Raw genomic sequence first — 112,348 nt, 5'->3', positions numbered from 1 at the left:
GGACCCGATCATCCGCTGGGGCGACCCGGTGCTGCCCGGCGCTCCCGCCTTCGACCCGGCGGCGCAGGACCCCGAGGCGCAGGCCGGACAGTTCGGCTACAACAACGACTACCTCGACATCATCGAGACCAACCGCGCCGGCACCCGCGCGCTGCTCGTGTGCAACCACGAGTACACCAACGAGGCCATCATGTTCCCGCCCGGGACCGACCCCGAGACGGTCATCCGGACCGTGTGGGCCGCGCACGGCATGTCCGTCGTCGAGCTGCGCCGACGCCGTCGCGGCGACACCTGGCAGTACGTCCCCGGGGCCCGGCTCAACCGCCGGATCACCCTCGACACCGTCTTCTCCGTCGACGGCCCCGCCGCGGGGTCTGACCTGCTGAAGACCGCCGAGGACCCCACCGGCACGCGGGTGCGGGGCACGATGAACAACTGCTCGGGCGGCACCACCCCGTGGGGCACGGTGCTGTCCGGCGAGGAGAACTTCAACCAGTACTTCAAGGCCACCGGCACCGACCCGCGCGAGGCGCGCTACGGCCTGTCGTCGACCCAGGACGCCCGCAACTGGCGCTCGGTCGACCCGCGCTGGGACGCCACCGCCGAGGGCTACCGCAACGAGCCGAACCGCTTCGGGTGGATCGTCGAGATCGACCCGACCGACCCGCGCTCGACGCCGGTGAAGCACACCGCGATGGGCCGCTTCAAGCACGAGGGAGCGAACGTCGTCGTCAACCGCGACGGCCACGTCGTGGCCTACATGGGCGACGACGAGCGCTTCGACTACCTCTACCGCTTCGTCTCCCGCGACCGGCTGCGCGGGCGCGGCGGGAGCTGGAAGCGCCACGGCAGCCGCTCCCCGCTCGCCGACGGCGACCTCTCCGTCGCCCGGTTCACCGGCGACGGCCTCGAGGACGGCGTCAGCGACGGCACCGGCGAGTGGATCCCGCTGACCCGCGACGGCCAGTCGATGGTGCCCGGCTTCACGCTCGAGGAGGTGCTGGTCTACACCCGGCTCGCGGCCGACGCGGTCATGCCGACCAAGATGGACCGCCCCGAGGACGTCCAGCCGAGCCTGGTCAACGGGCGCATCTACGTCGCGTGCACCAACAACACCGACCGCGGCAAGGTCGGCAAGGAGGGCCCGACGGAGCCCAACCCGCGCGCGGCCAACAAGGACGGCCACGTCGTCGAGATCACTCCGACCTCCGGCGACCACACCAGCGACACCTTCGCCTGGAACCTGTTCCTGATCTGCGGCGACGCCGCCTCCGCCGGCACCTACTTCGGCGGCTGGACCGGCCCGGTCTCGCCGATCTCCTGCCCCGACAACGTCGCCTTCGACAGCGTCGGCAACCTGTGGATCTCCACCGACGGGCAGCCCAGCGCGATCAGGCTCAGCGACGGCCTGTTCAAGGTCCCGGTCGAGGGCCCCGAGCGCGGCCGCGTCCAGCAGTTCCTCGCGGTGCCGTCGGGAGCCGAGACCTGCGGGCCGGTCATCCACGACCGTGACGGCTCCGTCTTCGTCGCCGTCCAGCACCCGGGCGAGGACGGCACGTGGGACGCGCCCCAGTCCCGCTTCCCCGACTTCGTCCCCGCGGGCGGCACGGCACTTCCCGGCCAGTTCGCCGGTCCGCGGCCCACGGTGGTCCAGGTGACGCGCCGCTGAGGCGCCCGCTGACCCGCACCTGACCACCCCGTCGACCACGGGCCGGACCCCACCCCCGGCCCGTGGTCGGCCCCTGCCCCGATCCGTTCGCCACCTCGGCACCGCGAAGGACTCGTCATGCCCCTGCACCGCCCGGCGCTCTCCGCCCTCTCCGCCCTCACCGCGCTCGTCCTCACCACGCTCACCGTCACCCCCGCCCACGCCGACAGCGACCACGAACCTGACCGCGACCGCGGGCACCACGGGTCGCGCACCGTCGACGTCCCGACGCTGCTCGGCCGGGCCACCCTCGACGCCGACTTCCTCGCCCCCGGCCCGCCGTCCGGCGCGCAGGCCACGCCCGCCAACGGGCGTACCGGCCCCTTCGCCGGCCAGGTCGTGCCGGGCTTCTCCGCGATGCTCGACAACGGCGACGGCACGTTCTGGGCGATGCCCGACAACGGGTTCGGCGCGAAGACCAACTCCGCCGACTTCCTGCTGCGGATGTACCTCCTCGAGCCGAGCTTCGAGGGCGAGGGCGGCGACGGCACCGTCGACCTGCCCGAGTTCGTCTCCTTCCGCGACCCCGACGGCCTCGCCGGCTTCCCCATCGTCCACGAGACCACCGACGAGCGGCTGCTCACCGGCGCCGACCTCGACATCGAGTCGGTCGTCCGGCTGCGCGACGGCAGCCTCCTCGTCGGCGACGAGTTCGGCCCGTTCGTCCTGCACTTCGACGCCGACGGCGTGCTGCTCGACGCGCCGATCCCGCTCCCCGGCGTCCGCTCCCCGCAGGACCCGTTCCTCGGCGGCGCCCAACCGACGCTGCCGGCCAGCAAGGGCTTCGAGGCGATGGCCTACGACGGCTCGCGCTACGCCTACCCGGTCCTCGAGGGTGCCCTGACCGCCGAGACCGACCAGCGGGTGCGCCGCATCCACCAGCTCGACACCCGGACCCTGCGCTACACCGGCCGCACGTGGGTCTACCGCACGGTCGAGGCAGCCAACCTCGTCGGCGACGCGTTCATGACCGGCCGCGACCGGATGCTGGTCCTCGAGCGCGACAACTTCGGCGGCGCGCAGGCGGTGACCAAGCGGGTCGTCGAGGTCGACCTCGACCGCACCGAGCCCGGCGGGCACCTGGTCGCCGAGCCGGTCCTCGACCTGCTCGACCTCGCCAACCCCGACGGCATCGGCGCCGGCGACGGCTACGGCACGGGCGACCCCTTCGCGTTCCCGTTCGTCTCCGACGAGACCGTGGTGCAGCTGCGCGACGGCTCGTTCGTCCTCGCCAACGACAACAACTACCCCGGCGACGACGCGCGCGTCGACGGCGAGCCCGACGACATCGAGATCGTCCACGTGGGCCTGCGGCGCGAGCGGGTCCGCACCGGCGGCCCGACCGTGTTCGCGCACCGCGGCGCCTCCGGCTACCGCCCCGAGCACACCATCGCCGCCTACGAGCTCGCCGCCCGCCAGTGCGCCGACTACGTCGAGCCCGACCTGGTGATGACCCGCGACGGCGTGCTCGTCGACCGCCACGAGCCCGAGATCGGCGGCACCACCGACGTCGCGACCCGACCGGAGTTCGCCGCCCGCCGCACCACCAAGCAGGTCGACGGCCGGGCGGTGACCGGCTGGTTCGTGGAGGACTTCACGCTCGCCGAGCTCAAGACGCTGCGCGCCGTCGAGCGGCTCCCCCAGCTGCGCCCGGAGAGCCGCTCCTTCGACGGGCTCTACCAGGTCCCGACCCTCGACGAGGTGCTCGCGTTCGCCCGCCGCACCGAGACCTGCGACGGCGAGCCGATGGGCGTCATCCCCGAGATCAAGCACAGCACCTACCTCGCCGACGCCGGGCTGCCGGCCGAGCAGGCCCTGCTCGACACGTTCGCGCGCAACGGCGTACGCCCCGGGCGCACGCCCGTCGTGATCCAGAGCTTCGAGGTCTCCAACCTCCGCCGCCTCGACCGGATGACCCGGTTCGACCTGGTCCAGCTCGTCGACTGCACGGGAGCGCCCTACGACCAGGTGAAGGCCGGCACGGGCGTGACCTACGACGACCTGGTCACCCGCTCCGGCATGCGCCGCATCGCGCGCTACGCCGACAGCGTCGGGCTGTGCAAGGACCGGATGATCCCGCGCAACGCCGACGGCAGCCTCGCCGCCCCCACCGACGCGATCGCCCACGCCCACCGCGCCGGGCTCACCGTGACCGGCTGGACGTTCCGGCGGGAGAACTCCTTCCTCCCGCTGGAGTTCCGCTCCTCCGCCGACCCGGCCGCGGCCGGGGACCTGGCCGGCGAGATCCGCACGTTCCTCGCCGCCGGCATGGACGACTTCTTCACCGACAACCCCGACATCGGTGCCGCCGTGGCCGACTCCTGGTCGTCCTAGGCTGCGCGCACCCCCTCCGGAAGGCTCACCCGATGACATCCCGACGCACCCTGGCCGCCGTCGCGACGCTCGCGCTCGCCGGCCTGACCGCCCCCGTCCTCACCGCCCCGGCCGTCGCCGGCGACCGCGACGACGGACGCGGGCACCACCACGGCCACGGCCACGGCCACGGGAACGGGCACGGGCACGGCAGGCCCGCCGAGGTCCGGTTCGCGACCTTCAACGCCTCGCTCAACCGCGCGGCGGCCGGCGACCTGGTCCGCGACCTGTCCACCCCTGACGACGCGCAGGCCGCCGCGGTCGCGGAGACCATCCAGCGCACCGACCCCGACGTGCTGCTGGTCAACGAGTTCGACTACGTCGAGGGCGGGGCAGCGGCCGACCTGTTCCGCGAGAACTACCTCGAGGTGCCCCACAACGGCGCCCCCGCGGTCGACTACCCCTACTCCTACGTCGCCCCGGTCAACACCGGCGTGCCGAGCGGGCTCGACCTCGACAACGACGGCTCCGTCGGCGGCGGCAACGACGCCCTCGGCTTCGGCGCGTTCCCGGGGCAGTACGGCATGGTCGTCTACTCGAAGTTCCCGATCGACACCGACGCCGTGCGCACCTTCCAGGACTTCCTCTGGAAGGACATGCCGGGCGCGAAGCTGCCGGACGACCCGGCCACTCCCGCGCCGGCCGACTGGTACTCCCCCGACGAGCTCGACGCGGTCCGGCTGTCGTCGAAGTCGCACTGGGACGTGCCGATCCGCATCGGCCGCGAGACGGTCAACTTCCTGGTGTCGCACCCGACGCCGCCGGTCTTCGACGGACCGGAGGACCGCAACGGCCAGCGCAACCACGACGAGATCCGGCTGTGGGCCGACTACGTGCGCGACCGGGCCGACTACCTCTACGACGACGAGGGCGAGCGTGGCGGCCTGGATCGCGGCAGCCGGTTCGTGATCGCCGGCGACCAGAACTCCGACCCGCTCGACGGCGACTCGGTGGCCGGCTCGGCCCAGCAGCTGCTCGACAACCCGGCGGTCAACACCCGGGTGACGCCGACCAGCCGCGGCGCGGTGGAGGCGGCGCAGCGCGACGGCGGCGTCAACCTCACCCACCTCGGCGACCCGCGGTTCGACACGGCCGACTTCTCCGAGCCGCCGGGCAACATCCGCGCCGACTACGTGCTGCCCGACCGCACGACCAGGATCACCGGCGCCGGCGTGTTCTGGCCGGAGTCGACCGACCCGCTGTTCCGGCTCGTCGGCACCTTCCCGTTCCCGGCCAGCGACCACCGGCTGGTGTGGGTCGACGTGCGGGCGGGTCGCGCGCACCGGCGCTGATCCGGGGTCGTCCCTACGATCGGGGCATGCCCCGCCCGCTCGTCGTCACCGGCGCCGTCGCCGTCGCCTCGGTCGGGCTGCTGCTCGTGGCGGCGGCACAGGGCTGGCTCGGCCCCGACGTCGGGCGCGGCGCCGGCTTCTGCGAGGCGCCGCGCCCGGGCTGGGTCCGGCAGCCCGCCAACACCCTGTCCAACGCCGGCTTCGTGGTGGCGGGCCTGGCCGTCGCGCGGCGCGCCGTCGCCGGGCCCGACGCGGTGATGTCGACGACCGTCGCGACGGCGTACGCCTGCGTGGTGGTGCTGCTCGGTCCCGCCTCGGCGGCCATGCACGCCACCCAGAGCGCGTGGGGCGGCCACCTCGACATGCTCAGCATGTACCTCGTCGCGGGCTTCGCCGCGGCCTGGGCGTGGGTCCGCTGGACGGCGCGCGGCACGCGTGCGTTCCTCACCGCGTACGCCGCGTGCGTGCTCGCCTGCGAGGTCGTCGGGCTGTGGCCCGACCCGGTCCCGGTCGTCCACTACTCCGGCAACCTCGCCTTCGGCGTGCTGCTGCTCGCGGCGGTCGTCCTCGAGACGATGATCTGGCGGCGCGGCCGGACCAAGACGGTCTTCCGCCACGGCGTGGTCGCGCTGGCCGCGATGCTCGTCGCGTTCACCATCTGGCTGCTCAGCAACGCCGGCTGGTGCGACCCCCGCTCGCTGCTGCAGGGCCACGCCGCGTGGCACCTGCTGTGCGCCGTCGCGGCGTACTGGCTGTTCCGGCTCTACGAGTCCGAGGAGAGGTTGACCCCGACCCCCTCGGTGTAGGTAGATGGAGCGTCCCTCGCGGGCGATCTCGGACCTCTCGGAACACTCTCGGAAAGCGATCACGCATGCCCACCCCCACCCAGACCATCCCCGCCCGCCGCACCGTCGTCACCGGGGCCGCGGCCCTCGCCGCGGCCGGCTTCGTCGCCGCACCCGCGCCCGCCCAGGCGCACCGCGGCCGGCACGGCCACCACCGCCCGACGACCCGGCTCACGGTCCTCGGCACCACCGACCTGCACGGCAACGTCCTGAACTGGGACTACTTCAAGAACGCCGACTTCGACAACACCGCCCACGACGACATCGGGCTCGCCAAGGCCGCCACGCTGATCAAGGCCGCCCGCCAGGAGCTGCGCCACCAGCCGGTCCTGACCCTCGACGCCGGCGACACCCTCCAGGGCACCCCGCTGGCCTACTACTACGCCCGCATCGACCCGATCACCGGCGGTGCGAGGCACCCGATGGCGACCGCGATGAACCTCGTCGGCTACGACGCGGCGGCGCTGGGCAACCACGAGTTCAACTACGGCATCGACACCCTGCGCACCTTCGAGTCCCAGCTCGACTTCCCGCTGCTCGGCGCCAACGCGGTCGACCCGGCCACCCAGCGCCCGGTCTTCCCGCCCTACGTCATCAAGCGGTTCCGCGTGAAGAGCGGCCCGACCCTCACCGTCGGCGTGCTCGGCCTGACCAACCCCGGCATCGCGCTGTGGGACAAGGCCAACGTCGAGGGCCGCATGGAGTTCCCCGGCCTGGTCGAGCAGGCGAGGAAGTTCGTCCCCGAGCTCAAGCGCCGTGGCTGCGACGTCGTCGTGGTCAGCGCCCACAGCGGCGCCGACACCTCCTCGTCCTACGGCGACGCGCTGCCGTACCCCGAGAACGCCGCGTCGCTCGTCGCCGAGCAGGTCCCCGGGGTCGACGCCATCCTGGTCGGCCACGCCCACAAGGAGATCCCGGAGCGCTACGTCACCAACACCCGCACCGGCCAGCAGGTGCTGCTGTGCGAGCCGCTCTACTGGGGCATGCGCGTCGCGGTGATGGACCTCGACCTCGAGCTGCACCGCGGCCGGTGGAAGGTCGTCGCGACGCACGGGCAGACGCTCAACTCCAACACCGTCGACGGCGACCCGCGCGTGCTCGCCGCGGTCCGCGCGCAGCACGAGACGGTCGTCGACTACGTCAACTCCCCCATCGGCACCTCCACGACCGCGCTGTCCGCCGACCGCGCGGTGGTCGAGGACGTCCCGATCATCGACTTCGTGCAGTACGTCCAGGCCGACGCCGTGAAGGCCGGGCTGGGCGCCGCCGACGCCGCGCTGCCGGTGCTCTCCATCGCCGCGCCGTTCAACCGGGCCGCGTCGTTCCCGTCCGGGCAGGTCACCGTGCGCGACGTCGCCGGGCTGTACATCTACGACAACACGCTGCTCGGCGTGCGGATCACGGGCGCCCAGGTCAAGGACTACCTCGAGTTCTCCGCTCGCTACTTCCAGCAGGTCTCCGGCACAGGCCCGTTCACCGTCGAGCAGGTCACCCGTGCGGTCACGCCGACCGCGCCGAACGGCACGCCCGACTACAACTTCGACTCCGTCGCCGGCCTCGACGCGCCGCTGACCTACCAGATCGACATCGCCCAGCCGGTCGGGTCACGGATCGTCGGCCTCGCCTACGACGGCGTGCCGGTGGCGGCGGACCAGGAGTTCGCGATGGCGGTCAACAACTACCGCCAGTCCGGCGGTGGCGGGTTCCCGCACGTCAGCACGGCCCCGGTGGTCTACAACCAGCAGAACGAGATCCGCCAGCTCATCATCGACTGGGTCACCGAGCACGGCACCATCGACCCGGCGCAGTTCGCCTCGGCCGACTGGAGCCTGGTCTCGGGCGGCCAGCCGGTCACCATCTCCTGACCGGCGGCTCCAGCAGCCGTCCACGCCACGCACCCTGCCCGGTCCCCGGGCAGGGTGCGTGGCGTTCCGGGGTGCCCACGAGGCGCTTCCGAGCACCCCTCGCACGATCCGTCGCCGCCGTGACCAATCCGTGACCACGACCGCCCCGAATGACCCCTGTCACACATCAACCGGGCCTCAGTCCCGGTGGGCCGTCGGAGGCCTCGACGACCTTGAACGCACAGCGAGCACCCCTGAACGGAGTACGCATGTTCGGCAAGGCAGTAGTCACAGACATGATCAACCGGAGCGCGGAGAACGAGACCGACCGTCGTCTCTTCCTCAAGTCCGCGGGCGTCGCCGGCCTCGGCGTCGTCGGCGCCGGAGCGCTCGGCGCCACCGCCCCCGCGATGGCGGCGAGCGGCGTCAGCGACGGCGCGGTCCTCAACTTCGCCCTCAACCTCGAGTACCTGGAGGCGGAGTTCTACCAGTACGCCGCCTTCGGCAAGGGCCTCGACGACAAGCTCACCTCGGGCAAGGGCAAGAAGGGCGGTGTGAAGGGCGGCCGCCAGGTCTCCTTCGCCACCCCGGCGATCCGCAAGTACGCCGAGGAGATCGCCACGGACGAGCTCGACCACGTCGCGTTCCTGCGCAAGGCGCTCGGTGGCGCGAAGGTGGCCCGTCCGGCCATCAACATCCAGGAGAGCTTCACCGCCGCGGCCACCGCGGCCGGTCTGATCCAGCCGGGCCAGACCTTCGACCCCTACGCCAACGAGGACAACTTCCTCCTCGCGGCGTTCGTCTTCGAGGACGTGGGTGTCACGGCCTACAAGGGCGCGGCCCCGCTGATCACCAACAAGACCTACCTGGAGGCGGCCGCCGGCATCCTGGCCGTCGAGGCCTACCACGCCGGCATCGTGCGCAGCGCCCTGTACTCCAAGGGCCTGCAGGACGCCGCGAAGGCCATCTCGAAGGCCCGCGACAGCCTCGACGGCAAGGGCACCAAGGACCAGGGCATCGGCTCCGCCGCCGGCAAGGCCAACCTGGTCCCGACCGACAAGAACGGCATCGCCTACAGCCGTACGCCGGGCCAGGTGCTCAACGTGGTCTACCTGAACCCGAAGTCGGTCACCAAGGGCGGGTTCTTCCCCCGCGGCGTCAACGGCGCCGTGAACAAGAGCGCGTGATCCACGTGCCCGCCATCGAGATGGTCGGCTGGCTCGTGCTCGGGCTGATGGTGCTCCGCGCCGCCTGGCTCGCCGCACACCCGGCCCTCCACCACGCCGCACTGCGGCCCGCACGGTGGTCGGCCGAGGTCGACCGTCGCGTCCTGCGCAGCCACAGCCCGCAGCACCGGGCGTGACGCTCCTGGTGGTCCGGACGTCCCCGTGACGTCCGGGCCACCCCGGAGTGGCCGCCGCACGGCTCCTGAGAGGAGACCCCATGTTCGGCATCGGTCTGCCAGAGCTCGCCGTCATCGCCTTCTTCGGCGTGGTGCTGCTCGGCCCCGACAAGCTCCCCGGGCTGGCCAGGCAGCTGGCCCACGGCATCAAGGCCGCCAGGCGCATGGGTGACTCCGTGCGCGACGACCTCCGCTCCTCCCTCGGTGAGGAGTACTCCGACCTCGAGCTCCGCGACCTCGACCCGCGCCAGATGGTGCGGCGCCAGGTCGAGGAGATCCTCGCCGAGCGTGAGGACGACGACCGCGAGGACGACGACGAGGACGACGACGCCCTCGTGGACGCCCCCGGCGCGTCACACCCGGCACCACCCCACGCAGCACCCGTTGAAAGGAAGTCAGCATGACGTCCACCACTCTCGCTCCCCTGCTCGTCGGCGGGCTGGGCGGCATGGAGCTGCTCATCATCCTCGCCGTCCTGGTCCTGCTGTTCGGCGCCAGCAAGCTCCCCGAGCTCGCCCGCGGCTCCGGCCAGGCGCTGCGGATCTTCAAGTCCGAGACCAAGGGCCTGATGGACTCCGACTCCGACAAGGACAAGGACAAGGACAAGGACGCGCAGCCCGCGCCCACGGCGGTTGCCACGGCGCCGGTCGACGAGACCCCGGTCTCCGAGCCGGTCATCGTCCACACGCCCCGCGAGCACGACGCGCAGCGCGGCTGACGGGCGCGCGTGATGTCGATCGCCACCGTCGTGGACGTGCTCCGCGGACCCGCAGCCCGACCGGGCGCGGTCCCGGGGAGCATGTCCCTGGCCGACCACCTCCGCGAGGTGCGGGCCAGGCTGATCAGGTCCGCCCTCGTCCTCGTGGTGGCGTTCCTCGTCGCGCTGCCCTTCTACGACCAGCTCCTCTCGCTGGTCCTCGGGCCCTACAACCAGGCCCAGACCCTCATCGGTGAGGACACGGTCAGCACCGCGTACGTCGCGGGTGCGACGGGTCCCCTGATGCTCAACCTCAAGCTGTGCGGCACCGCCGCGCTCGTCGCGGCCAGCCCGTACTGGCTCTGGCAGGTCTGGGCGTTCGTCGTCCCCGGTCTGCTGCCGCGCGAGAAGCGCTGGTCGCGGGTCTTCGCCGCAATCGCCGGTCCGCTGTTCATCGCCGGCGTCGCGCTGGGCTACTACGTGCTGCCCAAGGGCCTCGGGGTCCTGATCGGCTTCACGCCCGCCGGCATGGAGAACCTCGTCGAGTTCGGCGACTACTTCTCCTTCTTCAGCCGGATGCTGCTCGTCTTCGGCCTCGCGGTCGAGATCCCGTTCTTCCTGGTGCTGCTCAACCTCGCCGGTGTCGTCACCGGCGCCCAGCTGGGCCGGCACCGCGCGATCATCCTGATGGCGGCCGTCGTGTTCGCCGCCGTCGCGACGCCGTCGACCGACCCGTTCTCGATGCTGATGCTGGCCATCCCGATGATGGTGCTCTTCGTCCTCGCCGAGGTCGTGTGCCGGGTCATCGACAGGCGTCGTGCCCACCGGTCGCCGGTCCCGGCGCTCCTCACGGACGAGGACTGAGATGTTCCAGACCCCGAAGTACGCCGCGCCGCCCCGGCGCCGGACCACGACCTCGACCGCAGCGGCGACGGGGACGCTCGAGCCGGCGGCTGCGCCGCGGTCGGTCGCCCGCAGCGGCCGCCTGTGGCCGCTGCTCGGCCCGGCGTTCGTCACCGCCGTGGCCTACGTCGACCCGGGCAACTTCGCCACCAACATCGCGGCCGGCTCGGCCTACGGCTACCTGCTCGTCTGGGTGGTCGTCGTCAGCAACGTGATGGCGATGCTCATCCAGTACCTCTCCGCCAAGGCGGGCGTGGCGACCGGGATGAGCCTGCCGGCGCTGTGCCGCGAGCACCTCCCGCGCCGGGTCGTCCGCGGGCTGTGGGGCCAGGCCGAGCTCGTCGCGATCGCGACCGACCTCGCCGAGGTCGTCGGCGGCGCGCTGGCGCTCAAGCTCCTCTTCGACCTGCCGCTGCTGGTCGGCGGCACCATCACCGCCGTCGTCGCCTTCGCCCTGCTGGGGCTGAAGGGCCACGGCCACCGCCACTTCGAGTCCGTCATCGTCGGCCTGCTCGCGGTGATCCTGGTGGGCTTCGTCTACGACGTGGCGATCAGCGGCGTCGACTCGATGGCCGTGCTCGACGGCACCCTCCCGCGCTTCGCCGGCGCCGAGAGCGTGATGCTCGCCGCCGGCATGCTCGGCGCCACCGTCATGCCCCACGCGATCTACCTGCACAGCGGCCTCACCAGCGAGCGCGGGCGCCCGGCGACCGAGGACGAGCGCCGCACGGTGATGCGGAGCCAGCGCGTCGACGTCGTCGTCGCGATGGGCATCGCCGGGCTGATGAACCTCTCGCTGCTCCTCGTCGCGGCCGCTGCGCTGTCGGGTCAGGGCATCGACACCATCGAGGGGGCGCACGCCGGCCTCGGCGACTCGCTGGGCCGGGGCGCCGCGCTCCTCTTCGCGCTCGGGCTGCTCGCCTCGGGCTTCGCGTCCAGCAGCGTCGGCACGCTCGCGGGCCAGGTCGTGATGGACGGCTTCATCCGCCGCCGGATCCCGGTCGTCCTGCGCCGCCTCGTCACGCTGGCGCCGGCGCTGGTGATCCTGGCCCTCGGGGTCGACCCGACCGCGGCCCTGGTCGGCTCGCAGGTCGTGCTGTCCTTCGGCATCCCGTTCGCGCTGGTGCCGCTGGTGTGGTTCACCGCGCGGCGCGACGTGATGGGGTCGCTGGTCAACCGGCGCGTGACCACCGCGGCCGGCATCGCGGTGGCCGCGGCGATCATCGCCCTCAACGCCGTGCTCCTCGTCCAGCTCGCGACCTGACGCGTCTGCACGCCCCGGACCCGCCGACCTGACGCATCTGCACGCCCCGCCGCGTGCGCAGACGCGTCAGCTCGACCCCCGCCGCGTGCGCAGACGCGTCAGCTCAGTCGTGGACGTTGCCGTCGACGTAGCGGCCGTCGGGGGTGGTCGGGTCGTCGACGTTGATCGCGACGACGTTCTCCCCCGGCTCCGGCAGCTGCTCGGGACGCTTGTCGAGGTGGACGCCCGCGATCATGCACCGCACGGACCCGCCGGCGAGCTCGATGGTCGGGATGTCGACGGCGACGATCTCGCACGACTCCTCGATCACCGCGACCTGCTCGGGACGCAGCGAGCGCTTGGCCCGGGCCGACATCGCCATCACGTAGCGCCGCTTGCCCTCGGGGGTGCGACCGCACAGCTCGACCGCGTTGCCGGCGAACTCGCGGATCTGCTCCTCGGTGAGCTCGACGATGGTGCGACCGGTGACGGCCAGGCGCTCGCGCACCTGCTCGCGACGCTGCACGTCGGGGATCATCTCCAGCGCGATCATCGCGACGTCGGTGCCGATGCAGGCGATCACGTTGGTGTGGTAGACCGGCACGCCCTCCGAGTCGACCGCGTCGAAGGCCATCGGCTCGTAGGTGAAGTCGGTGCAGAAGCGCTCCAGCACCGCGGTGTCGGCGCGGTGGCTGCGCGCGGTGTACGCCACCCGCGAGACGTGGTCGAGCACCATCGCGCCGGTGCCCTCGAGGAAGATGCCGTCCGGCTCCAGGCCGGAGTAGTCGACGATGGCCTGGACGCGGTACTGCGACTTGAGCATCTCCAGCACGTCGGCGCGGCGCTCGTGGCGCCGGTTGGAGGCGTACATCGGGTAGACCGCGACGGTGCCGCCGGCGTGCGTGGAGACCCAGTTGTTGGGGAACACGCTGTCGGGACGGGTGTGGTCGTCGTCCTCGAAGACGTGCACCCGCACGCCGACGGCGCGCAGCGCCTCGGCGAGGGCGTCCATCTCGGCGAGCGCCTTGGCCGAGGTGGCCTCGTCGGTCTGGCCGGCCGGCGCATCGGCCTGGAAGGCGTTGTCGGCAGCCGTCGCCGGGTTGGGGACGAACTTCGTCGCGCGGACGAGGATGACAGCAGAGGGGGCCTGGGCACTCACGGGAGGAATCTAGGGGACGGCGCTCCCGCACAGCGAGTCAGGCCACGACCGCCGCGACCTGCTCGGCGACGTCCGCGGGATCGCGGTCGACCGCGGCGTCGTAGCAGGTGAGCTCGGTGACGACCCAGCCCGGCACGTCCGCCGGCTGCCACATCCCCGACGGCACCACCCCGTGCGCCTCGACGTGGGCGACGAGCCGCTCGTTGACCTCGTCGGCCTCGCCCGGGGCGTAGGCCAGGAAGGTCGGGATGTGCGGCTGCTCGGGGAAGGTCCGGATGCCGCGCCCGTTGAGCTCGGCGGCGAGGGCGATCGCCCAGTCGCGGTAGCCGGCGAACCGGTCGAGGTGCTCGCGCAGCCCCTTGAGGCCGCCCACCGCGGCGGCGGTCATCGAGAAGATCGTCCCGCCCATCCGCTGCCGCCACGAGCGCAGCTCGCCGGCCAGGTCCTCCGGGCACACCACGAGGGCGCCGCTGGTGGCGCCGAGGCCCTTGTAGAGCGAGACGTACATCGAGTCGACGAGGTCGGCGGCCTCGGCGAGCGTCCGGCCCCAGTGCGGCACGGACTCCCAGATGCGGGCGCCGTCGGCGTGCAGCGCGACGCCGCGCTCGCGGGCCGCGGCGGACAGCTCGACCAGGTCCTCCCAGGGCGGCAGCAGGCAGCCCGCGTCCCGCAGCGGGAGCTCGACCATGGCCGCACCGAGGCGCCCCGGGACCCTCGCCAGCGCGGCGGCGGTCGGGGTCTCACGACCGGACGTCAGCGGCTCGAGCTCGAGCCCCATCACGCGGCGGGGGCCGTCCTGCTCGTGGTGGAGCAGGTGGGAGAGGTCGGGCAGCGCGACCCGGCGCGAGCCCGCGCGGTCGCACCAGGCGCGGAGCGTGGCCTGCTGGGCCATCACGCCGCTGGGGAACATCACCGCGGCGGGCTTGCCGAGCAGCTCGGCCACCTCGGCCTCGAGCTGGGCGACGGCGCCCCGCTCGCCGTAGCGGTCCCACGCGACGTCGTGCTCCTCGGCGAAGTCCGCGAGCTCGCGGAAGGTCGCCGCGGGCGTCAACGGCTCGCGCCAGAACACCGCCTCGGCGGTGGCCGAGGCGGCGCGGAACCGGTCCTGGAGCTCGCTCACCTGGTCGACCGGCGGCGGATCAGGCCTGCTTCTTGAACCAGTACGTCGTCTCGACGCCGGGGATCACCTGGACCAGCTCCCAGCCGCTGCTGCCGAGCGAGGACAGCAGGTCCTCCCACGACTCGGTGCCGGCCACGATCGACTCGGGGTCGGCGTTGTAGCCGCCGACCTCGACGTTGCCCTGGTCGTCGACGGTGATCTCGAGGTGTGCCCATGAAGCCATGCCGCGATCCTGCCACAGCGCACCCGACGCCCACCCCGGTGCATCTGAGGACGTGGTGCAACCGTTGGGGGCGCCCGGAGCTGCAGGACGTCCTCAGATGACCGGCGGGGTGGGCTCGCCCAGCCGCCACTCGTGGAGCACCCGGCAGCCGCCCGACTCCCACCACGCGAGCTGGAGCCAGTCGAGCACCACGTCGACCGGGACGGTCCCGGCGAGCAGCCGGGCGGTGGAGGCGAGGTCGACGTCCGCGGACGCGGCGTCGACGGTGAGGTGCGGGCGGACGTCCGCGGGGCCGCCGAACTCCCCGCCGTAGGGCGGCCACTGCGGGAACGCCGCGACCAGCCGGGCGGTGAGGTCGCGCAGCCGGTCGTCCGGCTGCGGCACGAGGTGGATGATCCCGTTCGGGAACTGGTCGAGCTCGGCGAGCCGGACCGCGACCGGCGCGGTCGTGGCGGCGATCTCCCCCACGGCGGCGATCACCTCCGCGGTCGGGGCCGGGTCGAAGGGGCCGAGGGCGGTGACGTGGGCGTGCCCGAACCGCGGGTCGGCGGAGACGAACCCCGTGTCGTAGTGGGCCGTCCGCGCCCGCACCCAGTCCTCGAGCGCCGGCACGGGGAGCTGCAGGACGGAGTGGCCGGTCACGGGCCAAGACTGGCAGCCGGGCTGCTCCCGGCCCTCACTAGGCTGGCGCGACCATGACCCGGACCTCGCCCGTCGCTCCCCCGTCCCCCGCCGTCGCCGCCCGTGCGCAGGAGCGGCTCGCCGGCCTCGCGACGCCGGCCGGCGCGCTCGGCCGCGTCGGCGAGCTCGGCGCCTGGCTGGCCGCGGTGCAGGGCGAGGTGCCGCCACGCCCGCTCGACGACGTACGCCTCGTCGTGCTGGCCGGCGACCACGGCGTCGCCGCGCACGGGGTCTCGGCCTACCCCGCCGCGGTCACCGAGGCGATGGTGCGCACGATCGTCGGCGGCCGGGCCGGTGTCTCGGCCCTGGCGGCGGCGCACGGGGTCGCGGTGAGCGTGCACGACGTCGCGGTCGACGCCGACCTGTCCGACCTGCCCGCCGAGGTCACTGCCCACAAGCTGCGCCGCGGCTCTGGCGCGATCCACGTCGAGGACGCCACCACGCGCGCCGAGGCCGAGGCCGCGCTCGCGCTCGGTGCCCGGCTGGCCCGCGAGCACGCCGCGGACGGCGCCCAGCTGCTGATGACCGGCGACCTCGGCATCGGCAACACCACCCCCGCCGCGGCCCTGGTCGCCGCGCAGCTCGGGCTCCCGGCCGACGAGGTCACCGGGCGCGGGACCGGGGTCGACGACGCCGGCTGGACCCGCAAGCGCGACGTGGTCGCGGCCGCGCTGGCCCGGGTGGGCGAGCGGGCGGACGACCCGGTCGAGGCGCTCGCCGCCCTCGGCAGCGCCGACCTCGCGGTCACCGTCGGCTTCCAGGCCGAGGCGTCGCGGCTCGGCGTGCCGGTGCTGCTCGACGGCCTGATGTCCGTCTCGTGCGCGCTCGTCGCCGAGGCGCTGGCCCCGGGCGCGAGTGCGTGGTGGGTGGCCGGTCACCGCTCCACCGAGCCCGCGCAGGCCCACGCGCTGAAGTCGCTCGGCCTGCACCCGCTGCTCGACCTGGGCATGCGACTCGGCGAGGGCTCGGGCGCGGTCGCGGCCCTCCCCGTCCTGCGCTCCGGCGTGGCGGTCCTGCGCGACGTCGCGCTGCTCTCCGAGGTCCTGCCTTCGTGACCTCGGGACCTGTCCCGCCCACCGGTCCGCCGACGGCCCGCGTGGCCACCGTCCGCGACGCGTTCCTGCTGGCCGCCGGGACGCTCACCGCCGTCCGGGTCCCGCCCCCGCGGCACGTCGACCGGCAGGTCGCCGGCCTCGCGATGCTGCTCGCCCCGCTGGCGGTCGTGCCGCTCGCGGTCGCCGCCGGCCTTGTCGTCGCGGTGGCCGACCTGGTCGACCTGCCGCCGCTCGCGACGGCGTACGTCGTGGTGCTGGTGCTCGCGCTCGGCACCCGCGCCTTCCACTGGGACGGGCTCGCCGACACCGCCGACGGGCTGACCGCCTCCTACTCGCGCGAGCGCTCGCTCGAGGTGATGCGCACCGGCCCGGTCGGCCCGGCGGGGGTCGTCGCCGTGGTGCTGGTCGCGGGGCTGCAGGCCGCCGGGCTCACCGCGGTCGTGCGCCACGACCACGGCTGGTGGGCCGTGGCGCTGCTGGTGTGCGCCTCGCGGGCGGTGCTTGCGGTGGCGTGCGTGCGCGGCGTGCCGGCCGCGCGTGCCGACGGCCTCGGCGCCACCCACATCGGCGCGGTGCCGGTCGTCGGCGCGGTCGCCGCGCTCGTCGTCGGCGCGGTCCTCGCGGCGCTCGCGGGCCACGCGGTTGGCTCGACGCCCGCCGGACTGGTCGGGTGCGTGCTCGCGGTCGCGGCGGTCGTGGCGCTGCTCGTGCGGTGCACGCGACGGCTCGGCGGGATCACCGGCGACGTGCTCGGCGCGAGCGTCGAGGTCGCCCTCGCGGTGCTGCTCCTCGCCGCCGCCACCGCCTGAGGTCCCGTCCGGGCTCTGCGAGGATCACGCCATGCGGATCCTGGTCACCGGCGGCGTGCGGTCCGGCAAGTCCACCCACGCCGAGGCGCTGGTCGGCACCGGCCCGGCGACGTACGTCGCCGCCGGCCCCTCCCCCGACGTCGAGGCAGACCCCGACTGGGCGGCCCGCATCGCCGCCCACCGGGCCCGTCGCCCCTCGACGTGGTCGACGGTCGAGACGCAGGACCTCCCGCCGGTGCTGCGGGAGGCCGAGCACCCGGTCCTCGTCGACTGCCTCGGCACCTGGCTCACCGCCGTCGTCGACGCCGCCGACGCGTGGGAGCAGGACTCCGACGCGGTGCACGCGCTCGTCCTCGACCGCGCCGACGCGCTCGTCTCCGCGCTGTCGTCCTGCGCCGTCGACGTCGTGCTGGTGACCAACGAGGTCGGCCTCGGGGTCGTCCCGGAGCACCGCTCGGGCCGCCTCTTCCGCGACCTGCTCGGCCTGCTCAACCAGCGCGTCGCCGCCGCCTGCGACGAGGTGCACCTCGTGGTCGCCGGCCGCGTGCTGCGGCTCTGACGAGCTTGCACCGACCATCAGCGATCCCCGGCTGACCGGGGATCGCTGAACTTGTCAGGCCGTGCACGGCCTGACAAGTTCAGCGAGAGGCCGACAACTCCGGGACGGCGGCTGCTGGATGGCCTCGCCGTGACCGGCTCACGAGCGCGGGTCGGGCAGGAGCGCGGCGCGGGCCACGACGTCGTCCCACGCCCGCGCGGCGCGCTCGATCTCCTCGGCGTGCTCGCGCGCGAACTCCTCGACGTCGCGGGCGACCTGGTCGAGGCGCGCCTCGTAGACGTCGGCGCGGCACAACCAGTCGGCCTCCTCCCACGACGCCTCGAGGGCGAGGAAGTCCCGCCACGCGGCTGAGTACATCTGCTCGTCGGCGCCCGGAGCCGGTACGTCGGCGGCTCGCGGTGCCCGGCGCGCCAGCTCCCCGCGCCAGGAGCCGACCTCGGCGTCGGGCGTCATCCCGCCCGACGCTTCGGTGAAGCAGGCGTCGTACGCCCGCTGGTCTCCGTAGGTCGTGTCCCAGCCGGCGAGCATCGACCACCACGCCTCGCGGAGCCGCTCCACGACGCGAGGAGTCGAGGCGGCCCGCACGGTGCCGTCCGACGCGCCGGGGGTGCTGGAGAGGCACCTCCCGATCGCCGCGTCCTGGTCGGGTGGCGGCTCCGATGACTCGAGTTCCTCCTGGTCGTGGAGGAAGCGCACGGAGGCGCGGGGCGAGTCGCTGTAGGTGTGGGCCAGCGGCGCGGCGAACCACGTGCTGGTGCCCAGGGCATCGGTCCGCGGCGCGGCATCGCGTCCGCGCGACCAGTCCCACTCGGGGAACCCCTCCGCAGCCAGGCACGTGCCCATCGCCCCGTTGATCGCCCACGCCCGCAGCAGGCCGCTCGCCTCGCGCTGCTCCGGCGTGCCGTCGAAGCGCTCGAAGACCGCGCCCGCCCGGTCCTGAAAGGCGAGCGACTCGGCCGACGGCGGAGGCGACGAGCCCTGCGGGTCCGCCCCGGCCGTCCCGCACGCGGTGGCGACAGCGGCGACCGAGCACGCGGCGACGATGGTGCGCCAGGGGGCGCTCGCGGCGCTCGGGATCGTCACGGTCACAGCATGTGGCACGTCGGCGCGAGGCGAAAGAAGCATCGTGTGGAGGTCCTGTGGAGCCTCGTCCCCCTGCACCATGAAGGCAGTTCGCCGGAGCTCACGCCGCGCTGAGCGTGGAGTCGGCTGCGTTCCCGGCGAACTGCCTGCATGGTGCGCCGCCGAGCCGCCGGCTGAGCGCGGCGTACGCCACCGGCCTGGCGAACTGCCTAGGTTGGTGTCCCGGAACCAGCGACCCGAGGAGACCACGTGACCGCGCCCCACGACTGGATCCCGCTCCTCCGCACCCACACCGCCCGCTTCGCCGACCTGCTCGGACGCGCGGACCTCGACGCCCCCGTCGAGCACTGCCCCGGGTGGACGGTGCGCGACGTCGCGGTCCACCTCGGCGGAGTCCACCAGTGGGTGGTGCACGCGGTCGTCGCCGGTGACCCGAGCCTGACCCCGGAGCCGCCGGCGCGCGGAGAGGACCTGGCGAGCTGGTATGCCCGGCAGGCGCGGGCGCTGGTCGGGCTGCTCGCCGCCACTCCCCCGGGAGCCCACGCGTGGACCCTCGACCGCGACGACCGGACGGCCGGGTTCTGGCGGCGTCGTCAGGTCCACGAGGTGGTGGTGCACGCCTGGGACGTCGAGCACGCCGTCGGCGACCCGAGCCCGATCGACCCCTCGCTCGCCTGGGACGGCGTGCGCGAGGTCGTCGACGTGCTGCACCCCCGCCAGGTCCGGCTCGGCCGCACCGCGGGGCCCGCGCACGCGCTGCGGCTGGTCGCGACCGACCTCGACGACGCCGTCGCGGTCCTCGGCGCCCCCGGGGTGAGGGAGGACGGCGTGGAGGTCCGGGCCACCGCCGAGCGGCTCCTGCTCCTGCTGTGGCACCGCGCGGACGCCACCGATCTCGACCCGCGCGCCGCGGCCGTCCTCGCCGAGCCGGTCGCCCCCTGACCTCCGACCAGGGGGCGGGACGCCCCTGCGCGAGGATGACGGCATGAGGATCGAGGACGCACTGCTGCGCGCGCAGCAGGCCGCCGCACCCGAGGTCGGCCGCGGCCACCTCGCCGACTACATCCCCGGGCTCGCCTCGGTCGACCCCCACCAGTTCGGGATGGCGATCGCGTCGTGCGACGGCACCGTCCACGTCATCGGCGACGCCGACGTGCCGTTCTCGGTGCAGAGCATCAGCAAGGTCTTCACCCTCGCCCTGGTCATCGCCACCGAGGGCGAGGACATCTGGCGCCGGGTGTCACGCGAGCCGTCGGGCAACCCGTTCAACTCCTTCCTCCAGCTCGACCAGGAGGCGGGGCGCCCGCGCAACCCGTTCATCAACGCCGGCGCCCTCGTCGTCACCGACCGCCTCCAGTCGCTCACCGGCGACGCCAGTGGCGCCCTGCGCGACCTCATGCGTCGCGAGAGCGGGCGCCCCGACGTCGACAGCGACCCGGCCGTGGCGCGTTCCGAGCTCGAGGCCGGGCACCGGACCTACGCGCTCGCCCACCTGCTGGCCAGCTACGGCAACCTCGAGCGCCCGGTCGACGAGGTCATCGACCAGTACGTCGCCCAGTGCGCGCTGTCGATGAGCTGCCGCGACCTCGCGCTCGCCGGGCTCTTCCTTGCCGGCGACGGAGTGGCCTCCGACGGCACGGCCCTGCTCAGCCCGCGGGAGACCAAGCGGATCAACGCGGTCATGCTCACCTGCGGCACCTACGACTCCGCCGGCGAGTTCGCCTACCGCGTGGGCCTGCCCGCCAAGAGCGGCGTCGGCGGCGGCATCCTGGCCGTCATCCCCGACCGCGGCGTCGCGTGCGTGTGGAGCCCGGCCCTCGGGCCGTCGGGCTCGTCGGCAGCCGGGCTCGCTGCCCTCGACGCGTTCACGACGTACTCCGACTGGACGGTCTTCTAGCCGCGGCGAGCCCTGGCCCGGGCCGTGGGCTCTGCGGTGCGGGGGTCCTCGGGCCAGGAGTGCCTGGGATAGCGCCCGCGCAGGTCGGCCCGCACGCCCGGGTAGCCGTTGTCCCAGAAGGACTCCAGGTCCGCGGTGACGGCGGCCGGGCGTCCCGCGGGCGAGAGCAGGTGCAGCAGGAGCGGGACCCTGCCGCCCGCGAGGGACGGTGCCGCGGTCCAGCCGAAGACCTCCTGGAGGCGTACGGCGAGCACCGGCTGGTCCTGCGAGTAGTCGATCCGCACGCTCGACCCGCTGGGCACCGTCACGCGCTCGGGGGCCAGCTCATCGAGCCGGCCCGCCTCGGGCCACGGCACCCTCGCCCGCAGCGCGGCCGCCACGTCGATGCGCCGGAGGTCCTCGGCCGAGCGGACCCGCGCCAGCTGCGGTCCGAGCCACCCGTCGAGGTCCTGCGCCAGGGCCGCGTCGCTCACGTCGGGCCACGGGTCACCGAGCGCGCGGTGCAGGAAGTCGAGCCGGGCGCGCAGCGCGGTGGGCGCCTCCGTCCAGCTGAGGAGGGCGATCTCCTCGCGCGCGACCGCCTCGGCGACCGCGTCGCTCACGGCCTGCGCGGGCGGGTCGGCGATCGGGGTCGAGCCGAGCTCGATCGCGCCCAGCAACGTACGCCGGCGCGCCACGACCCGCCCGCCAGCCCAGGTGACCTCGTCCACCTCGGTCCACGTCGATCCTGCCGCCTCGAGCGCGAGGTCCTCGGTGAGCGGGGCCGCCGCGCGGATCCGGGCCTCGCGCTGCCCCGGGCGTCGCTCCGCGTCACCGACCGCGAGCCACTCCAGGCCCGCGAGCGACCCGGGGTCGCGTGGGTCGAGCGCGGCGCCGGTCCCGGACGCCATCAGGTAGCTCGACGTGCCGGAGCGCTTGCGGGCGATCCGGTCCGGGTGCGCCAGCGCGACCACCAGTCCCACCGCGACGTCGTCGGTCAGCTCGCTGCGGCTCTGTGGTGGGTGGCCCACGCCGCCCTGCCTCGCGACGACCTCCTCGAGCCGGGTGACCTGGCGGCGCCACGCTGCGGCACGTCGGTCACCGCGCAGCGACCGGAGCGCGGCCACGAGGTCAGCGCCGGGAGCGCGTACGTCCTCGCTCAGCATCGCGACCACCTCGGCGGCGCGCGTGGCGCCGACGAGACCGGCCCCGTCGAGGAGGGCACGCGCCAGCCGGGGATCGACCGGCACGCCCGCGATCAGCCGGCCGCGCGCGGTGGCCGTCCCGTCCTCGGTCAGTGCCCCGAGCCCCACCAGCACCTCCGTGGCGGCCGACAGCGCGTGTGCCGGCGGCTGGTCGAGCAGCGCGAGGTCGCGGACGTCGCTCCCCCAGCAGGCCACCTCGAGGGCGAACGCCGTCAGGTCGGCGGTGGCGACCTCGGGCTCCGGGTGGGCGGCCAGGTGCGCGTGCTCCGCCTCGGACCAGCACCGCAGCACCGTCCCCGGGCCCAGCCGCCCGGCCCGTCCCGCTCGCTGCTCGGCGCCCGCGCGACTCACCGCGACGGTGACGAGAGAGGCCAGCCCGCGACGGTGGTCGGTGCGCGGCTCGCGGGAGAACCCGGCATCCACCACGATCCGCACCCCGGGCACCGTGAGCGACGACTCGGCGACCGCGGTCGAGACGACCACGCGTCGGTGCGGGCCCTCGGTGAGCGCGCAGTCCTGCTCGGCGGCGGACAGGCGCCCGTGCAGCGCGTGCACGGCCGCGTCGACCCCGGCGAGGCGGCGTACGGTCGCGTCGACCTCCGCGACGCCGGGCACGAAGACCAGGACGTCCCCCTCGCGCTCGGCCAGCGCGCGCCGCACCGTCGCCGCGACGTGGTCGTGGAACGCCGGGGTGATCCCGCGGTCGTCCGTACGCCGGGCCCCAGCCGGCAGCGGGCACCACACCGTCTCGACCGGGTGCAGCGCACCCGGCACGTCGATCACCGGGGCGCCGGCCGGGTCGAGCAGCGCGGCCGTCCGCTCGGCCTCGACGGTCGCCGACATCGCCACCAGGGCGAGGTCGTCGCGGAGGTTGGCGCGGATGTCGACGAGCAGCGCGAGGGTCAGGTCGGCGTCGAGGTGCCGCTCGTGCACCTCGTCGAGCACGACGGCCCCGACGCCGGCCAGCTCCGGGTCCTGCTGGATCCGCCGGAGCAGCAGCCCCGTCGTGACGACCTCGACGCGCGCACGCCGCCCGCTGCGGCGCTCGCCCCGCACCGAGTAGCCGACGGTCTCGCCGACCGGTTCGCCGATCAGGTGCGCGAGCCGCCGGGCGGCCGCGCGGGCGGCGATGCGGCTGGGCTGCGTGACGACGACCCGCCCCTCGACCACCCCGGCCACCGCCGGTGGCACCAGGGTCGTCTTGCCCGTGCCCGGCGGCGCCTGGACCACCGCGACCCCACGGCTGCCGAGCGCCTCGACCAGCGCGGGCAGGCCCGCCGTGACCGGGAGGTCCGGTGGCGCAGCGAGCAGGGTGCGCAGCGGGTCGGACACGGGTGCAGTGTGCCCGACGTGTCGCAGTCGGGCGGGTCAGGCGGCGGTGACGCCCACGCTCCACGTGACGCCGAACTTGTCGGTGAGCATGCCGAAGCCCGCACTCCACGCGGAGGCAGCGAGCGGCTCGACGACGTGGGCACCGGTTGCGAGCCTGTCCCAGTAGCCCTGCGCCTCGTCCAGGGTGTCGGCGTTGAGGGAGACGAACAACGCCTGGTCGGTGATCGTGGTGTTGTTCTCGCGGCGGGTGGTGGTGCCGCCGACGATGCTGCCGCCGGTCTCGCCCGGGATGTCGTAGCCCATCACGCGGAAGCCGTTGTCGGCGGCCACGACGCCGAACACGACCCGGTCGGCGCCGGGGACCTCGGCCGGCATGCCGAAGTCGGCGTAGGTGTTGATGACGGCGTGTCCGCCGAACACGGACTGGTAGTGCTCGAGCGCCGCGCGCGCGTCGCCGCGGAAGTTGAGGTGGGTGGTGGTCTGGACGGTCATCGCTTGCTCCTTGAGAGGTGGCCGTGGCCGGATCGGCCCCGCAGGAACTACTCTCGCGGGCATGTAGGACAGGTTCGGTCCTACACATCACGAGACTCGAGACATGACCACGACGACTGCGCGACTGCTGCGCCTGCTGTCCCTGTTGCCGACCCGACGCGACTGGCCGGGTGCGCTGCTGGCCGAGCGGCTGGAGGTCAGCCACCGCACGGTGCGACGCGACGTCGACCGGCTCCGCGAGATGGGCTACAGCATCCAGGCGACGATGGGACCCGATGGCGGCTACCGGCTGGGGGCCGGCAGCGAGCTGCCACCGCTGCTGTTCGACGACGACCAGACCGTCGCCGTGGCGGTCGCCCTGCAGACCGCACCCGCCGCCGGGGTCGGCATCGAGGAAGGCGCGATCCGCGCCCTCGCGACCATCCGCCAGGTCATGCCCTCGCGGCTGCGGCACCGGCTCGACGCGCTCGAGGTCACCGCCATCGCCGGCCGCGCCGGCAGCGGCAGCCCCACTCGGGTCTCCACCGAGGTGCTCGTCTCCCTCGCCCAGACGGTCCGCGCCAGGGAGGTGCTGCGCCTCGACTACGCCGCCCGCGACGCAGACCCGGACGCCGGCCCGACCACACCGCCGCGTCGCGTGGAGCCGCACCGCATCGTCACCTCCCACGGCCGCTGGTTCCTCCTGGCGTGGGACCTGGATCGTGAGGACTGGCGCCTGTTCAGCGTCGACCGGGTCGCGCCCCGCATCCCCACGGGGCCACGGTTCACACCACGACAGGTGCCCGGCGGCGACGTCGAGGAGTTCGTGTCCGCACGCTTCAAGGGGCGCGACGTCAACGAGTGGCCCTGTCGCGGCACCGTCATCCTCGACCTTCCCGCCCGCGACGTCCTCCCCTTCGCCGGAGACGGCACGGTCCGCGCCATCGACGACCACCGGTGCAGCCTCGAGATCGGCTCCTGGTCCTGGGGCTCGCTCGCTGCGTCCTTCGGCCGCTTCGAGGTCGGCATGGAGGTGGTCGGGCCCGCGGAGCTCGCGGACGCCTTCGCCGTCCTCGCCCAGCGGTACGCCGACACCGCCCGCACCGCACCTTCACGGGTGACCGTCGTCGACGCCCCAAACCGCAGCGACTAGCGTGACTTTCATGCAGCAGCTGCGGCGAGCAACCGCCCTCGTGGTCCTCGGCTGGCTCGTCGCCGCACTGGCCCTCACCGGGAGCGCGGCGTCGGCCGAGTCGGCGGCCGCAGCGGAGGCGCGCACGGTCCGCGTCGGCACGGAGGGGACGTACCCGCCGTTCACCTTCCACGACCCCGACACGGACCAGCTCACCGGCTTCGACATCGAGGTGATCCGCGCCGTGGCCGACGAGGCCGGGTGGGACCTCGAGTTCGTCGAGGCGCCCTTCGACTCGATCTTCCCGGCGCTCGACTCCGGACGCGTCGACGTCATCGCCAACCAGATCACGATCAATCCCGAGCGCGAGGCGCGCTACCTCTTCTCGACGCCCTACACCTACTCCCGCGGCGTGATCGTCACCGCCGCCGGCAACGAGGACGTGAAGACGCTCGACGACATCGACGGCCTGGTGGCCGCCGAGTCGGAGACGAGCAACTGGGCGCAGGTCGCCCGCGACGCCGGCGCCGAGATCCGCGTGGTCGACCAGTTCGCCCAAGCGGCCGAGCTGCTCGTGCAGGGGCGCGTCGACGTCGTCGTCAACGACAACATCGCGGTCCTCGACTACCTCGCCTCCACCGGGTCCGACGAGATCGAGATCGTCGGCGAGGCCGGCGACGAGGTCAGCAAGCAGGCGCTGACCTTCCGCCAGGACAGCCCGGAGCTGCAGCAGGAGGCCGACGACGCGCTCACCCAGCTCACCGACGACGGCACGCTCGCGAAGATCTCGGAGAAGTACTTCGGCGCGGACGTGACGGTCGAGGACGCCGCCAAGGTCACCGACGTGAAGGGCTCCGACACCCGCTCCACCACGGAGATCGTCCAGGACGCCGCGTGGCCGATGCTGAGGGCGCTGCTGATCTACACGATCCCGCTGACCGCCGCCAGCTTCGCGATCGGCCTCGTCCTCGCGCTGGTGACGGCACTCGCCCGGATGTCGTCGAACCGGCTGGTGCAGCTGCCGGCACGCATCTACATCTCCGCCATCCGCGGCACCCCGCTGCTGGTCCAGCTCTTCATCGCCTTCTACGGCCTCGGGCAGGTCGGGCTCAAGCTCTCGCCGGTGGGGGCGGCGATCCTCGCGCTCAGCCTCAACGTCGGCGGCTACGCCGCGGAGATCATCCGCGGCTCGATCCTGTCCGTCCCGCGCGGGCAGTACGAGGCAGCGACCACGATCGGCATGCGCTACCCGCAGCTGATGCGTCGCATCGTGCTGCCGCAGGCCGCGCGGATCGCCGTGCCACCCCTGTCCAACACGCTGCTGTCCCTCATCAAGGACACGGCGCTGACGTCGATCATCCTCGTGCCCGAGCTGCTCAGACAGGCGACGAACGCCGCCTCGTCGAGCGGGCAGTTCATGCCGCTCTACCTCTTCGCGGCGCTCTACTACTGGATCGTCTGCTTCCTCGTCTCGCAGGCACAAGGACCGCTGGAGAAGCGACTCGGGAGGTACGCCGCATGAGCACCACGCCACTGGTCGAGGCCCGCGGGCTGCGCAAGACCTTCGGTGACACCGAGGTGCTCCGGGGCGTCGACCTCCGCGCCGACGAGGGCACCGCCACCGCGATCATCGGCCCGTCGGGCTCGGGCAAGACGACCATCCTGCGCTCGCTCAACGTCCTCGAGGTGCCGGACAGCGGGACCGTACGCATCGCTGACGCCACCGTCGACTTCGGCGCGTCGGTCGACCGCTCCACCCGGCGCCGCGAGGTCGAGGCGCTGCGCTCGCACAGCGGCATGGTCTTCCAGTCGCACCACCTCTTCCCGCACAAGACCGTCCTGCAGAACCTCCTCGAGGGGCCGGTGCAGGTGCAGGGCCGCGACGTCAACGAGGCCACCGCCGACGCTCGCCGGCTGCTCGAGCAGGTCGGCCTCACCGGTCTTGAGGACCAGTACCCCTCGCAGCTCTCCGGCGGCCAGCAGCAGCGCGTCGGCATCGCCCGCGCGCTCGCCCTCAACCCCAAGGTGGTCCTGCTCGACGAGCCCACCTCCGCGCTCGACCCCGAGCTGGTCGGTGAGGTGCTGGCCGTCATCCGCGACCTCGCGACGTCGGGGTGGACCCTCATGATCGTCACCCACGAGATCCGCTTCGCCCGCGACGTCGCCGACCAGGTGCTCTTCCTCGACGGAGGCGTCATCGCCGAGCAGGGTGGCTCCGAGGTGCTCCACGACCCGCAGCACGAGCGTACGAAGCAGTTCCTGCGACGGGTGCTGGAGCCGGGGTGAACGACCCGTCGCGTGAGGCGAGACGCTGTTTACGTGCACATGCCGTTCGTACGGTGCCGGTGGAAGAGACCGTTGCTCAGTGCCTTCGGCCTAGCCCCTTAGCGGCGGATAGACGCGGCAGGAGCGCTGCTCATTGCGGAAAAATCCGGTCGGCGGCCGCTTGCGAGGCGAGCCAGCCACGCAGCCGTGGCCCAAGTCAGCCTCTGGCGGCGGCACTACGTCGACGCGCTCGCAGCGCCCGTGGCATTGCTACGGGACTGGCGGATGGCGAAGGCCGCCCCCGAGCCAGCCATGCCCAAACCGATCAAGACGATCGGGAGCACCCGAGCATCTGACAGCGGCGACTGGCACGACGGCCACGGACCGGCTGGACGATCGGCAAACTGGTACGCCGATGGCGGTTCCTTCAAGAAGGCCGTTCCGCACTTGACCCCTTGGATGTCGTAGACAACCCGGAAGAATCCGAGACCAATGCCAAGTGCCAGCAGGGCGCCGCTGACGATCACACAGACTTTCTGTAAGTCCCGCACCGGGTGAAGCTACACCAATGAATCACCCAATCCCGGTCGAACACCGACGTCTTTACGTGCGGTGGGCCTGAAGAGTTTCGGCTGAGAGCGGTCGGGTCGCAGATCAAGGTGGCGCCACCGATCGATGGTGATTGCATGGCGGCGCCCGATTGGCCTGTGGCCACCAACTCGCCCGCCGCGATCACCACAAACTTCATCAGACCCGTTCTGTAGGAGGCGCTGCCGACACCCCGGCTCGCGGCGGAATGACCCACCGATGGCGTACGCCTCTTGACCCGAAGGCAGATCCGGACGTTCGTTCCCCACCTCAGCTGTACTTGGTGTTGGTCATGCGATCTCACTTTTGGGTCGATCAGCTTTGAACCCACCCCGTTGAGATCGGGCGGGTGGGCTGAGCAGCGTAGTTCGCTGCCTCAGCGCTTGCGAACCCCTTCATGGCAGGCAGGGAAGAGCCTGCGGTGCGCCGAGGTGCCACCGGCAGATCGCCAGAAGACTTGGGTCTGACAGGACACTCCTTGCGGCGGACTGGAGTGTGGCGTCTGACCTCTCGCCGACGACTATCGCGGCCAGGCAGTCCGCAAGGGAAATGTAGGCCGGCCCGTCCAGACCGATGGCCAATGAACGAAACTCCTGCTCGGACATCCAATCCGTGTTCTTACGAAAGAATAATTGCTCCGCATTCTCGCGAATGCGCTGGCCCGCCACCGCGCGCCCGCCATCGCGCCTCAAGTCCGACACCAGATAGTTAAGGCCGTTTGGGTTCTCCCACCCCAGAGCACGGTCCTCATACTCGACGCGACCCTGCATCACTCGGACCCCGTCAACGGTTGGCTGATCGAGCCGGTCAACCGCACTTGTCCAGGCTGCTCGGTCGATGATCAGGCAGGCTCCCTCATGGTCGCCCGCATACTGCTGCCACATTCGCGCGCGTGCCCAACCGCGATGGAAGTTCCACACTCCGTTCCACTCTGCCTCTGCAGCGCGGTCTTGGGTGAAGCACGCAAGATACACGCTCCCTCGCATCGCCTGATCGACCTGACGAGTAAAACCGACGAACTCGCTTTCCTCCAGCGCCGGCTCACCGTGCTCGAGTGACATTGAGGGCCACCACTCTCGGTTCTCGCGCGGATCGTTCGTCGCCGTAAGCGGGCCAAGACGAATGGACATCGACTCAAGGATGAAGGCCGCCGTCGATGGGTTGGTGTAGTGGTACAGGTAGCGATCCAGGGTCGCCGGTCCGTCATGGCTGAAGACGTCGTTGTAACTCTCGGGGGGAGCGGTAGTCACGGGGTCAGCGTAAGCGCCCGAGGCTTAGGCGTGGGCGTGTGTAGTTCCGGTTCGGCTTAGAGCTCCACATGTCGGGCGGAAGAGCCAGCAGACCTGAGCCAGCATGTGCGGTGCGCGGGGAGGTGTCACCGCCTCACAGATGGCGGCAATCGCGTCCGGCGCACGCGGAGGTGCGTGATAGCGACGCGAAAGGCGGCGGAATGGGGCAGCCTCAGGAACGCAGCAATTTTACGTGAACCGGTTGACCGTGAAGGTCCGGCAAGGCTCGGCGCATTGCTGGCGCGCCGACGAGACGACCTGACGACAGCGGCTCCATTCGCGTCCTCTGACTTTCGCACCTGAGACGCCGCGATGCACGAGATGTCCCAACGCCTCGACGGCCGCGCGGACGAGCTCGTCGGCGCGCTCAGTCCATGGGTCGACGCCGGCGTCCGTCCGTGCGGTTGTACGTTTGCCACGAAATGGAGCGAGCCTCCTGGAACCGACCTGCACGGACCAAGTGATAGCTCAACGAGCCGACATACTGGTCCCAGCTGTCGAGTGCTTGCTCGCCGGTCGGAGGTTCGCCCTCGATGATCGCTTTGCGGAACGCCAGCAGCTCGTCCGCTACGGCAGCGTGCATCTCTTGTCCGACCGGGCTGCCCAGGGCGGTTCCGAGTAGGTCGGCCAAGGCTGGATGAACGAGGCCGACGGCTTCACCTCCACCCGCCGTGGGCAAACGAATGATGAGCTTCCGCAATTCGAAGAGCGCGTCGTGCAGCTCGCGACGGTTTACTAGGATGGACCGCCGGCGAAGGGCTCGCTGCCCGAGGGAGAGCGGCATGGGTCGAGCAGGATCGGCCGCGGTGGCGACCTGCGATGCCAGCCACTGAAGGTCCGACTTGCCAGGATCCAGAGTGAAGCTGCTTAACGAGCTGCGGAGAAGTTCGAACAGCTCCGCTCGAGTGTCGTCGGAGTCAGCGAATGCAAGAAGCGCGGTCTGTACCCCACGGCCTGCCTCGGTACGCCTAAATTCCATTACTGGGCTATCGGGGGTCGGGCCCAATGCCGTCAGCTCTAACTGCGTCGCCCCGTGTACGTCGCCTAGGGCGTCAGGAATGTCATCGCTGCTCGTGATCACGAACCGTACGGCCGTGCCGGCGTCGCTCGCGGCCGCGTCCGAGATGAGCCGCTCGAGTTCGACCCGGAACTCCGGGCTCATCGAATCCACTCCGTCGAGTCCCACCCGCCAGAACCCTGCTGCGGCCCCAGATTCGGCGGAACGCGGTCTGGGTGCGTGCGCGAGAAGCTGCTCGACGATGTCGTCCTGCAGCGAGTCGATGGACTCGTGGCCAGACAGGGCGACGAATGCATCGAGGAACGGCCGTTCAGACGGGACTTCCAAGGCGCTGTGCGGCCCGGAGACGGTCTCGCGGTACAAACTAGACAGCAGTGCCGACTTCCCGCTTCCGTATGAGCCTTTGATCCAGATGAGACCTGCATCAGCCTGTTCCTGAACGAACTGCCTGCCGTGGGCAACCGCGTCGGCAATCGGCGCAGACAGCGCTAGCAAGGCCTCACCCGAGGTCCCGCTGACGGAGTCGACGCGGTAGGCCACGTTCTTCTTTAGCCATAGGGACGGGTCCGGGTCGGCGACGGGACCTGTGCGCGCGTCGAAGCCCATCCAGCCCGGTGTCTGCTTGGTGCAGTTGTTGCGAGCGGCGAACACTAAGTCTTCGGGAGGGATGACCGGGTTCCACACCGTCCGCGCAGCCATCGTTGTGAACGTTCGACTCAGGCAGGCTCCGTATGCAGGGGAGTCACCCGATGCCGTGATGAACTGCAAGCGGCCTCCCGCAGACCACAGCTTGTCAACCAACCGCCTGGCAGAGCCGCGGGCAACCTCGCCACCGTCGCAGGTGTCCACGACCACGACCAGGCCGTCGATCCTTGGTGCCGCCTCGAGTTCTTCGCGTAACACCTGCACAAGGTGGACTGCGTTGTTGCTGCGCGGTGTTTCGTCGGGACTGTCCTTTGCCATGAAGTAGTAGTCATCTTCGCCAGTCGCCACACCGTGCCCGATGAACCAAAGGGCCAGCGCGGCCTCGTCGTCGTGGGCCCGTTGGAACGCGTCCGTGATGGCCTGGCGGGTCTCTGCGCTAGACGCGTCTAGGAGAGGCGCATCGATATCTCGTACGGATCGCCACCCCGCGGCCTGTCCCGCCGTCAATGTCTCGTGGACCGATTGAGCGACCTCAGGTACGAAAGGCAGCGGCGGAAGCGCCTCACATTGCGCTCCGATGACGAGGGCGAACCGGTTCAACATTGTCGACCTCCGTGTGAGAATGCGCCATGGCCACCGTAGTGATGGTTCACGGGATAGCGCAGCAGAAGCGCAGCGCGGAGGAGCTCCAAGCAGCATGGATTCCGGCACTCGCATGTGGCGTCCGCGAAGCCGGTCACGAAGACCTTGCCGACAAGATCACCGTGGATAACGACAGTGGCATCGAGGCGAGGATGGCGTTCTATGGGGATCTGTTCCTCGCCGCAGACGCGCAGGGAGACGGTTCTCGGCCCGAGGTTGACCCCGAGGTGCAGGCTGTCGAGCTCGACCTGGCCCGGGCCATGCTCGAGCGTGCGACCGAGGTCGGAGGTCCGCGCGATCAGGCGCGGGCATCCGTTGCTTTGGCTGCCACCGCTCCGGAGCAGGTGGACGCACAAGGCTTCCGGGCGACGATCCGTCCCGCTGTCGAGGCGCTCGCGCGTATCGGATGGCTAGCCGACCTCGGCCAGGCATTCGGTGAGCGCTATGTGTGGCAAGAGTTACGCCAAGCGTCGTTGTACCTGACCAAACCTGACATGCGCGAGGCAATCCAAGATCGTGTGAATCGCATTCTGACCGCCGACACCCGGCTAGTCATCGGACATTCCCTAGGTAGTGTCGTCTCTTATGAGGCTCTGCATCGCGCGTCGGTCGCAACACCGCACTTCGTGACGATGGGCTCGCCGCTCGGCCTCCGCGGACCAGTCACGCGTCGCCTTGAGCAGCAGCCTCCGGCGTTCCCTCTTTCAGCGTTGTCGTGGCTCAATTTGGCGGACCACGACGACCTCGTCGCCGGAGAACCAGACCTTGCAGGGATCTTCGGCGGGGCGTCCGGGGGTCGAGTTGTTCATGATTACGTTGTCGACAACGGAAAGAGGCCTCACGATGCCAAGGCCTACCTCGGTCAACGCGCTCTCGCGGCTGCCACAGCGGCAGCGCTCGCTCTGACGTAGCCACGCCGCCTGCGTTAGAACGCAGCCGCGACAGCACTTGGCCGTTCGATGATCCGCAGGCGGAACACTGACCGTCGCACCGGCCGTGTCTCAAATGACAGCAGTTCAGTCCCAGAATCGTCCGGATGGCGTGACCGGTACCGGCGAACGTGCTGCAACGCTTTGCTGAACGCGGCGCGGAGATCCTGAGCATGGCGGGGTTCGCGAGCGTCGCGCAGACGCTCCTTCTCAGCCGGCAATTCGAGGCACCAGCGCCATCAGAGGAACCTCGCACGAGCGACGCCACGGTTCGTCAATCTCGGGGTGCGTCGGGCGGCGGCGGACTGCCTGCTGACGCAACTCGACGCCGGTTAGCGAGGGCACCGACAGGCGGCGAGATGACGCAACTTCGACGGTCCCCGAATAGCGACGCTTGCCCGGTGAGCGTGACCGCGCGAAATCACTTACAAAGCCCGTCACGCTGTGACAGTCCCACCGGTCTGCGTGGCTAACCGGCACCGAGGTCGGATCCGTTTCGTGTTACCGAGAACTTGGTCCAGCCGTGCTGTCGAGGCCATACGTAGCCGGCGACCGAGCTGGCGGCGGGGTGCGACCGAGCCAGACGCCGTCGATGCCGTCGATATCTAGGCCGACCTCGGGCAGGCCCTCCGTCTCGAAGGAACGGAGCATGGCGAATCCCTCGGTGAGCTCGACCCACAGCCAAAGGTGTCGCGACGTCACGTTTTCGGCAGCCAGAAGCTTGTGCACGTCTGAGAGGTGGTCCTTATGTAGTTCCTCGGAGACGAAGGCGGCGGGCAGGTTTCGGTCGACCGGTCGGTTGAACGCAAACCCTCGGCCCACCCAAACCTGGCCACCGTGTTCCTCAAGCAAGGCGGCGCTCGCGTCGGTTACGCGACTGAGGGTCGAGAACCCGGCGCAGGCGAGCGCGCGTGCCGCCTCCCATTCGGGTGGCCGAACTGAGGCTGGCGCGAACGCATGCTCCTGCCAATGGGGCGTGTAGATCTGCTCGACTCCCAGATGCTCCATTGCGGGGAGGCGAGTCCGCAGCGCGGCGATCGCAACGTCGGCCTCGATGACGCCTGCGTGATGGGCAAGCCAGCAGCTTGATAGCTCCGGGATGTCGACCCAATCGTCGCCGGCCGCCCGGTTCCAGCGATGGTCTCGCCCGACACGCCCCGTCTGCGATGGTGGTGACTTCGAGCGCGATCGTGTCTGCCTCAGTCGTGATGGTGAAGTCGTGCATACGATCGCGGGAATTGTCGTCGTGCAGGCAGCCGCGCACGCCCGCGCCGGTGACAGCCGTCAGCTGCTGCACCACGGCGTTGGCCGCGGCGTTCTCTCGCTCTCGCTTACTTTCCACGTAGGCAATGCACCTGGCAGGGACCGCGTGGCAACTGAGAATCGCGGTGAAATGGTCGAGTAGATGAAGTGACGGCTGTGGACCGGGGACGCTCGCCTGAGCTGCGCGACCTTGGAACAACCGCAGCTGTGGCGGTCCCGTCTCCCCCTCCTGACGCATCCCCGGCGAGTGACACATCCGCACGCTGGCAGGTTTCAAGCTCTTGGAGCGCTCGGAGAGCGAACACCTCGCTGACCACGCCGGATTGCCCCCAGCTGTCGGACCCGCATGAGACCCTTCGAGCCATGGATGCCGAGCGGAACCCTGACTATCTGCGCCAGCTGGCGGACGCAGTTAGAGCGTTCAAGGTAGCCCTTGAAGAGTTCTTGGCTCTCCACGTCGAGAACACGGGGCCTATGGCGATGGCGGGCGGCCTCGCGCCCGCCATCATGCAGAAGGACGGCGTGGACGCCGGCGAACTCGAACGTCTCCGCTCCGAAGTGGCACTCGCTTCGGGGCGCATCGCCTCTGTCGCACCTCTCGTCGGCATGTACATCCAAGTGCAAGGCCTGGGACGCATCGACCCCTTCGCGGCATGGCTGAGCATCACGCAACCCAAGCCCCTCCTGGAACCCGCGAACATCCTCGACGCCTGCGATCAAGCCATCGGCCGTCTGGAAGGCATGGCGGAGAAGGCCCAGGCTGAGTTGCCACCCACGATCGGTGTCACGTCGATGCACCCCCTCATCTGGGGTGCTGCAGGCCCGCTGTGGCGAGACGGCCACTACCGGGAAGCAGTGGCCGCGGCAGCTGAAGCACTCGTCAGCCAGGTGAAGGTCCGCACCCGGCGCAACGATGTCGCCGAAACGGCGTTGTGGCAGGAGGTCTTCTCCAACAGAGAGCCATCACCAGGCAAGCCACGGCTACGATGGCCAGGCGTCCAGACCGACCGCACCGTGACGTCGATGAATGACGGACTTCGCCAGTTCGCCCCAGGCTCCCAACTGACGATCCGCAATACGGCGGCACACGGAACCGGGTCCATCTCGGAGCAGGACGGGTTGGAGCGTCTGGCTGTCTTGAGTCTGTTGGCGCGCTGGGTAGCCGAATGCGAACTGCACGAAGTCTGAGCGGCGCGGGCACGGAATGGTCCGCCTTGCCGCACGTTTCGGCACCGCTTTCACCATCGCCGCAGAACAGCGGGAAGCGTGACGGTCGATGAGTGATCAGATGGGCGAACTCGGTGTCGCGGAATTCACGCGCGCCGCGTTGAGACTCGGGTGGAAGGTTCGCCGCCAGCACGAAAGCGACCAAGGCATCGATGCCCAGATCGAAAAAGTCAATTGGGTTTCGCGAAATGGTCGCAATTCCCATGAGGAGACAACCGGTCGTCTAATCGCCGTTCAGATCAAGAGCGGGAAGTCGTGGTTCCGGTCCAAGACGCCCGCGGGTTGGTGGTTCTCGTTCAGCGAACGCGAACGGAACCTTTGGCTCAACCACGCGCTCCCTGTCATCGTCGCCATGTACCACCCCGAGTTGGACCGGGTGTACTGGCAGCGCATCAGTGCCTCGACGATCACTAAAGCGCGGACCAAGTACCGCGTGGAAGTACCGGCGAACCAGACAGTGGACATGGCCGGATCAGTCTGGGACGACCTAGCCGCTGGGCACGAACGCCGCGCTCTCGATGTGTTCGAACTTTCCCTGCAGGGAATCCCGCCAGGTGTCGCGGTGCGCCTCCGTGAGCGTCCGGCCAAGGAACGCCCGGACGCAGCTCTCCTGGCGATGCATCTGGCGGAGGGGCGCAAGAACGCCGCAGGGACGGCTACCTCCCTCCTAAGTGCCCAACCCCGGTGGATCACAGACAACGCAGGCTGGGCGTGGGGCATCGTCGGTCAGTACTGCAGCGAGCACGGTCTCACGTCGCTGGCGGCTGATGCTTTCGAGTTGTCAGCAGACGCCAACGGAGGAGACAGCAGAGTCCGTTCGCTTGTGGCTGCAGCGACACATCGCTACTTCGACGACGCTGCCGCTGCGAACGATCTCGTTCGCCGAGCTGAGGACATGCCTGGTGAGCAGGTACTCCGCGCTGTGGGTCGCACCGTTGTCGCCGGCACCAACGACCGAGGACATTGGACGGTCGACTCTCTTCTGCTCCAAGGCGGCCCTGAGGTCGAAGGCAGCGCGCCTGCGCAGCGGCTGTTGTGCGTACACGCGCGAATGGAAGAACGATTCGACGACGCGGTGCACCATGGCGAGGCCGCCTTGAGGTTGGATCCGCTGTCGAGCGAAACGATGGTGATGACAGCGGACAGTCTCCAAGGTCGCTGGGTCCTTGGCGGCGCCGCGTCGAAGGACCTGAGCCGCTGCGTCAACGTGCTTGAACAGGCCTTGGACCAACGAGTCCGATGGGCAGGGAAAGTCGACAGCATCCGCGCGGGGCTCGTCCGTGCGCTTGAAATGGCGGGAGACTACAAGGCGGCCATGCGCGTGGCGTTGCCACCACCGGCTGGCGACAGCGGCACAGCCGACATCGACGCCAAGTCCGTACGTCTGGCAGCCTACGCCGCCAACCGGCTCGGCGACTCCGACGCACTGCATCAAGCTCTCGAACTTCTCGGAGACGAACCGGACGACCAGTTGGCGAAGGTCAGGTGCGGCGCGTTGGCCCTGGAGCGCGACGAGGAAACCGCCCTTCGCATGGCGGCTCTCAGTACCGCCGAGACAGCGCGCGACTTCAGCGAGATCGGGCAACACTGTCTGGAACTGTGCGCCGACGGCGTCAACGTCATCGAACGGCTTCGCCCCCACGTCGAGTCAGGGGTCCTACCTGCATCGCTCCTCCGCCTGTGCGAAGCGATCGTCACCATCCCGAGTCACGGCATCGATGCGTCGCTCCCCGCGCTTCGAGAACTCGCGCTGTCCGACAGGATCGCGGCGGAGTACCTGCTCGGGAACCTGAGACTGGCAAAGCGCTACGGCGAAGCAGCCGAGCAAGCCAAGACGCTGTTCGAGCGGACCAAGGCCCCTGACTATCTGATGCACCAAGCCCGAGCCCTGATCGGGGCAGATGACTACTTAGCGGCTTCGGAAGTCGCCAAGGTGGCTGTCGCCGTCAACGACATCCGGGAGGTCGACAGGGCGGAGATGTTCGAGTTCCTCGGCCAGTGCGCCGGCCAGAGCGAGGACTGGGCGCTCGCAGAGTCCTACTTTGACCAGGCGATCGGTCTCCACGCCTACCCGAGTCCGACGCTCGTCTGGAACCTGGTCGCCTGTCAGGTGAATCAAGCGCGAATCGCTCGGGCCGCTGACAGCCTCAGGAAGCACAGCCCCCCTGTACGCAACCGCCAAGATGCCTACCTCTGGACGAACGCAAACAACGCAAGCGTCTGGGATGAGCGCACCGCGTTCGAGGCCTTCGCGCTAGCACAGCGATTCATCGACGATGCTCGTCTATCAACCGCCCTTGTGACCGCGATCGTGACTCGAACCCACGGCGTCGGTAACCCCGACGAAGACGATGACCTCAAGCAGAGACGGCTCGCCGCACAGGACGCCGTCCCCGGCGAGCTTCACAAGCAAGCGTTCGAACTAATCCAGGAACTGATAGCCCGTCATGGCGACGCAACGGGCCTTCGGATCCTTCAAGGTGAGGACGAGACCGATCTTCTCGACCGGATGATGGTGCAGCTGAAAGAGGCGGCCGAAGCCGACGAAGTGAAGAAGGAGGTCGCGGAGCTCGTACGTCAGGGTCGAGTCCCTGTGGGGCTCTTGGCACGAGTCGTCAATCGCAGCACAGCCACTCTCGAAGCCCAACGCGCCCTCGGAGCCAGATTGGCTGCCAGTCAGCACGACGACGAGCATCAACTTGAGGTCGACGCGGCCGCTAGCGCGCTGAACAAGTCCGTCATTGTTGACTCGGCAACTATCATCACGCTGGCAGCGCTGAGCAGGCCGGACACGATTACCGGTCGATTCCTCGCTATACGCTCAGCACCAGCAACCATGCTGGACCTTCACCGCTTTCGTGATGACGTCCGTGGGATGGCTGGCAGCCCAGGCAGCATGCACTGGGACGAGACGCGTGGCCGGGTCGTCATCACAGAACTGACCGACGACGAGTTCATGCGTCTCCTCCGGCGGTCGGAGGCCGTGAGCGAGTACATCGACCGCCTCAGTGTTCGCTCGCCGGGCAAGCCCACCGTCTACGCCGACCTCCATGACGACGACATGCACTCGGTGTGGATCGACCCCATTCAGCTGGCCGAGGACGAAGGCCTGACCCTGTGGAGTGACGACCTTGGACTCCGACGTGCCGCCCGAGCAGTAGGAGTGATTGCGTTCGGTACCCCGGCGCTCCTCGACGCCCTGCGAGACACTGCCCTTCGGGCAGCCGGTCACGACCACGACGCAATCGACCAAGCCGTCAAGACTGGTCTCGATTGGCTCAGGGAACTGGCCGCCGACCACATAGTCGATCTTCCGCTCCCCGCTGAAACGGTTTACACGCTCGCCGCCGACGAATCGTGGAACCCAATGTCCTCTGCCGCCGTTGCGCTGTCACGTGGGTCCTTCTGGATCTGGACCGACAATGCGCTCACTCTCCTCATGGCGATCTACGCGGGCGCGCGAGAACAGGCTGAAGAGACGCTCATGGGCTGGCAATCCGCAGCCATGTACGGTGCTGCGTCCAACCGCGAGCCCGAAGCCGCTGCATCACTACTGGCGATTCTGGCGCTCGTGGCCTTCGGTGGCGAGCCGACCGATGAGGAACGCGCCGACTCTCTCCGCCGTGCCCGGCAAGTCGCTACCGAGCTCGGTGTGCCTGATCCCGCGGGCGGCCTCCCCAGCGCTGCTGCTCTACTGGCCGAAGGCGGCGCCGTTGACGATGCGCCAGACCTAGTACGCCGGGTGCTGGCCATACTCGAGGAGGTTGATCTGTCGGCGGACGATCGGGACTCCGACAGTCGTCTCGCGTAAAGAAGAAGTTCGGATCTGCGGTGGGGCAGTCACGTACAGCCAAGATTCACGAAATCGATATGCCGCCTAGTGGCGAGCTCAGGACACGCCCGTTCTGGGCGTTTTGCATGCGCCTTCGCGGCACAGCTGCCGCTCCCTCTCGCCTAGACCCCAGCGAAGTAGGCGGTGAGAGAGTGGACGCCGTGGCGGTCGAGGTTTCCGCGGGAACGGTCGTAGTGCTCGGTGGTTCGTGGGGCGGAGTGTCTAGCGAGGAACTGAGCGTTCGTATCGGGACGCCGAGGCCGAGGGCGTCGGTGACGGCTCGTCAGCGTGCCGGCGCATGGGCGTTGAGTCGGAAAGCGCGCCGCTGTTCGTAGGCGATGGAGTCCGGGACGACGCCGGGGTGCTCGATGTTGACCGAGTGGCCCCACCAGTCGAGGTCGTTGACTGAGAGCCAGTCCTTGTCATACCGGGTCTGAGTCACTGGCGTAGCCCAGGTGGCTACGTCGTTGGCGCTGTGCAGGACCCCTTCTGCGCCGGGGAACTTGTCTTTGACCTGCGTGACATTGGCCGCGAGGTCACCCACCAGGTAGGGGAACCCTGCGGCGATGTCGCGCTCGACCTGGTCGGTCGTCTCGATGAACGGGGAGAACGCGAGCTGGTCGGCGAAAGTGAACCCGACGAGGTAGATGGCGCCATCCTTCGTGACCTGGCCGCAGACGACGCGTGCGTCGCCGTTCGGGAGGCGGTTGTTGAGCCACAGGTTTGCTGCCTCAACGTCGTCGACCGGCTCGTCAGGGTGGATGTTGGCAAGTACTGCGGGCTGGGGCTTCAACGGGAACCCGGTCCACTCTCCGCGCTGGTCACGGTGAACGATCTGGGGCGCGAGGTCAGCGAAAAACCGCAGGACCGCAAGCATGGTGCCGGTGACTTCTTGACCTTCGAGGTTCGCTACGTACGCGGGCTGGAGCTTCTGTGTCCGGCCGTGGAGCTTGTCGTGCACGGCCCGCGGGATAGGTTCCCAGAGCGCGTAGACCCGGAGGCCGTGGAGTCCGCCGACGAGGCTGTTTGCTTTGGGAGGCGCGACGATCTGCATGACGTGCTGGTCGGCGTTGCGGGCGTACTTGACGGCGTTGATGAGTGCCGCGCCAGGCGTCGGGCTGGTCCCGAAGAGCGACGTGTAGGTCGTCTTGTCACCGAGTTCGTTGGCGAGGAGGTCGTTAAGCGTTTGAACGCTACTGAGCCAGTTGCGGACGGGGCGTCCGAGGTCGCTACGTGAGGCGGTCTCGGCGTAGTAGGCGGCCGCGGCCTCTTGGATGTCGCCCATGACCTGGGTGAGCCGCAGCTCTTCGCCAGCGGTGAGGGTCAGGCGGGTAGTGCTCATCGGGCGTTCTCCAGATGGTGGTCAGGGTGCCCATGCTCCCGGACGTTGAACGCGCAGCAAAGTCGGTATTCACGTTGGGCCTCGCTGACCCCCGCGACCGGAGACCGCTACGGCCGGAGAACCCGCGTCATAGTGGGCGAGGTGCAGCGTCCGCTCAGGCCAGCAGCACGTATGACCCCAGCGCGACCAGCCAGGAGACGAACGACCCGAGCAGGAAGTACTCCGTCATCTCGTGGACGGTCTGCTGCTCGTGGCGCGACGACAGCTCGGGGAAGCGGAGCAGGCCCTTCGCCGCGACCACGATTGACGCCGCGGTGACCTGCCCGCCCAGCGCCAGCGCGAGGATGAAGACCCGCTCGAGCGGGCCGAGCAGCCGGCCGCCCTTGAGCTGGGTGGGCGGCATGGCGCCGTCCGCGCGGGGGTTGATCGTGCCGGTGGTCTTCAGCACCAGCCGGACCAGGACGTTGCCGGTGGAGAGCTGGACGCCGAAGCCGCCGAGCACCAGCAGGAAGCGGTCGGGCGAGACGCCGGCGAGGGCGGGCACGGTGACGTCGTCGAGCCAGCGTCCGAGCGGCCCGGCGGCCTCGGGGGCGAGGCCGGAGCAGGCCACGGCGCCGCCGACAGCCAGCACGAACAGGGTCAGCGGGAGCCATGCCGGTCCCGGGTGGCCGAAGCCCCAGGTGACGGTCAGGTCCCACAGCACCACGACCGCCGCGACCAGCAGCAGCGCGGCCACGTCGCGGCCGGACGTCAGGCCGGCGAGCAGGCCGACACCGAGCGCCACCAGCCCGCCGACGCACCCCGGCAGGAGCCGCGTGCGGCGCACCGAGTGGGTCAGGTCGGTCACCGCGAAGCCGATCAGCAGGATCCCGAGCCAGCTCATCGCACCCCTCCTTCCGTCACAGTCCGCGCACCAGGTCGTCGGCGGCCAGCACGACGCCCATGCCGTCGGCCCGCACCCGCTGCGACACCGCGGACGGGCTGATGCCGAGGTCGTCGGCGATCTCCTGCTGCAGCCTGCCCCTCAGCAGACCATCCAGCACCGACATCGAGCGCGGCGACAGGCCGGAGACGATCTGGTCGCGGGTCATCAGCGCCGCGTTGACCAGCGCCGGCGCGGGCCCGTGCTCGCCCTCGGCCGCCGCGTACGCCGTGCGGACCCCCCGCAGCGGCGCGCGGCGCCCGTAGTCCTCGGCGGCGTCGATCGCCGACCGCGCGGCCCACCAGCCGGGGCCGTCCTCGACGCGCGGCTCCTCGGCGAGCACGAGCACGCTGCCCCAGCCGATGCCCTGGCGCACGTCGACGTCCGGCAGCAGCGCCAGCCGCAGCCGCAGGGTCGCGGCGACCGCGTCACCGAGGGTGGCGAAGATGCCCTGGAACTCGTCCCCGACCCCGATCCGGAGCGGCACCGGGGGCGCGAAGGACGCGTTGACCTCGGCGACCGCCCGCGCGAACCGGTCGTGCACGGCGGCACGGTCGGCGCTGCGGCGCGAGCCCACCAGATCACCGATCACGGTGACTGAAGGCTTGGGCTTCATCTCGCTCATCTGAAGATCATACCTTCTTCTGGGTCGGATGAAGCAAGGGACTTCACTCCCAGAACACGCGTTCGACCACCGCGTGGGCCCGGCGGGTGGTGCGCAGGTAGTCGTTGACCATCTGGTCGGACGCGCCCTGGGGGTAGCCGAGCACCCGCGCGACCGCGGCGCGCTCCCGGGCGTCGCGCGGCAGCTGGTCGGCCGGTCGCCCCCGGACGAGCGTGACGGCGTTGCGCACCCGGCTGACCAGCCGCCACGCCTCGGCGAGCGTCGCCGCGTCGTCCTCCCCGACCAGCCCCGCCGCGGCGGCCGCCTCGAGCGCCGGCAACGTCTGGGGCGTGCGCAGCGCCTCGACCGCGCCGGCGTGCCGCATCTGCAGCAGCTGCACGGTCCACTCGACGTCGGCCAGTCCGCCGCGGCCCAGCTTGAGGTGGGTGTGCCGGTCGGCGCCGCGCGGCAGCCGCTCGTCGTCGACCCGGGCCTTGATCCGGCGCACCTCGACGACGTCGGCCTCGCTGATGCCGCCCGCGGGGAACCGCAGCGGGTCGACGAGCTCGGTGAAGCGCTGCCGCAGCGCCTCGTCGCCGACCACCGCGTCGGCGCGCAGCAGGGCCTGGAACTCCCACACGTGCGACCACTTGGCGTAGTAGGCGGCGTAGGACTCCACGGTCCGCACCATCGGCCCGTTCTTGCCCTCGGGCCGCAGATCGGGGTCGACCTCGAGCGGCGGGTCGCTGGCGGGCAGCGACAGCAGCCGGCGCAGCTCGGCGACGACGGCCGTGGCGTAGGACGACGCGACCTGGGGCTCGACCCCGTCGACCGGGTCGTGGACGAACATCACGTCGGCGTCGCTGCCGTAGGACAGCTCGAAGCCGCCGTAGCGGCCCATCGCGACGACCGCGATCGCGCTCGGCGCGGCATCCAGGCCGCGCTGGCGACGGACCGCCTCGGCCGCGATGTCGAGGGTCGCCTGAAGGGTCGCGTCGGTGAGCCGGCTCAGCCCCTGCCCGACGAGCGCCACGTCGGTGCCGGCGACCAGCTCGCCGGTGGCGATCCGCAGCAGCTCGCGCCGGCGCACGGCGCGCACCGCGCCGACCGCCGCCTCGGCCGAGTCGGCCCGCTCGACCAGCGCCTGCATCTCCGCGAGCGCCGCCTCGGCGCTGAGCGGCACGAGCGACTCCCCCAGCATCTTCACGCCCTGCGGCTCGCGCTCGAGCAGGTCGGTGGCGTAGCGCGAGGTGCCGAGGACGTGGGCGAGCCGCTGGGCGACCTCGCCCTCGTCGCGCAGCATCGTGAGGTACCACGGCGAGCGCCCCAGGCTCTCGCTGATCCGGCGGAAGCCGAAGAGCCCGGCGTCCGGGTCGGGGGCGTCGGCGAACCACTCCAGCAGGACCGGCAGCAGGGTGCGCTGGATGTCGGAGGTGCGCGAGACCCCGCTCGTCAGCGCCTCGAGGTGGCGCAGCGCCGCCTTCGGGTCGGCGTAGCCGAGCGCGGCGAGCCGGGCCTCGGCCGCCTCGAGCGAGAGCCGCGCCTCGGAGCCGGCCAGGCGGGCGACGGCGCCGAGCAGCGGGCGGTAGAACAGCTTCTCGTGCAGCCGCCGCACCTCGCGGCGGTGGTGGCGCCACTGCTTGTCGAGCTGGGTGACCGGCTCGGAGTACAGCCCGAGCGAGCGACCGAGCCGGCGCAGCGACGCCTCGTCGTCGGGCAGCACGTGGGTGCGGCGCAGCTGGTGCAGCTGCACCCGGTGCTCGAGGGTGCGCAGGAACGCGTACGCGTCGTGCAGCTTCTCGCCGTCCTCGCGGCCGACGTAGCCGCCGCGGGTCAGCCGGGCGAGGGCGCTCAGCGTCGCCCCGTCGCGCAGCGTCGGGTCGGCGCGCCCGTGCACGAGCTGGAGCAGCTGGACGGCAAACTCGACGTCGCGCAGCCCGCCCGACCCGAGCTTGATCTGGCGCTCCGCCTCGTGCGCGGGGATGTGCTCGACGACGCGGCGCCGCATCGCCTGCACGTCGGCCACGAAGCCGTCGCGCTCGGCCGCGGTCCACACCATCGGCTCGATCATCTCGACGTAGGCCTGCCCGAGGGCGAGGTCCCCGGCGACCGGGCGCGCCTTGAGCAGCGCCTGGAACTCCCAGGTCTTGGCCCACTTCTCGTAGTAGCCGCGGTGGCTGGCCAGCGTGCGGACCAGCGGCCCCTGGCTCCCCTCGGGACGCAGGTTGGCGTCGACCGGCCAGATGGCGCCCTCGCGGGTGTGGTCGGAGCAGATCCGCATCAGGTGGGAGGCGAGCTGGGTCGCGACCCGGAGCGCCGTCCCGTCGTCGGCGTCGTCGGCGGGCTCGTGGACGAAGACGACGTCGACGTCGGAGACGTAGTTGAGCTCGTGGCCGCCGCACTTGCCCATCGCGATCACCGCGAGCCGCGCGGCGTGGGCCTGCTCCCCGACCCGCGCGCGGGCCACCGCGAGCGCCGCCTCGAGCGTCGCGCCGGCGAGGTCGGACAGCTCGGCCGCCGCGTCGTCGACGCCGACGTGGTGGGCCAGGTCGCGCGCGGCGAGGCGCAGCAGGATCCGGCGGTACTCCACCCGCAGCGCGTCGACGGCCTCGGCGTCCGGGAGCGTGGCGACCGGCTCGGCCGCAGTGGTGTCGGCGCCGACCGCGGCGAGCATCGCCGCGCGCACCGCGTAGGCCGCCGGGCGGGTGCTGCCGAGGGTCGGGTCGGTGAGCTCGCGCCAGTGGTCGGGGTGCCGCACGAGGTGCTGGGCCAGCGCGGCGCTCGCGCCCAGCACGCAGCACAGCCGCATCGCGGTGCCCTCGTCGTCGGCGACCTCGGCCAGCATCGACCGCCCGGCACCCTCGGCCCGGTCGTCCAGCGCCTCGACGAGGCGCAGCAGCTCGGCGAGCGCGGCGTCGGGGTCGGCCGTGGCGGCCAGCACGTCGGTGAGCGGGCGGCCGGCGGAGCCCAGCGCCGCGATGCCCGCGGCCGCGGCGGCACCGTCCGCGAAGCCCTTGCGCACGAACGCGCCGCTGGAGGTCACCGGGTCGCTCCCGCGATCGAGGCGAACCGCTCGACGAGCGGTCGCCAGTGCTGCTCGAGGCGGGCCTCGGCCTCCTCGACCGCGGCGAGCACCGCGGCCTCGTCGAGGCCCAGCGCGACCAGGTCGTCGCGGTCGTCCGCGGCCCACCCGGCCACCACGGCGGCGTCGACCTCGGGGTGGGCCTGCACGCCCCACGCACGCTCGCCGAAGCGGGCGACCTGCACCTCGCCGCCGGGGGTGCGGGCCAGCACCACCCCGCCGTCGGGCATCGCCACCACGACGTCGTTGTTCCAGTGGATCGCCACCTCGTCGCCGGTGCGCCCCGCGACCCACGGGTCGTCGGCCGCCGCGGCGCTCCAGCCCACCGGCTGGAGACCGACGGTCTGGCCCCGCGGGTTGCGGGCGACCTCGCCGCCGAGCGCGACGGCGAGCAGCTGGTGGCCCAGGCAGACGCCCAGCACCGGCGTGCCCGCCGCGACCGCCTCGCGCAGCCGCTCCTTCAGCGGACCCAGCCACGCGTGCAGGTGGTCGTCGTCGGCACCCATGTCGCCGCCCAGCACCAGCACGGCGTCGTACGCCGTCGGCGCGGGCAGCGGGTCGCCCGCGTAGGGCCGGCACACCTCGAGGACGCACCCGGCCCCCTCGAGCCAGCGCCCGACGAGGTGGGGCGGGCAGGACGCCTGGTGCTCGACGACGAGGACGCGCGTGCTCACCCCATCACGCTCCCCCAGGTCGACTCCTGCCACAGCGCGAGCAGGCCGAACCCGGTCGCCGAGGCGAGCGACCACGCCACCAGGTCACCGCGACGTCGCAGCGCCGCCACCCCGGCAGCAGCGAGCCCGGTGCCGACGAGGAGCAGGTGGAGGCCGAAGGACCACGGCGACTCGTCCTCCTCGAAGCGGTACAGCACTCCCTCCATCGAGAGGAGGACGATGATCCCGGCCAGGCCGTAGAGCCCGCCGAGCACGCCGACGACCACCAGCGACCACCGCAGCAGCCGGCCGCGCAGCTCCGACCAGCGTCCGAGCGTCAGCCCGAGGGCGGCGAGGACGACTGCGGCCGCGAGCGCGATCTCGTAGCTCACGGCGTCCTCCCCGGACCACTGCCAGTAGGACCCGCCCCGCACGCCCGTCCACGCCAGGAATCCCGCGCTCGCGACGAGCGCGGCACCGGGCAGCACCAGCGCGCGTCCGGTCGCCCGGGGCGCCGGACGGCTGCCGGGCAGCAGCGCGGCCGCCAGCGCGCAGGCGGCGCCGAGGGCGCTGAGGGCGACGTACCACTCGCGGGGGTCGTGCTCGGGCCAGCCAGCGAACCCGAGGGCCGCACCCACCAGGCCGAGGGCGCCCAGCAGCAGCCCCGGGCGACGCAGGACCTCGCGTCGCCGACCGAGGGCGAGCAGGACCAGTCCACCGAGGATCGCCGCCGTGCAGGCGTAGGACAGACCGGGCAGCCACGACGCGACGCTCATCGGCTCGTAGGACTGCTCCGTGCGCTCCTCCCACGCGTCGAGCGCGATCGCCAGCCACATCACCGCCTCCGCGCCGAGCGTCCAGCCCGCAGCCCAGGTCAGCCAGCCACGCAGCACCGCCACGCTCACCGCACCCCCTCGTCCACCGACCCGACCGGCCGGTTCAGAGCACCGGCAGCATGCGGTCGCGCTCGAAGGAGGAGACCTGGGTGCGGTATTCCTCCCACTCGGCGCGCTTGTTGCGCAGGAAGTAGTCGAAGACGTGCTCGCCCAGCGTCTCGGCCAGCAGCTCGGAGTCCTCCGCGATCCCGATCGCGTCCCAGAGGCTGCGCGGCAGGGGCGTGATGCCGAGTGCCCTGCGCTCGCGCTCGGTGAGCGACCAGACGTCGTCCTCGGCCTCGCGCGGCAGCTCGTAGCCCTCCTCGATGCCCTTCATGCCGGCGGCCAGGACCACCGCGAAGGCGAGGTAGGGGTTGCAGGCCGGGTCGATCGTGCGCAGCTCGACGCGCGTCGACTGCCCCTTGTTGGGCTTGTACATCGGGACGCGCACCATCGCGGAGCGGTTGTTGTGGCCCCAGCACACGCCCGACGGGGCCTCGCCGCCGCCGAGGAGGCGCTTGTAGGAGTTCACGAACTGGTTGGTCACCACGCTGATCTCGCTGGCGTGGCGCAGGATGCCGGCGATGAACTGGCGTCCCGTCCGCGACAGCTGGTACTCCGCGCCGGCCTCGAAGAAGGCGTTGCGGTCGCCCTCGAAGAGCGAGACGTGCGTGTGCATGCCCGAGCCCGGGTGGGTCGTGTAGGGCTTGGGCATGAAGGAGGCCCAGATGCCGTGGCCGAGCGCGACCTCCCGGATCACCGTGCGGAACGACATGATGTTGTCCGCGGTCGTGAGGGCGTCGGCGTAGCGCAGGTCGATCTCCTGCTGGCCCGGGCCGCCCTCGTGGTGGCTGAACTCCACGGAGATGCCCATCGCCTCGAGCATCGTGATCGCCTCGCGGCGGAAGTCCGCGCCGCGCGACTGCGCGGTGTGGTCGAAGAAGCCGCTGCGGTCGACCGGCTGCGGCTCCTCGCCGGCGCCGGGCATGTCCTTGAAGAGGTAGAACTCGATCTCGGGGTGGGTGTAGAAGGTGAAGCCCCTGTCGGCCGCCTTGCTCAGCGTGCGCTTGAGGACGTGGCGCGGGTCGGCGTAGGACGGGCTGCCGTCGGGCATCCGGATGTCGCAGAACATCCGCGCGGTGGCGGGCCAGCCGTCGTCGCCGGTGCGCCAGGGCAGGATCTGGAACGTCGAGGCGTCGGGGTGGGCGAGCATGTCGGACTCGTAGACCCGCGCGAAGCCCTCGATCGCCGAGCCGTCGAAGCCGATCCCCTCGTCGAAGGCGTTCTCGAGCTCCGCGGGAGCGACGCTGACGCTCTTGAGGAACCCGAGCACGTCGGTGAACCACAGCCGCACGAAGCGGACGTCACGCTCCTCGAGCGCGCGGAGTACGAAGTCCTCTTGCTTGCCCATGGGCCCAGCCTAGGGGCCGTACGTCCCGGTCCCGCCGCGCGGCCGAGGCGCGGGCGCGCCGCACCCTCGGTGCTAGCGTCGCCGGACCAGCCGCCCCACTCGGGCCCGCTCACACGGGAAAGGGATGCTGCACGATGAACGACCCCCACCACCTGCCCAGCCGGACCTCCGCCGACACCTCCGCGCCGACGCCGCCGGACCCGTTCCTGCTCGGCCACCTGGCCGAGGAGACGCGACGCCGGGCACGCACCGCCCGCGCGACGGAGTCGACCGCCGCCGGCGCCGACCCCGGCCTCCTCGACGCGCTGCGCGCGGCCGTCGACGACCTCGCCCCGACGCTGCTGGCGGCCAGCCACGACCTGTCCGCGCACCCGGAGGTCGCCTTCGAGGAGCACCGGTCCGCGGCCGCACTCGCCGACCTCGTCGAGTCCCGCGGGGTCGACGTGGTCCGCGAGGCCCACGGCCTGGCCACGGGTCTGCGCGCCGAGGTCGGCGACCCGGACGGACCCACCATCGCGGTGCTCTCGGAGTACGACGCGCTTCCCGGCATCGGCCACGGCTGCGGCCACAACGTGATCGCGACCGCCGGCCTCGGCGCGTTCCTCGCGCTGGCGGCGGTCCGCGACCGGCTGCCCGGCCGCGTGGTGTGGCTCGGCACGCCCGCGGAGGAGGGCGGTGGCGGCAAGGAGATCATGGCCGGTCACGGCGCCCTCGACGGCGTCGACGCCGCGCTGATGGTGCACCCGTTCACCTTCGACATCGCCGAGCCGCTGTTCCTCGGCCGCCGCCAGCTGCGCGCGACGTTCACCGGCATCACCTCGCACGCCTCGGCCCAGCCGTTCATGGGCCGCAACGCCCTCGACGCGGTCAACCTGATGTACACCGGCGTCGGCCTGCACCGCCAGCAGATGCCGGCGACCGACCGGGTGCACGGCGTCGTCACCGCCGGTGGCGAGCGCCCCAACGTGATCCCCGAGCACGCCGAGATGCTGTTCTACCTGCGCAGCGAGCACCCCGAGAGCCTGGCCGTGCTCAGCGACCGGCTCGCCGACATCGCCCGCGGGGCGGCGCTGATGACCGGCTGCGGGGTCGAGCTGTCCTGGGACGAGGCGCCGCCCTACCTCCCGGTGCGCAGCAACGGCCCGCTGGCCGCCTCGTGGACCACGCGCTACGGCGAGCGCGGCCGGACGGTGCTGCCGCCGGACGTGGTGCCGCGGATGTTCGCCGGGTCGACCGACTTCGGCAACGTGTCCTACCGGGTGCCGGGCGTGCACGCGATGGTCCGGATCACCGACGACGACCTGTCGCTGCACACCCGCGAGTTCGCCGAAGCCGCCGTCAGCGAGGAGGCCGACCGCGTCGTCGTCGACTCCGCCTGGGCGCTCGCCGCGGTGAGCGCCGACTGGCTGAGCGACCCCGACCTGCGGGCCGCCGCGGCCGCCGACTTCGAGGCCGCCGGCGGCGCGGTCGACGTGCCGTCCTACTTCGGGGAGGCGTGATGGGCGCCGCCGCCTCCACCACGACCCGCACCGACCGGGCGCTCGCCGCCGTCGAGCGCGTCGGCAACCGGCTCCCGGACCCGTTCCTGCTGTTCCTGGGCCTGTTCCTGCTCGTCGGCGTCGTGTCGACCGGCCTGCAGCTGGCCGGCACGTCCGTGCAGATCCCCGGCGCCGACGAGGAGACCGCCGTGCGCGGGCTCTTCACCGGCGAGGGGCTGAGCTGGCTGACGGTCAACCTCGGCGCCAACTTCATCGGCTTCCCGCCGCTGGTCACGGTCGTGACGATCCTGCTCGCGGTGACCGTCGCCGAGCGCACCGGCCTGCTGTCCGCCGCCATCCGCGCCAGCCTGGGGTCCGCCCCGCGCTGGCTGCTGCCGTACGCCGTCGGACTCGTCGGCGTCAACGCCTCCGTCATGGCCGACGCCGCCTTCATCGTCGTCCCGCCGCTCGCGGCGATGGTGTTCAAGGCGGCCGGCCGGCACCCGCTGGCCGGACTCGTCGGCGGCTTCGCCGCGGTCGGCGCCGGCTACTCGACGTCGATGCTCGTCACCAGCCTCGACGCCCTCTTCGCCGGCATCACCAACTCGGTGACCGCGGGGCTCCCGGACGCCGGCGCGACCGTGACGCCGGTGTCGAACCTGTGGTTCAACATCGCCTCCTCGGTCGTGCTCGCCCTCGTCGCCGGGCTGGTCATCGACAAGGTCGTCGAGCCGCGCCTGGTCCGCGAGGACGCGCCGGTCGACATGGTCGAGGCCGACGACGCCGCGGTCCTCGACACCCGCTCCGACGACGAGGAGGTCGCCGCCGCGCTGCGCGCCGCCCCGACCGACCTCTCCCCCGACCTCGACCCGGCCGAGCGGCGCGGCCTGCGCGTGGCCGGCGTGGTGTTCCTCGTCACCGCCGCCGTCGTCCTGGCGGCGGTGCTGCCCGGCGGGTCGCCGTGGCGCAACGACGACGGCGGTTTCCTGCCCGAGTCGCCGCTGCTCGACTCGACCGTCTTCGTCGTGTTCGTGCTGTTCCTCGCGCCCGCGCTGGCCTACGGCTTCGTCAGCGGCTCCCTGCGCGAGGCGGCCGACGTGCCGAAGGTGATGGGCCTGGGCATCAAGGACATGTCGTCCTTCATCGTGCTGGCGTTCATGCTCGGCCAGTTCATCGCGCTGTTCAACTGGAGCAACGTCGGCTCGGCCCTCGCCGTCGCCGGCGCCGACGGACTGGAGTCGATCGGGCTGACCGGCTACCCCGCGATCATCGGCTTCATCCTGCTGGCGTCGGTGCTCAACCTGTTCATCGTCAGCGGCTCGTCGATGTGGACGCTGGTCGGCGCGGTGTTCGTGCCGCTCTTCGCGCTGCTGGGCTACGAGCCCGGCTTCGTCCAGGCCGCCTTCCGGGTCGGCGACTCCGCCACCCAGGTCGTCACGCCGATGAACCCCTACATCTGGATCTTCCTGGTGATGCTCAAGCGCTACGAGCCGGAGGCCGGTCTCGGGACGGTGATCTCGAGGATGCTGCCGTTCGTCGTGCCGTTCTGGATCTCGTGGGTCGCGGTGCTGACCGTCTTCTACCTCACCGGCGCCGACGTGGGTCCGGGGGTGGGGATCCGGATCCCGTGACGTCGGCGCCGGGAGGGGCCAGGGGCGCGGGTCAGGCGGGCTCGCAGAAGTCGATGTCCTGGCCGCCCATCACGCCGTCGAAGACCCTCCGCACCGGCGCCAGCCAGTCCTGGGTGGTGTGCGCCCACGCGAGCGTGCCCGGGACCCTGCCGGGACCGACGCCGACCACCCGCACCTTGCGCGTGCGCAGGGTCATCTCGTAGGACGGCTCCGTCGTGCCGGCCCAGCACGCGCTGGCCCGCCGCTTGCCGCGTGCCTCGCGCTTGCTCACCACGTCGCCGGCCTGCGTGCCGGCGTAGCGCATCGCGACGACGGTGACGTAGCCCAGGCGCCGCTCCCACGGGGCTCGGAGCGACAGGGACAGGCCGGCGGTGCGGTCGGTGGGGACGCGGAAGGTCGCCACGCCGTCGACGACCTCGACGGGCGACGACTGCCACACGTCCTCGTAGTCGGAGGTGAGGGCGGACTGGGCGGTGATCTCGCACCCCTCGCAGCCCGGGGCGTTGATCGTCAGGGTGGTCCGGGCGACGGCGCGGTCGGAAGCGTCCGGCGCGGGTCCGGCGAGGGCCGGTGCCGCGGCCGCCGGCAGGAGGAGGGCGGTGAGCAGTGCTCCCGAGAGCAGGCGTGAGGTCATGGTCGTGTCTTCCCGTGAGGAGGTCTCACAGGTGAGGACGCGCGCGGGGCCCGGTGCGTTGCACCGCGGGGCGGTCAGTCCTCGCCGAGGGTGTTGCGCTCGAGCTCGGAGACCGTGGGCCGACCCTGGTTGCAGAACACCTCGAGGTCGACGGAGCTGCGGCCGTTGCTGAAGACGGCGTCGACGTCGTCGTCCGGTCCCTTCTCCCAGCTCACCACCCGCCAGCCGGCCGCGCGGTCGGGGCGGGCCGCGACGCCGTACGCCCAGGCGCGGCGGCACTCCACGACGAAGCCGCCGTACTCGCCGGTGATCTCCTCGCGCACCGCCGGGGCGTCCGTCGACGGAGGCTGCGCGGGCGGGGCCGAGAGGTCCTCGGCCACCTCGTCACCGACGGGCCCGCGGTCCCGGATCGTCGCGCCGACGGTGGACACCGCGAGCACGCCGAGCACCACGGCCACCGCGGTGGTGGCCGCCCACAGCCCGACGAGCAGCATCCGACGCCTCACGCGGACATCGTGCCGGGTGCGACCTCAGCGCGGGGTGAGGTGGTGGTTAAGGGACGGCTAAGGCGGACCCCGCGCGTGGTTCGACCGGTAGGTTCTCGGCGTGGCCGAGGTGCTGATCATCGAGGACGACGACCGGATCCGGCCGTTGCTGGTCAAGGGCCTGCGCGAGTGCGGGCACACCGTGACCTCCGCGCCGAGCGGGATGGCCGGCCTGCAGCTCGCCGTCGACTCCTCCCCCGACCTCGTCGTGCTCGACCTGGGCCTGCCCGACGTCGACGGCACCCAGGTGCTCTCGATGCTGCGCGGCGTCAGCCAGGTGCCGGTCATCATCGCCAGTGCCCGCGACGACGACCCGTCGCTGGTCGGCGCGCTCGACGCCGGTGCCGACGACTACGTCGTCAAGCCCTTCACCTCCGCCCAGCTCGACGCGCGCGTGCGCGCGGTGCTGCGCAGGGTGGAGGCCGGGCGGCAGCGGCCGACCACCCTCACCGTCGGTGGCCTCTCGCTCGACGTGGCCGGTCGCCGGGTCCACCTCGACGGCGCGGAGGTCGACCTGACACCCCGGGAGTTCGACCTGCTCGCCCACCTCGCCGAGCGGCCGGGCGAGGTGGTCACCAAGCGCGACCTGCTGGTCGAGGTGTGGCGCCAGCCCTGGGGCGGGTCGGACAAGACCGTCGACGTGCACCTGTCGTGGCTGCGCCGCAAGCTCGGCGAGACGGCCGCGGAGCCGCGCTACCTGACCACGGTGCGCGGTGTCGGCGTACGCCTCGCGGCCCCCGAGCCCCCGGACCCGCGGGGCGGCTGAGGTGCGCCGCAGCCTGCTGGTCACCGCCGGTGCCGCGATCTCGATGGTCCTGCTGGCGATGCTGGTGCCGATGGCGATCCTGGTGCGCAGCTATGCCCTCGAGGACCGGCTGGCCCGGGCCGCGCTGGAGGTGCAGGCCGTGGAGACGGTGGTCTCGCGCTACGACGACCGCGGCTCGGTGTCGGTCTACCTCGACCGGCTCAACGCCGGCGACTCCCCCACCCGGGTCACCGTGCTCTACCCCTCAGGCGCCGACGTCGGGCCCGACCAGGGCGAGGACGACCGGGTCCTCGACGCCCGCAACACCGGGCGGGCCCGCGTCGACGACGTGCCCGGCGGCTCGCAGATCCTCGTCCCGGTCTCCCGCGGCGGCTCCTCAGCGCTCCCCGCGCAGACGCCGGTGATCCGGGTCGTCGTCGAGGAGCCCGGCATCACCTCGTCGGTCGGCGTGGCGTGGGGCCTGCTCGCGCTGCTCGGCCTCACCCTGCTGGCCGGCTCGCTGGTCGTCGTCGACCGGCTGGGGCGCTCGTTCGTCCAGCCGATCCGGCGGCTGGCCGAGCACACCCAGACCCTCGGGACCACCGGGTCGATCGCGCCCGTGCCGGACGCGTCCGGTCCGGTCGAGGTGCGCGAGCTGGGCGGCGCGATCGACCGGCTCGTCGGCCGGATCCAGCTGCTGCTGGCGCGCGAGCGCGAGAACGTCGCCGACCTGTCCCACCGGCTCCGCACGCCCGTCACGGCGCTGCGCCTGCGGGTCGAGTCGGTCCGCGACGACGACCTGCGCGAACGGCTAGGCGGCGACCTCGACGCCCTGCAGGCCACGGTCGACGAGATCGTCCGGGAGGCGCGACGCTCGGAGCGTGAGGGGCTCGACCCGCGCACCGACGCCGTCGCGGTGCTCGCCGAGCGCGTACGCCACTGGGCGCCGCTCGCCGAGGACCTCGGCCGGCCGTGGGAGACCGACCTCGCCGACGCCGGGCCGTTGCTGCGCGCGAGCCGTGCCGACCTCGAGGCGCTGGTCGACGTGCTGCTCGACAACGTCTTCTCACACACGCCCGACGACGCCACGGTGCGGGTCACGCTCGGCGCCGCCGACGACCGGGTCGAGCTGGTCGTGGAGGACGCCGGCCCGGGGCTTCCCCCCGACCTCGACGTCACCGGCCGCGGCGCGAGCGGCGCCGGCTCCACCGGGCTCGGGCTGTCGATCGCGGCGCGCACCGCCGAGGACTCCGGCGGTGCGCTGGTCGCCGGCCCCTCGGACATGGGAGGAGCCCGGGTCGCCGTCACCTTGCGGACGGGCTGACCCGGGCTCCTGCCCGTGGCTGCGGCTCAGCGCACGGTGACCTTCGTGGAGCAGGACGAGCCACCGGCCGGCGTCACGGTGAGCTTGAAGACGTCCTTGCCGGCGGTGTTGCGGCGGAAGGCGTCGAGGTCGAGCTCGCCCTCGTCGTCGGCCGTCAGGGTCCGCGACACGGCGACCTTGCCGTCGTGGCGGATGGTGACCTTCCAGTCGCTGAAGGCGCGGGCGCCCTCGATGTCGGCGTCGACGTCCCAGCCGCCGCGCTCGCGGTCGACGTTGAGCTCGTAGGTCGCGCCGGCGCAGGTGCCGCGGCGCTCGACGTCCGCGCTGGCCGGGGCGGCGAGGGCGACGGCGCTGCCGGCGGCGGTGGCGAGCACGGCGGTGCCGGCGATGAGCGTCTTCTTCATGGGTCTCTCCTCAGGGTGGGGGTGGTGCGGGGGTCTCGGGATGGGGTGCGGTGCGTCAGGAACCGAGGGTCGCCGTGCAGGGCTCGCCCTCAGCGGGGGTGAAGGTGACGGCGTAGGTCGCGTCACCGGGGGCGCCGGAGGCGAAGGCGTCGACGTCGATCTCGCCGTCCTCGTCGGTGGTGCGCTCGCCGGTGAGCAGCGCGGTGTCGCCGCGCACGAGCTCGACCTGCCAGGCCTCGCCGGGGCCGGCCGACTGGAGCTCGGCGCTGACCTCGGTCCCGCCGTCCTCGTCCTCCGCGCTCAGCTCCCAGGTCGCGCCACCGCAGGTGCCGCGCTCGGTCGCCTGGGCCTCGGCGCGGTCGTCGACGACCCACCAGGTCCCGAGCCCGACCACGACCGCGGCCGCTGCGACCCCGCCGATGACTGCCTTCTTCGCCACGATGTCCTCCTGTGTCCTCGACGCCGGTCGGCGTCATGGAAGGAGGTTCGTACGAGCGCGGCTAACCGCGCTCCAGCCGACCGCTAAGGCCGGGCTAAGGCGTCCGACTCGCCCTCCTGAGCGGTGAGTGAGGGGGATTTGCCGGTCCAGGAATCCCCGTCACGCACCGCTCACCGGCGTGGCGTACGCCGACACGCCCGCCAGCGGTGAGTGAGGAGGATTCCGAGGGCTGGGAATCCCCCTCACGCACCGCTCGGGCCTCAGGAGGTCGGGCCCGAGGCGCTCGGCCTCAGAAGCTCGGGCCTCAGGAGCTCGGGACGTCCCGCTCGATCTCGGCCAGCCAGGCGGTGCCCTTCGCGTCGCTGGGCATCCGCCAGTCGCCGCGCGGGCTCATCGTGCCGATCGCACTGACCTTGGGGCCGTTGGGCAGCGCGGAGCGCTTGAACTGGTTGGCGAAGAAGCGCTTGACGAAGACCTCCATCCAGCGTCGGACGTCCTCGAGCGAGTAGGCCACGCGCGCGTCGTCGGGGAAGCCGGGCGGCCACTCCCCCGTCTCGGGGTCCTTCCACGCGTGCCAGGCCAGGAAGGCGATCTTGCGCGGCCGGAGGCCGCTGCGCACGACGTGGGCGAGGGTGAAGTCCTGGAGGTTGTAGGGCCCCACCGAGTCCTCGGTGGCCTGCGGCTTGGCGCCCTCCTCGGTGGGGATCAGCTCCGGGGTGATCTCCTGCTGCAGGATCTCGCCGAGCACGTCGCCGACGGCGGGCTCGAACTCGCCGTGCGAGATCACCCAGCGGATCAGGTGCTGCACGAGCGTCTTCGGCACGCCCGCGTTGACCGTGTAGTGCGACATCTGGTCGCCGACGCCGTAGGTGCACCAGCCCAGCGCGAGCTCGGACAGGTCTCCGGTGCCGACGACGATGCCGCCGCGCTGGTTGGCGAGCCGGAAGAGGTAGTCGTAGCGCAGGCCGGCCTGCACGTTCTCGAAGGTGACGTCGTAGACCTTCTCGCCGCGGCCGAAGGGGTGGCCCATGTCGCGCAGCATCTGCTCGGCGGCGGGCCGGATGTCGAGCTCCTCGAAGGTGACGCCGAGGGCCTGCGAGAGGCGGGTGGCGTACGCCTTGGAGGTGGCGCCGGTCGCGAAGCCGGGCATGGTGAAGGCGAGCACGTCGCTGCGCGGGCGGCCGAGCCGGTCCATCGCCTTGCACGCGACGATCAGCGCGTGCGTCGAGTCGAGGCCGCCGCTGACGCCGATGACCGCCTTGGGTGCGCCGATGGAGGCGAGGCGCCGCTCGAGCCCGGAGACCTGGATGTTGTAGGCCTCGTAGCAGTCGAGCTCGAGCCGCTCGGGGTCGTCGGGGACGAACGGGAAGCGGTCGACCTTGCGCAGCAGCCCGATGTCGCCGGCCGGCGGCTCGAGCTCCCACTCCACGGTGCGGAAGCGCTGGACCCGCTCGTGGTGGGTGCGGCGGTTGTCGTCGAAGGAGCCCTGGCGGATCCGCTCCTGGCGCAGCCGGTCGAGGTCGACGTCGACGACCGTGCGGCGCGGGCCGTCGGGGAACCGCTCGCCCTCGCCGAGCAGGTCGCCGCACTCGTAGACGAGCGTCTGGCCGTCCCAGCTCAGGTCGGTCGTCGACTCGCCCTGGCCGGCCGCGGCGTAGACGTACGCCGCGGAGCAGCGCGCGCTCGCGCTCCGCACCAGCAGCCGCCGGTCCTCGGCGCGCGCGACGGTGATCGGCGACCCGCTGAGGTTGGCCAGCACGGTCGCCCCGGCCAGCGCGGCCTCCGCGCTCGGCGGGACCGGCACCCACATGTCCTCGCAGACCTCGACGTGCAGGTCGAGCCCCGGGACGTCGAGGCAGCGGAAGACCAGGTCGGGCCCGAAGCGCACGTCGTGCCCGGCGACGGTGATCCACTCCAGCTCGCGGTCGTCGCCCGGCGCGAACCAGCGCCGCTCGTAGAACTCGCGGTAGTTCGGCAGGTACGACTTCGGCGCGACGCCGAGGATCGTGCCGCGGTGCACGACGACCGCGCAGTTGTGCACCCGGTTGCCCTGCACCAGCGGCGCACCCACCACGAGCACGGTCATCAGGTCGGCGCTGGCCGCGACGATCTCCGCGATCGCCTCCTCGACGCCCGCGAGCAGGGTGTCCTGCAGGAAGAGGTCGTCGACGGAGTAGCCGGTCAGGCACAGCTCGGGGAAGACCGCGACCGCCACGTGCTCGTCGTGGCAGGCCCGGGCCTGCTCGAGGACCGCGGCGGCGTTGGCCGCGGGGTCCGCGAGGTGCACCGGCAGGGTGACGGCCGCGACCCGGGCGAACCCCTGGGCGTAGGCGGAGTAGAAGTCCACGCGCTCACTCTAGGGAAGCGGCCGAATCTCGCTGGACTACCCCGCGCGGGACGGAGAGGGTGCACCCATGCCCCTCGAGATCACGGCGTGCCGCACGGACGCCGACTACGAGGCGTGGCGCTCGGTCCGCCTCGCCGTCCTGCCCTACGAGCGCTGCGACCCGGCCGACGAGCTGCGCCGGCAGGACGAGCGCGCGACCCGGCTGATGCTCGTCGCCCGGGAGGACGGTGTGGTGGTGGGGTCGGGACTCGCCGACCTGTCCGACTCCGCCGGCACCGGGTCGGTGGCGCCGCGGGTGCTCCCGGGCTACCGGCGCCGGCGGATCGGCACCGCCCTCCTCGAGCGGCTCGCGCACCACCTCGAGGCCCACGACCTGATGAGGGTCCGCGCCACCGTCGACGACGACGACTCGCTGGCCTTCGCCCACTGCCTCGGCTTCGAGGACACCGACCACGAGGTCGAGCAGACCCGCGCGGTCGTGGACCTGCCGCCCGTGCCGGACGCGCCGGAGGGCGTCGAGGTGGTGCTCGCGAGCGAGCGGCCCGGCCTGTGGGAGGCGTCGTACGACCGCTTCGGCCGCGAGGCGACGGGCGACTTCGCGCTGTCGACGGCGCTCGACGTCACGCCCGACCGGTGGGCGACGTCGTGGCTCGGCGACCCGATGTTCCTCGCCCTCCACGACGGCGAGGTGGTCGGCTGCGCGGGCCTCGAGGTCGACACCGACGTGACGGACCGCGCCGAGAACGCCCTCACGGCCGTACGCCGCGACTGGCGCGGGCGCGGGCTCGCGATCCACCTCAAGCTCCTCGCCCTGCACTGGGCCGCCGAGCACGGCATCGCCGAGGTCTACACCTGGACGCAGGACGGCAACGCCGCGATGCGGACCCTCAACACCCGGCTGGGCTACGCCACCACCCGCCGCAGCACGATGGTGGCGCGCGCGCTGCCGCTCACCTGATCCGGCGCGTCGGAGGGAGGCCCTAGGCTCGGGAGCATGCGGATCCTGGGGGCGATGGTGGTCATGGTGCTGCTGACGGCGTGCAGCGGGGGCGATGGGCGGGCGGGGCGCGAGCTGAGCGACCCGGCGACGCAGGAGCAGGCCGGTCTCGACGCGCTGCAGTCCGCGAAGCCGGCGATGGCCTCGGCGCTCGGCGCCGCGACCGGCACGTTCGGCGGCCGGCACCTGTCGTGCGACCTGGGCAACCACACGTTCGAGTACGTCGTCACCGGCGGCGTGACCGGCGACGCAGCGTCGTGGGGCGGGGGCACCGACGCGCTGCGCAGCGAGCTGGCCGACGCGGGCTGGGAGCTCACGGACACCGTCGAGGAGACCAGCGTCGGCGCCACCCGCGAGGGCCTCGACCTCCTCGTCCAGCGCGGACGTCGCACCGACGACGGCGTCGAGTGGCGCCTGACCCTCACCGCGCCGTGCGTCGCGTTCTCCGACGCCGACACCGACGAGGCGCGGCTGCGGGGCACGGTCGACCTCTCCGGCGACCTCTGAGCCGTCGCGTCCCCGGCCTCCCGCCGGACCGCCCACAGGACGGCGTCGCGGAGGTTTCCCCCGCCGCAGGCGGGGCATGGTGCCTGCATGGCTGCTGCTGATCCCGCCGCCGCGGACCCGTTCTTCCGGGTCCTGCGCGAGCGGCACCCCGACGTCGACGTCGTCCTGCTCCCACCGACGCGGGTGCGTCCGGCCGACGCCGACGCCTGGACCGGCGACCCGGAGGCCGTGGCCGACGACGCGCTCGAGGCGCTGCGGGTGCTCGGCGTCGCCCTGGGCACGGACCTCCCCGTGGCTGTCCGCTTCTGGAAGCACCACGAGGAGGCCGCGCAGCAGCACCTCACGGTGGCGACGTCCTTCCCGGCGCCCGGGCGGGAGGTCCCCGAGCTGCGGCGCGTGGGCCAGGCGCTCCTCGACCTGGGCTGGCGGGCGGCGCCGCTGGAGCGGCAGGAGAGGCCCACGCTCGAGGCGTTCCGCGACGGTCACCGCCTCGTGGCCCGCGTCGTCGAGGGCGGCGTCGAGCTCGTCCTCACCTCGCGCCCGGTCGCCGACGCGGCGTGGTCCGAGGACGGTGACCGGTCGTGACCCAGGTCCCCTACCCCGTCATCCTCCAGGCCGCGCGCGACTGGGACGAGCAGGCCGACGTGCTCCACTCCGCCAGCCGCAACCTCGCCCAGGCCGAGGTCTCCGAGCTCGGACCCCGCGTGGCCGCCGCGGCGACCCGCTTCGTCGAGACGTGGCGCACCGAGATCGACGCCATGGAGCGCGCCGCCGGCCACCACTCCCAGGCGCTCTCGGCCGTGCGGCTCGACTTCTTCGCCACCGACCAGCAGGCGTCTACCGACCTGCAGGACCTCGTGCCGTGGGCGGACCGATGACCACCATCCAGGTCCCTGCCCCGATCCCCGAGTGGCCCGAGCCCGACGTACGCCCCTCGGCCGCGGCCGTGGCGACCGACCTGCGCGCCGCCGCCGTCGCGACCTCCGACGTGACCTCCTGGATGTCCGCCCACGGCGTGCCCGCCGGGTGGACCGGCAACGCCGCCGACGCCGCCGGTCACGCCATGACCGCGATGGGACGCCGCGCCGACGCCGCCGTCGCCGCGCTGGAGAAGGCCGTCACCGCCGTGGAGGCGTACCTCGACCAGATGGCCACGCGGCGCGCCGAGCTCGACCGGCTCGACGACGAGCGCGTCGCCTTCAACCGCGACCGCGAGTCGCTGTGGTCGCGCGCCGACGGCGCACCGGCCGACCAGGCCGACGCACTGCTGGACGAGGCCGCGGCGCTGCTGCGCCGGCACGACCGGATCGTCGCCGACCGCGAGGCCTGGCTCGAGCGGGTCCGCGCCGACGAGGACCGCGTGATCGCGGTCCTCGCGTCGCTCGACACGACCTCCGAGGGCAGGGACGCGCGCGACGACTCGACGCGCGTCGACGTCGACGGCCTGCGCCGCCAGCTCGCGTCGCAGGCCGACCCCCGGTCGGTCAACGACTGGTGGCTCTCCCTCACCGACGCCCAGCGCGCCGCGCTCGCGATCGCGTTCCCCGAGCTCGTCGGCAACACCAACGGCATCCCCACCGGTGACCGGGACGAGGCCAACCGCGCGACGATCGACCGCGACGAGGAGTACCTGCGCCAGCGGCAGGCCGACGGCTCCCTCACCGATCAGGAGCGGGCGTGGCTGGAGCGGGTGGTGGCGACGCGGGACGCGCTCGCCCTCGGAGAGCTCGCCGGCACCCCGGTCGACACCAACCTCATGGTCTACCTGCCCCACGCCTTCGACGGCGACGGCGCGGCGGCGGTCAGCTACGGCGACCCCGACACCGCCGACGACACCGCCGTGATCGTCCCCGGACTCACCAACGACATGACCAAGATGGGCTCGCAGGGCCAGGACGCGCTCAACCTGTTCATGAGCGCCCACGACAAGGGCGAGGACATCGCCGCGATCGCCTGGATGGGCTACGACGCCCCCAGCGCCGCGGAGGGCATCACCGCCGAGCTCGGTGACATCGCCGGGGTCACCCGCGAGGACCTCGCCGAGAACGGCGGCCACCTGCTCAGCGACTTCGTCGACGGCCTGCGAGCCACCTACGACGGCGACAGCCCCACCGGGCAGTCCCACCTCACGGTGATCGGCCACAGCTACGGCTCCACCACCGCCGCTCACGCCGCCGCCGACGGCCTCGACGAGGACTCCCTGGTGCTCATCGGCAGTCCCGGCGCCGGTGGCGGGGTGCACGACGTGTCCGGCCTCCACGCGCCGGAGGGCGAGGTGTTCGTCGGGTCGCGCGAGAACGACTTCGTCACCTGGCTGGGCGGGGAGATCTCCGTCGACGTGCCGGTCCGCATCGGCGGCGACACCGTCCACCTCGGCAACCTCGGCCTCGGCGACGACCCCAGCCAGGCAGGGTTCGGCGCCCACCGCTTCGACACCTCCTCGGACGGCACCGACACGCCGTTCCACCTCCAGGACGGCGGAGCGATCCTCGACCGCCACACCAGCTACCTCGACGTCGACACGGCGTCGCTGGAGAACATCACCAACGTCGTCATCGACCGCGACGACCAGGTGGACCTCGTGCCCGGCCGCGACACCCCGGCCCACGACCGGCTCTACGACTTCGCCGGGAGCGAGGCGTCCTACCAGGCGCAGCAGGCCGTCGAGAACTACGTCGTCGAGCCGCTGGAGGGCGTGCGCGACGCCGTCGTCGACGGCGCGGGCCGTGTCGTCGACGGCGCGGGTCAGGTCGTCGACGGCGTGCGGTCCGGAGCCGAGGACCTCGGACGGCGGTTCAGCGACGCCTGGCCCGACAGCTGGCCGTGACGTCACGCACCTGAGCACGGGTCGCGGGTGCTGGCCGGGGGCGCGCGCCGGGCGTAGCGTGCGGCAGATGCAGCCGCGCACGCCCACCGTCCCCGCCCTCGCCGTCCCCGGCCTCGTCGCCGTCCTCGTCGGCAGCGCCCTCACCCTCGCGACCGGTCCGGCCGCCTCGACGACTCGGACGGCCGGGACGAGCGCCGCGGCGCCCGCCGTGGCGGCCCACGCGAGGGTGCCCGCGCTGCGCGTGCGCACCGTCGTACGCCGCCTCGACCACCCGTGGGACGTCCAGCAGGCCCCCGGCGGCCGGCTCCTGGTCTCCGAGCGCGACCGGGCCCGGATCAGCGTGGTGCGCAACGGCAAGCGGCGCACCCTGGCCGACCTGTCGCGGCTGGTGTGGGTCTCCGGCGAGACCGGCCTGATGTCGCTGGCGGTCGACCCGGCGCGACGCACCGTGTGGGCCTGCCACGGCAGCACCGAGGGCGGCAACCACGTCCAGGTCACCCGCTGGCGCGCCGACGCGAGGTGGAAGCGGCTCAGCCACCAGCGGACCGTGCTCACCGGGCTCCCCTCGTCGTCCGGTCGGCACGGCGGCTGCCGGCTGCTGCTCGACCGCGACTCCGACGCGCTGGTCGTCGGCACCGGTGACGCCGCCATCGGCACCAACCCGCGCGACCTCGACTCCCTCGGCGGCAAGACGTTGCGGGTGCACCGCCGCACCGGCGAGCCGATGGCCGACAACCCGTACGCCGACGCGACGACGGCGCGACGGTTCGTGTGGACCTACGGCCACCGCAACGTCCAGGGACTCGCCCAGCGGGCCGACGGCTCGCTGTGGTCGGTCGAGCAGGGCAGCTCCCGCGACGACGAGGTCAACCTGCTCGTGCCGGGCGGGGACTACGGCTGGAACCCGGTGCCGGGCTACGACGAGTCGGTGCCGATGACCGACCAGGCGCTCCCGGGCGAGCAGCAGGAGGCGCGCTGGTCGTCCGGCGACCCGACCCTCGCCACCTCCGGCGGCGCCTGGGTCCGCGGGCGGCAGTGGGGGCGCCTCGACGGCACCCTCGCCGTCGCCGCGCTCAAGGCGTCCCGCGTCGTCTTCCTGCGCTTCGACGCCCGGGGCGAGCTGGTCTCCGTCACGAGCCCGAAGGCGCTCCAGCGCCACGGCCGGCTGCGGTCGGTGACCACGGCCCGCAACGGCGACCTGCTCCTCACCACCGACAACGGGGGCGACGACCGGGTGCTGCGCGTCTCCCCGCACTGAGCCGCGTGTGAGCCTCGACACAGGCGGCTACCCCCGGGTTCGGCACTAGCCTGACGAGTGGTCCGTGGACTCCACCGGGGAGCCGCGAGATGACGAGAGGTGCCCATGTCCGAGAAGTCCGAGGAGACCGCCCCGTACGGCTCCGGCCCCGCCACCACCTCCCCGCAGGCCCCGCCCGCGAAGCGCGTGCGCACCCACCACCTGCGGGAGATGAAGGAGCGCGGCGAGAAGATCACCATGCTCACGGCCTACGACATGTACACGGCCGCGACCTTCGACGAGGCGGGCATCGACCTGCTGCTCGTCGGCGACTCCGCCTCCAACAACGTCCTCGGCAACGAGACGTCGCTGCCGATCACCGTCGACGAGCTGCTGCCCCTCACCCGCGCGGTGGCGCGCTCGGTGAAGCGGGCGATGGTCGTCGGCGACCTGCCGTTCGGCAGCTACCAGGCCTCCCCCGAGCAGGGTTACCTCACCGCCGTCCGCTTCATGAAGGAGGCCGGCGCCCACTGCGTCAAGCTCGAGGGTGGCGCCGAGATGGCGCCGGTCATCGAGAAGTGCACCCGCGGCGGCATCCCCGTGATGGCCCACATCGGCTTCACCCCGCAGAGCGAGCACACCCTCGGCGGCTACCGCGTCCAGGGGCGCGGCGACGCGAGCGACCGGGTCGTCGCCGACGCGCGCGCCGTGCAGGACGCCGGCGCGTTCGCGGTGGTGATGGAGATGGTGCCGGGCGACGTCGCGGAGCGGATCAGCAAGGAGCTGACCATCCCGACCATCGGCATCGGCGCCGGCGCCGGCTGCGACGGGCAGGTCCTCGTGTGGCAGGACGCCTTCGGCCTGCGCACCGGTCGGATGGCCCGGTTCGTCAAGCAGTACGCCGACGTCCACCAGGTCCTGCTCGACGCCGCGCGCGCCTACGCCGACGACGTCCGGGGCGGGACCTTCCCCGGTCCCGAGCACACCTTCTGACCCGGGGACGCGGGCCGGCGGCGCCTCACCGGTGACAACGGCCCGCGTCAGCGGGACGATCGGGGTCCGACGACGCGAGGAGCACGCTGTGAGCGAGACCCCGGCCAGCAGGACGAGCGCGAAGAAGACCGCGGCGAAGAAGACGACCGCCAAGAAGGCACCGGCGAAGAAGGCGCCCGCGAAGAAGGCGCCCGCGAAGAAGACGCCCGCCACGAAGGCGCCCGCGAAGAAGACCGCCGCCAAGAAGGCGCCCGCGAAGAAGGCGCCCGCGAAGAAGGCGGCCGCCTCGTCGAGTGCGGCGGCGAAGCCGGTGGCAGCGGCGGCCCGACGCTCACCCGCCGAGCGCGCGCTCGACGCGGGCGCCCAGGCCGCCAGCACCGCCGCCCTGGTCCAGCGGGTCGCGCAGGAGACCGCGGAGCGCGTCGCCGCCGAGACGGCCGCGCGCGTCGCTCAGCAGTACGAGGCCGCCATCGCCGAGCTGACCCGGAGCCTGGACAAGAACACCCGGCGGGCGCTCAAGAGCGTGCGCGCCGCCGCCGACCTCGCCCAGGCCCCGCTGCCCGGGAAGCGGAAGAAGGACAAGAAGAACAAGAAGGCGTGATCAGCTGTCCGGCGTGCCGTCGGTGAGGCCGTCACCGGACCCGGGGCCGTCGTCGTTCCACTTCGGGTCGTTGTCCCAGTCCTCGTTGCGCTCCTGGACCTTCTCCAGCGCGCGGGAGGCCTCGTCGGCCGACGCGTAGGGGCCGAGGCGGTCGGCGTTCTTGCAGCCGTCGCGCCCCTCGACCGTGTGGTGAGTCAGGCAGAACCAGTATTCGTTCTCGCTCATGCGCCGAAACTACACTCGCCGCGTGCCTGCCGTAGCCCCCGCCGTGATCTCGCCCCGCCGTCCCGTCCCCGACACGATCGCCCGACCGGAGTACGTCGACCGTCCGGCACCCGAGCGGTTCGCCGGCGAGGAGGTCAAGGACGCGGAGACCATCGAGCGGATGCGCGTCGCGGGGCGGCTCGCCGCGCAGGCCCGCGAGCTGGTCGGCTCCCACGTCGTCCCCGGCGTGACCACCGACGAGCTGGACCGGATCGGCCACGAGTTCCTGTGCGACCACGGCGCGTACCCCTCGACGCTCGGCTACCGCGGCTTCCCGAAGTCGCTGTGCTCGAGCGTCAACGAGGTGATCTGCCACGGCATCCCCGACTCCCGCGTGGTCGAGGACGGCGACATCGTCAACATCGACATCACCGCCTTCATCGGTGGCGTCCACGGTGACACCAACGCGACCTTCCTGGCCGGCGACGTCGACGAGGAGTCCCGGCTGCTCGTCGAGCGGACGAAGGAGTCGCTCGACCGCGCGATCAAGGCGGTCAAGCCCGGTCGTCGGGTCAACGTGATCGGCCGGGTGATCGAGGCGTACGCCAAGCGCTTCGGCTACGGCGTGGTGCGCGACTTCACCGGCCACGGCATCGGCACCGCGTTCCACTCCGGGCTGATCATCCCCCACTACGACGACGAGCGCTTCGACGACGAGATCCGCGTCGGGATGACCTTCACGATCGAGCCGATGCTCAACCTCGGCACCCCCGACTACGACATGTGGGACGACGGCTGGACCGTCGTGACCAAGGACCGGCGCCGCTCCGCGCAGTTCGAGCACACCCTGCTCGTCACCGAGACCGGCGCCGAGGTGCTCACCCACCCCTGAGGCCCCTAGACTCCTCGCCGAGTGGGTCGGCCGGGCGGCCGCGGCACCTCGCGCGAGCGAGGGGTCGAGGAAGGTCCGGGCTCCACAGGGCAGGGTGGTGGCCAACAGCCACCCGGGGAAACCCGCGGGATCAGTGCCACAGAGAACAGACCGCCACGCCTCGGCTCCGGCCGGGGTGCGGTAAGGGTGAAACGGTGGTGCAAGAGACCACCAGTGCGCCGGGCGACCGGCGCAGCTAGGCAAACCCCACCCGGAGCAAGATCAGACAGGATGCGTCCGAGGGCGGCCCGCCCGAGCATCCGGGTAGATCGCACCAGGCGGCCGGCAACGGTCGTCGCAGATGGATGGTCGCCCCCGCGTCAGCGGGACAGAACCCGGCCTACAGGCCGACCCACTCCCAACACCCCGTCTGACCTGCGGAAACACATGATTCAGGCCTTCCCGGTCCGCGCAGAGTCCGCAGCAGCGCCGAGGACGAGGTCGACCGCCTCCCTAGTGCGGTCGTCCGAGTCGGGCCACAGGTGGCTGTACGTGTCGAGCGTCTCGGCGGCCGAGGCGTGCCCGAGGCGCGCCTGCACCGTCTTCACCGACTCGCCGTGGCGGATCAGCAGCGACGCGTAGTAGTGCCGCAGCGCGTGCAGTCCCTGGCCGGGCGGGATTCCAGCCGATCGAGCTGGCGCGCGCCACTGGTGGCCGAATGCCTGGCGACTGATCGGCAGGCCGCCCATCGTGAAGAGCAGGCCGTCGCGAGCGACGTCGTACGCCTCGAGGTGCGCCTGCAGCGCGTCGAGCACGACCCGGGGCAGCGGAATGGTCCGATAGCTCGCCTCGGTCTTCGGCGGGCCCCACACCGGGCTGCCGTCGACGACGCCGACCAGCTGCCGGTCGATGGTGACCTCGCGTCGGAGGAAGTGAATGCGGCCGAGCGTGAGGCCGCGCAGCTCGCCGCCACGCACGCCGGTGCCGGCCGCGAAGGTCACTAGCGCTCGTAGCTCGGCCGGCATAGCCGCGACCAGCGCCTCGACCTGCTCCGTGGTGATCGGCACGACCTGCGACCGCTCACGCTTCGGCAGGCGGGTGCCCTCGCAGGGGTTGGCCGGGATCCGGCGATCGCGCACCGCGGCCTTGAAGACCGACGAGGCGATCGAGTGCACAACGCCCACGGTCGACGGGGCCAGCGGCTTCCGGTCCGATCCCCCGACGCTGAGCCGCTTCACCCAGGCCTGCACCTCGCTCGGCAGGATCGCTGCGAGCGGCCGGTCGCCGAGCGTCGGGTAGGCATGCCGACGCAGCATCGTCTCGACGTGCGCCTGGCTCGAGGGCCGGTGCACCTGCGCCGCGCGCCACTGCTCGGCGTACTCCCGGAACGTCATCCGACCGGCGTTCGGGTCGACGTACTGGCCGGTGACCACCGACGTCGTGACCTCGTCGAGCCAGCGCTGAGCGTCGGCCTTCCGCGGGAAGTGTCGCGAGTGCTCGCGGCCGCTGCTGTCGCGATAGCGAGCGCGCCACTGGCCATTCGGCCGCTTCGCCACGCTAGCCATTAGCGCTCCCCGTCCTCGACGTCGTCCTCGACCCAGTAGGTCGAGCCATCCGCACCGCTACGGACCCGCGAGAGCCGGTCTCGCAGTTCCTGCGTCTGCCTCCCTGTTCTGATGCGCCAGAAATCTTCCTCGACGTCTCCGATGGGCGAGCCAAGCAACTTATGGACCAGCTCTCGATCACCCTCGTCGACGATGTCCAACAGCCGGTTCTCGATCTCGACTAGCCGAGCCTGCAGAGCGGCCTGCCGTCCCGATACGTCTCGGTGCTCGCGAAGCAGCTTCATCACCTCCGCATCCAGCGGCATGACGAGCTTGCCGACGTCGTGCCCGAGAGCGATCGCGAAACCCATCAGCTCGTCGACGCTCAGCCGTCGCGCACCGCTCTCGATCTTGTAGATGGCGGTCCGACCGATCGGGTGCCCTACTTGCCGCAGGCGCTCAGCCATCCGGTCAACGGACCATCCCCGGGACTCGCGCTCAGCGCGGATGCGCGCCGCAGCTCGGCGCTCGTGCTCCGTCTGGTGTGCAGGACCTTGCTTCGGCATCAGTCACGCTCCTAGTTCCAACTTCGGAACAACATTAGCCATTGCTGGTTGTTGATGGCAAGGCCCAACTGTCAGGCTCGGCACACGCCAGAGCCGAGACGACTAGGGAGCGCAACCTCATGCAGACCCACTTCATGGAAGAGATGATCGAAGCCACGGGCGTCGATCCGACGCTGACCGCAGGGTCGACCTACCTGACCGTTGAAGGGCTGGCCGAGCTGCTTCACACGTCGCCGAACACCGTCCACTACTGGATCAAGGTCGGGCGGGCTCCCAGCAGCTTCAAGGTCGGCCGTCGCCGCCTGTTCGCGCGCGCCGACGTCGACGCGTGGGTCGAGGAGCACCGCGAGAGCGGTGTCGCGTGATCGTCAACGAGACCGACCAGGGCCCCCCGGGACATGACGAGGGCCGCCCCGGCAAGAGCGGCCCCACCACGTCAAACCTCAACCTGACTTCAACGATGGTACAGCAGGCCGTTCCGCCGATCCCGACCGTTGAGAGCTACCTCGCCGGACTCGGTCCCGTGCCCCGGTCGACGTCGTGCGCCTCCTGCGACTTCGGCGTCGTGTTCGAGGACGGCCGACGACGCTGCGATCGGCACTGGACCGCGGCTGACCGCGACCTGATTGCCGAGCTCAACCGTCGCGGCCGCGCCGTCGGCCTGCCGATCGACCGTAGGCACCGGCTCGAGGGCCAGCGCGCCTTTCCGTACGGCCCACGAGCGTACGTCGCCATGCGTCGCGAAATGCTCGAGTGGGCCGAGGCCAACCAGCTCCGCTACGCCGACCGCTCCCACGCCTGCGAGGCGTGGTTGCGTGCCGAGCGATGCCCCGGCGTCGATCGTTGCGCCGGCCTCGGCCGCGCCATCCTTCGGCGCGGAGACCACGCCTCGTCTTGGACCGGACCCGCCGGCCTTCGCCTGATCGTTGCGCAGCCCTACGCGCTCAGCAGCCAGGACGCCGACGAGTTGCGCGAGCTCGCGGACGTCGACGGCCTGCACGTCACCGTCCAGCCGCCGGGCGCGCTCTGGTACGGAGAGCAGACCTACGCCGTGCTGCTCGCCGCGTTCCCCGACACCACGGAGACCGCCGCATGACGGCCGACGACGCGACCCTCGCACTCCTGTCCTCGCTCAGCGAGCCTGGCGACGGCGCGGCGATCCCGGACGTGTCCCCGCACGAGGTGCTCAAGGATCAGCCGAGCGCGGACGCGTCGGCGTACGCCCTTCGCCTGATCCGCTCGGCGCACGAGCCGGCGGCGCCGGCCGTTGCGTCGCCATCGAGCGCTCCGGCCTCGGCACACGCGGCCAGCGAAGCGCCCGGCGTGAAGGTGAAGCCGACGACTCGGCTCTACAAGCACTTCCGGACGGCATGCGACCTCATCCACTGCGACGGCCGGGCGTACGCCGTGCCGCGGGAAACCACGGAACTGGTCGGCCCGGCCGGCGTCGCCATCCCGCTCGAGCCCTTCCGCCGCATCGTCACGCGCGTCGCCCGACGCGTGCCCGATGTCGGAGGGATCTCCCAGACGATGGCCCGTGACGTCGTCGCCGAGCTCGAGGCCGATGCCTACGCCGGCCCGGCGTCCCGCGTCGACCTGCGGATCCACCACGACCCCGCCGCCGGGCGCATCGTCATCGACCTGGCTCGGCCCGACGGCCTCGCGATCGTCGTCACTGCCCAAGGCTGGACCGTGGAGCCGATCCCGATGGGTGTGGTGTTCCGCCGCTCCCACGCCACGCTGCCTCTGCCCGATCCAGTGCGAGGCGGCCGTCTCGACGAGCTCGCCGCGATCCTGTCGCTCGACCCGGTCGGCGTGCCGTTCGCATCGCTCAGCGCGTGGGCCGTCGGCACCCTGTTCGCCGCGTCCGTTCGCCCCGCCGTCCTGCTCTGGGGGCCGATGGGGTGCGGCAAGACGACCGCTCTGCGTGTCGTGGCGTCGACCGTCGAGCCGACTCCCGCGTCGGCGATGGGCTCGGCGTTCGGACGGAACCTCGATGACGACCTGGTGCGCGCAACTCACCGCGCCCTGCCCATCTGGGACAACCTGCAGCGCGTCTCGGGTGCCGTGTCTGAGCAGTTCTGCTCGATGGTGACCGGCACCGCCATCGAGAAGCGACAGCTCTACACCGACACGGAGCTGGTCAGCGTCGCCGTCGCCCGGCCCGTCGGCCTGACCGCCGTCGCCAAGCCTGCCGGCTTCCGGCCCGACGCCCTTGACCGGATGACCGTGGTCGAGATGCAGCCGCTTCCGGTGCGGATCGCCGACGATGCGATCCAGGCCCGCTTCGACGAAGCTCACCCGCGACTCCTCGGCGCACTGTGCGACGCCGCGGCCGCCGCGCTGAGGTGGATGCCCTACACCCCCGCGCCGACCCACTTGCGGATGGCCGCGCACGCGCACGTCCTGGCAGCGATCGACGCCGCCACGGCCGCCGGCGAGCTCGTCGGGGTGCCTGCCGGGCTGCTAGCCACCTACGCCGACCTGGCCGGCCACACCTCCCGCGACACCGCCGCCGAGGACGTGTTCGGCGGGGCGCTGCTCGCGCTGCTCGAGGAGTCGGGCGGCGCTTGGTCCGGCAAGGCCTCCGAGCTGCTCGCGGCTGCCGGGCGTCACGTGATGCTCGGCGTCCACGGCGCCGGCTGGCCCGGCTCGCCCCGCAAGGTGCCCGAGGCGCTCGCCTACCTCCGCCCGGGCCTGGCCGAGATCGGCGTCACCTGGCAGAGGACGACCGTCCGAAGCAAGACCCGCTACAGCTTCGCGACCGCCCCGATCGCCGCGACCGACGGGGTTGCACTGTGACCGCCGCGAGCGCCGACAAGGGCACCCCGATGCGGGTAGAAGGGCACCCCCAAAGGGCACCCCGACCCACAAAGGGCACCCCAAAGGGCACCCCCTCCGCACGCGTGTTGACCTGCGGAAACACCGAACGGGGTGCCCGTGGTGCCCGTGGTGCCCTTCTTGCGGGTCTCCCTCTGTTCGAAACAGGAGAAAAGAGGAGGGATGGAGGGGATAGCCAAGAGGTAGCCCGCACAAAGGGCACCCCGGGGCACCAAGGGCACCCCCTCCCCTCTGCGAAGCGAACGGTGGCCGAGCGGTGACGGGCGCCATGCGCGCCCGGATCGTGGCGCGATACCAGCGGCCTGAGTACGTCGTCCTCGTCGACGACCCGGCCGGCGAGGTGCGCGTCAGGTGGAGCCTCGGCCGTTCGCGGGCCTGGCGCTGCGACACCTGCGGCCCCATGACCACCACCGACTGTCCACACGTCTTCGCCGCCGGCCTGCTCCTCGCCGAGGAGTTCCTCGGCCTGACCCGCCACACCGATCTCCGACCCAACGAAGGGACCACCCCATGATCGACCTCGAGTTCATCAACCGACTGCGCATGGAGAACCTGCCGGGCTTCGCCGCCCGGGTCGAGCGCCGTGACCGTGTCGTGGCCGAGCTCGGCCGACGCCGCGCAGCCCAGACCGAAGCCAACCCGCTCGGACGGTTCGCCTCCGCCGAGCGGTTCGTGCTCGAGGAGATGCTCGAAGCCGGCGACCCGCTCGAGGAGCTCGACCAGCGCATCGCTGTGCGCGTGGCGGCTGCGCAGTCCGCGGCGGCGGCGCTTCGCGAGCTGATCGCGATGCGTGGCCTTCTCGATGACGAGGTGGCGGCCGCCGGGCGCGACACCCACCACATGCTTCCGATGCTGCACTCCGCGTTGAGGCAGCGCGTGGAGGAAGCCGAAGCGCTCGGTCCAATCGACCAGATCGCCACCGACGAGGCGACGAAGACGAGTCGGCGCTACGCCGATCGGGACCGCCTCGGCGACCTGCTCGACGAGCTCGGCTCCATTCGGTTCGAGCAGGGCCGGGTGCTCCGAGAGGCCGGCCACGAGCTCGGAGGCAAGACGGCGATCCTGCACATGATCCGCAACGTCGAGGACGTGTTCCCCCGCCGTGGGTGGCTGCCGTGGCTCACCCCCGGGTGGCTCGGCAAGCGCGGCACCAACGGCGAGGAGCGCGTCGAGGTCCAGACGCCGTGGCCCCGCCCGCTCATGGCCGCGTCCACGACACCCGAGTTCGGCCTGTGGGCGCTGCAGGCCGGCGCCGAGCAGTGGGTGCCGACCCTGGCTCAGCAGGAGAAGGCAGCGGCCGACCTCACCCGCAAGTCACGCGAGCCCAGGCAGGACGACGGCCGGTTCGGCGAGTGGTTCGACCCCGGCCCTTCGCAGCGCTACCAGCGCCCCACCGACATCACCGGCGGCAGTCTCCGCCGCTGACCCACCACCCATGACGAAAGGCATCGACATGACACCCACTCAGCACAAGGCCGCGGCAGAGACCTTGCTCGCCGATCTGACCTCCACAACCCGGAACCAGTTCACCGACCAGCGCATCCTGGCGATGACGACCCACGCCGTGCTGGCCCAGACCGCGGGCACGGGCAGCCACTACACGTCGGCAGACGCGCTGCTCGCCGAGGCCGAGCTGCCCGGCCGCGCGCCCTCGGTCACTCAGTTCCGGATCGCCCACACCCACGCGCTGCTCGCGGACCGCGCGTGAGCGCCGACGAGCGGCCGCGCCCGACCTCGGTCGCCGCCGTGCTCAAGGCGAAGCGCGAGGCCCGCGAGGCTGAGGAGCAGCGCCGATCCGACGCCCGGGAGCGCGGCGACGCACGCCGCTCGCCCTACGGCATGGGGCACACGTGAGGGCCGGCACCGTTAGGCGCGGGTGTCGGCCGGGGCTAGTTGTCGTCGCGAACGACGACCGTCTGCAGCCACTTCGAAGGTGCGTAGGCAGCAACCGTTCGGTCGGCACCAGCAATCCAACCCGTCACGATCAGATGCCCCTCACGGATCACGAAGTCATCCGCCTCAGCGCGCACGGTCTCGTACTGCCCGGTGCTATCGATCTGTCCGTGCTTCACCCGAACGGCCATGAGGAATCCCCCTACCGCCGCACACACTCGGCGCGGACCGGCACACAGCACCGTAGCGACGACCTCCGACACCGGCGCTTGCTCGGTCTGAAACGGGGTCAACGGGCGCGAGGGTGGGCGGGCACCCCCCTCCCCCGGGGTGCTGAGGGCGACCGAGTGGGCTGCGGATCTGGCCTTGTACGGGTCTGGAGATCCTGGCGTACCAGCCGGTAACAAGGCGCTTCGAGGTCGCTTCAACCCCGTCCTGACCCTGTCTTACCCGACCCTGACCATCTCCACGACGATGCCGCTCCCGGTGCGGCGTCGCGGTGGCTCCGACTACAGCAACAGGAGACACCCCCCATGACTGACCGTTCCGTCCTCGTCCGAGTCCGGGCCGACGTGTCCGACCTCGTCGCCAAGAGCCAGCTCGCCAAGGCCGCTATCCACGGCGTCAACAGCGAGATCGACAAGAGCAACGACCGCACAGCCTGGCTTGCCCAAGGCATCCTCGCCCTGACGCCGGCCGTGACCCGGCTCGGCGCCGGCGCCGTCCCGGTCCTGTCCGGCATCGCCACCCAGCTCACCGTGGGCGCGGCGGCGGCCGGCACCGCCGCCCTCGCCTTCAACGGCATCGGCGACGCCCTCGGCGCGCTCAACGACTACCAGCTCGAGCCGACCGAGGCGAACCTCGCCAAGCTCAACGAGACCATGCAAAAGATCGGCCCGGCCGGTCAGGCGCTCGTGGAGTACCTCGACACCCTCGGCCCGGCGTTCTCCCGGATCGCGAACAGCGCCCGCGAGGGCATGTTCCCCGGCGTCATCGACGGCATCCGGGACTTCATGACCCTCGCGCCGGAGCTCTCCGACGTCGTACGCGAGATCGGTGAGGGCATGGGCCAGCTCACCGCCGAGGCCGGAGCCGGGCTGAGCGGCGACCGCTTCGCAGACTTCTTCGAGTACCTCGAGACCCGGGCCAAGCCGATCCTCGTCGAGATGGGCCGCACCGTCGGCAACATCACCGACGGCCTGCTCAACATCCTGGTCGCGTTCGACCCGCTCACCGACGACTTCTCCCGCGGTCTGCTCGAGATGTCCCGGTCCTTCGTCGCGTGGTCCGAGGGCCTGTCGACCTCCACCGGGTTCCAGGAGTTCGTGGCGTACGTCCGCGAGGCCGGCCCGCAGACCCTCGACTTCCTCGGCTCTTTCGCGCTGGCGCTCGTCGAGATCGCCGAGGCCGCCGCGCCGGTCGGTGCCGCGATGCTGCCAGTGCTGACCGCGATCCTCGACGTGGTCGGTGACCTCGCCGACACCCCTCTCGGTCCACTTACTCTGGGCTTCCTGTCGCTCACCGCGGCATGGGGCCGGCTCAACGCCATCGTGTCGATCACCGGCTCTGGCGTCATGGCCAAGGCCACGGCCGGGATCCGCGAGAACGTCACCAGCGCACGTCAGGCCGTGCCGACGTTCCGCCAGCTCGGCAACGCCATGGTGTTCTCGCTGACGTCGACCGACGCACTGACCCGGTCCATGGAATCGGGGAGCAAGGCCGCGCGCACGTCGGCGACCGCTGCGCTCAACGCCCGCGGGCAGGTGATGGCCTTCGGGAGGTCGATCGGACCTGTCGCCGCTCAGGTCGGCCTGCTCGCCCTCGCCGCGAGCGACCTCGACGACAAGATGGGCCTGACCAACACCACGTCGCTGGCGCTCGCCGGCTCCCTCGCAGGCCCGTGGGGTGCCGCAGTCGGCGCAGGCGCCGGGCTCTTCCTCGACATGAAGGACAGCGCCGACCAAGCGACCGCGAGCCTCGAAGGTCTAGACGCGGCCATCTCGTCGGGGAACATCGAGGCGGTGGCCGCCAAGCTGGCCGAGCTCCGGAAGGGCCTCGAGGACTCTCTCAACCCCGACGGCTTCCGGGACGGCTTCGGCGACTTCGTCACCAGGCTCTCCAATGCCGGCAGCCTGCGCGACATCATCAACCCGCTCGAAGGCCAGACGCAGGAATACACGGAGCAGATCAACGAGGCGGAGGCGGCTCTCATCGACCTCAAGAACGCCCGCCAGGACGCGGCCGAAGGGTCCATGCTCTACGACAGCCTGCAGGCCGAGACCGCGGCCCTAGAAGCGAACATCGCCGCGATGCGGGCGAAGCGCGAGGAGGTGCTGCGCGCCCTCAGCGCGGAGCTCGACTACAAGGCGTCCATCCTCGACGCACGCGACGCGCTCGAGGAGAACGGGCGCAGCGTCAACGAGAACACCCGGGCAGGTCAGGCCAACCTGCGCGCCCTCTACGGACTCGCCGCCGCGTGGAACGCCCAGGACGACGCCACGAAGAACGCTGCCGGCTCGCTGCGGACCGCCCGGACCAACTTCATTGAGACCGCCACCGCCATGGGGATGGGCGAGGACAAGGCCAGGAAGCTGGCCGCCGCCCTGTTCGAGATCCCGACCGAGCGCAAGGTCGCGATCCAGGTCGACGCTGACCTCGCGTTCCAGCGCCTGCGCTCCATCAAGGCCGAGATCGACGCCATCGACCGCAACATCGTCGTCGGCGTCTCGATCCAGCGCGGCGGTGGCGGAGAACTGCCCTACCTCGCCGGCGGCATCCCGCGGAGCGCCGCCGGCGCCACCGTCCCCGACAGCGGCCGCACCTACGCGGCCCGCTTCCGCACGCTCACCCACACCCACGAAGGAGCAGCAGCATGACCCTCATCGCGTTCGCCATCTACCCCGACCGGGCCGAGATCATCACCGACACGGCCGCCTACGCCCTCAACGGCTCGGCGTTCGGCCGAACGTCCAAGGTGGTCACGATCCCCCACCTCGACACCGCCGTCATGACTCAGGGCGACACCGTGTTCGGCAACGACGCCAAGGCCGCCACCATGCAGGTTGCAGCCCAGGTCGCCACCTTCGACCAGCTGGTCGAGCACCTGGCCGACCCGCTGCGCGACCTCTGGTGCCAGCGGCGCGAGGAGTGGGCCGGCGCCGCCGAGTCCGTCGTCTTCGTCGTCGGCTACTCCCCGAGGGCCGAGCGATTCGTCGCCTACGGCTTCGCCACAGAGCGCGACGACCTCGAGCCCTTCGCCATCGATCGCCCGTGGGTGATGCCCTGCCCGTGGGACCTGCGACCCGACGAGCTGCAGGTGTCGCGGTTCCTTGCCGAGGATGCCGCCATGGCCGCGGCAGATGGCGAGGACCCGATGGGCCAGATGTTCGTCGACCAGCGATGGAGCAGAACGCCCGAGCTCGCCCCGCCGGCCGACGTCGAGACGTGGGACGACCTCGCGCGGCAGGTGCGCGAGCAGCGCGCCGTGAACTCCCCGTGGCGCTCCACCTTCGTCGCCGGCGACGTGTTCCACACCAAGCTCGAGCAAGGCTCGACCACGACGGCGCGCCGGTTCACCTTCGACGACGAGGGCGACGACTTCCTCGCCATGATCCACGGCACTCAGCACCCCATCGCCCAGCTCATGGAGTGCCAGTGCGGGTCCGGCGAGCGCGCGATCGAGTGCCACCTCGCCGAGCAGCTCGACGACCCGTGCGGGTGCAAGGACAGCGGCAAGACGTTCCGAGAGTGCTGCGCCGTAGACGTTTCGCGCGTCGTCGCCAACTGAGAGCGGCTCCCTGTTACGACGTGTCGCAGACGTCAAGGCCGACTTGGCATATCCTCCTCACGGCATCGGCGCCGAGCAATGGGGGAACAGCGTGGTTGCGATCGCTCAACCTCCGGGCGATCGGTCGACGCGAACAGGCGGCGAGTGGACTTGGTGCCGTTCAAGCACGGGAACCAACCACGTACTCCACGACCTCCATGGCCTAGAGCAGAGTCTGACGCCGGAGATGCTTGCCCTCGCGAAGGAGGAACTCCGCGATCTGATGCGTGAGGCCGAGCAGGGCGATCTCACCTACGGACCGGGACCGGACGGCGACGTCGAGCAAATGCAGGTTGCTCCCGACGTGCTTGAGATGCGCCTCCCCAACTACGGCGGACTGCATCTACGACTGTTCTTCTCGGAGCCCGCCGCGCTGCCGGGGACCTTGGTGGCGCTGATGCTGTTTTGGAAGCGGCCGGGCCCCGTCGGCTTGGAGGATCAGTCGTACAGCGCGCAGGTCGCAAGCCGGCGACTAGACGAGTGGGTCCGTCGTGATGACTAGACCGAAACCACCCGCGACGTACCTCACGTTGTGTCAACATGCCTTTTAAGTCATATTGGAGTTGTGCGTAGATCATCTAGAGGGGGCAACGATGGATCTCGATGAGCTGCTAGGGATTGATTCTCGGAGTGCGCTTAGCCGCCGAGCGCGTCGCATGGTGGAGGGCGACCGTGGCCTCATCCGGGCGCTTCGAGAGATTCGAGAGTCCAAAGGAATGTCCCAGCAGGACGTCGCTGACCGAATGCAGGTCTCACAGAGTGCCGTAGCCAAGATCGAGTCTGGCGAGCGGGATCCTCGTCTATCGACCATCAGACGCTATGCCATGGCCGTTGGCGCTGTCGTTCTGCATGACGCGAAGGATGATGAGAAGCCCGTGCCTATGACCCAGGGTGGGCAGCACATGGATGTCTCGTGGCCCGAGGACAACCACGTTGTTCCGAACCGCCGCAGCCTGGCGAAGGCATGAGCGACGACTCGGCACCCGCCCCAACCGCAAGTCTCATCCGCATCACGGGTTACACGCTCCTTCGCAGCACCTACACGGTGCTCTACGAACCTCCCGCAGATGAAGACGTGAAGGTCGTCTGGAAGTTGCTGCCAGGGATGATGCAGGACACAACAGAGCCCGTCATCATCGGCGATCTGACCTCTCGAACAGAGGACTGCTTCGCGGGCGTGAGAGTCGCTGCCTACCTGTCCGGCGAGTTGATCGACGGGATTTCGGAGGTTGACTGGGCTGTGGCGAACGCCCTCGTGACCGACAACGTAGAGGCCGTCACGGACGGGCTCTACGACTACGCGGCTCAGGCAATGCGAGCGATGACGTCTGGGGCCTTGTTCAGGCCCGAAGTACCCGACGTCACACCCAAGGCGGAACTGGACCTCGTCGACGAGGACGAGGCCTGACCTCGCTCCGGACCATGCCCGAGTGGATCACCGTGCGCGAGGCCGCGGCGATTCTGGGCGTGCACATGTCAGCCGTTCCGAAGATGATCCGTCGCGGCGACCTCACGACCCGTCGACAGCGCCCAAGCCTGGCGCGGTCGGACGTTGAGGCGCTACGCGATCGTCGAGCCGCTCCCTCGCCCTCGAAGGCCCCGAAGCCGCGTTGGGTCGCGCAGCCGCCAGACCGCGCGTACGACTGGCTCGACTCCGACGGGGCGGCCGCGCTCCTCGGACTCGGCCGGTCGGGGGTGAACTACCGAGCGCAGCGCGGCAAGCTCCCGGCCGAGTGGCACGACGGGCGGCGGTGGTTCCGGCGCGACCACCTTGAGCTAGTGAGGCGCGCTGACGCTGCTCGCCGTGGCCACGGCTTGCCTCACACGGACGACTAGCGCCCTACGTGGAGCGCGGCGGTTTGGGATCGCCCTCAAGCACACCGAAGTGCTTGAACACGCCGACAGCCCCGAGCCGCTCATCGAAGCGCTGATCGTATGCGTAGACATGCCACTGGGCAGAGTTGACTTCCTCGCCGACGCAGATGTTGAGATGCATCCCCCTCATCGGGATGAACGGTGCGGCCTCGACCTGAATCTCGCTTCCGTCGAGCGGCCCGCCTGACGCCCTCCCGCGCCACCAGGAGGTCCGCCCAGGATCGACGTGCATGTCGTCGAGTTCATCCGTCACGGCTGGCTCACCTCGCTCGGGAAGACGAAGCACTCGAAGCCCAGAAACTCCCCGTGCTGGTCGTACTTGTACGGAACGGCACTGCCGGTGTCGACGCCTGACTTTCGAGCTTGATCGACGAACCAGAACAGCTCGCCCCAGCTCAACTCTCCGTCGACATCGAGCGTGATGGAGAGGTTGGGCGATTTGGTGTGTGCGTTGGTCTCAGTCATGCAGTGGACCGTACGCGCTCCGCCCGACACAGCCATTGAGTTCTCCACAGAGGCCGCGGCTCCCTCACCGATCTAGGGCGACGAGCTCCGTCGCGTTGACGTAGGGCCGGTGGTTGACCCGGACGTCCGTCAACCACCGGCGCTCGACCAGCGTGAGGATCTCCGACGAGGTGCGCCCGAGCCGCTCGGCCGCCTCGCGGTATGTCAGGAGCCCGAGCCGGCCAGTTTCGCGAGCGACCTCCCAAGCCGAGCCCTCGAGCGTCACGTCGCGCCTGTTGCTCCGGTGGGCGGGCCGTTCGTGCTTCGGGCGCTTCCACTCGTCGTTGTAGTCCTGCATCGCCTCGAGCCAGACCTGTAGGTCGGTCCGCAGCACGACGATGCGCCCCGTCGGCTGGCCGTCGTGCCCGACTCTGCGCGTCGCCCGCCGGGCGCGTAGGTCACCGTCGTAGATCGCTGCTCGGACCGACCACTCCGAGACTCCCACCAACTCCGCCACCTCCCGCAGCGTGTAGGCGAACCTCGCTGGCGGCTCCGGCACGACCGGCCGCACGGGTGCGGCGTCCCTCGCGTCGTCGCGCTGCGCCTCGTCCATGCGGCCGACGAGAGCACAGAACCGCCCCGGGCGCGACGGGCGCCGGGGCGGTTCGAGATCCTGCAGCAGGATGCGTCAGGAAGCAGCAGGAAGCCCCGCCAGAGCGTCGCGGTGGACTAGCCAGGCTCCGACTCCCTCGAGGGGCCGAGAGGCTGCCAGATCGCCGCAGCGCACCAGCTCGTGGACGTCCCACGGCTCGCGGTCGAGCAGAGCGGCCGCCTCAGCGATGGTCACGATGTCCCTGGCCGCGGCGCCCAGTTCGGCGCGTCGGATCAGCCAGGGCCCGCGCTCGCAGACACACGACGGCTCGGCCGCGAGCGTGCCGTCGAGCATCTTGGCGTAGACGTCCCACGGCTTGCAGCGCAGCAGCGCGGCCGCCTCGGCGATGGTAACGACGTCGGACATCCGTGAAGTTACGGACGCAGGGGCGCTCGGGATGGGCGAAGATGTGGTCATGGTGCTCAGCTCCTAGTGCTGTGGTGCCTGAGGCCCTGGCCGGTGTTCGCGCACCGACCGGGGCCGCTCTAGTTTGTGGGGTCGGCAGTCCGCAGAGAGTCCGCAGGACAACCACCGACAGTCACCGACGACAACTAGTCGCCGGGACGTTTCCGCAGGTCAGCGGCTCGTAGCCACCGACAGTCACCAATAGCCCTCAGGCGGGGCCCGTTCCCGGCCTACAGGCCGACCCACTCCCTACATACCTCATGGCGCTCTCACACCATCGCTGGTCGAGGAGGGCGCTCTGCGCCCGTCACGAGACCCAGCACCGATCAACGCGAACCCCCACCTGCCCGACCCGTTCCGTCCTAGGGTCTCCGCGTGCCCGAAGCCGTCGACGACAAGCGCATGAGACCCCGGTACGCCGGCACCTGCCGGGTCTGTGACGCGGAGCTGGCCGCCCGGGTCGAGGCGATCTACGAACGGACGACGAAGACCGTCCGCTGCCTCGACTGCTCCCCCGCTGGCGCCCAACCGCCGCTCCAGGACTCCCCGCGCACCCGCTGGTCGAGGAGGGCGCTCTGCGCCCGTCACGAGACCCCGACCCCATCGACCCCGGCACCCCCGGCGCTTCCGCCCGCCGCGAGTACGAGCGCCGCCAAGCCGCACGCGAGACGCGCATCCGCGAGAAGCACCCGAAGCTGGGCGGCCTGATCCTCGCCGTCACGGACGAACCGCAGTCGACGAAGGCGTGGGACACCGGCGCGATCAGCGAGGAACGGCTCGGTCAGAAGCTCAACGAGCTGGCGGGCGACACGCTCGGCGTCCTCCACGACCGCCGCATGCCGGGCACTCGGGCGAACATCGACCACATCGCCGTCACCCCGTCCGGCGTCTTCGTCATCGACCCCAAGCGCTACGCCGGTCGCCCCACGCTCAGGGTCGAGGGCGGCATCCTCCGCCCGCGCACGGAGAAGCTGCTGGTCGGCGGACGTGATCGCACGAAGCTCGTCGACGGCGTCCTCAAGCAGGTCGACGTCGTCCGCTCCATCGTGGGGACCGACGTCCCCGTCACTGGCGTCCTCTGCTTCATCGAAGCCGACTGGCCACTGATCGGCGGAGCCTTCACCACCCGTGGAGTGGACGTCCTGTGGCCGAAGAAGCTCTACCCGCGACTGATGGCCCACGCAACATCCGAGACCGACGTCGACGCTGTGCTGCGTGCCCTGGCCCCCGCCCTCCCGCCCGCCTAACTGGTCGCTCGAGGTTCCACACAGCGCCCAGAATGGGCTACGGAAGCTCGGGGGAGCCGAAGCGCGCGAACCGACCCCAACCGCGCGTGGAGCCCGATTCGGTTGACGATGCTTCGAAGGCGCCTACTAGGGGAATGCCTCGTGTAGCGTCCGAGGTCCAAGTCCCAAAGCTAGGAGTGCAGGTGGGCGAGGTCTCCATTCGATCCCTGATCGAGCAGGTCCAGCAGGGCCAGATCAGGGTTCCGGCGTTCCAGCGGGGGTTTGTTTGGGATTACGACCGGATCGCCTTCCTCATGGACTCCATCTACAAGGGCTACCCATTCGGGTCCGCGATTCTCTGGCAGACCAAGGAACAGCTCAAGTCTGAGCGCCGTCTCGGTCCGTTCACGCTCCCCGACCCCACGGCCGACTTCCCGATCAGCTACGTCCTTGACGGTCAGCAGCGGCTCACCTCGATCTTCGGGACGTTCCAGACCGAGTTGGAGCCCGAGGGCGATGAGACCTGGCCACGCATCTACTTCGACCTGAAGGCTGAGGAGGACCTTCAAGAGAGCCAGTTTCTAGCGCTCGAAGACGAGGACGTCGACCCGGCGCGTCACTTCCCGATCAATACGTTCTTCGACACAACGGCGTATCGGAAGGCGACGACGGGCTTCACGGACGAAGAGGCAGAAGCCATCGACTCCGTTCAGGCGATTTTCAAAGAGGCCAAGATCCCGACCCAGGACATCGTCACCGATAACCGCGGCAAGGTCGCGATCGTCTTCGAGCGCGTCAACCGCCTGGGAGTCGAGCTCGACGTCCTGCAACTCTTGTCAGCTTGGACATGGAGCGACGAGTTCGACCTCCAAGGACGTTTCGCTGACTTGGCCGCTATCCTCGCTCCCTTCGGGTTCGGCGACGTAGGCGACGACTCCAACCTGCTCCTGCGCTGTTGCGCGGCGGTGGTCGCCAAGGACGCGGCACCTAACACCCTCATGAGCATGAGCGGCACCGAGGTGCGTGACCGATTCGACGAAATCGAGAACGGGATCCAAGGCGCAATCGACTTTGTGCGGGCGCAATTGAAGGTCGAAAAACTTAGCAACTTGCCCTACCCCGCGGTGCTCGTCCCGCTGACCGTGTTCTTCGCCCACAAAGACGGCAAGTCCATCAAGCTGTCCGAGGACCAGCGGGTGGTCATCCTCCGGTGGCTGTGGCGATCGTTCTTCTCCCGCAGATTCAGCGCGGGCGTCCTCCGGAACCTCAAGCGCGACATCGAGGAGATCGTCAAGCTCAAGGAAGGTAAGCCCTCAGCGCTGGGGGACGTTACGGTCAACCTGGAAGCGGACTTCTTCTTTGAGAAGAAGTTCTCGGTCGCCGCAGTCGACAGCAAGACCTTCGTGCTGCTGCTAGTGAATGCAGGTCCACTCAGCTTCGTGTCCGGGTCGTCGGTCTCCCTAGCCCCTGTCCTCTCCGCGTACAACCGGTCCGAGTTCCACCACCTCATGCCGCAGGCGTTCCTAGCGAAGAGCGGTGCGGACACCGGGTCGGTGAGCGTCCTCGCCAACTTCGCGTTGATCTCGGCCGCCGATAACAAGGTGCTCGGCGGAGTGGCGCCGAGCGTCTACAAGGCGAAAATGCCCACGGACAAGGTCGCAGAGATTCTTGCGCATGCAGTGTGCCCTGAGGAGGAGCTCTTTGACGACGACTTCCCTGCCTTCTTGCAGGCGCGCGCAGCTCTATTGACGGCCCGTGCGAACGACCTGATGGCGTAGAGCTGGGCTGGCGCAACGCCGGATTTTGGGTCGCGCCCTCCGCCGCAGCATTGGGGAACGCGGGGCCCTACGAGCATCTGCGCATGGACCCCGCTCTGCAATCCTGCGTGAATAGCCCTCTCGTGGCGGCCCGGACTCGCCAACACGAGGGCTCGCGGACACCTCTTGGACACGACGGCAGGCGCGACGCGCCCGGTGACTAGACAAGAACTGCGCCGCCTTATGCGGCAATAGCCCGGCTAACTTTGGCGCTGCCCGTCGATCACCGCTCTCTCACTTGCTGACACGCCTCACTCCGCCGCGGGTCGGACACGCCCGCTAAGTCGCCCAAGCTGCTTGAATGAGTGCGACCAACAAGGGGCATCGCGACCGACGTCGAGTACGAGCGATCCAAGTACGGCATTACGCCGCGAATGCTGCGTCACCCACGACGCTGGGCAGGTCCTCAGAGCATGCCCTTCACTGACCGCCCGCTTGCCCCTGCCGTCCTGGGGACGACGCGAGGCCCGTTGTCGGTGGCTTGCCGTAGCGTCTGTGGTGTTCGAGCGAGCGAGCTCGGGTCCTTCCTTGAGGCCAGTATCTGGCTGTACGCACCTGACGACATTGACCCACGACCGTAGTTGTCGACGCGCCCAACCGAGGGTGCGGGAGGGGCAGTGCTGTGAGTGCTCTACCAGTCGAGGAACCCCACGAGAGCGGGCCCGAGGGCGGGCATGAGGGCGGGCGTGTCGTTGAGTGGCGTGCCCCGGGCACCGAACCCGCGGCGTCGCCGCTGGTGGCCGCGGTGCTCGCGCGGGTCCACGCCACCCTGACCGAGGTGGGCGGGCTCTCGCTGACCGGGCTCGGGGACGCGGACGTCGTGCGGGTGCTGGACGAGCTGACCAGCGCGTCGAGCAGCCTGACCCGGCAAGTGTGCCGCGCAGCAGCCGAGGCCGACCAACGACGGCTCGGGGACACCACCGGTGCACGACACACCCACCAGTGGTGGGCCGGCCGCAGCCGCCACACCCACGCCGAAGCCGCACGCCTTACCCGGCTCGGCCGCGCATTCGAGGACGACCTCCACGCCCCCACCGGACAAGCGCTCGCCGACGGTCGGATCCGCATCGAGCAGGCGCGGGTCATCGTCGCCGCCGTCGACGCCATCCCCACCTCCGTGCGCTGCACCGACGGCTCCACGCGGATCATCGACCCGTCCGCCCGCACCCAGGCACGCGACCACCTGCTCAAAGCCGCGAGCGAGCACGACGCCAAGGCCCTACGCCGCCTCGGCAGGCGGATCCTCGACGTCGTCGCACCCGAGCTCGGCGAAGCCCAGGAAGCCGCGACCCTCGCGGCCGAGGAGGCACGCGCCGACGCCGGCATCGAGCTCACCCTCACCGACGACGGCCACGGCCGCTGCCACGGCCGGTTCACCATCCCCTCCCACGCCGGCGCGATGTTCAAGCGCCACCTCCAGGCCCTCGCGAACCCAGCCCGGCACACAGACGACGAGCTCCGCGACGAGCACGGCAACTGGAAGCCGCTGCACCGGAGGATGGGCGAGGCGTTCATCGAGTACATCGAGCGCTACCCCGAAGACGCCACCCCGCAGACCGCCGGCGTCAACGCCACCATCGTCATCACCATGACCCTCGAGCAGCTCCTCGGCGAGCACGCCACCGCACTCCTCGACGACGGCACCCGCATGTCCGCGGCGATGGCGCGGCGCCTGGCCTGCGAGGCCGGGATCATCCCCGCCGTCCTCGACGGCGAGGGCCGGGTCCTCGACCTCGGCCGCACCCGGCGGCTCTTCACCAAGGCCCAGCGGATCGCCCTCGGACTGCGCGACCACGGCTACACCGCGCGCGGGTGCGAGACCACCGCGTCCGGGTGTCACGCCCACCACGACGACCCGTGGTCCAACGGCGGCACCACCGACCTCGCCAACGGTCGGCTCCTCTGCCCACGCCACCACCGCCTCGCCCACGACCCGCGCTACGCCAAGACCGTCCACGCCGACAACCAGGTCACCTTCCATCGGCGGACGTAGGCCGACCACCCAGCACGCGCCATCGTCCTCGGCCCGGCGCCCGGACCGCGAGGCGTCGTGCAGTCGGGCACGCGCATCCTCTGCTGCGGACCACGCGACCCACTCCCTCACCACGAATCGAACACACGTTCTAGACTCGGCGGATGCCGCGCACCCCGCCCTTCCACGTGTGGGTCGACCTGACCGGCACGTGGCGGGGCGCCGCGCCCGGGGTGCTGCTCGCGTGGCGGCACAGCGACCGGCGCGGGTGGGAGGCGTGGGTGGTGCGCGCCGAGTCGTACTCCACCGGCCGGGGCGCGGAGGTGCAGCTGGTCCAGGCGTGGGTGCCGGCCGCGCTGGTGCGCCCCTCCCCTATCGACCCTGGGAGAGCTCGCGCTTGAGCTTGTCGCTCTTCTCGCGCAGCCGCTCGTGGGACGCGGCCGCCTCCTCGCGGAGCCGGGCGACGCGGGCGTTGAAGTCGTCGAGGAAGGAGCGGACCGACCGCGGGTCGATGCGGTCGAACTCGCCCGAGAGCTGCAGGTGGTCCTGCTGCAGGCTGAAGCCCGTGTCGCGGAACTCCTGACGGAAGACCCGGTCCTCGAAGTCGTCGACCTCGCGGTTGAAGTAGACGACGACCTTGTAGGGGTCGCCGGACTGGTAGTCGTCACGGGTGTGGACCCCGACGTCGTCGATGACGAGCGGCTCGATCCCGCCGACGCGGGTCGACCGACGAAGACTGGGCATGGCTCCCCCTCAGGTCTCGATCCCTGCTCCGACGATAGACCTCGGCGACCGCGATCGGAGCCCGATCGCCCCGGCTCACGCCCCCGACTTCCCAGCATTTGGCGATGAGCGCAGCGCGCCCCGAGCCCTAGCGTCCGGTGCACCCGACCCAGGAGGCTCCCGTGCACCGACCGCTCACCGCTGGACTGACCCTCCTGCTCGCCGCCGGCCTGGGCGTGACCTCGCTCGGCACGGCGAGCGCCGCCACGCCGGTGCTCGACAAGCCGAAGCCGACGACGAAGGTCGTGACGGCGCCCGTGGACATCTGGAAGGCCTCGGCCGCGCAGACCCCGGGCGGCCCCCTCGACTACTGCGCCGTGACCGTCTTCGCGGTCTTCCCCGACATCGACGGGTTCACCGCGACGTCCGCCGACTACGTCTACACGTTCCCCGGGACGGCGCCGGCCGCCGGCAGCGACGTCCTGGCCGCCCCCTTCGACGACCAGTTCACGTGGGGACCGCTGGCCCGCAGCGCCCCGGCCGGCCAGCACCAGGCCGTCCTCGGCGGCCAGCCGTTCGTGTGGAAGGCCGGCAGCGGCAACTGCGAGGCGGAGTACGCCCGGGCCGTCGCGGTCTACTCGCCCACCGTCACCATCACCTACCAGGCGGTGGGGCGGTGTGCGGCCGCGATCGAGTCCTACAACGCCGCCGACCGCGCGGTGAAGCAGGCCCGCAAGCGGGTCGAGAAGGCGCGGACCCCCGCCCAGTCGGCCGCGGCCCGGGCCCAGCTCAGGTCGGCGAAGGCGTCGCTCGCCAAGGCGAGGAAGAAGTACCAGAAGAAGTGCTGAGCCCACCGGCTCCCCCGGACTCCCACCCGGAGGGATGGGCGCCGCGTGTGTGCGGACCGATCGCTGGCTAGCGTCGACGACATCGACCCGCCCGGCCCCCGCCGCGGCACCCTCCCCTGAATCCTGGAGATGCCGGTGACCCTGACGAAGCCACCCCTCGCGGCCGTCCCTGACGAGCCGTCCGACGACCTCGGGCCGCTCGTCGGCCGGGTCGGGTCCGGCGACGTCGAGGCGTTCGCCGCCCTCTACGACGCCACCGCCGCCGCCGTGTTCGGTCTCGCGCTCAACGTGCTCGGCGACGAGGACCTCGCGGCCGACGTGGCCCGGCAGACCTTCGCGGAGGTCTGGCGCTCGGCGCCCCACTACACCGCGGGCCACGGTCCTGCGGACGCGTGGATCGTGGCGACCGGCCACCGCCTCGCCGTCGCGCAGGTGCGCACCGGCGGGTCCGCGGTGCCCGTGGGTCCGCACACCGGCTCGCCGCTGCTCGACGACCTCCCGGCCGAGGAGAGCCACGCGCTGCGGCTCACCTACTTCGGCGGCCAGACCTACGCCGAGGTGGCGCGGACGACCGGTGTCACCGACGGGGTCGTCGTCGGCCGGCTCGGCTCGGCGCTGCGGGCGATCCGCACCGCCACGCGACGCGACGTGGCCTGACCCGTCCGCCCGGTCAGGGCTGCTCGAGCACCGCGCCGAAGCCGTCGTGGAGCGCCAGCAGGGTCGGCCGCTCGCCCGGGTCCTCGGCCAGGCACGCGTCGAGCAGGGCCACGAGGTCCTGAGGCATCCGGGGACGCAGCGACCCGACCGACGGCGCGCGTCGCGCGAGCTGGAGGAACTCACCGTGCGCGAACGCGGTCCGCTCGGCCGCGTCCTGCGGCGCGAACGGCCGGGTGCCGGTGGCCACCTCGTAGAGGGTGACCCCCAGCCCCCAGGCGTCGGCCGCGGTCGTCACCGGGCCGCCGCGCGCCTGCTCGGGTGAGAGGAACTCCTGCGTCCCGAGCCCGCGGCGCACCGGGCCCGGCGGACGGGCGATGCTGAGGTCGAGCAGGGTGGCGGTGCCGGCCTGGCCCATCACGTTGGCGGGGCGTACGTCGAGGTGCACGTAGCCGCGACCGTGCAGGTAGTGCAGCGCCGACGCCAGCTGCTGGCCGAGGTGGCAGAGGTCGGTGACGGGCATCCGGCGGCGCCGCTCGTCGACGATCTCCTCCAGGGTCATCCCGACGTGGGTCTCGAGGACCACCACCGGCGCGTGGACGCCGTCGATCGTCTCGAACGCCCGGGCCAGGTGCGGGTGGGCGAGCTCCTTGAGCAGCCAGCCCTCCTGCAGCAGCCGGTGCCGCACGCGCGACACGTCCGCGCGGTCCGGGCGGACCGTCTTGGCGACGCAGCTGCACAGCCGCTCCTGCGACCACACCTCGTAGACGTCGAGGGCGGAGCCGCGCGAGAGCAGCTCGACGACCTCGTAGCCGGGGGCGATCAGCTCGCCCGGCGCGAGCACCTCGGGCTCGGTCGCAGTGGCCGCGTGGATCACGCCGCACCCACCTCCTCCGCCTCCGCGGCGGCGGTGCCCTCGCTGCTGGAGGAGCGCTGCGCCGCCCACAGCCCGGCGTACGCCCCGCCGGCCGCGAGCAGCTCGGCGTGGGTGCCGCGCTCGACCACGCACCCGCCGTCCATCACCAGGATGGTGGTGGCGTGGCGGACGGTGTCGAGGCTGTGGGAGACCACCACGGTGGTACGCCCCGCCATCAGCCGGCGCAGCGGGCCGGCGACGCGCTGGGCTGACAGCGCGTCCAGGCCGGTCGTGGGCTCGTCGAGCAGGAGCACCGGCGCGTCGCGCAGCAGGGCCCGGGCGATCGCCACCCGCTGGGCCTGCCCGCCCGACAGCCGGCGTCCCCGCTCCCCCACCGGAGTGTCGTAGCCCTGCGGCATCGCGACCACGAAGTCGTGCGCGTCGGCTTCCCGGGCCGCCGCCTCGACCTCCGCCGCCGTGGCGTGCGGGCGACCGAAGGCGATGTTGTCGCGGACGCTGCCGTCGACCAGCAGGGTCTCCTGCAGCACGACCGCGACGGCGTCGCGCACCGACGCACGGGTGAGGTCGCGCAGGTCGTGCCCGCCCATCCGCACGGCGCCCTCGTCGGGGTCGAGGCTGCGCATCAGGAGCCCGGCCAGGGTGGACTTGCCGGCGCCGCTGGCACCGACGACGGCGACCACGTCGCCCGGTCGCGCGGTGAAGGTCAGGTCACGCACCGCGGGCGCGGTCGCCCCGGCGTAGGTGTAGGAGACGGACTCGAAGCGCAGCTCCCCGGCGCGGTCCTCGAGCGCGACCGCCCCCGGCCGGTCGGCCGGCAGCGTCGGCTCGTCGAGCAGCTCGACGACCCGCTCGGCGCCCGCGGCGGCGGAGAACGCCGTGGTCACGGCGCTGCCCAGGCCGCGGGCCGGGCCGTAGAGCCGGCTCAGGAAGGTCAGGAAGGCGAGCAGCCCGCCGACGCTGAGCCGGTCCTGGGCGAGCAGCCAGGCGCCTGTGCCGATGACGACGAGAGCGCCGGCCAGCTCGATCATGTCGAGGGTCGGCACGTAGACCGAGCGCAGCCGCGCGGAGGCCATCTCGGCGCGGTACTTCGCCTCCGCCTCGGCGGCGTAGCGGGCGACCTCGCGCTGGCCCTGGTCGTAGGCCTGGACGAGCGGCAGCGTGCTCAGCGTCTGCTCGAGGGAGGCGTTGAGGGCGCCCGAGCGGCGCTGGCGCTCGCGCGAGATCTCCTTGAGCCGACGTGCGAACCACCGCGACGTCACCCAGAACAGCGGCGTCACGACCAGGGCGACGAGCGCGAGGAGCGGCTGCAGCAGCACGAGCGCGACGGAGAAGAAGACCAGCTGCAACGCGGACGACACCGCGCGGCTGGTCCCGGACACGAGGAACGCCTCGATCGCCGAGACGTCCCCCGACACGCGGCTCATCACGTCGCCGAGCCGATGTCGGCCCAGGAACTCCAGCGGCACGCGTTGGAGGTGGTCGAGCAGGGCGGTGCGCAGGTCGACCACGAAGCGCTGGCTGAGCCAGGTCGACAGCATCCGGTCGGCGCCGTCGCAGGCCGCCTGGACGAGGGTGAGCCCGACGTAGGTCGCCGCGACGACCGGGAACAGGCCGAAGTCGCGCGGCACGAGCACGTCGTCGACGACGACCTTGAACAGCCAGATCTCCACCGAGAGCAGGGCCGGGCTGACCGCCGCCAGCACGAGCGCGACGAGCATCCACCCGCGGCGCGGCGCGGCGTAGGGCCAGAACCGCCGCAGCACCTCGCGCACCGGGAGTCCCGGGCGGGTGCGGTGCGTGCGGGTCATCGGTGCTCCGGTGGGGTGGGCGGGCGGCGTGCGGGGAAGGAAGAGGACCGGGACGGGCGAGGGGTGGGGTCTCGCCCGTCCCGGTGGCTCGGTCAGTGACCGGTGCGGGTGCTCGTGCCGGTGCTGGTGCCCGAGCTGGTGTTGGTGCTCGTGTTGGTCGACGTGTTGCTGCCGCGACCGCGACCACGACGCCGGCGCGTCGAGTAGGCGCTGAATCCCATGACTCCTCCTCTCGTTGGTCTCTGGCCAGCCCGGCCACCCGAGGTCCCGAGGGGCCGGCTGGTGAGGACGACGTTAGGCGCGCAGAGGTGCGGGTCGGCAGATGTCCGTTGGTACTAGGACCCCTGGACACCCCCGGACGCGTCCCGGTCAGGGAAGCCCCAGCAGGTGCCCGCCCCGCGCCTTCGCCCGGAGGTAGTCGTCGTTGGCGTCCGTGCGGTGCACGAGGGTGGCGTCGCGTCGCTCCACCCCGATCCCGTACGCCGCGAGCTGCGCCGCCTTGTCGGGGTTGTTGGACAGCAGCACCACGCGGTCCACCCCGAGTGCGCGCAGCATCTGGGCGGCGACGGCGTAGTCGCGCTCGTCGTCGTCGAAGCCCAGCGCCCGGTTGGCCTCGAAGGTGTCGAGGCCCTGCTCCTGCAGCGCGTAGGCGTCGAGCTTGTTGTAGAGCCCGATGCCGCGGCCCTCCTGACGCAGGTAGAGCAGGTGGCCCCCGATCGCGGCGATGCGGGACACCGCCTCGCGGAGCTGGGGGCCGCAGTCGCAACGGGCGCTGCCGAGGACGTCCCCGGTCAGGCACTCGCTGTGCACCCTGACCAGCGGCACCCCGACGGGCGCCGCCGCGGCCCCGCGGACCCCGGCGCGGTCGCCGAGCGCGATCGCGACGTGCTCGCGCCCGTCGAGCAGGCCGTCGAAGCTGCTCATCCGCGCTGGCACGGTCGAGCCGTCGGCCAGGACGAGCGGCAGCGCCACGTCGCGCCGCACCGACGCCGCCGGGAGGTCCGGCACCCGCTCGGTGCTCACGGTCCGTCCTCGAAGCGCGGCGACAGGGCGTAGCGCAGGAGCACCACGTCGCCGATCTGGCGGGTCTCCGCGAGCCTGGCCCGGCGACCGGGGTGCCACGGGAACGCGCCGTCGCCCACGAAGCGGCGCGCGCTCGAGGAGCCGACGAAGAACGGGGCGACGACGAGGTGCAGCTCGTCGGCCGCGGACGCGGTGAGGAACTGCGTGTGCACCTGCCCGCCGCCCTCGACCATCAGGCGCCGCACGCCGCGGTCGAGGAGGTCGCGGCAGAGCCGGACCACGTCGACGTCCGCGCCCGCGTCGACGACGGTCGCGACGTCACCCAGCCGGCGGCGCACCCCGGGAGCGGAGCCGCTCGCGCAGTAGACGAGCTTCTCGCACCGCCCCAGCGTGAAGAACCGGCTCCGGGGGTCCAGGCCGCCGCCGCGGGTGAGGGTGACCTTGACCGGTGACTCGGGCAGCCCCCGCGAGCGGCGGTCGGCGCGCAGCAGCGGGTCGCGCACGAGCAGCCGCGGGTCGTCGTCACGGACGGTGCCGGCGCCGACGAGGATCGCGTCGCTGTCCGCACGGACGGCGTCGACGCGGGCGAGGTCGGCGGCGTTGGACAGCACCAGCCGCTCTCGGGTGGCGCCGCCGAGGTAGCCGTCGAGCGAGACGCTGCAGCTCAGGACCGTGTAGGGCCGCTCAGGCACGGCTGCCACCCCCGCTCCGGACCGGCGTGCGCACCGCCGCCGCCGTGCCGTGGGCGGCCAGGACCGCCAGGCCGGGGAGGTTGGCCACCAGCACCACCGCGCCGTAGGCGACGGACGTCGCCAGGCCCGCGGACGCTCCCAGCCCGGCCGCGGACGAGGCCCACACGGCCATGCCCTCGCGAGGCCCCCAGCCCGCGACGTTGAGCGGCAGCCCGGCCGCCAGGAGGACCACCAGGGCCAGGGGCACCAGCGTCGCCGTCGGAGCCGACACGCCCACGGCGCGCGCGACCAGGACGTACGTCGTGACGTGGCAGGCGAGCGCGACGACCGACGCGACGACGACGCCCGGCCACACCCGGCGGACCGCCAGCGCGACCCGGAGCTCGCCGCGCACCCGCGGGGCGAGGGCCACCAGCGCCACGCCCGCGACCACGACCAGCACGACCACCAGCGCGGCCGGCAGCAGGTCGCCCCAGGGCGACGGGACCAGCACGAGGACCAGGCCGGTCACCGCCGCCTGCACCACCTGGCCGGCCGTCCGCTCCCACGCGACCGCGCGCAGTGCGACGCCGGTCCGGCCGCTGGCCCGGCCGTGGGCCAGACCCCGGTCGACGTCGCCCAGCACCCCGGCGGGGAGCAGCGTGTTGAGGAGCTGGGCGCGGTAGCAGGCCGCCACGGCGACCGGCAGCCGCAGCGGCACGCCGAGCTCCCCGGCGACCAGCCGCCACCGCACGGCGCACGCCGCCGTCGAGACCGCGGCCACCAGCACCCCGAGCAGCAGCACCCGCACCGACAGCGCGTCGAGGCCGCCGAGGACCGGTCGGGCACCGACCAGCCCGACCACGACCCCGAGGATCGTGGCGCCGGCCAGCACCTGCCCGGCCGCGCTCACGCCGCGGCCTCCCGCAGCACCACGCCCACGCGAGCCGCGGTCTCCGGCCAGCCGCCGAGCCGCGCCCGCCGGGACTCCGCCGCCGCGCGCAGTCGCGAGCGCAGCCCGGGTCGGTGAGCCACGACCTCAGCGCGTCCGCCAGCGCGGCCGGGTCGTCCGGCTCGACCAGCACCCCGGCCCGCGCCGCGTCGGCTGGCGGCGCGCCGTCGAGCGCCTCGGCGACCCCACCGACGGCGGTCGCGACCACGGGGAGGCCGCGCGCCAGCGCCTCGGTGACCACCATCGCGTAGGTCTCGCGGCGGCTGGGCAGGACGAGCAGGTCGCCGTCGGCGTAGGCGGCGTCGAGGCGCGCACCGGTGAGCGTGCCGGTCAGCTCGAGCCGGTCGTCGATGCCCAGACCCGCCGCCGCGTCCCGCAGGCGCGAGACGAACGACGGCGCGACCGTGGTGGACCCGATCCAGCGGCACCGCCAGCCCAGGTCCGTCAGGTCCGCGAGCGCGGCGAGCAGCTGGTCGTGGCCCTTGACCGGGCTGAGGTTGCCGACCACGAGCAGCGAGGCGCCGTCCCCCGACCCGGGCGAGCGTGCGGCTGCGTCGACGCCGGGGCGGGCCACCGCGACCCGGTGGGGCGCCAGGCCGTACTCGCCGACCAGCCAGTCGCGGGTCCAGGCGCTCGTGGTCACCACCGACGTGGCCGCCGCGACCACCCGGCGTTCGGACCACCGGGCGGCGACGTCGTCGACCCCGACCGGCAGGTGCACCAGGAGCACCACCCGGACCCGGGCCGCCTCGGGGACGACGACCTGCGGGAGCCGGGACGCGAGCAGGCCGTCGACCAGGACCACCTGCCCGTCGGGGACGCCCGCGAGCGCGGCGGCCAGCCCGGCGCGGCCGTGCTCCGGGTCCCACGGCCACCCGCCGTCGACCTCGTGGACCAGGAGCGACCAGCCGCTCGCGCGCAGCGTGTCGCACAGCCGGCGGTCGTAGGTGTTGCCGCCGCTGGCGCGCCCGGGGTCGGCGACGCCGCCGGGCACGAGGACGCGCACCACGCCGCTCACAGGGACCTCTCGAAGCTCGCCCACGCCGAGGGCGACTCGTGGAGCGTGACGACCAGGCCGGTGACGTGGCCGGCGTCGCCCAGCTCCCCCGAGCGGACCCGCTCGGCCAGCCGGTCCGCGACGTGGCGGGCGAGGACCTCCGTGGTGGTGTTGACGCCCGCGAAGGCCGCCACGTCGTCGAGGTTGCGGTAGGAGAGCTCCCCCACCACCGCGGCCAGGGCCTGCGCGGCGCGCCCGATGTCGACCAGGATCCCGTGCTCGTCGAGCTCGGCACCGCGGAAGGTGGCGTCGACGACGAACGTCGCGCCGTGGAGCTGCTGGGCCGGCCCGAACACCTCCCCGCGGAGGCTGTGGGCCACCATCATGTGGTCGCGGACCGTCACGCCGTGCACGGCACCCGTCCTCCCGTCCCTGCCGGCTCCGGCGCCGGGTCGTAGGTGATCGTGTGGCACAGCCCGGCCAGCTCGCGCGACGCGATCCGCGCCATCACGTCCGGCAGCGCCTCGAAGGGCGACTCCCCCGTCAGCAGGGCGTCGTAGGCGTCGTCGCGCAGCAGCCGCAGCGCCAGCGCCAGCCGGTCGGAGGTGGAGCGGCTCGAGCGCCGCGGGGTGGCGACCCGGCCCACCTGGCTGGCCCGGATCGAGAGGCGCGCGGAGTGGAAGCGCCCCCCGAGGTGGACGCTCGTCGGCTCGTCGCCGTACCAGCTGAGCTCGACCACCGTGCCCTCGGGCGCGAGCAGGTCGAGCGAGCGCTGGAGGCCGTCGGACGTCGCGCTGGTGTGGACCACCACGTCGCACCCGCCGGTGGCGTCGTCCGGGAGGGCGAACCCCACGCCGAGCCGCTCGGCGACGTCCGCGCGCCGCGGGTCGACGTCGACCACGGTCACCTCCGTGCCCGGCACCCGCGAGACCAGGCGGGCCACGCAGCAGCCGAGCGCGCCCCCGCCCACCACCGCCACCCGGTCGCCGAGCAGCGGCGGCACGTCCCACAGCGCGTTGAGCGCCGTCTCCAGCAGCCCGGCGAGGACCGCGCGCGCCACCGGCACGCCCGCCGGGAGCGGCGACACGGCCCCGGCGGGGACGACGTACGCCGTCTGGTGCGGGTGCAGGCAGAACACCTCGCGGCCGAGCAGCGCGCGGGGCCCCGCCTCGACCACGCCCACGTTGAGGTAGCCGTACTTCACCGGCGCCGGGAAGTCGCCCTCCTGGAAGGGCGCTCGCATCGCGTCGTGCTGGTCGCGCGGCACCCGGCCGGCGAAGACGAGCGACTCGGTCCCGCGGCTCACCGCCGACCGCAGCGAGCGGACCCGCACGTCGTCCGGCCCCGGGGCGGGCAGGTCGACCACCCTGATCTCCCCGACCCCGGGCTCCCGCAGCCAGAACGCCCGCGCCTCCCGCATCCGTCCTCCTCCGCCTGCCAGTGAACCGGCACCGCTCGTGGTCCGTCTACACCTGCGGGCCGGCTCCTGTGCCGGGATGAACGGAGACGACGTGTCGACGGTTCAACGACGTGCGCGCCGCGCGTGGTCGTGGCTGGCGAGCGCGCTCGCCGTCGCCGTCGTCGTGGTCGCCTCGGCCCTCCCCGTCCGGGTCACCGACACCACCCCGGCCGCGCTCGTGCGCCTGCCGCTGGAACTGCTGGTGCTGGTCGCGGTGCTGCTCGTCCTCCCCCGGCGGCTGCGCCGCACGCGCCGGGCCGTCGTGGTGGTCGCCGGCGCCCTGCTCACGGTGGCGACGCTCCTGCGGGTCCTCGACGTCGGGTTCCTCCGGGCGCTCAACCGACCCTTCGACCCGCTGATCGACTGGCGCTACGCCGGCGACCTCGTCGAGACGGCCCGCGCGTCCGTCGAGGGACCGCTGGGCGTGGGCCTGCTGCTCCTCGCCGCAGCGGCCCTCGTGGCCGTCGTGCTGGTGGTGCCGCTGTCCGTCGTCCGGCTGGCCCGGCTGACCCGCGACCACCGCGGCGCCACGCTTCGTACGCTCGCCGTGCTCGCGCCGGCGTGGGTGCTGCTCAGCGTCGCCGGCGTCCGGGTCGGCGCGCTGCCGCTGGCCTCCGACGCCACCGCGGACTACCTCTACGCCCAGGTGGCCCGGGTGCCCTCGCAGCTGCGCGACCGCCGCGAGTTCGCGCAGGCAGCGCGGACCGACCCGCTCGCCCGCACGCCCGACGGCGACCTCTTCACCGCGCTGCGCGGCCGCGACGTGCTGGTGGTGTTCGTCGAGAGCTACGGCCGGGTCGCGCTCGACGACCCCGGCCTGTCCCCGGTGGTGGACCGCGCCCTCGCGAGCGCCGGCGACGACCTGCGTCGCAGCGGCTGGACGGCGCGCAGCGCGTCCCTCACCTCCCCCACCTTCGGCGCGTTGAGCTGGCTGGCGCACTCCACCCTGCAGTCCGGGCTGTGGGTCGACAGCCAGCAGCGCTACGACCAGCTCGTCACCACCCGGCGCGAGACGCTGAGCAGCCTGTTCGGCCGCGCGGGCTGGCGCACGGTCGCGGTGGTGCCGGCCAACACCCGCGACTGGCCACAGGGCGCGTTCTACGACCTCGACCACGTCTACGACTCCCGCAACATCGGCTACCGCGGCCCGCGCTTCGGCTACCCCACCATGCCCGACCAGTTCACCCTCCACGCGTTCGGACGTCTCGAGCTCGCCGGGACCGACCGCCGCCCGGTCATGGCGGAGATCGACCTGATCAGCAGCCACGCGCCGTGGTCGCGCACCCCGCGGCCCGTCCCGCAGGACGCCGTCGGCGACGGGTCGGTGTTCGACGAGATGCCGGAGACGCTGCCGTCGGAGGCCGACATCTGGCCCGACCCGGACCGGGTGCGGGCGGCCTACGCCGGCTCCGTGGCGTACTCGCTCGAGTCGGTGTCCACGTTCCTCTCGACCCTCCCGCCGGCCCCGTCCGGGCGCGAGCCCGTCGTGGTCGTGCTGGGCGACCACCAGCCGGCGACCGTGGTCTCGGGCGAGGATCCCGGCCACGACGTGCCGGTGAGCCTGCTCACCCGTGACCGGTCGCTCGTGCGGCGCGTCGACGGGTGGGGCTGGGAGCCGGGACTGCGGCCCGGCGCGGGCGCGCCGGTGTGGCGCATGGACGCGTTCCGCGACGCGTTCGTGGCCGCGTTCGGCCCGACCGGCGACCCGACGGGCGACAATGGCACCACCGAGGCGGCCGCACGGTGAACCTCAGCGGTCCGCGTGCCGTCCTTCCCCGGGAGGAGGGACCATGCCGCGGGACGAGGTCGCGCTGATGCAGCAGCTGCACGACGAGCACGCCGACGTGCTCTGGCGGTTCTGCCTGCGCCTGGTCGACCACGACCGGGGCCGCGCCGAGGACGTCGTGCAGGAGACGCTCCTGCGCGCCTGGCGGCACGGCGAGATCCTCGCCAGCCCGCCCGCCGCCGTGCGGTCGTGGCTGTTCACCGTGGCGCGGCACATCGTCATCGACGACTGGCGCAGCCGGCGCGCCCACCCGGAGACCCCGGTCGAGGAGGTGCCCGAGCAGCACCGCGCCGTCGACGCCGACCAGAGCGACCAGCTGCTGCTGTCGTGGGTGGTGGCCGAGGCGCTCACCCACCTCTCCCGGGACCACCGCACCGTCCTGCTCGAGTGCTACTACCGCGGCCGGCCGGTGGCCGACGTGGCACGCAGCCTCGGCGTGCCGCCCGGCACCGTGAAGTCCCGCACCCACTACGCGCTGCGCGCGCTGCGGCTGGCGCTGGAGGAGATGGGGGTGACGGCATGACCACGCCGTCCGGGGCGTGCCCGCACGCCCACGACGACGCCGCCTACGTCCTGGGCGCGCTGAGCCCGACCGAGCGGCTCGCCTTCGAGCGGCACCTCCCGACCTGCGAGGCGTGCTCCACCTCCGTCCGCTCGCTCGCCGGGATGCCGGGGCTGCTCGACCTCGCCGACGCGCGCGTCCTCGCCGACCCCGTGCCCGACCCGCCGCTGCCGCCGGCGCTCCTCGCGTCGTTGACCCGCACCGTCGTCGCGCGCCGTCGACGTCGGGCGACCGTCGTCGCCGCGCTCGCCGGCGCGGCCGCCGCGGCGCTCGCGCTCGCCGTCCCGGCCGCCCTCGACCTCGCCGACCGGCCGCCGTCGGCGCGGTGGGCAGCGACGCCCGGACCACGCCACCCACGGAGTCGCGCGCGATGGTCGCGCAGGGCGACGTGCCCCTGACCGCCGAGCTCGGGCTCGAGCCGGTCACCTGGGGGACCCGGATGGTGCTCACCTGCACCTACGACAAGGACGCCATCGGCATCGACCTCCCCGAGGAGGTCGACTACCTCCTCTTCGTCACCGACGAGCGCGGCCGCACCGAGCAGGTGGGGAGCTGGACGTCGGTCAGCGGCACGACGATGACCGTCCCGGCCGCGACGGCCGTGCGCCGCGACGACATCGCCGACGTGGAGGTGCGCACCACCGACGGCCGGGTGGTCCTACGCCTGGGTGCGTGAGGCCACCGGAGCGTCGACGGCCAGCCGCCGGGTGCGCCACAGCCAGACCACGTCCCAGCCGAAGGACTCCGCCAGCAGCGCCGCGGCGAGCACGAGCGCGGCCCCCGTCGCCGTGGCGGGCGGCACGCCGGAGGCGGCCACCGCCAGCGTGATCCCGACGTAGGCGGCCACCACCTTGCGCCAGTAGCGCGGCGGCAGGGTCCGCTGCATCCACGGGACCAGGGCAGCCACCCCGGCGTACGCGTAGCGGACCAGCCCGAGCGCGAGGACCCACGCGCCGACGTCGCGGGCGACGTGCACGCTGAGCACCAGGATGAGGAAGGCGTCGGACTCGCCGTCGAGCCGGGCCCCGAACGGCGACACCGTGCCGGTCCGGCGGGCGACCTTGCCGTCGACGAGGTCGAGGGCCAGCGCCACGGCCGCCAGCGGCACGAGCCGCTCCACGACCCCGACGCCGGTGGCCGCCTCGGCGACCAGTCCCAGCACGCCGCACGCCAGCGTCGCCCGGGCCAGGGTGACCGCGTCCGCGGGTCCGAGTCGCGCCACGTCGTCGACCGACGCGCGCCGGTCGGCCGCGACGGCCAGGACCACCGCACCGAGGCCGGCGGCAGCCCAGCCGACCACCCCGACGCCGAGCACGGCGAGGAGCACCACCAGGCCGCCCGCACACGTGAGCAGGCCGCGACGCACCTCCACCGTCCACCTCCGTCCCGGTCCCGCGGCGGGTGCGCCGCCGGGCCGCTGTCGGGGAGGACGGTGCCGGGGCCCGGTCGGTTCAGCCGTCGGCGGCGACCAGGCGGAAGTCGACCGACCGGCTGGCCGGGTCGGCCCGCACCAGCTCGACCGTGACCTGCTCGCCGAGCGGGAGCTCGCCGGGGCCCGAGACCGACGCCTCGACCGCCGGCTCCTGGATGGTCAGGTCACCACGCCCCGGGTCCTTCTCCTCGACGTCGACGACGACCGCGGTGAACCGCTCCCCCACGCGCCCGGACAGCAGCTCCGCCTCGCACAGGTCGACGACGGCGTTCTCGTACTGGTTCGCGCGGCGGCCGGACTCGCGCATCGTGTCGGGCAGGTCGGCCATCGCCTCGAGCACCCAGCCCGGCACCTCGGTGCCGGCGCACAGCGCCACGCAGACCTCGCCGGCGAACCGGTCGACCAGGCGCCGCAGCGGCGCGGTGACGTGGGCGTACTCCGACGCCAGCGCCGAGTGCTGCGCCTGCGCGGGCAGCTCGCCGTTGAACGAGACGTACGCCGCCCCGCGCAGCAGCCGGGTGCAGGCCACCACCATCGCGGCGTGGCGCGGCAGCGACGGGTCGAGCGAGCGGATGAAGTCGGGGTAGAGCTGCTCGGCGGGCCAGTCGATCCCGAGGGCGCGGGCGGTGCGGTGCAGCCGCTGGACGTCGCGGGGGTCGGCCGGCGGGAGGGTGCGCAGGATGCCGACGCGCGCGTAGACCATCAGCGACGCGGCCGCCATGCCGGTGAGCAGCGAGATCTGCGCGTTCCACGCCTCCACCGGCAGCTGCTGGCGGAACTCGAGCTCCCAGTGGTCCCCGGCGTCGACCAGCTCCTGCTCGGGCAGCGGCAGCGAGACCCCGCCGCGGGCGGCCTCCCGGGCCAGGCGCAGCTCGCCGACCTCCTTCAGCAGCCCGACCAGCTCGCTCGCCCGGCCGGCGTCGAGGTCGGCCTGGACGGCGTCGTAGGCCAGCTGGGCGCGCGAGCGCACCCGCGCGCGGACCACCTCCACGTCGGTGCCCTCGCCGGTCTCGTCGACCTTGATCGTCCACAGGAGCGCGGGGCGCACCTCGTCGGGGAGCAGCGACGCGGCGTCCTCGCTGAGCACCTTCGGGTGCAGCGGGACCTTCGAGTCGGCGCCGTAGAGCGTCTCGCCGCGGCGGCGCGCCTCGACGTCGACCGGGTCGCCGGGGCTGACGAACGCGGCGACGTCGGCGATCGCGTAGTGCACGACGTAGCCCCCGGGCACGTCGGGGTCGCGGGAGATGTGCATGGCCTGGTCGAGGTCGCGCGCGGACTCCGGGTCGATCGTGACCAGCTCGATGTCGGTGCGGTCCAGCTCCGGCAGGCGCGGGTGCGCGGCCGCCTCCGCCGCCGCCCGCTCGACCGCCTCGGGGAAGTCCGGCGTCACCCGCATCTCGGCCTGGATCGCGGCGATCCCCTCGCGCATCTCCTGCGCCGTGGCGCTGCCCTCGCTCGCCCGGACCCTGACCACACGGTTGCTCGGCATGTCACGACACTAGCCGGGCGCGAGGGACGAGCGCACGGCGTGTGGCGGGAGGTTGAGCAAGCGCGCGAGCGAGCCTGCGAGCTCGCGACCGCGCGTCGAAACCCGGCTGGTCAGGGAGCGCGAGGGACGAGCGCACGGCCAGCGGACGCGGCGAGACCGGGCTGGGTCCGAGGACGCGAGGGGCTCGCCCCTACCCTGTGCCGGTGCTGATCCTGCTGCCGCCCAGCGAGGGCAAGACCGCTCCCCGCCGCGGGAAGCCCCTCGACCTCGACGCCCTCTCCTCCCCCGTGCTCACCGCGGCCCGGACCCGGCTGCTCGACGCGCTGGTCGCCCTGTGCCGCGACGACGCGGACCGGGCGGCGACGGTGCTCGGGCTGGGGCCGGCCCAGCTCGACCTGGTCGCGCGCAACGCCGACCTCCCGACCGCACCGACCGCGCGCGCCGACGCGATCTACACCGGCGTCCTCTACGACGCCCTCGACCCCGCCACCCTCACCCCGGCCGCCCGCCGCCGCGCGACCGGCCGGCTCGCGGTCACCAGCGCGCTGTTCGGGATGGTCCGCCCGGGCGACCGGATCCCGGCCTACCGGCTCTCCGGCGACGCCGTGCTGCCCGGCGTGGGATCGGTCGCCGGCGTGTGGCGCGAGGCGCTCGGCGAGGCCGTCACCGACGCGATGCGCGGGGGCCTGCTCGTCGACCTGCGCTCCACCTCGTACGCCGCGTTCTGGCGCCCGCCGGCCGACGTGGCGCGCCGCGTCGCGACCGTGCGGGTGCTCCACGAGTCGGGCGGGCGCCGCACGGTCGTGAGCCACTTCAACAAGGCGACCAAGGGCCGCATCGTCCGCGCCCTGCTCGAGGACGGGGCCGACCCGCGCACCCCGAGGGCGCTCGCCGACGCCCTCGTGCGGCTCGGCTGGTCCGTCGAGCTCGGCGAGCCGACCGCCCAGGGCACCCGGCTCGACGTCGTCGTGACCGCGGTCTGAGCCCTCCCGCCTCCCCAGGGTGGCGGCACACGACATCCGGCGCCCCACCGTGGCGGCACACGACATCCGGCGCCCCACCGTGGCGGCACACGACATCCGGCGCCCCACTGTGGCGGCACACGACATCCGGCGCCCCACTGTGGCGGCACACGACATCCCGACAGCCAGATCCGATGTCGTCTGCCGCCACCCTCGTCGGACCGATGTCGTCTGCCGCCACCCTCGTCGGACCGATGTCGGCTGCCGCCACTTTCGACGCGTCCGACCGCCACCATCACGGCACGCGATGTCGTGTGCCGCCACCCTCGCTCCCGGCCGGCCGGTCCGCTCACCGCAGCGGGATCAGGTCCGTCGCCTCGAGCGGGTCCACCCCGCACAGCGCGAGCAGGTCGGCGATGATCGAGCGCACCTGCGCGAGGATCACCTCGGCCGACAGGTCGTCGCTGTGCTCGACCGTCGCAGTGGCCCGGCCGAGCGCGACCAGGTCGTCGATGACCGCGACCGCCATCCGGTCGGCCACGAGCTCGTCGGCGACCCGCTCGGCGAGCGCCGACAGGTCGCGCATCAGGGAGGCGTACGACGTCGGCACCGGCTCGCGTCGGTAGCAGGCGACGGCGACCCGCCGGACCACGACGCGGGTGTTGCGCAGCGCCACGTCGAGCGGCTCGACCAGCTCCGCGAGCTGGCGCTGGTGCTCGCCGTGGCGACGTCGGAAGGGCGAGGAGCTGACCACCGAGAGCCCCTCCTCGGAGGCGGCGCGGAGCTCGGCGATCAGCACGTCGGTCGAGCGGGCGTCCCTCAGCGCCGCGAGCGCCCGCTCCACGTCGCCGTCGCCGAGCCGGTCGGCGGCGCAGCTGAGCAGCGAGGCGATCTTGCGGACCACGACCGCGGCCTGGTCGCGCGGCTTGCGCAGCGGGGCGCGTGGCACCACCGTCGCGGCCACCAGCGCCACTGCGCCGCCGATGATCGCGTCGGTCCAGCGGAGGAACGCGGCGCCGGGCGCCGGGGCGAGGGCCGCGACCACGATGCCCTGCACGGCCGCCTGGATGACGAGCAGCTGGCCGGCGTCGAGGAGCAGCGCGATCGACATGCCGGCCGCGACGATGAGCGCGATCTGCAGCCCGCCCGAGCCGATCAGGTGCGTCGTGGCGTCACCGAGGAACACGCCCAGCGCGACGCCGACGGTCACCTCGGCGACCCGGCGCTGGCGCTGCCCGTAGGACATCCCCAGCGAGACCACGGCCGCGATCGGTGCGAAGAACGGCAGCTGGTGGCCGAACACGTCGTGGGCCAGCCACCACGCGACTCCGGCGGCGATCGCGCACTGGCCGATCACCCAGCCCTTGGCCCGCAGCCGCGCGACCCGGGCCCGCAGGGACGTGCGCCCGCGTGCGGCCATCACCTCCGCGTCGAGCCGCACGACCCTGGCTGCTCTCAGAGTCCCGACTCGTCGGTGCGCACCAGGATGCGCTGGCACTCCTCGCAGCGGACCACCTCGTCGGCCGGGGCGGACCGGATGCGGGAGAGCTCGGCGGCGTCGAGCGTCAGCTGGCAGCCGCCGCACTGGCGCGCCCGCAGGAGCGCCGCACCGATGCCCTTCTGCTCGCGCAGGCGCTCGTAGAGCGCCATCAGGTCGTCGGGGACGCCGTCGGTGGCGGGGCCGCGGGCGGCCGTCACCTCGGCGATCGCGGCGTCGGCCTCGGCCTGCTTCTCGTCGCGCGCGGTCACCAGCTCGGCGAGGCGGCGGTCGAGGTCGTCGGCGCGGATGCCGAGGCCGTCGAGCGTCTGCTGCGCCTGCTCCAGCGCCTCCATCACCTCGAGCTCCGCGTCCTCCAGGGTGCCGATGCGGCGCTCGAGGGAGACCAGCTCGTGCTGCATCCGCTCGAGGTCCTTGGGGTTGGTGACCTGACCGGCGTCCATCCGGGTGCGGTCGCGCTCGCGGCGGGTCTTCACCTGCTCGACCTCGCGGTCGGCCTTCGCCTGCTCGACGGTGAGGTCGTCGACGACGATCCGCGCGTCACGGACCTGGTCGGTGAGGGCGGTGCGCTCCTGCTCGAGGGCGGCGATCTCGGCCAGCTCGGGCAGGTGGGCGCGCTGGTGGCGCAGCTGGGCGAGCCGCCGGTCGAGCTCGGCGACGTCGAGCAGCTGGAGCTGGTGGGTGGGATCTGCCTTCAACGGCGCGCTCCTGGCTTCAGTGACGGAACTTCCACGGGTCGGTGCACAGCGTGCTGACCCGCGTCTCGACCCTATCGCCCATGGTTGCGCGCAGCCGACCCTCCACCACCGGCAGCCACGTCCACTCCGCCGCCCAGTGCGCCACGTCGACGAGGGCCGGGCCGCCGTGCTCGAGGAACTCGCCGGCGCGGTGGTGGCGCAGGTCGCTGGTGACGTACGCGTCCACGTCGCTCGTGGCGAGCTCGTCGAGCAGGAAGTCGCCCGCTCCCCCGCAGACCGCCACCCGCCGGACCGGGCGGTCCGGGTCGCCCGCGACGCGTACGCCGTGGGCCGTCGCGGGCAGCGCGGCGGCGACCCGTGCGGCGAAGTCGTCGAGGGTGGTCGGGGCGAGGGTGCCGATCCGGCCGGTGCCGGTCGTGGCGCCCTCGGACGCGGGACGGATCGGCTCGAGGTCCTCGAGCCCCAGCGCGAGCGCCAGCGACTCCGAGACGCCACCGGCCGCCTGGTCGGCGTTGGTGTGGGCGGTGAGCAGCGCGCACCCACCGGCGGTGAGGGCGTGCAGCGTGCGGCCCTTCGGCGTCGTCGCGGCGACCGAGCTCACCGGCGTGAGCAGCAGCGGGTGGTGCACCACGAGCAGGTCGGCACCCCAGTCCACCGCCTCCCGCGCGACCTCGATCGTCGGGTCGACGGCGAACGCGACCCGCGACACCTCCGCGTCGGGGTCGCCCGCCACCAGCCCGACGGCGTCCCAGGAGTCAGCCGTCGCGGGTGGGTACCAGGCGTGCAGCAGGTCGGCGACGTCGGCGAGGCGGGGCATGCCGCGAAGGCTAGCCGTCGTGGGTCAGTTGACCTGCCGCTCCTGCCCCTCCCAGTAGGGCTGGCGCAGCTTGAACTTCTGCAGCTTGCCGGTCGCGGTGCGGGCGAGCTCGTCGCGGAACTCGATCGACGTCGGCGCCTTGTAGCCGGCCGCCTTGTCCTTGCACCACGCGATCAGCTCCGCCTCGTCCGCGCTGGCGCCGTCGGCGAGCACGACGAGTGCCTTGATGGTCTCGCCCCACTTCTCGCTCGGGACACCGATCACCGCGACCTCGGCGACCGCGGGGTGCGAGAACAGCACGTCCTCGACCTCGATCGAGGAGACGTTCTCGCCGCCGGTGATGATCACGTCCTTCTTGCGGTCCGAGATCGTGAGGTAGCCGTCGTCGCCGATCACGCCGCCGTCGCCGGTGTGGAACCAGCCGTCCACCAGCGCCTTGTCGGTCTCGTCCGGGCGCTCCCAGTAGCCGGTGAGGATGACGTTGGAGCGCGCCAGCACCTCGCCGTGCTCGTCGGTGCGCAGTGTGACGCCCAGCGCCGGGGCGCCGGCCCGCACCAGCTTCGCCGCGCGGTCCTCCGGCGAGAGGTCGTCCCACTCGGCGCGCGTCCGGTTGACGGTGAGCAGCGGCGAGGTCTCGGTGAGGCCGTAGATCTGCAGGAACTCCCAGCCGAGCTCCTCCTGGACCCGCACGACGGTCCTCGTCGGCGGCGGGGCGCCGGCCATGATGATCCGCACCCGGTCGCGTCCGGGGATCTCGCCGTCCCAGGTCTGCGCGGCGTCGAGGACCGCCGCGGCGACGGCCGGCGCGGCGCACATGACGGTCACGCCGTGCTGCTCGACCCGGCGCAGGATCTCGGCCCCGTCGACCTTGCGCAGCACGACCTGCGGGACCCCGAGCCCGGCCATCGTGAAGGGCATCCCCCAGCCGTTCGCGTGGAACATCGGGAGCGTGTGGAGGTAGACGTCGCGGTCGGTGACACCGGCGTGCAGGCCGAAGGTGAGGGCGTTGGTCCACAGGTTGCGGTGGGTGAGCTGGACGCCCTTGGGCCGCGCGGTCGTGCCGGAGGTGTAGTTGATGGTCGCCGTGGCGTGCTCGTCGGGCTCCCAGGGCTTCGGCTCGGCACCGGCCGCCGCGTAGAGGGCGTCGTCGTCGCCGAGGACGAACCGGTGCTCGACGTCGATGTCGCGGACCGAGTCGACGAGCTCGGGGTCGACGTAGAGGACCCGGGCGCCGGAGTGCGCCACGATGTAGGCGATCTCGTCCGGGCGGAGCCGGAAGTTGATCGGCACCAGCACCCGCCCCGACCCGCACACGCCCCAGAACGACGTCAGCAGGCGCGCGCTGTTGTGGGAGATCACCGCGACCCGGTCGCCGACGCCGATGCCGAGCTCGTCGAGCCGGGCGGCCTGGCGGCGGGCGAGCGCGTGGACCTCGGCGTAGGTGCGCGTCCCGAGCCCGGCGGCGGGCTGGTCCGGCTCGTCGACGAAGCCGGTGCGCTCCCCGTAGACCGTGCGGGCACGGTCGAGGAAGTCGTTGACGCTGAACGGGACGAACACGGTGGGGCTCCCTTCGATGACCTGGCGAGCCCACTGTGGCACGCGTCACCTCGGGTCGCGAGCGACCTGCGGCAGGCGGTCAGCGGCTCGCGCCGAGCGGCCGGATGAGAGAGCTCTCATGGTCCTCTCATCCGGCCTCCACGATCGGGGCCCACGATGACCGGCATGAGCCGGCTCGCCAAGGTGCTCCTCCTGATGGCGCTCGTGGTGCCCGTGACGGCCTACGTCGCGGGGTCGCTGGCGTCTGCGGGCAACCCCGTGCCGGCCGACCACAGCCCCGTGATCCTGCGCGACGCGCCCGACCGCGGGACGTCCGGTCCCTCGCGGCAGCCCGACCCGCAGCGGCCGACCGAGCGGCCCGCACCGCCACGTCCGGGTCAGCAGGACGGTGACCAGGCGCGGGTCGTGACACCGCCGCCTGTGCCCGTCGGGGAGGATGACGACGACTGGGACGACGACCGGGACGACGACGGGCCTGACGATGACGACACGGACGACCGGGCCGACGGCGGGGACGACTGACGGTGTGCGCCGACGCGTCGCGCGGGTGTCCGTCCGGACCCGCATCACGGTCGTCATCGCCGTGCTCACCGCTGCCGCGATGGCGGGCGCCGGCGTGCTCGTCTACGCCCTCGAGTCCGCGCGCATCGAGCGCTCGGTGAGCGAGCAGATCAGCCAGGAGATCGCCGAGTTCCGCGAGCTGCGGATCGATCCCGAGACCGGCGACCCGTTCGTCGACGTGGGCAACCTGCTCGAGGTCTTCCTGACCCGCAACGTCCCCGACGACGACGAGCTCCTGGTCGGCTACGTCAGCGGCGAGGAGACCCTGGCCACGCGCAACCGCTACGGCCAGGAGGTCCTCGACGAGCCCGCCTACCGGGAGGTCCTCGCCGACCTCGCCGACGTCGGCGGCACCCGGACCATCGAGTCGCCGACCTTCGGCGAGACCTGGGTGACGGTCGTCCCGGTGACCGACACCCGCGGTCGCGGCGCGCTGGTCATCGTCAACTTCCTGCGCGACGAGCACGAGGAGCTCGACGGCACCCTGCGGACGTACGCGCTCGTGGCGCTCCTGTCGCTCGGCCTGCTCACCACGATCGCGGCCTTCCAGTCGGGGCGCCTGCTCGCGCCGCTGCGCACCCTGGAGGAGACGGCCCGCGAGATCACCACCACCGACCTGTCGCTCCGGATCCCCGAGCGCGGCAACGACGACATCACCGCCCTGACCCGCACCATCAACGGCATGCTCGAGCGCCTGGACGCAGGCTTCGCGGCACAGCGGCAGTTCCTCGACGACGCCGGCCACGAGCTCAAGACCCCGCTCACCGTGGTCCGCGGCCACCTCGAGCTGCTCGACCCCGACGATCCCGACGACCTGCTCGCGACCCGTGACCTGCTGCTCGACGAGGTCGACCGGATGTCGCGCCTGGTGACCGACCTGATCCTGCTCGCGAAGAGCCGGCGTCCCGACTTCCTCGTGCTCGGCGAGGTCGACCTGGCCCCGCTCACCCGGGCCGTGCTCGCCAAGGCGAGGGCGCTCGGCGAGCGTGACTGGCAGCTCGACGAGACGGCGCGCGGGCGCTGCGTCCTCGACGAGCAGCGCGTCACCCAGGCGCTGCTCCAGCTCGCCGACAACGCGGTCAAGCACACCGACACCGGCGCCGTGGTGGCCGTCGGCTCCGCCCGCGGGGACGGGGTCGTGCGGCTCTGGGTCCGCGACGCCGGCGACGGCATCGCGCCCGAGGACCGGGAGGCGGTGCTCGAGCGCTTCGGCCGCAGCCACGTCCGTGCCGGCGACGACGGGTTCGGCCTGGGGCTCAGCATCGTGCGCGCGATCGCCGACGCCCACGGGGGCGAGGTGGTGATCGGCGACGCCGCACCGCACGGCGCCCGCGTGGAGATCGTGCTGCCCGAGCGGAGGCCCGAGTGACGACCGACGAGCCGAGGAGGCACGCGTGGCACAGATCCTGATCGTGGAGGACGAGGCCCGGATCGCCTCGTTCGTGGCGAAGGGCCTGCGGGCCGAGGGGCACCAGCCCACGGTGGCCGTCGACGGACCCAGCGGCCTCGACGAGGCGCTGTCCGGGCGCTTCGACCTGATGGTGCTCGACATCGGCCTGCCCGGCATGGACGGCTTCGAGGTGCTCGACCAGCTGCGCTCCCAGGGCAGCCGGATGCCGGTCATCGTGCTCACCGCGCGCGACTCGGTCACCGACACCGTCGCCGCCCTCGACAACGGCGCGGACGACTACATGGCCAAGCCGTTCCGCTTCGCGGAGCTGATGGCCCGGGTACGCCTGCGGCTGCGGGCGCTCGCCCCGGCCGACTCCCCGACGGGCGACGACGTCGTCGTGGGCCGGCTGCGCCTCGACCGCCGCACCCGGTGCGTGTCGGGACCCGGGGGCGAGTCCGAGCTGTCGGCGCGCGAGTTCGCGCTCGCCGAGATCTTCTTCCTCAACCCGGGCCAGGTGCTGACCAGGGAGCAGCTGCTCGACCTGGTGTGGGGCTACGACTTCGACCCGGGCTCCAACGTCGTCGACGTCTACGTCGGCTACCTCCGCAAGAAGCTGGGCGCCGACGCCATCTCGACCGTGCGCGGGGTCGGCTACCGGCTCGACCCCTGAGCGGCGTCAGCCGCGGATCCGGAACCCGGCGAGGGAGCCGCGCGGCAGTCCGGCCAGCACCGGCTCGAGGGCGTCGGCGACCTCGTGCGGCAGCGGCCGGGCGCCCGGGTCCGGGCGCAGGCAGGCGGCGATGACCTCGGCCACCGTCGGCGGCACCCCGTCCGGCAGCGGCGCCGGAGGCTGCGCCAGCTGCGGGAAGCGCAGGCGTACGTCGTCCGCGTCCGGGTCGCCGTGGGCGAACGGGCGGAACCCGGCGACGGCGTGGAAGAGCGTGGCCCCGAGGCCCCAGACGTCGGAGGCGTACGACGGCACGGCGCCGCCCGGGCCGGTCGGGTCGCACTGCTCCGGCGACATGTAGGCATCGGTGCCGATCGGGTGGCGCAGCCGGCGGGCGTCCTCCTCCGGCCGGGCGACCGAGAGGTCGATCAGCCGCGCCGGAGCGCCCATGATGATGTTGCTGGGCTTGATGTCGAGATGGGTCCAGCCCACCTGCCGCAGGTAGTGCAGGGCGGAGGCCACGTCGATCGCGAGCGGCAGGTACTGCTGCTCCTGCAACCGGCCGTGGCGCCGGACCAGGCTGGAGAGCCGCGGGCCGTCGACGTGCTCGAGCACGACGTGCGGCCGGTCCCCGTCCTGCCCGTCGCGGAGCCCCCTGACCACGACGGGGTGGTTGATCGTGGCGAGGGCGAGCACCTCCCGGCGCAGCCCGCGCCGGGAGGACTCGTCCTCGACCTGGGAGGGACGCAGCACCTTGACCACGACCGCCGACCAGGTCACCTCGTCGAAGCACAGCCAGGCCTCGTAGGCGGACCCTCCGCCCAGGCGCTTCATCGCGCTCAGGCCGGGGGCGAGGAGGTCACCCTCCGCGAGGTGCCAGACGTCGTCGCGCGTGCCCATCTCGTCTGCGTCCCTGCTCAGCCGCGGGTGTCGTTGCGGCTGCGGTCGTTGGTGTTGTTGGCCGTCTTGTCGCGCGTCTTGTCGCCGCCGTCGCGGGTCCAGTCACGGGTCTTGTCGCCGCGGCTCTTGTCGCGGTCGCGGCTCACGTCGGTGACCCGGCTGTTGGTGTTGTCGTTCGTGTCGCGGCTCTGGCCGGTGTAGGACGGGCTGTTGGTCTGCGTGTCGTCGTCGTCGTTGGTGTCGTCGTCGTCGTCGTCCGCGACGAGCACGAGCGCCGGCGCGTCGTCCTCGCGCTTGGCCGCCTCGTCGCCGGCGGTGGCGACGGGCGCCGACATGCCGATCAGGCCGAAGGCGGTCAGGCCGGCGACACCCAGCAGGGTGGTGGGGATGAGCTTCCGCATCGGAGTTCCTCTCGTCGGTGGGCCGTGCCGGCCCGGTGACGAGAACTGTGGTGCGGCGGCGTGAGCCGTCGGTGAGGCGCGGATGAGAGGGCTCTCACGCGGCCGCGGAGGGTGCGTCGGGACGGTTTCGAACCGCCGACCGCTCGGGTGTAAACCGAGTGCTCTACCGCTGAGCTACCGACGCGCGCGGCACACACTACGGGACCGGCCGGGAGGGCCGGAAAAGCCCGGAGGGGCCGCGGGGAAATGAGTTGAGCCGCTGGCGTCTCGGGTCACCAGCGGCTCAACAAGTAGAAGATTACACCTCTGCCCAAGGCTGTCCGCGGTTTACCGCATTTCTGCCCGTTCCGGTCTAGACCGGAGCGTGGGAGGGGCCGATCCGGGGTCAGTGGAGCGCGGCCTGGAGCTCGCGCAGGTGCTCGTCGAGGTCCCGGCCGTCGGGGTTCGCGTTGTGCACCGACCACCGCAGCAGGCCGTCGCGGTCGACGACGTACGACGAGCGGCGGGGCGCGCCCTTGGTGGCGTCGAAGACGTCGTAGGCCGACGCCACCGCGCCGTGCGGCCAGAAGTCCGAGAGCAGCGGGAAGTGCAGCCCCTCGGCCTCCGCGAACGACCGCAGCGCGTAGACCGGGTCGCAGGAGAGCGCCAGCACCTCGGTGTCGAAGGTGAGGAACTCGTCGAGCCGGTCCCGCACCCCCGACAGCTCCCCGGTGCACACGCCGGAGAACGCGAACGGGAAGAACATCAGCACGACCGCCTTGCGGCCGCGGAAGTCCGTGAGGCGGGTGTCCTGGCCGAACTGGTCGCGCAACGCGAAGTCGGGCGCCTCCTCGCCGAGGCACAGACCCTGACCGCTCACCCTTGCTCCTCGCTGTCCTGCACGTCGTCCCGCTCGTCCCACCCTGCCAGCTCGCGCTTGAGCACCTTGCCGGTCGCGTTGCGCGGCAGCTCGTCGACGAAGACGATCTCCCGCGGCACCTTGAACCGGGCCAGGTGGGCCTTCACGTGGTCGCGCAGCTGGTCGGCGGACACCTCGCCGCTGCGCACGACGAAGGCCCTCAGCCGCTGACCGTAGTCGTCGTCCACGACGCCCAGTGCAGCGACCTCCACCACGTGCTCGTGGGAGACCAGGCAGTCCTCGACCTCGTGGGGGAACACGTTCTCCCCGCCGGAGACGATCATGTCGTCGTCGCGCCCCGCGACGTGGAGTCGTCCGGCGGCGTCGAAGAAGCCCACGTCGCCGGACGCCATCAGCCCGTCGACGACCTCCTTGGACCCGCCGTGGGTGTAGCCCTCGAAGAGCAGGCCGTTGCCGACGAAGATCCGCCCGGTCTCCCCCTGCGCGACCTCGTGGGCCCCCTCGTCGAGGATCCGCACGACGGTGCCGTACGGCGGGCGTCCCGCCGACGTCGGGTCCGCGCGCAGGTCCTCCGGCGTCGCGATCGAGGCGTAGGCCACCTCGGTCGAGCCGTAGATGTTGTAGAGGTGGTCGCCGAAGCGGTCCATCCACGCCTCGGCGAGCGTCGCCGGCAGCGCCGAGCCCGACGACGCCACGACCTCGACGCGGCCGAGGTCGACGGAGTCGAGCACGTCCGGCGGCAGCGCGAGCATCCGCTGCAGCATGACCGGGATGACGACCAGCGACTCGCACCGCTCGTCCTGGGTGGTGCGCAGCGCGACCTCGGGGTCGAAGGTGCGGCGCAGCACGACGGTCGAGCCGAGCAGCATCGCCAGCGCGAGGTGGGCGAAGCCCCACGTGTGGAACAGCGGCGCCGCGATGTGGGTGCGCCAGCCGGCGCGCAGCGGCATGCGCGAGAGCAGCGAGACGGCCGCGTCGATGCCCGCCTCCCGCCGCGGCGCACCCTTCGGGGTGCCGGTGGTGCCCGAGGTCAGGATCACGATCCTCGCGTGCCGCTCGGGCGGGTGCAGGTCGCCCTCGTCGTGGGCGGCGGCGAGCTGCTCGAGGGTCTCCCCCGCGGCGTCGCCGTCGGTCCACGCGAGCACCCGGCGCTCGACGCTGGCGCCGGCGAGCAGGTCGGTGAACTCCTCGTCGTGCACCACCAGCCGCGGGGCCTCGCGGTCGAGGACGTCGACCAGCTGCGGCCCGGCGAACGCGGTGTTGAGGTAGAGGATGTCGGCGCCGAGCTTCGCGGCCGCGATCGAGGCCTCGACGAAGCCGCGGTGGTTGCGGCACATCACGGCCACGGCGTCACCCTCGCGCACGCCGCGCTCGGCGAACGCGCGGGCCACCGAGTTGGACCGGCGGTGCAGCTCGCCCCACGTCAGCTCGCCCAGCTCGTCGACCAGGCCGACCCGGTGCGGGGCGCGGTCCGCGAGCGAGGCGAACCCGCCGGCCGGACCGGTCCCCCAGCGCAGCACGGTGCGGCCCAAGTGGGCCAGCGTGCGCGGGCCGTACGGCCGGATCACGCCCGCGCGGCCCAGCACGCGCAGCGTCGTGCCGGCCCCCGCCAGCGTGCCGACCACCGCGCCGGCCGCGCCTCCGATCGCCCCCGACCGGGCGGGGGTCACGCGGGAGTCTTCGGAGCGACCAGACGGGTGGCCTGCCAGTCCTTGCTGACGGACGCCGTCGTGGTCTGCGAGAGGCCGGCGATCGGGGCCGCCTCCGCGACGTCGGCGGCGTCGACCGTGCCGGGCCGACCCACCTTGGGGGTGAGCAGCCAGATCGATCCCCCGCCGACCAGGTCGGTCAGCGCGTCGACGAGGCCGTCGACGAGGTCGCCGTCGTCGTCGCGCCACCACAGCAGCACCGCGTCCACGACGTTGCCGTAGTCACCGTCGACCATGTCGGCGTCGATGCAGTCCTCGACCGCGACGCGGAGCTCGTCATCGGTGTCGTTGTCCCAGCCGAGTTCCTGGACGACCATGCCGGGCTTGAGCCCGAGCCGGTCCCCCGTGCCTGTCACCGGGGCGGAACCGCCCACCGTCGAGCTCACGCAGTGCCTCCTGTGTCCGGATGCGCCATCGGCGCAGGTCACGCATAGTCCACCCGAACACAGCGGGACCTGCAACCCCGTCCCGCCCGGCGGGCGTGGCGCGGCTCGTCGCGAGGGCGTCCACGGAGCCCGCGAGCGACGCGGATCACGCGCGGCGACCGCCTACCCGCCGGTAGATTTCGCGGTGCCGACTCGCGTGACACGATGAGCAGGTG

Annotated in this window: 114 protein-coding genes, 1 tRNA gene, 1 other RNA gene and 1 pseudogene (2 of these 117 only partly in view); 63 read left to right on the top strand and 54 right to left on the bottom strand. The window is 72.2% G+C overall.

Translation table 11 applies throughout. The features are described 5' to 3' along the window. The 11 genes from LN652_RS21475 to LN652_RS21425 form a co-directional block, all read left to right on the top strand. Window positions 1-1,669: the 3' portion of a PhoX family protein gene (locus LN652_RS21475; RefSeq protein WP_230442608.1), read on the top strand. Its footprint begins 377 nt before the window's first position; 1,669 of the gene's 2,046 nt are visible here — the last part of the coding sequence; the start codon falls outside the window, past its left edge; it ends in the stop codon at window positions 1,667-1,669. A 117-nt stretch (window positions 1,670-1,786) separates the two neighbouring features. Next, a complete protein-coding gene (locus LN652_RS21470; protein ID WP_230442607.1) occupies window positions 1,787-4,042 on the top strand; it encodes an esterase-like activity of phytase family protein in 2,256 nt (751 codons plus the stop codon). Window positions 4,043-4,074: 32 nt separating this feature from the next. Beyond that, on the top strand, window positions 4,075-5,373 hold the full coding sequence (locus LN652_RS21465) for an endonuclease/exonuclease/phosphatase family protein (protein ID WP_230442606.1): 1,299 nt from the start codon (window positions 4,075-4,077) through the stop codon (window positions 5,371-5,373). 26 nt (window positions 5,374-5,399) lie between these two features. Next, entirely contained in the window at window positions 5,400-6,179 is a 780-nt protein-coding gene (locus tag LN652_RS21460; protein ID WP_230442605.1) for a ceramidase domain-containing protein, read from the top strand. A gap of 65 nt (window positions 6,180-6,244) precedes the next feature. Then, complete coding sequence (locus LN652_RS21455; protein ID WP_230442604.1) at window positions 6,245-8,083, top strand: bifunctional metallophosphatase/5'-nucleotidase; 1,839 nt, start codon at window positions 6,245-6,247, stop codon at window positions 8,081-8,083. Window positions 8,084-8,358: 275 nt separating this feature from the next. Next, complete coding sequence (locus tag LN652_RS21450; protein WP_230442603.1) at window positions 8,359-9,249, top strand: ferritin-like domain-containing protein; 891 nt, start codon at window positions 8,359-8,361, stop codon at window positions 9,247-9,249. After that, window positions 9,246-9,425: a hypothetical protein gene (locus LN652_RS21445; protein ID WP_230442602.1), complete on the top strand. Its 180-nt coding sequence runs from the start codon at window positions 9,246-9,248 to the stop codon at window positions 9,423-9,425. The genes LN652_RS21450 and LN652_RS21445 overlap by 4 nt, the downstream gene beginning before the upstream one ends. Window positions 9,426-9,505: 80 nt before the next feature. Continuing rightward, complete coding sequence (locus LN652_RS21440; RefSeq protein ID WP_230442601.1) at window positions 9,506-9,868, top strand: twin-arginine translocase TatA/TatE family subunit; 363 nt, start codon at window positions 9,506-9,508, stop codon at window positions 9,866-9,868. After that, window positions 9,865-10,182, top strand: coding sequence for a twin-arginine translocase TatA/TatE family subunit (tatA, locus tag LN652_RS22070; protein WP_329958448.1), 318 nt, complete (start codon window positions 9,865-9,867; stop codon window positions 10,180-10,182). Before LN652_RS21440 ends, tatA begins: the two co-directional genes overlap by 4 nt. A gap of 12 nt (window positions 10,183-10,194) precedes the next feature. Next, a complete protein-coding gene (tatC, locus tag LN652_RS21430) occupies window positions 10,195-11,025 on the top strand; it encodes a twin-arginine translocase subunit TatC (protein WP_230442600.1) in 831 nt (276 codons plus the stop codon). Window position 11,026: 1 nt separating this feature from the next. Continuing rightward, window positions 11,027-12,328, top strand: a complete 1,302-nt coding sequence (locus LN652_RS21425) for an Nramp family divalent metal transporter (RefSeq protein WP_230442599.1) — start codon at window positions 11,027-11,029, stop codon at window positions 12,326-12,328. 103 nt (window positions 12,329-12,431) lie between these two features. Here the strand turns inward: LN652_RS21425 and ctlX are convergent, their stop codons facing one another. The 4 genes from ctlX to LN652_RS21405 all read right to left on the bottom strand — a co-directional run bounded on the left by ctlX (window position 12,432) and on the right by LN652_RS21405 (window position 15,451). Continuing rightward, window positions 12,432-13,466 (bottom strand): citrulline utilization hydrolase CtlX, encoded by a 1,035-nt coding sequence (gene ctlX, locus LN652_RS21420; protein ID WP_230442598.1) that lies wholly within the window; start codon window positions 13,464-13,466, stop codon window positions 12,432-12,434. A gap of 37 nt (window positions 13,467-13,503) precedes the next feature. After that, complete coding sequence (locus LN652_RS21415) at window positions 13,504-14,586, bottom strand: threonine aldolase family protein (RefSeq protein WP_230442597.1); 1,083 nt, start codon at window positions 14,584-14,586, stop codon at window positions 13,504-13,506. Between the two features lie 19 nt (window positions 14,587-14,605). After that, window positions 14,606-14,809, bottom strand: coding sequence for a hypothetical protein (locus LN652_RS21410; RefSeq protein ID WP_230442596.1), 204 nt, complete (start codon window positions 14,807-14,809; stop codon window positions 14,606-14,608). A 93-nt stretch (window positions 14,810-14,902) separates the two neighbouring features. Next, complete coding sequence (locus tag LN652_RS21405) at window positions 14,903-15,451, bottom strand: 2'-5' RNA ligase family protein (protein ID WP_230442595.1); 549 nt, start codon at window positions 15,449-15,451, stop codon at window positions 14,903-14,905. Window positions 15,452-15,504: 53 nt separating this feature from the next. Between LN652_RS21405 and cobT the strand changes: the two genes are divergently transcribed. From cobT to cobU, 3 genes are read left to right on the top strand one after another with little or no spacing between them, the layout of a single operon-like run. Then, window positions 15,505-16,545 carry a nicotinate-nucleotide--dimethylbenzimidazole phosphoribosyltransferase gene (cobT, locus tag LN652_RS21400; protein WP_230442594.1) on the top strand — a complete coding sequence of 347 codons (1,041 nt, stop codon included), beginning with the start codon at window positions 15,505-15,507 and terminating at the stop codon, window positions 16,543-16,545. Beyond that, on the top strand, window positions 16,542-17,354 hold the full coding sequence (locus LN652_RS21395) for an adenosylcobinamide-GDP ribazoletransferase (RefSeq protein WP_230442593.1): 813 nt from the start codon (window positions 16,542-16,544) through the stop codon (window positions 17,352-17,354). The genes cobT and LN652_RS21395 overlap by 4 nt, the downstream gene beginning before the upstream one ends. A 31-nt stretch (window positions 17,355-17,385) precedes the next feature. Continuing rightward, complete coding sequence (cobU, locus tag LN652_RS21390) at window positions 17,386-17,913, top strand: bifunctional adenosylcobinamide kinase/adenosylcobinamide-phosphate guanylyltransferase (protein WP_230442592.1); 528 nt, start codon at window positions 17,386-17,388, stop codon at window positions 17,911-17,913. Window positions 17,914-18,051: 138 nt separating this feature from the next. Here the strand turns inward: cobU and LN652_RS21385 are convergent, their stop codons facing one another. Further along, a complete protein-coding gene (locus LN652_RS21385; RefSeq protein ID WP_230442591.1) occupies window positions 18,052-18,996 on the bottom strand; it encodes a hypothetical protein in 945 nt (314 codons plus the stop codon). A gap of 249 nt (window positions 18,997-19,245) precedes the next feature. Between LN652_RS21385 and LN652_RS21380 the strand changes: the two genes are divergently transcribed. Continuing rightward, window positions 19,246-19,938, top strand: a complete 693-nt coding sequence (locus LN652_RS21380) for a maleylpyruvate isomerase family mycothiol-dependent enzyme (protein ID WP_230442590.1) — start codon at window positions 19,246-19,248, stop codon at window positions 19,936-19,938. Window positions 19,939-19,981: 43 nt separating this feature from the next. Further along, on the top strand, window positions 19,982-20,893 hold the full coding sequence (locus tag LN652_RS21375; RefSeq protein WP_230442589.1) for a glutaminase: 912 nt from the start codon (window positions 19,982-19,984) through the stop codon (window positions 20,891-20,893). Here the strand turns inward: LN652_RS21375 and hrpB are convergent. Together hrpB and LN652_RS21365 are read right to left on the bottom strand one after the other, a co-directional pair. After that, a complete protein-coding gene (gene hrpB, locus LN652_RS21370) occupies window positions 20,890-23,409 on the bottom strand; it encodes an ATP-dependent helicase HrpB (protein ID WP_230442588.1) in 2,520 nt (839 codons plus the stop codon). The genes LN652_RS21375 and hrpB overlap by 4 nt on opposite strands. Window positions 23,410-23,445: 36 nt before the next feature. After that, a complete protein-coding gene (locus LN652_RS21365; protein ID WP_230442587.1) occupies window positions 23,446-23,901 on the bottom strand; it encodes a VOC family protein in 456 nt (151 codons plus the stop codon). 103 nt (window positions 23,902-24,004) lie between these two features. On the opposite strand from LN652_RS21365, the gene LN652_RS21360 reads away from it, so the two are divergent. The 3 genes from LN652_RS21360 to LN652_RS21350 are packed head-to-tail and all read left to right on the top strand — an operon-like array spanning window position 24,005 to window position 27,298. Continuing rightward, complete coding sequence (locus LN652_RS21360; RefSeq protein WP_230442586.1) at window positions 24,005-25,033, top strand: helix-turn-helix transcriptional regulator; 1,029 nt, start codon at window positions 24,005-24,007, stop codon at window positions 25,031-25,033. A 10-nt stretch (window positions 25,034-25,043) separates the two neighbouring features. Further along, window positions 25,044-26,534, top strand: coding sequence for an ABC transporter substrate-binding protein/permease (locus LN652_RS21355; RefSeq protein ID WP_230442585.1), 1,491 nt, complete (start codon window positions 25,044-25,046; stop codon window positions 26,532-26,534). After that, a complete protein-coding gene (locus LN652_RS21350) occupies window positions 26,531-27,298 on the top strand; it encodes an amino acid ABC transporter ATP-binding protein (protein ID WP_329958447.1) in 768 nt (255 codons plus the stop codon). Before LN652_RS21355 ends, LN652_RS21350 begins: the two co-directional genes overlap by 4 nt. Window positions 27,299-28,260: 962 nt before the next feature. On the opposite strand, the gene LN652_RS21345 is transcribed toward LN652_RS21350, so the two are convergent. After that, a complete protein-coding gene (locus LN652_RS21345) occupies window positions 28,261-29,115 on the bottom strand; it encodes a DUF2971 domain-containing protein (protein WP_230442584.1) in 855 nt (284 codons plus the stop codon). Window positions 29,116-29,521: 406 nt separating this feature from the next. Then, the gene (locus LN652_RS21340) at window positions 29,522-31,420 is read right to left on the bottom strand and encodes a hypothetical protein (RefSeq protein ID WP_230442583.1); all 1,899 of its coding nucleotides are present in this window, start codon (window positions 31,418-31,420) and stop codon (window positions 29,522-29,524) included. Window positions 31,421-31,446: 26 nt separating this feature from the next. Here LN652_RS21340 and LN652_RS21335 point away from each other — a divergent pair, with 26 nt between their 5' ends. Beyond that, window positions 31,447-32,370, top strand: a complete 924-nt coding sequence (locus LN652_RS21335) for a hypothetical protein (protein WP_230442582.1) — start codon at window positions 31,447-31,449, stop codon at window positions 32,368-32,370. A 519-nt stretch (window positions 32,371-32,889) separates the two neighbouring features. On the opposite strand, the gene LN652_RS21330 is transcribed toward LN652_RS21335, so the two are convergent. Then, window positions 32,890-33,396, bottom strand: a complete 507-nt coding sequence (locus LN652_RS21330; protein WP_230442581.1) for a hypothetical protein — start codon at window positions 33,394-33,396, stop codon at window positions 32,890-32,892. 618 nt (window positions 33,397-34,014) lie between these two features. On the opposite strand from LN652_RS21330, the gene LN652_RS21325 reads away from it, so the two are divergent. Both LN652_RS21325 and LN652_RS21320 read left to right on the top strand, forming a co-directional pair. Further along, entirely contained in the window at window positions 34,015-34,839 is an 825-nt protein-coding gene (locus tag LN652_RS21325; protein ID WP_230442580.1) for a TIGR02391 family protein, read from the top strand. A gap of 88 nt (window positions 34,840-34,927) precedes the next feature. Next, the gene (locus LN652_RS21320) at window positions 34,928-38,689 is read left to right on the top strand and encodes a DUF4365 domain-containing protein (protein ID WP_230442579.1); all 3,762 of its coding nucleotides are present in this window, start codon (window positions 34,928-34,930) and stop codon (window positions 38,687-38,689) included. Between the two features lie 304 nt (window positions 38,690-38,993). Here the strand turns inward: LN652_RS21320 and LN652_RS21315 are convergent, their stop codons facing one another. The 7 genes from LN652_RS21315 to glnA all read right to left on the bottom strand — a co-directional run bounded on the left by LN652_RS21315 (window position 38,994) and on the right by glnA (window position 47,599). Next, on the bottom strand, window positions 38,994-40,052 hold the full coding sequence (locus LN652_RS21315; RefSeq protein ID WP_230442578.1) for a hypothetical protein: 1,059 nt from the start codon (window positions 40,050-40,052) through the stop codon (window positions 38,994-38,996). 154 nt (window positions 40,053-40,206) lie between these two features. Continuing rightward, window positions 40,207-40,935, bottom strand: coding sequence for a hypothetical protein (locus tag LN652_RS21310; protein WP_230442577.1), 729 nt, complete (start codon window positions 40,933-40,935; stop codon window positions 40,207-40,209). 16 nt (window positions 40,936-40,951) lie between these two features. Next, window positions 40,952-41,599 (bottom strand): SatD family protein, encoded by a 648-nt coding sequence (locus LN652_RS21305; RefSeq protein WP_230442576.1) that lies wholly within the window; start codon window positions 41,597-41,599, stop codon window positions 40,952-40,954. 43 nt (window positions 41,600-41,642) lie between these two features. Beyond that, window positions 41,643-44,621, bottom strand: coding sequence for a bifunctional [glutamine synthetase] adenylyltransferase/[glutamine synthetase]-adenylyl-L-tyrosine phosphorylase (locus LN652_RS21300; RefSeq protein WP_230442575.1), 2,979 nt, complete (start codon window positions 44,619-44,621; stop codon window positions 41,643-41,645). Then, complete coding sequence (locus tag LN652_RS21295; RefSeq protein ID WP_230442574.1) at window positions 44,618-45,334, bottom strand: type 1 glutamine amidotransferase; 717 nt, start codon at window positions 45,332-45,334, stop codon at window positions 44,618-44,620. Before LN652_RS21295 ends, LN652_RS21300 begins: the two co-directional genes overlap by 4 nt. Then, on the bottom strand, window positions 45,331-46,218 hold the full coding sequence (locus tag LN652_RS21290; protein ID WP_230442573.1) for a hypothetical protein: 888 nt from the start codon (window positions 46,216-46,218) through the stop codon (window positions 45,331-45,333). The genes LN652_RS21295 and LN652_RS21290 overlap by 4 nt, the downstream gene beginning before the upstream one ends. Window positions 46,219-46,252: 34 nt before the next feature. Further along, window positions 46,253-47,599 carry a type I glutamate--ammonia ligase gene (gene glnA / locus LN652_RS21285; RefSeq protein ID WP_230442572.1) on the bottom strand — a complete coding sequence of 449 codons (1,347 nt, stop codon included), beginning with the start codon at window positions 47,597-47,599 and terminating at the stop codon, window positions 46,253-46,255. Between the two features lie 134 nt (window positions 47,600-47,733). Here glnA and LN652_RS21280 point away from each other — a divergent pair, with 134 nt between their 5' ends. Continuing rightward, window positions 47,734-49,098 carry a M20 family metallopeptidase gene (locus tag LN652_RS21280; RefSeq protein ID WP_230442571.1) on the top strand — a complete coding sequence of 455 codons (1,365 nt, stop codon included), beginning with the start codon at window positions 47,734-47,736 and terminating at the stop codon, window positions 49,096-49,098. Next, the gene (locus LN652_RS21275; protein ID WP_230442570.1) at window positions 49,098-50,708 is read left to right on the top strand and encodes an AbgT family transporter; all 1,611 of its coding nucleotides are present in this window, start codon (window positions 49,098-49,100) and stop codon (window positions 50,706-50,708) included. The genes LN652_RS21280 and LN652_RS21275 overlap by 1 nt, the downstream gene beginning before the upstream one ends. A 31-nt stretch (window positions 50,709-50,739) precedes the next feature. On the opposite strand, the gene LN652_RS21270 is transcribed toward LN652_RS21275, so the two are convergent. Both LN652_RS21270 and LN652_RS21265 read right to left on the bottom strand, forming a co-directional pair. After that, on the bottom strand, window positions 50,740-51,342 hold the full coding sequence (locus tag LN652_RS21270; protein ID WP_230442569.1) for a hypothetical protein: 603 nt from the start codon (window positions 51,340-51,342) through the stop codon (window positions 50,740-50,742). A gap of 74 nt (window positions 51,343-51,416) precedes the next feature. After that, window positions 51,417-51,848: a hypothetical protein gene (locus tag LN652_RS21265; protein WP_230442568.1), complete on the bottom strand. Its 432-nt coding sequence runs from the start codon at window positions 51,846-51,848 to the stop codon at window positions 51,417-51,419. A gap of 100 nt (window positions 51,849-51,948) precedes the next feature. On the opposite strand from LN652_RS21265, the gene LN652_RS21260 reads away from it, so the two are divergent. Further along, window positions 51,949-52,653 (top strand): response regulator transcription factor, encoded by a 705-nt coding sequence (locus LN652_RS21260; RefSeq protein ID WP_230442567.1) that lies wholly within the window; start codon window positions 51,949-51,951, stop codon window positions 52,651-52,653. Between the two features lies 1 nt (window position 52,654). Beyond that, entirely contained in the window at window positions 52,655-53,956 is a 1,302-nt protein-coding gene (locus LN652_RS21255) for a HAMP domain-containing sensor histidine kinase (protein WP_230442566.1), read from the top strand. A gap of 26 nt (window positions 53,957-53,982) precedes the next feature. Here the strand turns inward: LN652_RS21255 and LN652_RS21250 are convergent, their stop codons facing one another. From LN652_RS21250 to LN652_RS21240, 3 genes are all read right to left on the bottom strand, one after another. After that, the gene (locus LN652_RS21250; RefSeq protein WP_230442565.1) at window positions 53,983-54,360 is read right to left on the bottom strand and encodes a hypothetical protein; all 378 of its coding nucleotides are present in this window, start codon (window positions 54,358-54,360) and stop codon (window positions 53,983-53,985) included. Between the two features lie 55 nt (window positions 54,361-54,415). Continuing rightward, complete coding sequence (locus tag LN652_RS21245) at window positions 54,416-54,799, bottom strand: hypothetical protein (protein ID WP_230442564.1); 384 nt, start codon at window positions 54,797-54,799, stop codon at window positions 54,416-54,418. 304 nt (window positions 54,800-55,103) lie between these two features. Next, a complete protein-coding gene (locus tag LN652_RS21240) occupies window positions 55,104-57,146 on the bottom strand; it encodes an NAD(+) synthase (RefSeq protein ID WP_230442563.1) in 2,043 nt (680 codons plus the stop codon). A gap of 67 nt (window positions 57,147-57,213) precedes the next feature. Between LN652_RS21240 and LN652_RS21235 the strand changes: the two genes are divergently transcribed. The 8 genes from LN652_RS21235 to LN652_RS21200 all read left to right on the top strand — a co-directional run bounded on the left by LN652_RS21235 (window position 57,214) and on the right by LN652_RS21200 (window position 64,308). Next, on the top strand, window positions 57,214-58,104 hold the full coding sequence (locus tag LN652_RS21235; protein WP_230442562.1) for a GNAT family N-acetyltransferase: 891 nt from the start codon (window positions 57,214-57,216) through the stop codon (window positions 58,102-58,104). Window positions 58,105-58,140: 36 nt separating this feature from the next. Continuing rightward, a complete protein-coding gene (locus LN652_RS21230; RefSeq protein WP_230442561.1) occupies window positions 58,141-58,650 on the top strand; it encodes a hypothetical protein in 510 nt (169 codons plus the stop codon). An 87-nt stretch (window positions 58,651-58,737) separates the two neighbouring features. After that, window positions 58,738-59,235 carry a hypothetical protein gene (locus tag LN652_RS21225; protein WP_230442560.1) on the top strand — a complete coding sequence of 166 codons (498 nt, stop codon included), beginning with the start codon at window positions 58,738-58,740 and terminating at the stop codon, window positions 59,233-59,235. Beyond that, window positions 59,232-59,528 carry a hypothetical protein gene (locus LN652_RS21220; RefSeq protein ID WP_230442559.1) on the top strand — a complete coding sequence of 99 codons (297 nt, stop codon included), beginning with the start codon at window positions 59,232-59,234 and terminating at the stop codon, window positions 59,526-59,528. Before LN652_RS21225 ends, LN652_RS21220 begins: the two co-directional genes overlap by 4 nt. Beyond that, window positions 59,525-61,477, top strand: a complete 1,953-nt coding sequence (locus LN652_RS21215; protein ID WP_230442558.1) for an alpha/beta hydrolase — start codon at window positions 59,525-59,527, stop codon at window positions 61,475-61,477. The genes LN652_RS21220 and LN652_RS21215 overlap by 4 nt, the downstream gene beginning before the upstream one ends. A 67-nt stretch (window positions 61,478-61,544) precedes the next feature. Continuing rightward, the gene (locus LN652_RS21210) at window positions 61,545-62,735 is read left to right on the top strand and encodes a PQQ-dependent sugar dehydrogenase (RefSeq protein ID WP_230442557.1); all 1,191 of its coding nucleotides are present in this window, start codon (window positions 61,545-61,547) and stop codon (window positions 62,733-62,735) included. A gap of 105 nt (window positions 62,736-62,840) precedes the next feature. Next, complete coding sequence (gene panB / locus LN652_RS21205; RefSeq protein ID WP_268932208.1) at window positions 62,841-63,707, top strand: 3-methyl-2-oxobutanoate hydroxymethyltransferase; 867 nt, start codon at window positions 62,841-62,843, stop codon at window positions 63,705-63,707. Window positions 63,708-63,795: 88 nt separating this feature from the next. Next, window positions 63,796-64,308 (top strand): hypothetical protein, encoded by a 513-nt coding sequence (locus tag LN652_RS21200; RefSeq protein WP_230442556.1) that lies wholly within the window; start codon window positions 63,796-63,798, stop codon window positions 64,306-64,308. Here LN652_RS21200 and LN652_RS21195 read toward each other — a convergent pair whose 3' ends face one another. After that, window positions 64,309-64,533, bottom strand: coding sequence for a hypothetical protein (locus tag LN652_RS21195; RefSeq protein WP_211732604.1), 225 nt, complete (start codon window positions 64,531-64,533; stop codon window positions 64,309-64,311). On the opposite strand from LN652_RS21195, the gene map reads away from it, so the two are divergent. Both map and rnpB read left to right on the top strand, forming a co-directional pair. Then, entirely contained in the window at window positions 64,532-65,404 is an 873-nt protein-coding gene (gene map / locus LN652_RS21190; protein WP_329958446.1) for a type I methionyl aminopeptidase, read from the top strand. The two genes, LN652_RS21195 and map, sit on opposite strands and share 2 nt — an antisense overlap. Before the next feature lie 22 nt (window positions 65,405-65,426). Next, window positions 65,427-65,802: RNase P RNA component class A (gene rnpB / locus LN652_RS21185), an RNA gene on the top strand. Window positions 65,803-65,835: 33 nt separating this feature from the next. On the opposite strand, the gene LN652_RS21180 is transcribed toward rnpB, so the two are convergent. Together LN652_RS21180 and LN652_RS21175 are read right to left on the bottom strand one after the other, a co-directional pair. Continuing rightward, a complete protein-coding gene (locus tag LN652_RS21180) occupies window positions 65,836-66,939 on the bottom strand; it encodes a tyrosine-type recombinase/integrase (RefSeq protein ID WP_230442554.1) in 1,104 nt (367 codons plus the stop codon). An 8-nt stretch (window positions 66,940-66,947) separates the two neighbouring features. Then, window positions 66,948-67,493, bottom strand: a complete 546-nt coding sequence (locus tag LN652_RS21175; protein ID WP_230442553.1) for a helix-turn-helix domain-containing protein — start codon at window positions 67,491-67,493, stop codon at window positions 66,948-66,950. Between the two features lie 134 nt (window positions 67,494-67,627). Here LN652_RS21175 and LN652_RS21170 point away from each other — a divergent pair, with 134 nt between their 5' ends. From LN652_RS21170 to LN652_RS21140, 7 genes are all read left to right on the top strand, one after another. Continuing rightward, complete coding sequence (locus LN652_RS21170) at window positions 67,628-67,858, top strand: helix-turn-helix domain-containing protein (protein ID WP_230442552.1); 231 nt, start codon at window positions 67,628-67,630, stop codon at window positions 67,856-67,858. Then, a complete protein-coding gene (locus LN652_RS21165) occupies window positions 67,855-68,589 on the top strand; it encodes a hypothetical protein (protein ID WP_230442551.1) in 735 nt (244 codons plus the stop codon). Before LN652_RS21170 ends, LN652_RS21165 begins: the two co-directional genes overlap by 4 nt. Further along, on the top strand, window positions 68,586-70,295 hold the full coding sequence (locus LN652_RS21160) for a hypothetical protein (RefSeq protein ID WP_230442550.1): 1,710 nt from the start codon (window positions 68,586-68,588) through the stop codon (window positions 70,293-70,295). The genes LN652_RS21165 and LN652_RS21160 overlap by 4 nt, the downstream gene beginning before the upstream one ends. Window positions 70,296-70,602: 307 nt before the next feature. Continuing rightward, a complete protein-coding gene (locus LN652_RS21155) occupies window positions 70,603-70,848 on the top strand; it encodes a hypothetical protein (protein ID WP_230442549.1) in 246 nt (81 codons plus the stop codon). After that, the gene (locus LN652_RS21150; protein WP_230442548.1) at window positions 70,845-71,759 is read left to right on the top strand and encodes a hypothetical protein; all 915 of its coding nucleotides are present in this window, start codon (window positions 70,845-70,847) and stop codon (window positions 71,757-71,759) included. The genes LN652_RS21155 and LN652_RS21150 overlap by 4 nt, the downstream gene beginning before the upstream one ends. 10 nt (window positions 71,760-71,769) lie before the next feature. Then, window positions 71,770-72,042: a hypothetical protein gene (locus tag LN652_RS21145; RefSeq protein WP_230442547.1), complete on the top strand. Its 273-nt coding sequence runs from the start codon at window positions 71,770-71,772 to the stop codon at window positions 72,040-72,042. After that, complete coding sequence (locus tag LN652_RS21140) at window positions 72,039-72,188, top strand: hypothetical protein (protein WP_230442546.1); 150 nt, start codon at window positions 72,039-72,041, stop codon at window positions 72,186-72,188. Before LN652_RS21145 ends, LN652_RS21140 begins: the two co-directional genes overlap by 4 nt. 35 nt (window positions 72,189-72,223) lie before the next feature. Here LN652_RS21140 and LN652_RS21135 read toward each other — a convergent pair whose 3' ends face one another. Next, on the bottom strand, window positions 72,224-72,418 hold the full coding sequence (locus LN652_RS21135; RefSeq protein WP_230442545.1) for a hypothetical protein: 195 nt from the start codon (window positions 72,416-72,418) through the stop codon (window positions 72,224-72,226). A 342-nt stretch (window positions 72,419-72,760) separates the two neighbouring features. Here LN652_RS21135 and LN652_RS21130 point away from each other — a divergent pair, with 342 nt between their 5' ends. The 5 genes from LN652_RS21130 to LN652_RS21115 all read left to right on the top strand — a co-directional run bounded on the left by LN652_RS21130 (window position 72,761) and on the right by LN652_RS21115 (window position 77,461). Further along, window positions 72,761-75,103 (top strand): hypothetical protein, encoded by a 2,343-nt coding sequence (locus LN652_RS21130; RefSeq protein ID WP_230442544.1) that lies wholly within the window; start codon window positions 72,761-72,763, stop codon window positions 75,101-75,103. Further along, window positions 75,100-76,014: a hypothetical protein gene (locus tag LN652_RS21125; RefSeq protein WP_230442543.1), complete on the top strand. Its 915-nt coding sequence runs from the start codon at window positions 75,100-75,102 to the stop codon at window positions 76,012-76,014. Before LN652_RS21130 ends, LN652_RS21125 begins: the two co-directional genes overlap by 4 nt. Window positions 76,015-76,240: 226 nt before the next feature. Beyond that, on the top strand, window positions 76,241-76,555 hold the full coding sequence (locus tag LN652_RS21120) for a hypothetical protein (RefSeq protein ID WP_230442542.1): 315 nt from the start codon (window positions 76,241-76,243) through the stop codon (window positions 76,553-76,555). A 91-nt stretch (window positions 76,556-76,646) separates the two neighbouring features. Then, window positions 76,647-77,021 carry a helix-turn-helix domain-containing protein gene (locus LN652_RS22215; protein WP_407941512.1) on the top strand — a complete coding sequence of 125 codons (375 nt, stop codon included), beginning with the start codon at window positions 76,647-76,649 and terminating at the stop codon, window positions 77,019-77,021. Next, a complete protein-coding gene (locus LN652_RS21115) occupies window positions 77,018-77,461 on the top strand; it encodes a hypothetical protein (RefSeq protein WP_230442541.1) in 444 nt (147 codons plus the stop codon). The genes LN652_RS22215 and LN652_RS21115 overlap by 4 nt, the downstream gene beginning before the upstream one ends. 432 nt (window positions 77,462-77,893) lie before the next feature. Here the strand turns inward: LN652_RS21115 and LN652_RS21110 are convergent, their stop codons facing one another. From LN652_RS21110 to LN652_RS21090, 5 genes are all read right to left on the bottom strand, one after another. Beyond that, complete coding sequence (locus LN652_RS21110) at window positions 77,894-78,181, bottom strand: hypothetical protein (protein ID WP_230442540.1); 288 nt, start codon at window positions 78,179-78,181, stop codon at window positions 77,894-77,896. Beyond that, the gene (locus LN652_RS21105) at window positions 78,178-78,393 is read right to left on the bottom strand and encodes a hypothetical protein (protein WP_230442539.1); all 216 of its coding nucleotides are present in this window, start codon (window positions 78,391-78,393) and stop codon (window positions 78,178-78,180) included. Before LN652_RS21105 ends, LN652_RS21110 begins: the two co-directional genes overlap by 4 nt. A gap of 64 nt (window positions 78,394-78,457) precedes the next feature. Beyond that, window positions 78,458-78,985 (bottom strand): hypothetical protein, encoded by a 528-nt coding sequence (locus LN652_RS21100; protein WP_230442538.1) that lies wholly within the window; start codon window positions 78,983-78,985, stop codon window positions 78,458-78,460. Between the two features lie 75 nt (window positions 78,986-79,060). Further along, window positions 79,061-79,390 (bottom strand): hypothetical protein, encoded by a 330-nt coding sequence (locus tag LN652_RS21095; RefSeq protein WP_230442537.1) that lies wholly within the window; start codon window positions 79,388-79,390, stop codon window positions 79,061-79,063. 623 nt (window positions 79,391-80,013) lie between these two features. Continuing rightward, on the bottom strand, window positions 80,014-80,256 hold the full coding sequence (locus tag LN652_RS21090; RefSeq protein ID WP_230442536.1) for a hypothetical protein: 243 nt from the start codon (window positions 80,254-80,256) through the stop codon (window positions 80,014-80,016). Between LN652_RS21090 and LN652_RS21085 the strand changes: the two genes are divergently transcribed. The 4 genes from LN652_RS21085 (at window position 80,191) to LN652_RS21070 (ending at window position 84,845) form a co-directional block, all read left to right on the top strand. After that, window positions 80,191-80,676, top strand: a complete 486-nt coding sequence (locus LN652_RS21085; protein ID WP_329958496.1) for a nuclease-related domain-containing protein — start codon at window positions 80,191-80,193, stop codon at window positions 80,674-80,676. The two genes, LN652_RS21090 and LN652_RS21085, sit on opposite strands and share 66 nt — an antisense overlap. A gap of 182 nt (window positions 80,677-80,858) precedes the next feature. Beyond that, complete coding sequence (locus LN652_RS21080; RefSeq protein ID WP_230442535.1) at window positions 80,859-82,433, top strand: GmrSD restriction endonuclease domain-containing protein; 1,575 nt, start codon at window positions 80,859-80,861, stop codon at window positions 82,431-82,433. A gap of 775 nt (window positions 82,434-83,208) precedes the next feature. After that, on the top strand, window positions 83,209-84,465 hold the full coding sequence (locus tag LN652_RS21075) for an HNH endonuclease signature motif containing protein (RefSeq protein ID WP_230442534.1): 1,257 nt from the start codon (window positions 83,209-83,211) through the stop codon (window positions 84,463-84,465). 143 nt (window positions 84,466-84,608) lie between these two features. After that, entirely contained in the window at window positions 84,609-84,845 is a 237-nt protein-coding gene (locus LN652_RS21070) for a hypothetical protein (RefSeq protein ID WP_230442533.1), read from the top strand. On the opposite strand, the gene LN652_RS21065 is transcribed toward LN652_RS21070, so the two are convergent. Further along, window positions 84,817-85,188, bottom strand: a complete 372-nt coding sequence (locus LN652_RS21065; protein WP_230442532.1) for a hypothetical protein — start codon at window positions 85,186-85,188, stop codon at window positions 84,817-84,819. The two genes, LN652_RS21070 and LN652_RS21065, sit on opposite strands and share 29 nt — an antisense overlap. 161 nt (window positions 85,189-85,349) lie before the next feature. On the opposite strand from LN652_RS21065, the gene LN652_RS21060 reads away from it, so the two are divergent. Together LN652_RS21060 and LN652_RS21055 are read left to right on the top strand one after the other, a co-directional pair. After that, window positions 85,350-86,015, top strand: a complete 666-nt coding sequence (locus tag LN652_RS21060; protein WP_230442531.1) for a hypothetical protein — start codon at window positions 85,350-85,352, stop codon at window positions 86,013-86,015. 135 nt (window positions 86,016-86,150) lie between these two features. Beyond that, complete coding sequence (locus LN652_RS21055) at window positions 86,151-86,672, top strand: RNA polymerase sigma factor (RefSeq protein ID WP_230442530.1); 522 nt, start codon at window positions 86,151-86,153, stop codon at window positions 86,670-86,672. A gap of 13 nt (window positions 86,673-86,685) precedes the next feature. On the opposite strand, the gene LN652_RS21050 is transcribed toward LN652_RS21055, so the two are convergent. The 10 genes and pseudogenes from LN652_RS21050 to LN652_RS21015 all read right to left on the bottom strand — a co-directional run bounded on the left by LN652_RS21050 (window position 86,686) and on the right by LN652_RS21015 (window position 94,417). Further along, window positions 86,686-87,546: a serine/threonine-protein kinase gene (locus LN652_RS21050; RefSeq protein ID WP_230442529.1), complete on the bottom strand. Its 861-nt coding sequence runs from the start codon at window positions 87,544-87,546 to the stop codon at window positions 86,686-86,688. Next, entirely contained in the window at window positions 87,543-89,354 is a 1,812-nt protein-coding gene (locus tag LN652_RS21045) for an ABC transporter ATP-binding protein (RefSeq protein ID WP_230442528.1), read from the bottom strand. Before LN652_RS21045 ends, LN652_RS21050 begins: the two co-directional genes overlap by 4 nt. 92 nt (window positions 89,355-89,446) lie before the next feature. Continuing rightward, a complete protein-coding gene (locus tag LN652_RS21975) occupies window positions 89,447-89,575 on the bottom strand; it encodes a hypothetical protein (RefSeq protein WP_268932207.1) in 129 nt (42 codons plus the stop codon). A 148-nt stretch (window positions 89,576-89,723) separates the two neighbouring features. Beyond that, a complete protein-coding gene (locus LN652_RS21040; protein WP_230442527.1) occupies window positions 89,724-90,377 on the bottom strand; it encodes a GTP cyclohydrolase II in 654 nt (217 codons plus the stop codon). After that, window positions 90,374-91,069, bottom strand: coding sequence for a RibD family protein (locus tag LN652_RS21035; protein ID WP_230442526.1), 696 nt, complete (start codon window positions 91,067-91,069; stop codon window positions 90,374-90,376). The genes LN652_RS21040 and LN652_RS21035 overlap by 4 nt, the downstream gene beginning before the upstream one ends. Further along, complete coding sequence (locus LN652_RS21030) at window positions 91,062-91,961, bottom strand: lysylphosphatidylglycerol synthase domain-containing protein (RefSeq protein WP_230442525.1); 900 nt, start codon at window positions 91,959-91,961, stop codon at window positions 91,062-91,064. Before LN652_RS21030 ends, LN652_RS21035 begins: the two co-directional genes overlap by 8 nt. Beyond that, on the bottom strand, window positions 91,958-92,083 hold the full coding sequence (locus tag LN652_RS21970; protein WP_268932206.1) for a hypothetical protein: 126 nt from the start codon (window positions 92,081-92,083) through the stop codon (window positions 91,958-91,960). Before LN652_RS21970 ends, LN652_RS21030 begins: the two co-directional genes overlap by 4 nt. Before the next feature lie 20 nt (window positions 92,084-92,103). Beyond that, window positions 92,104-92,643: pseudogene (locus LN652_RS22210) on the bottom strand (glycosyltransferase family 4 protein); the annotation flags it as partial. Between the two features lie 371 nt (window positions 92,644-93,014). Continuing rightward, window positions 93,015-93,410 (bottom strand): 6-pyruvoyl trahydropterin synthase family protein, encoded by a 396-nt coding sequence (locus LN652_RS21020; protein WP_230442523.1) that lies wholly within the window; start codon window positions 93,408-93,410, stop codon window positions 93,015-93,017. Further along, window positions 93,398-94,417, bottom strand: coding sequence for a zinc-dependent alcohol dehydrogenase (locus LN652_RS21015; RefSeq protein WP_230442522.1), 1,020 nt, complete (start codon window positions 94,415-94,417; stop codon window positions 93,398-93,400). The genes LN652_RS21020 and LN652_RS21015 overlap by 13 nt, the downstream gene beginning before the upstream one ends. 76 nt (window positions 94,418-94,493) lie before the next feature. Between LN652_RS21015 and LN652_RS21010 the strand changes: the two genes are divergently transcribed. Genes LN652_RS21010 through LN652_RS20995 form a run of 4 tightly spaced genes read left to right on the top strand, consistent with a single transcriptional unit; the run spans window position 94,494 to window position 97,480 of the window. Further along, complete coding sequence (locus LN652_RS21010; protein WP_230442521.1) at window positions 94,494-96,203, top strand: sulfatase-like hydrolase/transferase; 1,710 nt, start codon at window positions 94,494-94,496, stop codon at window positions 96,201-96,203. 43 nt (window positions 96,204-96,246) lie between these two features. After that, complete coding sequence (locus LN652_RS21005; protein WP_230442520.1) at window positions 96,247-96,765, top strand: sigma-70 family RNA polymerase sigma factor; 519 nt, start codon at window positions 96,247-96,249, stop codon at window positions 96,763-96,765. After that, window positions 96,762-97,202, top strand: coding sequence for an anti-sigma factor family protein (locus LN652_RS21000; protein WP_230442519.1), 441 nt, complete (start codon window positions 96,762-96,764; stop codon window positions 97,200-97,202). Before LN652_RS21005 ends, LN652_RS21000 begins: the two co-directional genes overlap by 4 nt. Then, window positions 97,193-97,480, top strand: coding sequence for a hypothetical protein (locus LN652_RS20995; RefSeq protein WP_230442518.1), 288 nt, complete (start codon window positions 97,193-97,195; stop codon window positions 97,478-97,480). The genes LN652_RS21000 and LN652_RS20995 overlap by 10 nt, the downstream gene beginning before the upstream one ends. Here the strand turns inward: LN652_RS20995 and LN652_RS20990 are convergent. Continuing rightward, window positions 97,463-98,176, bottom strand: a complete 714-nt coding sequence (locus tag LN652_RS20990; protein WP_230442517.1) for a CDP-alcohol phosphatidyltransferase family protein — start codon at window positions 98,174-98,176, stop codon at window positions 97,463-97,465. The genes LN652_RS20995 and LN652_RS20990 overlap by 18 nt on opposite strands. Before the next feature lie 79 nt (window positions 98,177-98,255). Further along, window positions 98,256-99,725: an RNB domain-containing ribonuclease gene (locus tag LN652_RS20985; protein WP_230442516.1), complete on the bottom strand. Its 1,470-nt coding sequence runs from the start codon at window positions 99,723-99,725 to the stop codon at window positions 98,256-98,258. A gap of 203 nt (window positions 99,726-99,928) precedes the next feature. On the opposite strand from LN652_RS20985, the gene yaaA reads away from it, so the two are divergent. Continuing rightward, a complete protein-coding gene (yaaA, locus tag LN652_RS20980; RefSeq protein ID WP_230442515.1) occupies window positions 99,929-100,708 on the top strand; it encodes a peroxide stress protein YaaA in 780 nt (259 codons plus the stop codon). Between the two features lie 328 nt (window positions 100,709-101,036). Here yaaA and LN652_RS20975 read toward each other — a convergent pair whose 3' ends face one another. Genes LN652_RS20975 through LN652_RS20960 form a run of 4 tightly spaced genes read right to left on the bottom strand, consistent with a single transcriptional unit; the run spans window position 101,037 to window position 105,257 of the window. Then, window positions 101,037-102,128, bottom strand: coding sequence for an FUSC family protein (locus LN652_RS20975; RefSeq protein ID WP_230442514.1), 1,092 nt, complete (start codon window positions 102,126-102,128; stop codon window positions 101,037-101,039). A gap of 14 nt (window positions 102,129-102,142) precedes the next feature. After that, on the bottom strand, window positions 102,143-102,883 hold the full coding sequence (locus tag LN652_RS20970; protein ID WP_230442513.1) for a zinc ribbon domain-containing protein: 741 nt from the start codon (window positions 102,881-102,883) through the stop codon (window positions 102,143-102,145). Between the two features lie 16 nt (window positions 102,884-102,899). Next, complete coding sequence (locus tag LN652_RS20965) at window positions 102,900-103,700, bottom strand: Nif3-like dinuclear metal center hexameric protein (RefSeq protein ID WP_230442512.1); 801 nt, start codon at window positions 103,698-103,700, stop codon at window positions 102,900-102,902. A gap of 24 nt (window positions 103,701-103,724) precedes the next feature. After that, window positions 103,725-105,257 carry an AMP-binding protein gene (locus tag LN652_RS20960; RefSeq protein ID WP_230442511.1) on the bottom strand — a complete coding sequence of 511 codons (1,533 nt, stop codon included), beginning with the start codon at window positions 105,255-105,257 and terminating at the stop codon, window positions 103,725-103,727. A 165-nt stretch (window positions 105,258-105,422) separates the two neighbouring features. Between LN652_RS20960 and LN652_RS20955 the strand changes: the two genes are divergently transcribed. From LN652_RS20955 to LN652_RS20945, 3 genes are read left to right on the top strand one after another with little or no spacing between them, the layout of a single operon-like run. Beyond that, the gene (locus LN652_RS20955) at window positions 105,423-105,779 is read left to right on the top strand and encodes a hypothetical protein (protein WP_230442510.1); all 357 of its coding nucleotides are present in this window, start codon (window positions 105,423-105,425) and stop codon (window positions 105,777-105,779) included. A gap of 25 nt (window positions 105,780-105,804) precedes the next feature. Next, window positions 105,805-107,187: a sensor histidine kinase gene (locus tag LN652_RS20950; protein WP_230442509.1), complete on the top strand. Its 1,383-nt coding sequence runs from the start codon at window positions 105,805-105,807 to the stop codon at window positions 107,185-107,187. 25 nt (window positions 107,188-107,212) lie between these two features. Continuing rightward, window positions 107,213-107,881: a response regulator transcription factor gene (locus LN652_RS20945; RefSeq protein WP_230442508.1), complete on the top strand. Its 669-nt coding sequence runs from the start codon at window positions 107,213-107,215 to the stop codon at window positions 107,879-107,881. A gap of 6 nt (window positions 107,882-107,887) precedes the next feature. On the opposite strand, the gene LN652_RS20940 is transcribed toward LN652_RS20945, so the two are convergent. From LN652_RS20940 to LN652_RS20915, 6 genes are all read right to left on the bottom strand, one after another. Beyond that, window positions 107,888-108,778: a serine/threonine-protein kinase gene (locus LN652_RS20940; RefSeq protein WP_230442507.1), complete on the bottom strand. Its 891-nt coding sequence runs from the start codon at window positions 108,776-108,778 to the stop codon at window positions 107,888-107,890. A gap of 17 nt (window positions 108,779-108,795) precedes the next feature. Continuing rightward, window positions 108,796-109,179, bottom strand: coding sequence for a hypothetical protein (locus LN652_RS20935; RefSeq protein ID WP_230442506.1), 384 nt, complete (start codon window positions 109,177-109,179; stop codon window positions 108,796-108,798). Between the two features lie 112 nt (window positions 109,180-109,291). Further along, window positions 109,292-109,363 (bottom strand) — tRNA-Val (locus tag LN652_RS20930). Between the two features lie 201 nt (window positions 109,364-109,564). Then, complete coding sequence (locus LN652_RS20925) at window positions 109,565-110,038, bottom strand: peroxiredoxin (protein WP_230442505.1); 474 nt, start codon at window positions 110,036-110,038, stop codon at window positions 109,565-109,567. After that, window positions 110,035-111,708, bottom strand: coding sequence for an AMP-binding protein (locus LN652_RS20920; RefSeq protein WP_230442504.1), 1,674 nt, complete (start codon window positions 111,706-111,708; stop codon window positions 110,035-110,037). Before LN652_RS20920 ends, LN652_RS20925 begins: the two co-directional genes overlap by 4 nt. Continuing rightward, complete coding sequence (locus tag LN652_RS20915; RefSeq protein WP_268932204.1) at window positions 111,705-112,133, bottom strand: DUF3052 domain-containing protein; 429 nt, start codon at window positions 112,131-112,133, stop codon at window positions 111,705-111,707. Before LN652_RS20915 ends, LN652_RS20920 begins: the two co-directional genes overlap by 4 nt. A 212-nt stretch (window positions 112,134-112,345) precedes the next feature. On the opposite strand from LN652_RS20915, the gene aceE reads away from it, so the two are divergent. Beyond that, window positions 112,346-112,348, top strand: partial view of a pyruvate dehydrogenase (acetyl-transferring), homodimeric type gene (gene aceE / locus LN652_RS20910; protein ID WP_230442503.1) — the beginning only. Its footprint extends 2,781 nt past the window's final position; only the first 3 of its 2,784 coding nucleotides appear in the window; it begins with the start codon at window positions 112,346-112,348; its stop codon lies beyond the right edge, outside the window.

The sequence above is a fragment of the Nocardioides okcheonensis genome, assembly GCF_020991065.1.
Taxonomy (GTDB): Bacteria; Actinomycetota; Actinomycetes; order Propionibacteriales; family Nocardioidaceae; genus Nocardioides; species Nocardioides okcheonensis.
This window is presented reverse-complemented; position numbering and strand designations above follow the sequence as displayed.

What these genes read in the sequence shown, in the direction of transcription:
- LN652_RS21160 (WP_230442550.1), top strand. Translation starts at nt 68,586, where the DNA reads ATGACGGCCGACGACGCGACCCTCGCACTCCTGTCCTCGCTCAGCGAG.
- LN652_RS21155 (WP_230442549.1), top strand. Translation starts at nt 70,603, where the DNA reads ATGCGCGCCCGGATCGTGGCGCGATACCAGCGGCCTGAGTACGTCGTC.
- LN652_RS21450 (WP_230442603.1), top strand. Translation starts at nt 8,359, where the DNA reads ATGATCAACCGGAGCGCGGAGAACGAGACCGACCGTCGTCTCTTCCTC.
- LN652_RS21105 (WP_230442539.1), bottom strand. Translation starts at nt 78,393, where the DNA reads ATGACTGAGACCAACGCACACACCAAATCGCCCAACCTCTCCATCACG.
- LN652_RS21280 (WP_230442571.1), top strand. Translation starts at nt 47,734, where the DNA reads ATGAACGACCCCCACCACCTGCCCAGCCGGACCTCCGCCGACACCTCC.
- LN652_RS21015 (WP_230442522.1), bottom strand. Translation starts at nt 94,417, where the DNA reads ATGCGGGAGGCGCGGGCGTTCTGGCTGCGGGAGCCCGGGGTCGGGGAG.
- LN652_RS21365 (WP_230442587.1), bottom strand. Translation starts at nt 23,901, where the DNA reads ATGACCGTCCAGACCACCACCCACCTCAACTTCCGCGGCGACGCGCGC.
- LN652_RS22215 (WP_407941512.1), top strand. Translation starts at nt 76,647, where the DNA reads ATGGATCTCGATGAGCTGCTAGGGATTGATTCTCGGAGTGCGCTTAGC.
- LN652_RS21355 (WP_230442585.1), top strand. Translation starts at nt 25,044, where the DNA reads ATGCAGCAGCTGCGGCGAGCAACCGCCCTCGTGGTCCTCGGCTGGCTC.
- LN652_RS21425 (WP_230442599.1), top strand. Translation starts at nt 11,027, where the DNA reads ATGTTCCAGACCCCGAAGTACGCCGCGCCGCCCCGGCGCCGGACCACG.
- LN652_RS21975 (WP_268932207.1), bottom strand. Translation starts at nt 89,575, where the DNA reads ATGGGATTCAGCGCCTACTCGACGCGCCGGCGTCGTGGTCGCGGTCGC.
- LN652_RS21325 (WP_230442580.1), top strand. Translation starts at nt 34,015, where the DNA reads ATGGATGCCGAGCGGAACCCTGACTATCTGCGCCAGCTGGCGGACGCA.
- LN652_RS21175 (WP_230442553.1), bottom strand. Translation starts at nt 67,493, where the DNA reads ATGCCGAAGCAAGGTCCTGCACACCAGACGGAGCACGAGCGCCGAGCT.
- LN652_RS21410 (WP_230442596.1), bottom strand. Translation starts at nt 14,809, where the DNA reads ATGGCTTCATGGGCACACCTCGAGATCACCGTCGACGACCAGGGCAAC.
- LN652_RS21070 (WP_230442533.1), top strand. Translation starts at nt 84,609, where the DNA reads ATGCCGCGCACCCCGCCCTTCCACGTGTGGGTCGACCTGACCGGCACG.
- LN652_RS21100 (WP_230442538.1), bottom strand. Translation starts at nt 78,985, where the DNA reads ATGGACGAGGCGCAGCGCGACGACGCGAGGGACGCCGCACCCGTGCGG.
- LN652_RS21000 (WP_230442519.1), top strand. Translation starts at nt 96,762, where the DNA reads ATGACCACGCCGTCCGGGGCGTGCCCGCACGCCCACGACGACGCCGCC.
- LN652_RS21150 (WP_230442548.1), top strand. Translation starts at nt 70,845, where the DNA reads ATGATCGACCTCGAGTTCATCAACCGACTGCGCATGGAGAACCTGCCG.
- tatA (WP_329958448.1), top strand. Translation starts at nt 9,865, where the DNA reads ATGACGTCCACCACTCTCGCTCCCCTGCTCGTCGGCGGGCTGGGCGGC.
- map (WP_329958446.1), top strand. Translation starts at nt 64,532, where the DNA reads ATGCGCCGAAACTACACTCGCCGCGTGCCTGCCGTAGCCCCCGCCGTG.
- panB (WP_268932208.1), top strand. Translation starts at nt 62,841, where the DNA reads ATGTCCGAGAAGTCCGAGGAGACCGCCCCGTACGGCTCCGGCCCCGCC.
- LN652_RS21340 (WP_230442583.1), bottom strand. Translation starts at nt 31,420, where the DNA reads ATGTTGAACCGGTTCGCCCTCGTCATCGGAGCGCAATGTGAGGCGCTT.
- LN652_RS20940 (WP_230442507.1), bottom strand. Translation starts at nt 108,778, where the DNA reads ATGGGCACGCGCGACGACGTCTGGCACCTCGCGGAGGGTGACCTCCTC.
- LN652_RS21465 (WP_230442606.1), top strand. Translation starts at nt 4,075, where the DNA reads ATGACATCCCGACGCACCCTGGCCGCCGTCGCGACGCTCGCGCTCGCC.
- LN652_RS21235 (WP_230442562.1), top strand. Translation starts at nt 57,214, where the DNA reads ATGCCCCTCGAGATCACGGCGTGCCGCACGGACGCCGACTACGAGGCG.
- LN652_RS21120 (WP_230442542.1), top strand. Translation starts at nt 76,241, where the DNA reads ATGCTTGCCCTCGCGAAGGAGGAACTCCGCGATCTGATGCGTGAGGCC.
- LN652_RS21350 (WP_329958447.1), top strand. Translation starts at nt 26,531, where the DNA reads ATGAGCACCACGCCACTGGTCGAGGCCCGCGGGCTGCGCAAGACCTTC.
- LN652_RS21330 (WP_230442581.1), bottom strand. Translation starts at nt 33,396, where the DNA reads ATGGAGCATCTGGGAGTCGAGCAGATCTACACGCCCCATTGGCAGGAG.
- LN652_RS21170 (WP_230442552.1), top strand. Translation starts at nt 67,628, where the DNA reads ATGGAAGAGATGATCGAAGCCACGGGCGTCGATCCGACGCTGACCGCA.
- LN652_RS21455 (WP_230442604.1), top strand. Translation starts at nt 6,245, where the DNA reads ATGCCCACCCCCACCCAGACCATCCCCGCCCGCCGCACCGTCGTCACC.
- LN652_RS21195 (WP_211732604.1), bottom strand. Translation starts at nt 64,533, where the DNA reads ATGAGCGAGAACGAATACTGGTTCTGCCTGACTCACCACACGGTCGAG.
- LN652_RS21225 (WP_230442560.1), top strand. Translation starts at nt 58,738, where the DNA reads ATGGCTGCTGCTGATCCCGCCGCCGCGGACCCGTTCTTCCGGGTCCTG.
- LN652_RS21315 (WP_230442578.1), bottom strand. Translation starts at nt 40,052, where the DNA reads ATGAGCACTACCCGCCTGACCCTCACCGCTGGCGAAGAGCTGCGGCTC.
- LN652_RS21305 (WP_230442576.1), bottom strand. Translation starts at nt 41,599, where the DNA reads ATGAGCGAGATGAAGCCCAAGCCTTCAGTCACCGTGATCGGTGATCTG.
- LN652_RS21005 (WP_230442520.1), top strand. Translation starts at nt 96,247, where the DNA reads ATGCCGCGGGACGAGGTCGCGCTGATGCAGCAGCTGCACGACGAGCAC.
- LN652_RS21470 (WP_230442607.1), top strand. Translation starts at nt 1,787, where the DNA reads ATGCCCCTGCACCGCCCGGCGCTCTCCGCCCTCTCCGCCCTCACCGCG.
- LN652_RS21275 (WP_230442570.1), top strand. Translation starts at nt 49,098, where the DNA reads ATGGGCGCCGCCGCCTCCACCACGACCCGCACCGACCGGGCGCTCGCC.
- LN652_RS20955 (WP_230442510.1), top strand. Translation starts at nt 105,423, where the DNA reads ATGAGCCGGCTCGCCAAGGTGCTCCTCCTGATGGCGCTCGTGGTGCCC.
- LN652_RS21135 (WP_230442545.1), bottom strand. Translation starts at nt 72,418, where the DNA reads ATGGCCGTTCGGGTGAAGCACGGACAGATCGATAGCACCGGGCAGTAC.
- LN652_RS21375 (WP_230442589.1), top strand. Translation starts at nt 19,982, where the DNA reads ATGAGGATCGAGGACGCACTGCTGCGCGCGCAGCAGGCCGCCGCACCC.
- LN652_RS21320 (WP_230442579.1), top strand. Translation starts at nt 34,928, where the DNA reads ATGAGTGATCAGATGGGCGAACTCGGTGTCGCGGAATTCACGCGCGCC.
- LN652_RS21440 (WP_230442601.1), top strand. Translation starts at nt 9,506, where the DNA reads ATGTTCGGCATCGGTCTGCCAGAGCTCGCCGTCATCGCCTTCTTCGGC.
- cobU (WP_230442592.1), top strand. Translation starts at nt 17,386, where the DNA reads ATGCGGATCCTGGTCACCGGCGGCGTGCGGTCCGGCAAGTCCACCCAC.
- LN652_RS21065 (WP_230442532.1), bottom strand. Translation starts at nt 85,188, where the DNA reads ATGCCCAGTCTTCGTCGGTCGACCCGCGTCGGCGGGATCGAGCCGCTC.
- LN652_RS21095 (WP_230442537.1), bottom strand. Translation starts at nt 79,390, where the DNA reads ATGTCCGACGTCGTTACCATCGCCGAGGCGGCCGCGCTGCTGCGCTGC.
- cobT (WP_230442594.1), top strand. Translation starts at nt 15,505, where the DNA reads ATGACCCGGACCTCGCCCGTCGCTCCCCCGTCCCCCGCCGTCGCCGCC.
- LN652_RS21210 (WP_230442557.1), top strand. Translation starts at nt 61,545, where the DNA reads ATGCAGCCGCGCACGCCCACCGTCCCCGCCCTCGCCGTCCCCGGCCTC.
- tatC (WP_230442600.1), top strand. Translation starts at nt 10,195, where the DNA reads ATGTCGATCGCCACCGTCGTGGACGTGCTCCGCGGACCCGCAGCCCGA.
- glnA (WP_230442572.1), bottom strand. Translation starts at nt 47,599, where the DNA reads ATGGGCAAGCAAGAGGACTTCGTACTCCGCGCGCTCGAGGAGCGTGAC.
- LN652_RS21130 (WP_230442544.1), top strand. Translation starts at nt 72,761, where the DNA reads ATGACTGACCGTTCCGTCCTCGTCCGAGTCCGGGCCGACGTGTCCGAC.
- LN652_RS20965 (WP_230442512.1), bottom strand. Translation starts at nt 103,700, where the DNA reads ATGCCCCGCCTCGCCGACGTCGCCGACCTGCTGCACGCCTGGTACCCA.
- LN652_RS21360 (WP_230442586.1), top strand. Translation starts at nt 24,005, where the DNA reads ATGACCACGACGACTGCGCGACTGCTGCGCCTGCTGTCCCTGTTGCCG.
- LN652_RS20985 (WP_230442516.1), bottom strand. Translation starts at nt 99,725, where the DNA reads ATGCCGAGCAACCGTGTGGTCAGGGTCCGGGCGAGCGAGGGCAGCGCC.
- LN652_RS20935 (WP_230442506.1), bottom strand. Translation starts at nt 109,179, where the DNA reads ATGCGGAAGCTCATCCCCACCACCCTGCTGGGTGTCGCCGGCCTGACC.
- LN652_RS21010 (WP_230442521.1), top strand. Translation starts at nt 94,494, where the DNA reads ATGAACGGAGACGACGTGTCGACGGTTCAACGACGTGCGCGCCGCGCG.
- LN652_RS21045 (WP_230442528.1), bottom strand. Translation starts at nt 89,354, where the DNA reads ATGACCCGCACGCACCGCACCCGCCCGGGACTCCCGGTGCGCGAGGTG.
- LN652_RS21460 (WP_230442605.1), top strand. Translation starts at nt 5,400, where the DNA reads ATGCCCCGCCCGCTCGTCGTCACCGGCGCCGTCGCCGTCGCCTCGGTC.
- LN652_RS21250 (WP_230442565.1), bottom strand. Translation starts at nt 54,360, where the DNA reads ATGAAGAAGACGCTCATCGCCGGCACCGCCGTGCTCGCCACCGCCGCC.
- LN652_RS21270 (WP_230442569.1), bottom strand. Translation starts at nt 51,342, where the DNA reads ATGACCTCACGCCTGCTCTCGGGAGCACTGCTCACCGCCCTCCTCCTG.
- LN652_RS21115 (WP_230442541.1), top strand. Translation starts at nt 77,018, where the DNA reads ATGAGCGACGACTCGGCACCCGCCCCAACCGCAAGTCTCATCCGCATC.
- LN652_RS21230 (WP_230442561.1), top strand. Translation starts at nt 58,141, where the DNA reads ATGCGGATCCTGGGGGCGATGGTGGTCATGGTGCTGCTGACGGCGTGC.
- LN652_RS21125 (WP_230442543.1), top strand. Translation starts at nt 75,100, where the DNA reads ATGACCCTCATCGCGTTCGCCATCTACCCCGACCGGGCCGAGATCATC.
- LN652_RS21310 (WP_230442577.1), bottom strand. Translation starts at nt 40,935, where the DNA reads ATGAGCTGGCTCGGGATCCTGCTGATCGGCTTCGCGGTGACCGACCTG.
- LN652_RS21335 (WP_230442582.1), top strand. Translation starts at nt 31,447, where the DNA reads ATGGCCACCGTAGTGATGGTTCACGGGATAGCGCAGCAGAAGCGCAGC.
- LN652_RS21145 (WP_230442547.1), top strand. Translation starts at nt 71,770, where the DNA reads ATGACGAAAGGCATCGACATGACACCCACTCAGCACAAGGCCGCGGCA.
- LN652_RS21215 (WP_230442558.1), top strand. Translation starts at nt 59,525, where the DNA reads ATGACCACCATCCAGGTCCCTGCCCCGATCCCCGAGTGGCCCGAGCCC.